This window comes from Shewanella septentrionalis (assembly GCF_025370265.1).
Taxonomy (GTDB): Bacteria; Pseudomonadota; Gammaproteobacteria; order Enterobacterales; family Shewanellaceae; genus Shewanella; species Shewanella hafniensis.
The window spans coordinates 1-115,343 of sequence record NZ_JAMTCC010000012.1 but is presented as its reverse complement, the minus strand read 5'-3'; the positions used below and the strand labels follow the sequence as shown (position 1 = coordinate 115,343).

Genomic DNA, 115,343 nt, shown 5'->3' with positions numbered 1-115,343 from the left:
GACGTCGATGAAGTTACACTTCAAGCCTAATTGGGCATTTTTTTGATGGACCAACTCAGTTTCCATACGGATCTCAATATCAGACTCGGGCAAGATAAAACTGAGGGTAATAGCATCACCCGAGTGGATAAAATTTTGCGGCTCTTCGACCAAAGCGCCATTTAGACTCAAATCGAGAATGGTCGTCTCCCACTGTGCAACACCTTGTTGTAGATGTGCATTTGTGGCAAATAGAATCCGCGAAAACTTGCGCCTTTCGTCCATACCCAATCCTTTTTCTTTCATAGTCTGCTAAGTGTAGTCCCATCAGTGTCCCTAAGCATATGTCATATTGATGTGACTGTAAAAGCAGAGCAATTTTTTATTCAATAAAGCTACCGAGATCGCATATTTAACCTTTCACTCATATGCAAATATGAAAAAGTATGAATAATTCACTTAAGTAAAATAAGAGAAATTGAAAATGGCTTACAGTGTGCTGGTTGTCGACGATGAAGCGGTTATCCGTGCGCGATTAAAGGGATATTTTGAAAAGGAAGGTTATCGCGTCGTTGAGGCGGCCGATGGCGAGCAAATGTGGTACGAGTTTAATCGCCAACATATCGATTTGATCATGCTAGATATCAATTTGCCCGGTGTCGATGGTTTGAGCCTGACCCGTGAGCTACGCAGCCGCTCCCATGTGGGCATCATTCTGGTCTCTGGGCGGGATGAATCTATCGACAAAATCGTTGGTCTCGAAATGGGCGCCGATGATTATGTAACTAAACCTTTCGAACTGAGGGAGTTGCTGGTTAGGGTAAAAAACCTTCTATGGCGGATTTCCCTTGTGAAGCAAGCTGAGTTGGCGGTCGCCGAAGAATTATCTCAACCGGACGATGTGTTAAGTTTCGAAGGTTATCAACTCGAACTTAACAGCCGCAAATTACGCCATGGCGATGCGTTGATCAAACTCACCAAAGCGGAATTCGAGCTACTGGTCGCATTTGCCCTGCATCCGCAGCAAGTCTTATCCCGCGAGCGTTTAATGCAGCAAACCAGCCACCGTAATCTGGATGTCAATGACAGAACGATCGATGTGATCATACGCCGCCTTCGCAATAAACTCGACACTGAATTGTTTGTCACTATTCATGGCGAAGGCTATTTATTTGCCGCTAAAGTGGACGATTAATGCGAGTGAGGTCGCACTTGGTACAGAGGGTAAAAGTCGGCTTCCGCTAGGCTGAAGTCTAATTGGGACAAAGTGTTGGAGGATGATGTTCGCTTGATGATCGCTGGGCCTATATCGCCAAATGCCTTAGCGCCTTCGAGTTGTTTCACTGTGACATCAATTGCGAGTTTCCCCTGTAACACGACTAAATCATCATTGCTGTAGATGACTTTTTCCCGTTTTAGCCCACGTAAAATGGCGGGGGAAAAGTAACTGCTTACTAGCTTGACTCTGTTACTTAATCTCTTTTGTTTCAAGGTACTAATGGCGGCCTCAATCGCCACTGCGCTGCCGAGAATATAATCTGGCTGCTGAGCTTTAAGCAGCATCTGCAACTGGTCACGATACAAATTGCGATTATTATCGGCGTGCTGAATGGCACTAATCTTGACTTGGCTCCCTTCAAGCGCCTGACGTATACCTTGCTCAACTAAATCAGTGCCACCTAGGTTTTCCGGTCCGGCTAAGAGTGCCAAATTTGCCGTTTGTTGCGGATGTTGTGATGTTGCATCGGCTTTGATGAAGTTACCCGCCAGTAGCCCCATTTGATACCAGTTGACGCCAATATGAGTTTTGACTTGGTCGCTATTAAGTTTATTGACTAGGGCTAGCACGGGTTTAGTCAGTGGCGCGGTAAATTGGGCAAGTAAATCAGGGCTGACTGAGCCCAGTAAGATGGCATCATAGTCGCCTTGCATACAGCTTTGCAGCTGAGCCAGTTGCTTATCTATATGGTAATAACTGCCAGCTTCGAAGAGATCGAGTGAGACGCCAAGGGTTTTCGCATGTTGGATCAGTCCATAATCAATGCCAATCCAGTAGGCATCTTTAAGGTGTGGCACTAGGGCGCAAATCCGCCAAGGCTGTTGAGCTTTTGTCAGCGGTAAGTAGTTTAATGTTTGGGATTGCTGGATTTTGACATTGAATGGCGTGCGCTGCTCTAATGGCCAAGTGAGGGGTTCACTTGTCGCATAGCCTGAAAACACGAGGCCAAATGTGGCGAGTGTGAGCCATCGTTGCCAATATTTTCGCATCATCCCGTATTATCCGCTAAGCATAATCTTGGGTGGCATTGTAACAGTTTAAGGAAGATGTGTGGCTCCTTTATCTTTATCGCGAACCAGTTTAACCGGTCGATTAATGCTCGCCTTCAGTGTGTTAGGCGTATTGTTGATGCTGCTTGTTAGCTTAGGCAGCTTAAGTCTGCATTGGTTAAAACAGGCCGACATTTACTTGTACGAAGAGTCGCTCCCCGCATCCCAAGCGGCAAGGCAGCTAGTGCAAGCTTCTAATGCCTTGTCTGATGGTGTGCAGCAGTTAGGGCGGGTAGAAGATGAACGACAACGGGAGTTTATTGGTCGTAAACTGAGCCTTGAAAGTGTCAATATGTTTAATGGCATCAAAACCTTAACCATATTGGATGTCGACGAAGGCCAAAATCTGAACCTGCTGGCCGAACAAATCATCAGCCAATTAACTTCACTTGGCAAAAGTGTGGGTCGGCGTTTGACCATGGGCGATGAACTGCAGCTGAAGGCCCATGAATTGTCCATTGCAGCAGGACATGCCTCAGAATTACTTCAATCTGAGCTCGCCGTGGTGAATTCTGCCATTTTGGCGAAGTTGAGTCAGGCCTATCCTGATATGGCAGGGGCGAAGCGCAGCGGCCGATTGCTCGACGATGTGATTGAGGGCGAACTTGATATTCAAGAGCAGCTCAATCGTGCCCTTAAGTTAGTTCATCAAATTGCCTTGTTAAGTCAGTTATTTGAATCCTCCGAATTGCAGTCAGAATTGCAATTAAGTGTGCCGAAGTTACTGGCGACGTTCGCAAACTCGAATCCTTCCCCGAGTTTTACCCTTCCTGAGCCTGAGATGGCGACGGCAATGGAGAGGGCGCTCGCCCATAAGACGGATTCAGCGCCTGCTTCGAGTGACATCAATATCGATTTGATGGCGCTCGATAATGTGCCCGAGATAATTCGCGACCCGGGGCGTTTGCAGGCGTTAAAAACCGAATTAGCAGTGTTGGCGCACACACCGCAAATCATTAAATTGCAGCGGGAATTAAGTCAAACACTGCAGCAGCAACAGCGTCAGCAGCAAGAGCTAGCCGAAAAACTCTATGGACTCAATACGCTGGTGGATCGCGCCCTAAATCAACAGCAACAACAGGCTGAATTAGCACGTAGTGATTATCTACACCAATTGTCCCTTGCTAGGCTTGGGCTTTGGGGCACAGGTGCCTTGATGTTTGTGGTGATTGGCTTTGTGATCTATCGAGTGATTTATCGCGGTATCGCCCTTAGGTTAAATCAGGCGACCGAGGCTATGTCCCGCTTGAGCTTAGGTGACACGAACGTGAGTTTAGAGGCCCACGGTGATGATGAACTGACTGCGATGGCAAATGCTATCGAAGCCTTCAAGCGTAAAACTGCCCATAATCTTAAATTACAGGCTGATTTACGTCTGGTGGCAGATGAGTTGACCGAGCATAAAAAGGCGTTGGAGCAAACCGTTGCTGCCCGTACGCAAGAGTTAGCCGATACCAATAATCGCCTCGATGCCGAAGCCAAGGGCCATGCTAAAGCAAGGCAAATTGCTGAAGAGGCGAGTCAGGCAAAATCCCAATTCCTTGCGACCATGAGCCACGAAATTCGCACGCCTCTCAACGGTTTACTCGGTACATTAACCTTGCTCGGTCACAGTGAACTACCGCCAGCGCAGCAGCAAATGTTAGCGCTATCGCAATATAGCGGCACGTTATTACAAACCGTGTTGAACGATATTTTGGATTTTTCGCGCCTTGAACAAGGAAAACTCAGCCACGAGCCAAGGCCAACCGATATCAATACCTTGCTCGATGAAGTGCTGGCGATCATGGTTGCCGGTGCTAATTTGGCTGGCCTCAGCCTCAAAATGAACAAATCAAAGCTACCAAGTTGCATCAATATCGATGGGCCAAAGTTGCGCCAAGTGTTGTTCAATCTCATAGGTAATGGCATTAAATTTACGCAAGAGGGCGGCGTGACGTTAAGCGTTAGTTTGCAGGGTACTCAACTGTCTTTTGTTGTACAGGACACGGGCGTAGGTATTGCGCCTGCGGCACTCGATAAATTGTTTGTGCCCTACAGTGCTTTACCGAATCAAGGTCGCAGTCGCGGCACGGGGTTAGGGCTCGCCATTTGTAAGCAATTGGTTGAGTTAATGGATGCTAGCGGCCGCGGGATTTGGGTCAAAAGTCAACCAGGGAAAGGCAGTGAGTTTGGTTTTGAACTGGCCTTTAATGAATGCGATATGACCTATGTCAAAGCGGTAACAGAGAGGGTATTAGTGCCTATTCGCCAAGTGCTGGTGGTAGAAGACAATAAAGTGAATGCTATGGTGGCGCAGGGATTTTTAGCGCACTTAGGTCACAAGTCAGTGCTTGCTGTCAGTTGCCAACAGGCGCTTGAATTTGTTGAGTCTAGCGGTTTGGTTTTCGATGCTGTGATGCTGGATATTCAGCTCAGTGATGGCTCTGGAATTGATTTATTGCCGCAGTTAAAAATGTTGATCGCCAACCCTAATGTGAAGTTTGCCGCCTTTACCGCCCAAATGCAGAGCGAGGATTTACAGCATTACCGCGAGGTAGGATTTGATGCTGTATTGGCTAAGCCTCTAAGTCTACAAACCCTTACAGAATGGCTTGGCGTTGCGGTTTCTCCCTTGTCGGCATCCATTTCATCATCGACCGTGAATGACCTGTTGTCTGCGCCGCCTCAAGTCACAACGGAAGCTAAGATTACAACGACAATAGCGGATGTCGATGATGAGCCGTTATTAGATCTCAAGCAGTTAGCGCAGGATAAGGACGTACTCGGCAGCGAAGCTATGATGTCTATGCTCGATCTTTTTAGTGATTCGAGTCGTGAGCAGCTTGCCAAACTGTCTCTAGCTAATCCCAAGGAAGATGTAGCCAAATTGCTGCACGGGCTTAAGGGCAGCAGTGCCAGTATGGGGCTGATAGCGTTAGCTAAATTATGTAAGGAGTTAGAGCTGGCGCTAAAAGCCAGTGCAAATAACGCGTTTGAGCTTAGTGAATTTCAACGCCTTGAGTCTTGCAGGCAGGCATCGATTGCCGCCTTGAGCCAATGGTTAGCTGCACAAAACGACTGAACTTGCCTGCTCATAAACCCATTGGATAGCATTAATCTAAAGATAAGTAGCTCTAGAACGTTTAGCTAATCACCGCCTCAGCGGGTTCAAGCTGTGCGATATCTTGCTTCACCCACGCTAAGGTGAGTATGGCAACGGCACTATAGAAACCGTTTTTGTCGCATTGAGTGAGTTGGTTAATAAATTTTGCTAACCAAGAGTCGACGCAGGTTTGCAAAAAGCTTAATTGGACACTGTCTTCACTGTGACAACATAAGTGCGCCATATAGGCGAGCATTACGGCCAAATGGTCGGCGGGCTCTGGGAAATGACTCTGCACTTGCAGTTTGCTCTGGTGTAAAAATTCACTCATCTGCTGATGTTGCTGACCAAATAGCAGAGGTTCATCTTCGCCACTTAAATACAGGCTAGCATAGGGTGAAGCGCTGTGTTTGGTACCAACGAGAAATAAGCCGCAGTAATCCGCCGCGAGTTCGAGTAACGTCTCATCATCTTTTATCCCATTGAGCGTGCTGCGAATTTTATCCACTGACTGAGTGAGCTTAGCCTCTAGGCGAAGCTGTTCCCAGAATTGCTGCGCCGCTTCGCTGGTGAGTTCTTTAAGTCTTTGCTCGTCAACTTCGCGGGCGAACAGTGATGATAACAGCTGATAAACCAAGGCTCTGGCGTGGTTGATATCGACTTGACTCATTGTATATTCCTCAACACGCCCTAGTTTTGGCGCTAAGATTGGATGCTGAGACGCGCCGCGTTCGGCGCATCCAGCGTTTCGGTTCTAAGGTTAGATTTCGACTTCGATAGGGCCATCGAAGGAGCTGACCTTAGGCACTTTGCCTTGGTATTTTTCAAACTCGACTAAGCAAGTATAGGCTGAGCAAGCTTGGGCAAGTTTAGAGGTGCCTATGTCTAAAGTGAGAGTGTTAGGATCGCCATAACTACACAGGGCGCCGACTTCAGCCCCACCTTCAGTGCTACCATCTTTACCTACTGGCCCATACCATGCGCCTTCGTGAATCCGCACAATACCAGTAGGGAAGTTGTCCGATACCACAGCACCTGCCAACAGTTGGCCACGGTCGTTAAAGACTCGCACTATATCGCCATCTTTGATGCCGCGCGCTTTTGCGTCGACAGGGCTGATATACACAGGCTCACGGCCATTGACTGCGTAGGTCTCGCGGTATTCTCGCGACTCACACATTTGCGAGTGTAAGCGTTTGTCTGGGTGGCATGACTGCAACCAAATCGGATGCTTGTCAGAGCCAGGGCCGCCATGGCTACGCTCGGTTTTCTCCATCCAAGTTGGGTGACCTTTACAGTCATCGTAACCGAATTGCTCAATCTTACGGCTAAAGATTTCAATCAAACCTGAAGGCGTGCCTAGTGGATTGATTTCAGGATCGTTTCTAAAGTCTGCATGGCGCGTCCAGACTTCACCGTCACCAAAATGCACATAACCTTGTTTCCAGAAAGTCGCAAAGTCAGGCATCTCAAACTTGCCCGCGTTGGCGGCTTTACATTCGTTATAGAGGGTTTCTAACCACGCCATTTCGCCCATGTTACGGGTGTATTCTTTCTCTTTGCCGAGTACGGCGGCAAAGCGAGTGAAAATTTCAAAGTCCGACAAGCTATCAAACAGTGGTTCAACCATTTTCTGCATGGCTAAAATACCGCGGTTAGCATAGGCGCCGTATACGTCGATATCGTTGCGCTCATAGGTGGTGCAGGCGGGCAGCACTATGTCGGAGAAGCGGCAAGTTGCTGTCCAGTTCACATCGACAGTGACCACACATTCAAGCTTATGGAAGGCTTGCTTCATACGGTTTCTGTCTTGGTGATGGTTCCAAGGATTATTACCCGAGAAAATCATCATCTTGATATCGGGATAGACCACTTTCGAACCGTTAGCATCAATGGTTTTGCCGGGTTCGAGAATCGCATCAATCCAGCGGGCAACCGGAATCGTGCTGCTCGCGCCCTTGAAGTCTGAGCTATCGAATAGCGGCTTTTGATTTTCGTCCAAGTTACGGGGGAAAGCACCAGGTGCTGCGGCACCCGATGAAGGCACGCCGATACTCGAGTAGTGGTGACCATAGCTGATGCCACCACCGGGAAGCCCGATTTGGCCAATCATGGTCGCCAGCACCGCCGCCATCCAATAGGGTTGTTCACCGTGTTGTTGGCGTTGGATACACCAACCCATCATGAATTGAGTGCGACCCTTGACTAAGGTTTTGGCTAAGTCGCGAATAACATGGGCTTCAACACCACAGATAGGCGCGGCCCATTCTGGGGTTTTGGCTACGCCATCTTTAGTGCCCATCACATAGGGCACAAACTCTTCAAAACCTAAGCTGTAGCCTTGGATAAATTTATCGTCGTAGAGCTTTTTGCTGATCATCTCATGGGCGATGGCCAGCATTAAAGTCACGTCTGTCTGTGGGTTAACGTAGAGTTGCTCACAGCCCAAATAGGCTTGGGTCTTAGTCACCACAGGGTCGATACTGATCACGCGGATCTTGCCTTGCTTCACTTTCTCTTTTAACTGCGCAAGGTAGGCAAAAGATTCATGGGTTTCCGCATTCCAACCCACTTGCAGGTTCTTGTACGGATCGTTCGACCAGAGCACGATAGTGTCGCTGTGTTCTAAGATCAGCGGCCATGAAGTGCCTTGGGCATACACTTCGGTTGAACCTAACACATAGGGCAGAATCGTTTGGCCTGCACCTGTGGAGTAGTCGCCGATTTTCTTCACATAGTTGCCGTGCATCCCCACAGCGCGTTGCATATGACTCGTGCTGGAATGCAGTTGACCCGTGGCGCGCCAACCGGTTTGACCCGCATGCAGACCTGATGGACCGTATTGGGTTTGGACTTCATCTAATGAATGCTTAAACAGTGTTAATGCCTTGTCCCACGTCACGCGAACAAAGCGGAAATCACCCCTTTGATGGGTATTACTCTTATGACCTTTGAGTAAAAAATCTAAGCGCACCATAGGGTAACGTACACGCGATGGATTGTAGACCATGCCGCGGATGCCGTTAATCATATCCGTTGGATACTTATCTAAGTCGAAGGGTTTCACTTCGGCAATGACGCCGTTTTTGCGCTTCATTTTAAAGGCGCCGAAGTGTGAACCTGTGGTTAGCCATTCGTCTTCATTGATGCCCGCTTTGGCTAAGGCATTTAAGGGCGCTAACACTGAGCTGCCACCTAAGACAACGAAAGAGGATGAGGCGATACCCTTTAAAAAGTCTCTTCTGTTCATGGTATTACTCCCGAATTAGTGCTCTTTTTTCACAAAAGTTGACGAATGTTCCTGCAGATATTTCTGCACTAGTGCTTGGGTGTCTTGGTCCATATTCACGAAGGCCAACATGCCTTGGAACATTCCCGGCCAAGTATTGGCGTCAAAGTGCGCCTCATCGGGTTGGGTATGGCAAACACTGCAGCTGGAGCGGAAGGTATCGCGGGCATAACCCCAAAGTGGTTGCAGCTCGGTCAGCAGATAATCCTTATTGGTCCAGATTTGTGCTTCGATACGCTGCCATTTAAGGCCTGTCATAGGATCTTCTTTTTCTTCAAAGGTTTGGATAACACCTTCGGTTTCGGCTGCGTCTTTGGTTAACTGTGCCGACAGAATGTTCACGCCAAAGTCCATGTAGATCACGCGGCCAGCACCAATCTTTTTACGCCAGCCATCGATGCCGATCTTGATGCGTTTGCCTTGGGTTTCGAGCACTTTGACTTTCGTTGCTACGTTGAGCGTGCCAGCTTCCACATCGCCTTTATCAGTGAAGAATAAGGGTTTAGTCAGGGCGCTATAGTAAGTTTGATTCGTTTCAACTGAGCTAACACCCGATCCGACTTCTGCAATCAGTTCTGGTGCGCGGGCAGTGCCCATTTCCGGTAAATGGTGGGCAATACCTTTATGGCAATCGATACAGCTTTGGTCGATTTCTGCAGCGCGTTTCATCTGTTTTTGTGCCAGGGGTGACATGGCTTCCCATTTCATCGAGTTGTAGTTGTGGCAGTTTTTGCAGGCTAAGGAGTTGTCGCGGTCGAAACGTTTCCATTCACGGCTCGCCATTTCTAAGCGTTTGGCTTCGAATTTTTCAGGGGTGTTGACTGTGTTAAATAACCAGCCCCAGACGTCGTGCGAGGCTTCCATCTTACGGGCGATTTTACGGCTCCAGTTATGGGGCACGTGGCAATCGGGGCAGGTGGCGCGAACGCCAGAATGATTCGACCAATGCACAGTTTCCTGCAGCTCTTGGTAGGGTTTGCTTTCCATACTGTGGCAGCTAATACAAAAAGCTTCGGTATTGGTGGCTTCGAGTGCAGTGTTAAATCCGCCCCAGAAGATGATACCCATGATAAAAGCGCTGATGCTGACGGCGCCTAAGGTCAGCGCTTTGGTGGGTTTGTTCAGTGTGCGCCAGAGGTTGGTTAACCACTTCATAATCGCGTCCTCAAAAAGTAACTATATGGTAAATAGATATAAATTAGTGGCCGACAACGCCGCCGAAGGCTTGGATCATCCAAATGATGAAGCCGTAAATACTGATCCCTGCGATAGTGAGCGCGGGGAAGAGTAAAAAGATGATGAACCCGAGCGCTTTTAATTCATTTTTGCGCGTGGATTTCTCTGATGTAGGTGTTTGTATGTTTGGCTTTGTCATTGGGGTCGACTCCGATCGAAAGCGATTTTTGATAGGAGCACTATAGAGGGGAGATATGAATGGACTTGCTTGCTGTGATGAATGGGGTTTGACAATATATGAAAGATTATGAAAACTTTTTAAGGGCGTAAGCTTAGCGCTGTTCTGGCAGACTTTGGTGGTGATTAATGTGAGTTCAATGGGCAGTTATTGCCTAGGTTTGGGCAGTTTTTTGAACAACTGATTTCGGCTTTTGCCGCTAATTTTTTATCGAAGTGCAGGCGATGTCTTAGCTATCTTTGGGAGATTCCAGTATCATCCGCGGCCAACAACGGCTGCGTCTACATGGTTAATGGCTTTTTAATCATCGCGAGGCATCACTGCTTGCAGATCATGGATTTTTCCCACAGTAGGAAAATGATGTGGATCTCTCACCCAAGTCTGATGGATTTGGGGCTCTAATCTGCCGCAGCCAGCGTCGCCAATTGCGTTTTAGGGTAATTGGTACCGACCCCATTTTAAGAGATCACAAGGTATAACAATATTATGTCTGAGCAATTGAGTTCAACAGCCGTATCCTCTGGTTCGTTTCTGGACCGTTATTTTTCTATTCAACAACGTGGCAGCACAGTTCGCCAAGAAGTGATTGCGGGATTCACAACCTTCCTCGCTATGGTCTACTCAGTGATTGTGGTGCCTAACATGTTAGGCCAAGCGGGATTTGATCCCGGCGCCGTGTTTATCGCCACCTGTTTAATTGCTTCATTTGGTTCTTTGCTCATGGGTTTATGGGCTAACTTACCTATGGCGATTGGCTGCGCTATTTCGCTCACGGCCTTTACTGCGTTTAGCTTAGTCCTAGGTCAGGGAATGTCGATTCCAGTCACCTTAGGCGCTATTTTCCTAATGGGTGTGACGTTCACACTTGTGAGTGTGACAGGTATTCGCCAGTGGGTGCTGGCGAATTTACCAAAGGGCATAGCCCACGGTACAGGCATAGGTATCGGCTTGTTTTTACTTTTGATTGCGACTAACAGTGTGCAGTTGATTGTGGCCAATAGCGCAGGCTTACCTGTGAAGTTAGGCGACATTAACAGCTTACCTGTTATCGCTACCGTTATAGGTTTAGCGGCGACAATTGGTTTAGAGCGCCGCGGTGTACCTGGCGGTATTTTGTTGGTGATTATCGCGCTATCGGTATTTGGTTTAGTGTTCGATCCGAGCGTTAAATACCAAGGTTTGTTCGCCTTGCCTGATTTTACCTCAGAGCATTCACTGATTGGTCAGCTCGATATTATGGGTGCCTTTAATCCTGTGGTATTGCCTATCGTATTAGCGTTAGTGATGACGGCGATTTTTGATGCGACCGGCACTATTCGTGCTGTGGCTGGGCAAGCGAATTTACTCGATAAAGACGACAATATTGTCGGCGGCGGTAAAGCCTTAACTTCAGACTCAGTCAGCAGTATGGTGGCAGGTTTAGTCGGCGGTGCACCAGCGGCTGTGTATATCGAGTCGGCGGCGGGGACTGCAGCGGGCGGTAAGACAGGTTTAACCGCGACTATCGTTGGCGTACTGTTTTTATTGATGATGTTTTTAGCGCCATTAAGCTACTTAGTGCCTGCCTATGCGACAGCGCCTGCTTTGATGTATGTGGGTTTGTTGATGCTGAGTAATGTGGCGAAACTCGATTTTGACGATAAAGTTGATGCCATGTCGGGCTTAACCTGCGCTGTGTTTATCATCTTAAGCTGTAATATCGTTACCGGTATTATGCTGGGTTTTGTGACACTGGTGGTAGGCCGTATTTGCAGTGGCGAATGGCGCAAACTGAAGTTAGGCGTGCTTGCCATCACCTTAGGTTTAGTGGTGTTTTATATGGGTGGCTGGGCGATTTAAGTTAGGCAAACTGAGTGATTTTAACTGAGTTATTGTAAACAGAAGCGAGTGCAGTCTTAGGATTAGCACTCGCTTTGATTTTGTGCCCGGTATTCACAATAGGCCCGCAGTAAGTCTTTCCAAGTGACAATCCCAACCAACTTACCGTCTTCTAACACCGGCAAGCAGCCTATGTCGTTGTCTAACAAAATACGGGTTGCCGTGTCTAAATTGATGTAGGGCGCAACGGTCAGCGGATTACGGGTCATCACTTGATGGACACGTTTTTGCAGGGTTTCTAAGTCTCTTGCGGTTTCGGCGCTACTGCCCAAATTCGGGCTAATGGCACGCAGCAGATCCCGCTCCGATAACACGCCTTCAAGTTGGTACTCATCGACGACCAACAAGTGATGAAAGCTCGCTTGGTCGAAGATTTCCTTCGCCACAGTTAATCTGTCGTCCATTTCAACCGTGACGACTCGGGTACTCATAATATCGGCGATAATGATCGGCATGATGATCCCCTGATAAGCTTGCGCATCCTAGGATGCGCTCTGTTAATGCGCTGCATTACAGTTACTTATAACAGAGTGGTGCAAGTTTAGCCAACACCCATTACAAAGTTTTAACGCAAAGCTATTAGGCCTCTGGCTCATCATCCGCTGTGATTGGCATCCGCTCCGATTCGGGCAAGTGCGCGCCTATGTAGCGTTGATACTTTTTGCCTTTCAGTTTGTGGGTGTCCACCAGCACTAAGCCATCGATACAATCGCCAAAGTCAGCGTCGATACCAAAGGCGAGAAACTTAACCCCATCAGCCTTACACAGCTCACCATATTGCTTGTAGAGGGTAGGCACTGCAGCGCCCATACTCGCGAGCACTTGTTTGAGTTGTTTGAAATTACTCTGATAATCCTCGGAGAAATACAAATCATCTAACTTGGCTTTTTGGGATTTGGATAAACCAAAGGGCGACATGGAAACCGCCATCTGCTGCGTAGGCGCAAATTCTCGCGAGTAAAAGTGCACGAGCATTTCTCTGGCGCTGCCGGGCAGTTGATTGCTGATAGACACCGGGCCAAATAGGTAGCGATATTCAGGGTGTTTGGCGAGATAAGCGCCTATGCCAAACCACAGATAATCTAAGCTGCGTTTGCCCCAATATTTAGGCTGCACAAAACTGCGGCCAAGCTCTAAACCTTGTTTCACGAAGGGCATAAAGCTGTCGGCGTATTGAAACAGCGATTGGCTGTAGAGGGCGTTTTCGCCGTATTTTTCTAAGACTTTGTCGCCACTGGCAAAACGGTAGGCACCGACAATTTCAAACTGCTCCTTATCCCACAGCACTAAGTGCTGGTAGTAGGAGTCGTATTTGTCGATATCGCGGCGTTTGCCCGAACCCTCACCCACGGCGCGAAAGGCGATTTCCCTCAGGCGACCAATTTCCCGCATGATGGGATTGCTGTCGTGGTGCAGGTACAGGTAAATCAACTTGTTATCTTGCGTTTCCCCTAGCAGTTCGCATTGCTGCAGTGCCGCTTGCAGTTCGCGGCGCGATTCGGGATGGGCGATAGCGCTTTGGGTGATAAACAGCGGATCTTTATCTTTGCCGATACGATACAAGTGATTTTTAAGCAGTTTTATCTTGGTCTTGAGTGGAAAGTCCATCGTGCGCACGGCTTCATTGGGAATAAGCTCGCCAATGCGGATCGGCATATTGCGTTTGGCCTGTTTGAACATTTCCTTCACCAGCAGCAATGTGGCGAGTGGCTTGTAAATCATAGATGCGCCGTAGAAGGTCGCAGAGTTTTTGGCATCTAAAAATATCGGCAGTAAGGGCGCATTACAGGAAATCGCCATCTTTAAAAAGCCAGAGTGCCACTGTGTATCACGCACGCCGTTAGGGCGAAGGCGCGAAACTTCGCCCGACGGGAAAATCAGCACAGCGCCTTCGTTACGCAGGTGCTGGTGGATTTTTTCTAAATGCTGTTTCGGTGTGCCGCCCGTCATATTACGCACAGGCAGTAAGATTGAGTGCAGCGGTTCCAGTGCCATCAGGAGTTCATTGGCGACGACTTTGATATCAGGGCGAATTTCACTGATAAGTTTGATCAACGCTAAACCATCGAGTGAACCTATGGGATGGTTGGCGAAGATCACCACTCGGCCTTCGCAGGGAATGTTTTCAATCTCGTTGGCGGGCACGGTAAAGCTAAAGTCGAAACTCGCCAGCACTTGCTCGACAAAGTCCACGCCCTGTAAATAGGCATATTGATTGGCGATATCGTTGCATTGTTTTTCATTGAGCAGGTAACGCAGCATGGCCTTGGCGGGTTTAGCGAGCCAAGGTTTATCGTTGATAGACGGCAGATTTTGTTCAACCATATTATCAACGGTAAAAATCATGCTCTTCGCCTTAAGCGCTGGTGGCTGCACGGCATGGTTATTATGCTTAAGGTTGCTGTTTAGCGTTTGTTCATTGTGTTCCATAGCGTTATCTGATTGATGAGTCATGTTATTTAGTTGATTCATAGTGTTAGGCAACATCCCTTGGGCGAGTTTCGCCGGTATTTGTGTTTGGCATTTGCTGCGCTGCCGTTTTTTGTTGTTTGTTTTTGTGCGTCTCAGGCGGCTGTTGCACTAACGCTATGCTGCTGAGAATATCGAGATTGAGCGTTTGTTCATTCCAGCGACACAGCTGTAATTCACCGTTAAGGGTTTCGGTGATTAAGCTACAGTTTTCAACCCAGTCACCGTCGTTGGCGTAGATGATCTGCCGCTGCTCAGGCGTACTTTGGGGCGTGCAGTATTGTGCTGCTCTGGGGTGAGTTGAGAGTTCTGGCTGATGGATATGGCCGCAGATCACGCCGTCAACATCGAAATGCTGGGCATAGTTGAGCACCGCTTGGCGATAATGTCCGATAGCGGCTTGAGCCTTACCCACTTTGGATTTGATGTAACTTGCCAGTGACCAATAGGGATAACCTAAGCGTTCCCGCAGGCTGTGGAGATTGCGATTAAGGAACAGCAATAAGTCATATAAATGGTCGCCCAATATGGCGTAGAAGCGACCGACACACACATCGGCATCAAACTGATCCCCGTGGAGCATCAACAATTTATGGCCGCCAATCCCGTGGTGAATATGTTGGCGGGCAATTTTGATATTCCACAGGCTTAGTTCGGCATAGGGTTTGATCAGCTCGTCGTGGTTGCCCGGCAGATAAATCACTTGGGTGCCGTTTTGTGCCAGTTCAATGAATTTTTGTAGCACCTTATTGTGGCTATCAGGCCAATGCAGCTTACGTTTCAGCGCCCATAAATCGACTATGTCACCGACCAGATACAAGTGCTGACAACGCACGGTTTCAAGCAAACTGAGCAGGTAGTCGGCCTTGCAATCCTTACAGCCTAAATGGATATCCGATAGCCAGAGGGCGTAAACTGTGATGCTTGATGTATGGGGTGATGCCGTCTGGTTTGAAGTTAATGCGGATGGGGCAAAATAGGCGGGATTAAATCGGTTTGAGGATGTAGGTGCTGATGTCGGAGCTGATGTAGGTGTTTGCGTCGAGCGGTTAAAGGTAGGAGGTGAAAGGCTAGGGTCATTTATCTGTCCCTGCGCTGTTGTTTCAAATTCCTTGAAATTAAATCCTGTCATCTCGTATTCACCCCGTTAGGCTGTTAACGAATATGAGCTTAGTGAGGGGCTTTGACTGAATGATGAAGTTTAGATGACATGCAGATGACAAAAGGTGGATTAACTTGGACTGAACCTGTCAAGATTCACATCAGGATGCAATTAGAACCGACAGGTTGATTTAACTCACTTCTGCCCCAACAAGATAACTTTGTTGTCAGTTTGCAGCATGAATTGTCATTGTTTCCCCTGTGACTCGCCGCCCTTGCATTTAACAAGAAGCGTCCCTGAGGGCTCGACGACGGCATCCATGTCGCCAACGGTCACTGTTGCAACAATGCCAATCTTAATTAACACTTCTGCTGTTCGTTTAGCTAAAAAGCTATTGCCCCAAAGTTTGCTAGCACTTGTTTAGTGAATCGAAAACTGACGAACGAGTTGCCCTACAAAATCTCATTAATTAGCTAATGTTTGGCCCTACTGTACAGCGACTAGCAATGTATCGGTATACAGTCGTATTTAAATTTAGATACTTTTGAGTGTTTTTTAACTCATTTCTTGCGCGTTTTTCCAGCTTTAAATTAACAAAATCATTTAAAATCATGTGGATATGCTTACCAAGAATTAGTTAATTGGTTTGGATAACGCGCATGCGCGTTTTTCCGGATGGTGTATTTGATAAAAAGCTGATAAGTTCTTTACATACAGATAGTTAACTGTGCGCATTTTCACTGGTCTAATGAGGTAAACGCGCATGCGCATAAATACTAAGACGTTACGTGTCATTGAGTTCGATCGAGAAAGGTAAATGAATCTGAAATATGAAGTACAACCCCAAATAGGTATTGGCCCTGTTAAGCTTGGGATGGATCGTACTTCCGCAATAGAATGCATTGGTTTAGAGCCTACTCCAATGAGCCAGCATCCTACAGATTCATTTTATGAGGCAGGCTTTCAAATATTCTACGAAGGTGAATTGCCAAAAGTAGAAAGTATCGAGCTATCTCGCGGTTGTGGTTTCGAAGTCACGTTAGCCGGTAAATGCATTCTTGATCTTCCGGTTAATGAAGCGCTTTCAAAAATAGAGAGTATAACTGGGCTAAAGCCAGAAACAGGCGACGAAGGCTATACCTATGAAATTCAAAGCCTCGGTCTCTGGCTTTGGCGGCAATCCAACGAACCAAACGATGAAGAAGGTTTGTATTTTTCAACAATCGGTGTTGGTGCGGCCAACACGTAACAAGTCAAAGCACTCGGACTTGGTAAAGCTGTTATCTTTTTTGTTCCAAAAAAGCCGCCAACTTCACCAAGCCGGTGTTTGAGGTGTTAAGCGCTAAACAAATTTAGAGTGATTTATGCCAATAATAGATCTCAAACCAATTGAAAACGAACATCAAAAATCCTTATTCATAAATCATTTAGATGCTTTAATTCAAACTTATCAGCATAGTTCATTCGGTAGAAGCTATGTTGACTCAACTAAAAATTTTGTAAACGAAACAGAAGTTCAGGTTAGCATTGATTCTGTAGATGGGGCTATATTGATTAAAATAGTTTCCGATCTTAAAAACAGATTACTTCATATAGAATATGAAGATCTAAATAACAATGTTTTGACCGAGAAAATAACAGCACTAATACAGACTGCACTATTAAAATCACTAGGCTCTGTTAAGCAGAGTTTTTATCGCCGATTTCACTACACATATTTTGGTGAACAATTAGATGGGGAGTATTGGGTTAAAGGTGTCAGGATTGCGCCAGTGTATTATGATGAAGAAACGAAACAGATAAGGAACATTGAGCGCTATTTTTCAATCGAGCTCGAAGTAGCTGCAATAGATGAACATGACGCTAATGCTATTAGCAATGAAATGGCTGATATATATGCAGCAAGATTATCTCTATTTCTGGATGTTGGGATATCCCCTCCACGTTCTGAACAAAAATGGTTTCTATCTGAAAACTATATAGAATCAAGTATACTTCGACAAACAGGATATTATGGCTATGACCATAAACTTGAACGAATGCCGAAGAAAAAAGAAATATGTAAACTTGGTGCTTATCACGAATCTTTACATCCATATCTTCATTACGTTGGTGAAACACTAAAACTCCCAACAGAAACAAGAAAGATTTTTTCTGCTTTAGAAAAAAGCGATCAATTACTTCAATTGGCATTCAATAAATGTTGTTTTTTATATCAACAAGCTCTTACGGCAGGCAGATATTACCCTACTGTTGAATTATCATACCTAGTTGCAGCAATTGATGCTCTCACAAAATGTGAATCAGAGAAGCTAATACATTTTGGTGAATTTATTAGGTTTTATTCTGGTGCAGACGGAAATGTTGATGAATTTATAGATTTTATGCATGGCACAGTCAGATCGGCTCATTTCCATGCTGGTGAATTTTCAATTGGCGAATATTCATATACTAGATTATCAACAATTAGATATTCTGATGTTAATAAAAAAATGCTTGAGCATAATTATCGAACATGTCGAAAGTTAATTCGTAATGCGATAGCCAATTGGTGTCAACTTTTGATTAATAATACCTGTGAAAGCGCTTAGCAATAACTTAGATTTGGACGTCACTACATGCCGCCAATTAAGTCGAAGTTACCCATAGAAATTTTAATTCGAAACACACTAATTCGAACTAAAAGTCTAACTCGGAAATATCCAAAAGTGAGTTCTGTGGTGTCGAGTGGAGGTTGTACGATTAAGTCATACGATATAATCAAAACTGTCAGTTCGTGTATGAGTTACTACAAAAAATGCAATAAAAGTGGACAATAAAAGTGGACACCCAGCGTTAATAGCGCAGTTGTTATCCTCCGACTATGCTTGGGTTAAGCATTAAACAGGCAGTAAAAGAGTAAAAGAGGACACCCAGCCTAAATAGCGCAGTTGTTAACCTCCGACTATGCTTGGGTTAAGCATTAAACAAGGAGGTTTGTATGCCGCGCCCACGCAGAACTCAGATAAGTGTTGAAGACACGCCTTATTACCATTGCTGTAGCCGCGTGGTGCGGCGTGCGTTTTTGTGTGGTGATGATGCCTATTCGGGGAAAAATTATGACCATCGCCGCGCTTGGGTAGAATCACTACTGTTTGAACTCGAAGCCGTTTTTGCCATAAATATAAAAGTGGACACCCAGCCTAAATAGCGCAGTTGTTAACCTCCTACTATGCTTGGGTTAAGCATTAAACAAGGAGGTTTGTATGCCGCGCCCACGTAGAACTCAGATAAGTGTTGAAGACACATCCTATTACCATTGCTGTAGTCGCGTTGTGCGGCGTGCGTTTTTGTGTGGTGATGATGCCTATTCGGGAAAAAATTATGACCATCGCCGCGCTTGGGTAGAATTGCTACTGTTTGAACTCGAAGCGGTTTTTGCTATTGATGTGGCGGCCTTTGCTGTGATGTCCAATCATCTGCATGTGGTGCTGCGGGTCGATATCGACAGCGCCAATCGTTGGACTGACCGCGAAGTACTTGAGCAGTGGCATAAGCTGTTTAAAGGCGATGAATTAACGCAAAAATTCGCCAAAGGTGAGTTAGTTGAGGCGCATGAAGTTCACAGATTAAAGCATTCAATCGCAATTTACCGCAGCCGATTATGCGATATTTCATGGTTTATGCGCTGCCTTAATGAACCGATAGCAAGACAAGCAAATCAAGAAGATAACTGTACAGGTCGTTTCTGGGAAGGTCGCTTTAAATCGCAAGCCCTGCTCGATGAAGCCGCGGTGTTAACTTGTATGGCCTATGTTGATTTGAATCCTATTAGAGCGCAACTGGCTGATACACCAGAACAATCCGACCATACCAGTATTCAGCTGCGTATTCGGGCCGTATTAAAAGGTGAGCAACCTAAAAATCTACTGCCTTTTATCGGTAATGAGCGCGACAACCAGCCCAATGGCATTGCGTTTTTATTATCGGATTACCTTGAATTGGTCGATGATACAGGTCGAATTATTCGAAGTGATAAACGTGGGGTAATCAGTATAAATAGCGCTAAGTTACTGGCAAGATTAAATATTTCCCATGATAATTGGCTCAAGCTCACTACTGAGTTTGGCAAGCTATTTCATGGTCCGGTGGGTACGCTGCAAGCACTCACTGATTACTGTGAACATCTAGAAAAGCGACGACGGCACTTTGCCGCAAGCTGTCAGCACTTTCACAGCAACTAACTGTAATCCTGCTTAACCATCAATCACTGCCCATTTGTTTTATTGGGTGGGTTAGTATGTCATAAATACACCATTTTTTAATTAGTTAGCTCATTTTTATGCCTTAGCTTGAGCCCTTCAACTTTTGATGACTCTCATTTAAGCAATTTTAGCTCGTACAAGTTGTAGATAAACCAAAAGTGCATTATGTTGTTGATCTAAAATGGATGGCCAGATTTTTCATTAGCCAGATTTTTCACTAACTGTAATCCTGCTTAACCAAACCAATCACTGCCCATGTGTTTTATTGGGTGGGTTAGCATGTCTTAAATACACTATTTTTAATGAGTTAGCTCATTTTTATGCCTTAGCTTGAGCCCTTCAACTTTTGATGAATCTCATTTAAGCAATTTTAGCTCGTACAAGTTGTAGACAAACCAAAAGTGCATTATGTTGTTGATCTAAAATGGATGGCCAGATTTTTCTTAGCTTGAGCCCTTCAACTTTTGATGACTCTCATTTAAGCAATTTTAGCTCGTACAAGTTGTAGATAAACCAAAAGTGCATTATGTTGTTGATCTAAAATGGATGGCCAGATTTTTCCTGAACGTTTAATAACAGCATGTTATTGAACGGTGACCTTCCTACAGAGGACTTTCACCTCATTAGTTCATGCCCATGCTGGGCGTACACAAAGTGCTGCTGCGGAAAATTTACTCGCTGGCGCTCCCAAATTTCCGCAGAGCACGGCGTTGAACTAAGCCGCTGCGCGGAGCCAAAAGCTGACTCAATCGAGTGTATTAACCTCATAGAATCAGTTAGACTTAAAAAAGATGTGATGGAACACCATAATGACAAGGGAATTTCAATGAAACAGGTACATACCAAGCCATATTGCCAGTTCAAAATTGCGCTACAGCCCAGAGCCAGTATCAAAAAAGCAAATTCCTATAGCATAAAGCGTACCAATTAACCTGGACTCGGCATCGGCCAAGTCCAACAAGCTGTTTATGCCATGCAAACAGCGCAACGCATAAATACTAAAACGTTAGGCTTAATTACTCAGTTTTATATTTTAACAAACTGCTAGGGCTTTATCGCCCAGTTCCTAGCAGTTTTCAATTGTCTGGGCGTGGAGTTATATAGTGGAAATGAATGATCTTAATGCACAGGGTAACAACAACCAAAAATTTAGTTCTTCCTTGTCTGAAAGTTTGTTTTTTAAGCATTATTTAATATCGCTATTTTTGTGGATAGCAATAGTCATCCTTAATGCTTTTAGTGATCGCAGAGATGCAGTAGAAATAGGTTTCTGGATGGGGGTTGGAATAATCATACTTGTGCCTCCGTTTACTGCTCTTGGTTCATATGTTGGCAGAAAATTTAGGGATTTTACTAAGCCAGACTTTATTATGACTTCTGGTGCGGCGGAAACATTTAAAACCAAATTGTTTTGGAAGTTTGGACCACAAGTTATTGGTTGGTTTGTTGCTACAATGATTGTAGGCAATATTGTAGATAAAGCCTAATCGGGTAGCCGGAGGTGTCTAACCTCCAGCCCCCACACCACCCTGCATGCGGCTCCGCACACAACTAAAAGCATTTAGGAGATAGGGCGAAGCAGGATGCCAGAGCCGAGGGCGGTTCATTTAGAACGCCTAGCCTAAACTTTCTGGTTAGCTTCTTGTTTCGAGAGTGAACTAAGATCCATCCATCTCTTAGTGAACATAAACTCACTTTCTTAAGATAATCATTACAAATGATAATGCGAAGCATGAACTTTAGAGTTTAAGATCTAGCGCGTTTCTGTCCAAAAGCGTGCTGGGTATCTCCTTCATACAGACTGGTTACACTAGTGCCCAAAAGGTGAGCAATGGTGATTGGCGAGACGACCGTCCGCCCCATGGATGGGGCGGTCGAGCATCCACGGACGGACTAGCTGCGTGTCGGAGAGTGAATGCCATGGCAAGCCTATATGATTGAATACCAGCCAACACTTAGATCCCTGTGACTGAAATAGCAGGTCACCCAGTACAATTTGCCTACACCTTCTGTCCAAAAGTGAGTTGTGTGGTGTCGAGTGGAGATTGTACGATTAAGTCACGCTATATAATCAAAACAGCCAGTTCGTGTATGAGTTAGTGCAAAAAGGGGAGTCAGTTAATCTGACTCCCCTTTTTTAGAACGTTTGTTGGACTTACATTAAAACCTACGTTAGGCCCAAACTAGCGTAATGTTAGAACAATAAATGCGCTACACCCGCGATAACAGGCAGAGTCACTAAGGTACGTAGAATAAACACCACGAAAAGCTCAACGAAGTTGACGGGAATTTTACTGCCGATAAGCAGTGCACCGACTTCACTCATATAGATCAACTGAGTCACAGATAAGGCTGCAATTACAAAGCGGGTCATATCTGATTCAATTGAGCTGGCAAGGATTGACGGAATAAACATATCCGCAAAACCGACCACGATTGTTTTAGAGGCTTCAGTGGCTTCTGGAATATGCAGTAATTCGAGTAATGGAATAAACGGCATCCCCAGATAGTTAAATATGGGTGTGTGCTCGGCAATAATCAGTGCCAGCGTACCAATGGCCATTACCACAGGGATAATACCAAACACCATATCGACAACGTTTTTAATACCTTCATTTAAGACAGCTTTTATGCCACCAGCACTGGCGGCTTTTTCTAAGGCTTTATCAAAGCCCCAAGATAAGGCGCCATGTCCAGCGGGGATCAGCTCATCATCTGGCATGCGTGGTGTGTCATCTATGTAGTTGTCTTTCTTCCACGATAATGGTGGCAACTTAGGCACAATCACAGCGGCGGCAAAACCCGCGAGGCACACAGTCAAATAAAAGGGCACAAACATATGCTCTAACTTAACTTGTGAGATCACCACTAAGCTGAAGGTAATCGATACCGCCGAGAAGGTTGTACCAATAACTGCGGCTTCTCTCTGGGTATAAAAACGGGCTTCGTATTGTTTGCTGGTCAGCAAAATACCGACACTGCCATCACCTAACCATGAGGCCATACAATCGATAGCGCTACGACCCGGTAGATTGAACACGGGGCGCATGATTTTGGTTAATAGTGTGCCAAACAGTTCGAGCAGACCGAAGTTCAGTAACAGCGGCAACAACATACCCGCAAAGATAAAAACAGAGAACAATACGGGCAGTAAGTCATTTAAGACTAATGCACCAGTGCTTGTGGAGTTAATAGCCTCTGGGCCTAAGCCTAAATAGGTCAGTACGACAAACACTGCACCTATGATCCGTGTGACCAACCATAATGGACTGACATTCAATAAGGCATTAAGGAAGTGATTCTGGGCCACAAACTTAGGCTTAAATGCTTTTGACAGCGAAGAGGCCAGCGCCGTAACCACGATAATTATGGTTACTATAAGGGTTAACACGCCGCTCAATGCGCCTTGCAGTGCTTTAGAGATAATCGCGATAGGAATAGTGATCGCATCGTTGTAACTGATAGGGGTCATAAATAACAACAGACCGATCAGTGAAGGGACGATAAAGGTGAGTATCGTCTTAATGTTTCGATTTTTATTTTCAGTAGCCAATTTTGTACACCTTAAAGTACGAGTCGTACATGGTAAATTTGAATTAATAGCCGCACGTAACACGCTGTTGACGCCAATTAAGGTGCATTTAAATTCAACTCAAAAACGAGAATGGGGAAGATTACTCGCTTAGCTTGTCTATGTAAAACGATTCGCTAGTTAGTTTGATATAAGCAGCAAAACAGCATAGTTATTTTACTTAAGTTGTCGGTGATATTAGGTCGATGCTTTCGGGTGGGTGCAAGTAAAAACTCATTATAAACATTGTGTTAAGTATTCTTGTTTCTGGTGGGTTAATTCTTTGTGTGGTGTTGTAGTTAAAACGATTGAGATGTTGTTTCTGCGCGAAAAAACATCAGTAACTTTAGCCTTACAGCCCTATTAGTTGGTTTTTTGTGCGATTTAAGCGGGCTATCGTGATAACACTTTCTACATGGCGTGGGCAGCAAGGCTTTACGGCTACCACTGTGATGCTCAGTCTATTTTGCTACTCGGCACATTTTTATGCGACAAGCAGTTAAATCTGCTCAGTGAGATGAGTGATCTACCTCAGCATCCTGATGCTTTAGGTGTTGACTAAATAGTCGCTAATAACGATGAAAGTAAAAATATTATTCATAAAGCGGATACCCGCCGCTTTAAATCTTCTCATTTCCATGTAAGTTAGTATCACTCCTATCCAACTCAAGTATTCATGACGACAAAAGTAGAGAAGATTAAGATTAAAGGCGGCTCGACATTGGCCATTAAGTTTGGTTTTCTGGGGATCTTTGGGCTTCTAATCGGTATTGTGATGACTGTTTTAGGATTCGATGATGTCGAGTCCCATCGCTTTAATTTTTTAAATCATACCCTAAGCGAATTGGGGACTTATGGTCATTCATCTTTTGCTGTGATCCTCAACGGGGGATTGTTCTTTGGCAGTTTAAGTCTCGTCTTTTATTGTTTGTCTTCGTTACAACAGGTGACATCTTTTTGGGGATATCCCTTCTTTATCAGTCTGGCATGCACTTTTTTGGCCTTAGCGAGCGTGGGATTATTTCCGGTGAACGTGTATCACCTGCACGTTTTAGGGCTGAAATGGTTTTTCTATCTGGGAAGTTTAAGTGCAATTTTCTACTTAGCTTTAGTTTTTTTCGGCAAGTCTCATTTTGGTCGCTGGACTGGGTTATTAGCTCTCATTGTGCTGTGCAGCATGATGACGTTTCTGTATGCGCCGCAATTGGATTTAGGTTTGACCGAAGGGGATAGGCCGTTTTATCAGGAGATGGTATTGCAGCTACCGCGTCCTAGTTTGTGGTGGCCAGCCCTACTGGAATGGATAGGGCTGGGGAGTCTATTGTGCTGGACCACTGTGCTGCTTTTGAGTCAGTTACACTCCAGCCAAGATCGAACCAGCCAAGAGTGAAACCTCACTGGTTAAACTCATTCCTTAAGTTAACGTCGACGTTGGCTTAAATCCAGATTATGGTTCCCGCTCAGATTCCTCGTTAGATTAAGCTCTGCCTCATGTTCTGCCTAAGCTCAGTCTCATGTTCAGACTCAGACTCAGACTCAGACTCAGACTCTGGCTAAGGCTCTGAGTCGTGCTAGGGATTGGCATGCACAGCAAGGCCTGCTTCTCCAAACCAATAGCCGTTACACTGGGTTGTCTCTAGGTTCACATCGCTGCTAATCGCAAAATGTTGAGCATTTTCAGGCGTGTTAATTGCATCGACCAAGGCATTGGCTGTGGTGATGCAGTCAAAACTACTGGGTGATACCCGAAACACATCGATCCCCATCTTTGCCATTGTCGTTATTTCACTGCGTAAATCTAAACAACTGGCGGATTGGGTTTGGATCCCATTGAGTCTGAGTAAAGGCTGCAGCTCTTGGGTTTGCGCGAGTAGCCCTTTGCTGTATTCACGGCACACCGTTTCACAATGATCTTTGGTGAGTTGTTTGTGCCTAGCGGTAAAGCAGCGCGCCGAATGGGCGAGGGGCAAATAGCCGTGACCGAGGACCTCTACTTCAAATGGCGGCTTTTGTTGGATCACTTGGCTAAGCCAAGCTTTTGATAGCTCCACTGGCATCACAAACCTTTGCATCCCAAATCGCTGCAAAATGTCTAAACTGGCGCGATTGTAGTTATTGATACTCGCGCCGCAGACGAAGGGCAGCTTGTGCTCGTTGGCGAGATAGACTGCCGCCATATCATTCGCTTCAACGATAAATTCGCCGTTATCGACTTGGCGTTTCAGCTCAGTGTATTCCGATGGCGCTTCGATTAACGCCAGCGTTGAAATCACCACTTCTTTACCCGCCTGCTTAAGCATCTGTGCCAGTTCGAGATAATCGCCCCACTTGAGTTCACGTCTGCGGCTGCAAACGGCCTCGCCTAAATACACTAAGGGAATTTGACTGGCGGCGACTTGCTGATAAAAATCTGTGACCTGTTGTTTTTGCCAGCAATACAACAGCGGGCCTAGGGAAATATGCATTACTTATCCTTTGTTAATCTGGCGCTCTGTCCATTTACCTTTATTGCCAATCACGCTCGTAGGCGCCAAGTGTGGTGATTTGACCCTCGGAAACTTTTGCAAGGGCTTGTTCCCAATGGGGTTGGTTTTGGCTTGTTGAGTACAGTTCGGGGTTATCTCGATAGGTGTCTATGGCTTGGCGCCAAACTCTCGTAACTTGCTCAACATAGGCCGGGCTGCGTTGGCGGCCTTCGATTTTTAGCGACACTATGCCCGCCTTGGCGAGTTCTGGCAGTAGACTTAAGGTATTCAAACTGGTTGGTGATTCGAGCAAATACTGCGGCGAATCTTGATCTTCCGTGATGTAACGGCCTTTACATACCACGGGATAACCCATCTGTTCATCGAGGGCCGACTTATCAATCAACACATCATTGAGCAGCGTTAATCGGTTCTGACCTTCTTCCTGCCAGCGCACGTGTTTTGCCGGTGAACAAGAGCCGCCGGTGTTGGGCGATTGTCCCGTTACATAGGATGACAGCTGGCAACGGCCTTCGGCCATAATGCACAGGCTACCGAAGGCGAACACTTCTAAATCCACTGGGCTAACCTTGGCAAGGTCACGCACTTGTTTTATCGATAACACCCGCGGCAACACGACTCGGGCGATGTTAAAAGCTTCTTTATAAAAGTTCAGCGCGCCCAGATTGGTCGCACTGGCCTGCACCGATAAATGCAGTGGCAGCTTGGGATAGTGCCTATGGGCATAATCGAGTAAAGAAAGATCGGCGACAATTAATGCATCCATACCCAGTTTTGCCGCTAAATCAATGGCCTGATACCAGCGGTGCTCTTCACCGGGTTTTGGAAAGGTATTTAAGGTCAAAAAAATTTTCTTGCCGTGCTTTTGCGTCAGCTCAGTGGCTTCTTGCAACTTTGCGGGGGTAAAGTTTAATCCTGCAAACGAGCGGGCGTTGGTGTCGTCTTTTAGTCCTAGATACACAGCGTCGGCTCCGGCATGTAATGCCGACTTTAGCGAGGCCAGATTTCCTGCTGGACACAACAGCTCCATAGTGATGCTCCCGATAAAATGATAGCCGCTGAGTGTAGGTAAGATTGAATGGCGATGAATTGATTTAAAACAGGTTTAAGATCATAAAATCCCGATAAACTGGGATATATATGTTTTATTCTTGTAGGGTTTACGCCATGTCCGCTGTTTTTTCCGCAAAAATCGCTCAGCAACTTTTAGAATTCACCCCAAAAGCCATTGGCTTTCCCCTTGCTAAAATGCCCTTTAGCCTCAAAGCGAAAGTGATCAGCCAATTACTTGGGCTATTACTCGCCGAGCAAGCAGCAGACGATGAACTCGGATTTTTGAGTGATAAATGGGTTGCGATCCGAGTGGATGATTTAAATCTGGCCTTTGAGGTGAGTTTTAATGGCAAGTGGCAAGTCAGAGAGTTGACCGACGCGCAGGTGAGCTTTAGTGCCAACTCGGCTGAATTGGTGTTAGTGGCAGCAGCAAAGGAAGATCCCGACACGCTATTCTTCCAGCGTAAGTTGAGTATTGAAGGCGATACAGAATTAGGGCTCGAAGTGAAAAACCTGCTGCTCAGCATCGAATTTGCCTGTATGCCGACCCCAATTCGCCTTAGCGTTGAAAAGCTCGCCGCTGTGATCGAGCGTTTGCAACTCGAAGCAAAACCAACGGTTATTCTCGCTAAGTCTCCAAGTTATTGATCAAGTGATTAATGCCATTTCGCGAGATTGGCTTCTGAATAAACCACTAAAAAGCCCACTAAGTTGTTACCTTAGTGGGCTTAAGTGTGAGTCAAAACTGACTGAGCTGATTTACTCGCTAGTAGCTTGCACTCAGTTGAACGCCCGAGTAATTAGCATAACCACGTAACATCACATGGTAAGTTCCCGCTTGAGTCACGGTGATTGAACAGCTTTCATTGTTACCGTTTTTATAGGGACGACAATCATAGCTGGTGGTCGTTGGGACAGTCCCTGCTTTGACATACAGATCCACGTCTCCAGTCCCGCTACTGGTGGTAATATTGAGTTGGCTATTCGCTGGGACGACGATTTTATACAGGGTTTCAGTTCCCGTTGCTCCGCTTAAATTCGTGACGGGTACGCCATTGGTTAAGCAGTTCGTATCGGTACAATTTCCGCCGCCATTGAGGTTGTAGCTGGCTGTCAGCTGGGCGTTGGCATAATTGCTATAGCCTTGAACCATCACGTACCAACGACCCGCCGTAGGTGCAGTGAAATTACAGCTCTCATTGTTGCCATTTTGATATGGGCGGCATTGATAGCTGGTCGTAGTCGGTTTTTGTCCTTGGCTCACATAAATATCCGCATCGCCAGAGCCCCCCGCGAGGTTGATGCCTAAACTTGCCGCATTTGCGGGGACATCAATGTAGTAATAAGTTGCTGAACCTGTGGCTCCACTGATCGCGATACCCAGATTATTTTGCAGCGGAGTTTCGTCAACGGGGCAATTATTACCACAGCCACCATCATCGCTTGCAAGTGAAAACAGTAACTTATTCGGTGAGCCTGTCTTAGCATCTGTGACTTTGTCCGCAGTGGCGCGCGTCTTGAGTAAGTTAGTCACCTGTGCGGGGGAGAGGTTAGGATTTTCATCTAAGTATAATGCCGCGACGCCTGCCACATGGGGGGAAGCCATTGAGGTGCCACTAATGGTATTGGTCGCTGAATTTGAGGTATACCAAGAGGAAGTTATGCTCGAACCGGGCGCATAGATATCAAGGCAAGTCCCGTAGTTAGAAAAACTCGAGCGGGAATCGTTACTGGTGGTTGAACCGACAGTGATGGCATCTGCGGCACGAGCTGGGGAGTAGTTACAGGCATTACTATTATCATTGCCGGCTGCGACTACGAAGGTGATCCCTGCAGCTACGGCGGCATTGACGGCATCATCCGTGGCTTGGGAGGCGCCGCCTCCTAAACTCATGTTCGCGACAGCGGGGCCAGAAGCATTGTTTTTCACCCAGTTTATCCCTGCAATCACGCCAGAGTTACTGCCAGAACCTGAACAGTTAAGCACTCTGACACCCACCACATTGACGTTTTTTGCGACACCGTAGGTTGAGCCGCCAATCGTCCCGGCCACATGGGTACCATGACCGTTACAGTCAGTCGCATCGTAATCATTATCGATAAAGTCATAGCCACTGCTTGCGCGGCCGCCGAACTCATTGTGTGTATTTAGCACCCCAGTATCAATAACAAAGGCGGTCACACCTGATCCATCGTAATCCGTGTGATAGTTGTTATCCAATGGCAAGTTGCGTTGATCGATTCTGTCTATGCCCCAGGTCGGACTCGGTTGGTCCGCATTGGCTTCCATCATGGGCGTTACTGACATCACTTGATCTTGTTCCACGTACTTCACGTTTGGATCTTTAAGCAGTGCTTTAACTTGTTGGGCACTGGCATTGATGAGTACGCCATTGAGCACATTGCCAAAGTTTTTCATCACTCTGACATCATATTGATTGACTAAACTCTCGGCTTGTTGAACCGCGAATTCAGCTATGGTGTTGTTATTACTTAGATTAAGAACACTTGGGGTATTGAATACAACGATGTAAGTATCTTTGATGGCTTTAGATTGTGGGACACTTACCATAGTCGCTTGGTATTCATTAGCGTTAACAGGGAAGTAAGCAAGTCCCGTTGCGACTGCGACTGCTATTAAATGTTTCTTATGCATGTTGAACTCCATTTTCTTTTTATGTCTCCACGGACTTCGAGACATAATCCAATGTAGAAGGTATTTTCAACCTGCCCAGTTTAATGCTTAAGGCTTACCTCATTCATAAAGTTCAAATGTAACATTTGATTTACAATTTGTGCCTGAGTGAGTTTTTACTGGAATGATTTTTTAGTTGTACAAATAAGCGTCAAAATAATAACTCTCAGTCTATTAAAGTAACAATGTTTGTAAAAGTGGTGATTTTTCAAGCGACATTATGTCTTGAACTATAAATTGCGAAGAAGGGATAAATACCGTCTGTTAGTTTTTTGACAGGCAGAACTAAATCAAAGTCAGTCTAAAGTAGTGTTTCTAGTAAACCAGGAATGAATGCTCGGATTTATGCGCTTAAATAGTTTTGCATACTGTTTATATGCATGTCTGTTGAATTGTTTTAGGCGGGGATGAGGTAGATTTGACCGAGAGGTTAGATAACCACTCGGTCTGGCTAAGTGATTAAGCTTTTTGCGTTAACACGGCAAATTTCACTAACAGTTCGTCGTTGGACTCTACGCGGTTTGGATCTGGGTCGATGCAATCAATTGGGCAGACAGACACGCAAGTCGGTTTGTCGTAATGCCCCACACATTCGGTGCAGCGGTCGGGATCGATTTCATAGATCTCTTCGCCCATAGTGATGGCCTGATTAGGACACTCAGGCTCACACATGTCGCAGTTGATGCAGCTATCGTCGATCAGTAATGCCATGACCTTAACCTAGTTCATGTGGGTTGCGCGTATCCTGACCTTGGGGCAGGTTACGCAGCAAAATACCGTGGCTCAAATCGACTTCTTTTGGCACGGGCAGATACACAGTGTGTCCAGAACCTAAGCCCGCTGCAACCGCTTCAGCCTTGCGATTTTCAAGTTGTTCAATCGTCAGACTGATATTGCCCTGCGGCGTCATCAGCTCGACACTGTCGCCAACGGAAAACTTGTTCTTCACTTCGATTTCGGCCAGTCCTGCAAGGTTACGCTTACCCGTCAGTTCACCCACAAATTGTTGGGTGTCACTGACTGAGTAGCCATAGTCATAATTTTGATATTCATCATGCACATGGCGACGCAAAAAGCCTTCGGTATAACCACGGTGGGCTAGACCTTCTAATTGATTCATTAGGCTGCGGTCGAAATCTTTACCCGATGAAGCATCTTCAATCGCGCGGCGATACAACTGTGCGGTGCGGGCGACGTAATAGAAAGACTTAGTGCGGCCTTCAATTTTAAGTGAGTCTATACCCATTTTGGTCAGGCGCTCAACGTGTTGAATCGCACGTAAGTCCTTAGAGTTCATGATATAAGTACCATGCTCATCTTCAAAGGCTGGCATGTATTCGCCGGGACGATTGGCTTCCTGCAGTAGGTAGATTTGATCCGTGGGCGCACCCGCACCTAAAGTCGTCGGAGTTTCGATTTGTACTGCATTAGGCATGGCAATGATGTCGCCGCTGTCGTTTTGCTGCGCTTCGTGTACATCGTATTTCCAGCGACAAGCATTAGTACAAGTGCCTTGGTTTGGATCGCGTTTGTTGATATAACCCGAGAGCAAACAACGGCCTGAATATGCCATACACAGGGCGCCATGTACAAAGACTTCGAGTTCAATATCTGGGCAACGTTGACGAATTTCTTCGATTTCATCTAAGGATAATTCGCGCGACAGGATCACACGTTTAATCCCTTGGGTTTGCCAAAACTTGACCGAGGCCCAGTTGATGGCATTCGCCTGTACGGATAAATGCACCACTTGATCGGGAAACGCTTCACGTACCATCATGATTAAACCCGGATCGGACATGATCAGCGCGTCTGGCTTCATCGCCACTACGGGTTCCATGTCCTTGATATAGGTTTTTAGCTTGGCATTATGGGGTGCTATGTTGCTCACAACATACAGCTTTTTACCCAGCGCATGGGCTTCTTGTATGCCTGTGGCAAGGTTTTCCATTTTGAAGTCATTGTTACGTACCCTTAGGCTATATCTCGGCTGACCGGCATACACGGCATCTGCGCCATAGGCAAAGGCGTAGCGCATGTTCTTCAGGGTTCCAGCTGGAGACAGCAACTCAGGTTTAAACATAATCACTCTCAAATTGGTTAATTAATCGATGAATAAATGGCGCGGTGCGCGGGGGCGGGATTTTACACAATGAAAGTAGGGTTATGCAAATTGCCTTCACTAACTTTAGTGGTACTTCACATTTTACGAATATAGGGCGTTTAGCGTTAGCGAGCAGCGAGGAACATTTCAGCTCTGGTGATGATTACTGTAGAAGATTAAAGCCGATAATTAAGGCAAAATTGATAACGCAATCATACAATTTATTAACGTCCGTTGCTTTTTTCTACGTATCTAATGACAGCCAGCTGATATACTCCAACTATCCAATGTTCATGTTTACAGATTGATGGGAGCTAAGATGTCTACCGAACATCTACTGTTAGTCAGTTTATTAAAAAAACTAAAAGATGATGCCTTAGTGCTACCGACATTGCCTGAAGTGGCGATGCGGGTGCAAGAAGTGGTCGGACGCTCAGATACTAGCCTTAAACAAGTGGCAGAAGTGATCGGCCAAGATGCGGCGATTTCTGCCCGTATTATTAAGGTGGCCAATAGTGCCTTATACAGCCGAGGCGTCCCCGCTGAAAGCATTAATAGTGCGGTTTCACGCATTGGGTTAATTCAAATTAAGAGCATTGCAACGTCAGTGGCAATGGAGCAATTGTTCATTTCCACCAATGAAATGGTGTGGGAGGTCATGGATGAAGTGTGGCGCACCTCAATCGATGTGACCGCAGCCGCCTGTGCCATGTTGCAGATGTATAATAAACGCCATTCAACCAGTCGATTAAATTTTGATACCTTAACCTTAGCCGGACTCGTACATAACATTGGCGCTTTACCTGTGTTGACCGAAGCTGAGGCGCAGCCGCATTTATTTACCAGCATTGATCAATTACGCGCGCTCGTTCGTAAAATGCAGGGGCCTTTAGGTCGTGCTGTGTTAAAGAGTTGGGATTTTTCTACCGAAGTGATGGAAGTGGTTGAGCGCTGGGCCGATTTACCTTATCTGCCCGACCATGTTACTTACCTCGACTTTATCCGTGCAGCGGCCTTCTATACCGGTGAGCTACGGGCAGGTACAGAGTTAGAACAACGTCTTGGTGTATTTGTTGCCCGTGGTTTACCCGTGACAACCGATGATTTAGCCAGTGATGAATTTATGGAAAAATTCCATTCAATTAGAGAAAGTTACCAATAATCGTTAGGCCTAAATGGAACTCAAATGGCGCTTAGGCACTCAACTGCAGTGCCATTTGATAATAAGCTTACGCGGTAAAGCAGAGGCCAAGGTATGTTCGAAATCGGGTTAGTCGTTGCTTCGCTCATTTTATTGATATTTTCATTGTATATATTGCAGGCAAAATATAGGTCGCTACGGTCACAACAAAAGTTTTTAGCACAACTTTGTACCCAATTAGAGCAACAAAAGATTGAGCGCCAAGCTTTAGACATTGGCATTGTTCCCCAAGAGTTTGCACCTCTGTACCATACCTTAGATGAGTTATTGAAGGCCTTACCCGCAAGCGCAGGTAAAGATAAGTTGACTGGACTAGTGAATCGCGTCGGCCTTAAACGTACGCTGGCCTCTATGATGCCACTGACTCAAGGGACGCTAGTGCTGATTGATATTTATCGATTTCGCTATGTAAATGATCTCTTTGGGTTTGTATTTGGCGATATCTTGCTAAAGCAATTTGCAGAACGGTTAAACAGCTTAAGTTTATCTCCAAGATTAATCGCACGGCTCAATGGCGATGAGTTCTGCCTATATTACGAGCAAGCGTTGACTGAGGAGCAATTAGTCCATTTGAGAGGCCGCTTGCAGGTGCCTTTTAGCATTAAGAACACGCCAGTCAGCGTTAAACTTCAAATCGGTTGTGTGCATTTACATGAACACCACGCCGACACGAGCCAGATGTTACGTCGCGTCGATTTGGCGCTGAAGAAAGCCCGCCACTCTCGTAGTGCGATTGCTTACTATGCCGAGAATGATGATATTCAACAGTTAAGAGAACTGAGAATTATCGATAGCTTGCCCAAAGGCTTACAACGCAATCAAGTGTATATGGTGTATCAAGCGAAACAGGATATTGCGACGGGACGGTGTTTTCAGGTTGAAGCCTTGATGCGCTGGGAGCACGACGAGCTTGGGGTTATTTCTCCTGGCGAGTTTATCCCCTTAGCCGAATATGCTGGCATGATTGATTTAGTGAGCCAATGGGCACTCGACCAAGTGTTAGCGCAGCAGGCAAAATGGCGCGCGGCAGGAATACAATTGTGCGTCGCAGTCAATCTCTCTACACGGGATCTTGACAATGAAACCTTGCCTCAAGAAATTGCGGCGAGATTAGCTTATTACCAGCTTCCACCTGAATCTTTAATGATTGAAATTACCGAAAGTACTTTAATGGCGGATTTAACTAAGGCGGTCGAAACCTTAGATAAAATTCGTGCGTTAGGGGTTAGGCTCGCGATTGATGATTTTGGTACCGGTCATTCTTCATTGGCTTATTTGAAGCATCTACCCGTTAATGAAGTCAAAATCGATAAAGCCTTTTTAAAGGATCTCGAGCAAGATAAACCATCGGAATATATCCTCGAAGCCAGCATCAATATTGCTAAAAAATTAGGTTATGAAGTCACAGTCGAAGGGATCGAAACCCTTGAGATCAGAGATAGGCTGGTCGCTATGGGCGTCGATACCCTACAAGGTATGTATTACGCTAAACCTATGCGTGCCGCCGAACTTGAAATGAATTGGGCTAAGCTGCATCACATTTAAATCAGCCATTCATTAAACCAACTCTGAGTAATGTTAGACCCAGTAAATCCGACATCAATTAACGTTAGGGCAGCTTTAATGAGTCGTTGCTCGCCCCATTCCTACGGGGCTCTAACGATATTCATTATCACTTTAGTCAAATCGCCCGTATTAGTTTTGCACCTTTGAGGCAAAACCTTGGCTTAAAACAGCGATTAACTCCGCTGGCATAGGCGCTAATTGGCGAGCTTGATTCATACACACCATTTCAATGGTGGCGGTGACGGCAGGCTTTTTACCTTGTGGACGCCAAATCTCCTGCTGCCACACAGTGCGGTACTTACTTTCGAAGTAAAACTGAGTGCGCACATCGATAATATCGGCAAACTCCACCCCTTCATGGCACAGCATATCGCTACGATACACAGCAAAACCCAGCTGGTTTTGTTGCCACAAGGCACTTAAACGCTCCGCACCAATTACATGCTCACGGGCACGCTCGAAGTATTTCAAAAAGTTGGGGTGATACACCACGCCAGAAAAATCAGTATCTTCATAGTAGATTTGCACTGGAAAGGAAAAGGTCGGGCTAAATTGCGGCATGGGGTTAAGGTTATTCTAGGGAGTATTATGGCGCATTAGTTTAGCGGCTTATCTCTTTAAACAAAAGTAAGCCCGTGATCAATCTGTGAACAACTCATATTCAAGAAATATCACGCTAATCAGGCAGTAAAATCGCACTATCGTGCCTAACTCATTAATCCCTTCCTATACTGATAGCTGGAATACCTTTCTTATGTTGATTTGCTAGGTTGAGAGCTTCATATGAGCGAAATAAAAAAATCAGAAATATTGACCGAAAGTGGCACAAATGAACTCGAGATTATTGAGTTTCATCTGCATAAGGTTCTCCCTAACGGCGGCCATAAAGTCTGTCATTACGGGATCAATGTCGCCAAAGTGCGGGAAGTGATTAGGGTGCCAGAAACCTCCGACTATCCCAATGCACAACCGCATATGGTGGGGGTGTTCTCGTTGCGAGAAAAGCTAATCCCTTTAGTCGATCTTGCCGGTTGGCTAGGCATATCGACACCGGAGGATTTAACCCATAAGGTCGTTATCGTCACTGATTTTAATAAGATGATTAATGGCTTCTTAATCGATAGTGTTCGCAGCATTCATCGGGTGTCGTGGGAGCAAGTTGAATCGCCGAGTCAGTTTTTAGAAGCGGGTGAAAATGATTGTGTCGTTGCCGTGGTTCGCCGTGATGGCATGCTGATTATGATATTGGATTTTGAGAAAATCATTGCCGATATCAATCCCGAGCTGAGTATGGATAAGTACGATGTCACCCTCGACAGGAGCGTGCTGATTAATGACAAAATGCTGGCAAAACGTGAAGCGAAAACCATTCTGGTTGTCGATGACTCCGCTTTTATTCGCAAAATGATTGAAAATACGCTCCGCAGTGCAGGTTATAACATTATTACTGCTAAAGATGGTGGTGATGCGCTTGAAATGCTAATGGAATTTGAGAGTCTGGCTGAACAAGATAATGCCTCTATTTCAGACTTTGTCAGTGCTGTAATCACGGACGTTGAAATGCCTCGCATGGATGGGATGCATCTGGTTAAACGCTTAAGAGAATCCAAGGCATATCAACACATGCCGATTGTGATGTTTTCTTCCCTAATGAGCGAGGATAACCGTATAAAGGCAATAGCATTGGGGGCGAATGACACTATTACTAAACCCGAAATTGGCCGTATGGTCGGTATGATAGATAAATACGTATTTGAAGAGTAATGCCATTTCATTTAGCGGCAATATTTGAATATCAGAGAGTTAGTGCTCGATATATCAATTGCAGCGACTAAGGTCTGGCGTGATTTTTCAATGGTAAACATAAAAGTAAAAAGCCATATTCACTTAAGTCAATATGGCTTGGGGTAAACTTAGCGATTAGCGAATGATCATTTGATCGCGCTCAGGCCCAACAGAAACCATGCTAACGCGCACACCCATTAGGGCTTCAATACGTTCAACATAGTGCTGTGCGGCCACTGGCAGGCTCTCAAAAGTGCGACAACCGGTAATATCTTCGCTCCAGCTTGGCATTTGCTCATACACTGGGCTCAACGCGGCAGTTTGTGGCCAAATTGGGTTCTCAGTGTGCTCACCTTCATAGGCAACACAGATTTTCAGATCTTTCATGCCTGATAGGCAATCAATCTTAGTCAGGGCAATTTCAGTTGCCGCTTGCAGCTCAACACCATTACGGGTGGCAACAGCGTCAAAGTAACCCATGTCACGTGGACGGCCTGTGGTTGCACCAAACTCGTTGGCGTTTTCACGGAACGCGTCTTGCTCTTCCATTGCCGTCACTAACGTGCCTGTACCTACTGATGAGCTAAAGGCTTTCGCTACCGCAATTACGCGCTCTGGGCGTAGCGCAGGTAAACCACTACCGATACCTGCGTAAGCCGCAGTCACGTTTGATGAGGTGGTGTAAGGGTATTCGCCGTACACTAAGTCGCGGCCAGCACCTAATTGCGCTTCAAACAGTAAGCTTGCATCTTGTTTTTGTAATGCTTTTAATGGCTCAGTCACATTGCAAATAAATGGACGCCATGGCGCAGTCACTTCTAATAACCATGCAGTCATTTCAGCGGCAGTTTGATTAAAATCACAGCTTGGATAAAGTGCCTTTAATTGTGGCATTTTCCAGTCGAGCATAAATTGAATACGTTCTTGCAGCACTTCAGGTTGGTTTAACCAACCGACTAAAATGCCTTTTTTCATCACGCGATCACCATAGGCAGGTGCAATCCCTTGACGGGTTGAACCATAGGCTAAATCGCCAAGACGTTGTTCTTCTAAGGTATCTTCTAATGCATGTAAAGGTAAGCACAGGGTCGCACGGTCAGAAATGCATAATTTGACTTCAACACCTGTTGCTTGTACTTCAGCAATTTCAACGCTGAGCTTTTCTGGGCTGATCACCATGCCAGGGCCCAATACTGCAATGCAGTTAGGGTTGAAAATGCCACTCGGTAATTGGTGTAATTTAAAGGTGCCATAGTCGTTGACTACGGTATGTCCGGCGTTGTTACCGCCTTGAAAGCGAATACTGGCAGCGGCATCCGCGGCTAAATAATCTACGATGCGGCCTTTGCCTTCATCACCCCAATTTGCACCCACAACCACGATAGACGGCATAACATCATCTCCACATTGATTAAGACGCTATGCTAGACCCGTCATTTGAATAAGAGAAATTAATTATGGTTATCATCTCAATAAGGATTTCATATATCATTGGTGATAATTAACGCTAATACTCTGCAATAGGGGGTTTTATGCTCGATATAAATTGGTTAAAGACTTTTGTGACTTTGGCTGAACATAAGCATTTTGGCAAAGCGGCCACGGCGCTGCACATGACGCAGCCCAATGTTAGCTTGCATATTAAGCAGTTAGAGCAAAGCACTCGGGTCAAGTTGATTGATCGTAATCCCTTTCGATTAACGCAGGCAGGGTTTCGTCTGTTGGAGACGAGTCAAAAGACTTTGATGGAGCTACAAATCTGTCAGGCGGATCTCAATGCGATTAACGACCTTAGTCAGGGTACCTTGACCATCGCCGCCAGCGACATTATCTCGCGGTTATTGTTGATCCAGCCGTTTCAGCTCTTTAAGGCGGAGTTCCCTGGGATTGATTTCTCGCTGCTCAATACTACCTCATCCCAAGCTTCTGAGTTAGTGACCAATGCCGAGGCGGATTTAGGGTTTGTGATCGCGCAAAAGGAGAGTCAGCCACTGCATTTTACTGAACTACAACAGATTAAATGGTGTGCAATCGGGGACAATTTACAACAATGGCAACAGGCTACGCCTTCTGTAGATACGCCCTTAGCCGAGCAACCCACCTTAATTCTGCTGGGCCACGATACGCGAACTCGCGAATTGCTCGATCCCGCACTGCCGTCGCTGAATTTACCGAATTACAGAATTATGGAGGTGGGCAGTGTAGATGCGCAAATCGATTGGGCCGAGGCGGGGTTTGGGGTGGCGATAGTGCCGGAATTTTCGGTTTATACTAAGGCGAATTTGACCACTAAAGTGACTCCTCTGCCACAATTTCCTACAACCAGTTTGGGCTATATTGTGCGCCAGAATCAGATCCTGTCTAAGGCCATCAAGCAGCTATTATATTGGGTGAATCAAGAGATCATTCGCTCGCAGCGATAGGGATTAGTCAGCGACTAAGAGTAATTTTTCGTATTGGCCAGTGGCTTTTAGCTGTGATAAGCCCGCATCGAGTTGGGTCGCTAAGGTCTGTGCCTGTGGATTTTTCTTCGAGAAGGCCAAAAAAATATCGCTGCTATGGTTAGCAAATACAGGAATGACGTCATCATCTACGCCCATTTTTTTCAGGTTTTCTTTCGCGACTAAATCGAACATTAAGGCGGCATCTATGCGTCCAATCAACAATAAATTAATTAATTGCTGCTGATTAGCTACGGTGACGATATTGAGCTGTTGCTGTTTGACTAATTTGGGAAACTCATCGCCATATTCATAGCTTTTAATTACTCCAATAACCGCGCCTTTTGGTAGTGCCCATTTGTTGTCAGCCAATATAGGTTTTTGTTTCTTTTGATAAAATGATGCGGTAGCAACAAGCAGTGGGGTTTTGCCAAAGATAAAACGTTGCTCGGTGCTAATCTCGCGGGTGACATTAAATACCCCGTCTACTGCGCCTTTTTCTGCCATCATCAAGGCACGAGAATAGGGCACGACTAAGCTATTTACTTCAATATGCGACTGCTTAAAGGCGGCTTGAATTAAACGGTGGGAAATACCTTGGCCAAACTGATTGGCAAAGGGCGGCCAACTGTCTTCTGCAGCTAAGGTTATCGCCTGAGGCTGCGATTCTGAGGGCACGGCATTGCTTTCTTGGGCGAGTGCCATGTTGTAAACCATAGATGCGAGTAATAAAACGACGCCAAGTATTAATGCTGAGGGCAAATTTAATGCCTGCTGCATCCTGAGCCTCACTCTGTTCCCTACACGCATTTTGCTGCCATCTCCCTGCTTAATATATGGGCTTTTATAGCATAAAGAATTGTATCTAGACTAATGATTTGAATATTAATTACAGATAGTTAGTACTTTTGTGAAGTTTATAGGGTATTTCAGCAACCTCCATTTTCCGCTTTTAAGTGAGATTTTGCGCTGGGTAACGAATGAATTGACTTAGGATTCTGTTAAATAAAATAAAATCGATAAACCTCAAAACTGTCATCAAACGAACCGCTAAAGTGCTGAGTGAGGTTCGTTTGATGGTGATGTGTGTTGATGTTAGCAATACTATTTGGCCTTAGTGGCTGGCATAGTAAACCAAGTCTTATAGGGCTGATACTTGTCATAGCACCAATGGAATAGGGTGCTGTAGAAGAAGAAAAAGATCAAAAAAACCGCTTCTAAGCCCATAGCTGCCAACCAACCTATCTGTAGAAACCAAGCGATGGTCGGTATGCTAATGAAAATAAGTCCCCCTTCAAATCCAAAGGTATGCAGTATTCGGGTTTTTAAAGTGCGTTGCTCTCGATTTGCCCCAAATACCCTGTCGAATCCTAGGTTGTAGAAGTAGTTCCATACCACGGTATAAAGACTCAAAGCGATACCGACTATGACAAGCTCACTGGTTCCCTTGCCTGATATGAGGGCAGAAACCGGGATAATAATCGCGAGGGCAATTGCTTCAAAGAGTAAGGCGTTAAAGATACGTTCTGTCGTTTTCATGGCTATTTCCCATTCATTCAATGTGACTATGGCCATAATTTTATCTAGTATAGGGATAACTAATAGTTAGATAGTATCGGTAAAAGCGATATGTTTAGTCTCGAACAACTCGAAGCCTTTATGGAAACCGTAGAATCTGGTTCATTTTCGAATGCCGCAAGGCTACTTAAGAAAGCACAGTCCGTGATTAGCCAGCATGTGATGAATCTTGAAATTGACTGTGGAGTTGAGTTATTTGACCGTTCGGGTCGTTATCCGGTTTTAACGGCCGAAGGCAGTAAATTGCTGCCCTACGCAAGAGCGACGATTCTTCAACATCGTAGACTCAAACATACCGCCTTATCACTGTTCAGTAGCCAATTTTCAGAAGTGTGCCTTGCGGTGGATGAAGGCATTCCGATACAGAGAATATCGGAAATCATACGGTTGTTAGAAAGTGATTTTCCTAATATCGAACTCGAATTTCTCAGTGCCTCAAGCATAGATATTATCGACATGGTGCATTCGGGAAGAGCATCTACAGGACTGATTTTTAGCGAATTATCTATGCCAAGTAGTATCGATTTTGAGAGTATTGGTGTGATTGAATTCGATCTTTATGTGGCGAGTTCGCATCCCTTAGCGAAATCAGTTGCACCGAACATGGACTCATTGCGACTGTATCGACAATTATGCATCCGCTCACGTAATACTAAAACTAGCAGTTTTCAGCAGGCGTTCAGTCCTGATGTTTGGTATGCCGATAACTATTATGTGTTATTGGAGCTCGCATTACAGGGCCATGGTTGGTGTCTGTTGCCAGAGCACATGGCATCCACCTCAGTTTTATCGGGCAACTTGACTCGGGTCCCTATAGAGTTTGAGCAGATAGGCTGGTATGCAAACGTTGATGTGATCCAGCATCAAGATAAAAGCAGCCTGCCATTGTTGAAACGACTCAGACAACTGTTTAGAGAACTCTTGGTTGTGCACAAGTAAATGGTTGGACAGAAATAAAGCAAAGCATAAATAAAACCCCAGTAAGTGAGGACTCGACTGGGGTTATTGTTTGTGCACATCAGGATTTATGCATTAGGATTTATGGTTCAGGACTCATCATTGCGCGGAAAGTTAGCCAGCACTAGCTCGGCCACTTTGCGCAATTCATCCGGACAAATCCCACTGGTTGCTTGTACCGCCATGCCTTGCAACACAGTGCCGACATAACGGGCAAGCAGCAAGGGATCGGCGTCATAGGGCAAATCCCCTTCATCTTTGGCGCGTTGCAGTCGTTCGCACAGGGCGATTTCACCGTCGCGGCGACGATTAATCAAAGTGTCTTTAATCGCTTGCCCTGCTTCACTGCAGGTTAATGCCCCTTGAACAATCAAACATCCCTGCGGATGGCTTTTATCCACCAAAGAGCTCGCGGCCCCGAGCAGCATTGACTCGACCACCAGATAGGCGGTTTTCTGCTCAAGTGCGGGATAGAAAAACGCACAGGGGCGTTGTTCATATAATTCTATCGCTTTGAGAAATAACTGTTCTTTATTGCCGAAGGCGGCATAAAGGCTTGGCTTATTAATGCCCATAGCTTGGGTTAAATCGGTTAACGACGTACCTTCAAAACCTTTGCGCCAAAAGACTTCTAAGGCTTTGGCTAATGCATCGTCAGTGTCGAAGGCACGTGGGCGACCTACACAGGGCGTCGGGGTGACGGTTGACATCATTAGGCTCCTCAATTCTCAATTGCCCCTAGGATAGACATGGGTTTAGTCCGTGTCCAGCCACACTTGCTGACTGATGACTGACTAAGGGGATCTGTCTACTTAGTCATTCAAGCTGTCACCTAAGTTCAGCATTCAATCCGTGTCAGTCAGCGTTCGCCTCAATATTCATAAAAATGCGTTGAAGATCAAACTTGTGGCTTACCGCCTAAGGGCGCATTGCAAAGTGAAGGTTAGTGCGCGCCTTTAATTTAATACCAATCGGTACATAAATTTGTTGACAGAGTCATTTTACGCTATATATTACCGTTCAGTACAGAATATTTTTTACCAGTCGGTATTTAAATGTGTGTGGTTCGAACAGCGTGACATGCCCGCCACTTTGAGGATAGTAATATGAAGAGCAATAAACCCTTACGAATAATGATGTTAACGGCTGTGGCCGCTTTCGTTCTTTCTGCTTGTGGTGAGCAAACAGCGCAGCAGGGGCCAGCACCGAGTGCGCCTATGGTGGATGTCGCTCAAGTATTGCATGAGCGAGTGACCGAATGGGACGAGTTTACCGGCCGTTTACAGGCGCCAGAAAGTGTCACCCTTATCCCACGTGTATCTGGATATATTGACTCAGTGAATTTTAAAGAAGGCGCCTTAGTGAAAAAAGGCGAGGTGTTATTCCGCATCGATCCCAGTGTTTTTGAAGCGGAAGTGGCCCGGTTAAAAGCAGATCTTGCTAGCGCACTCTCTGCTGAGCAACTGGCCACCAATGACTTCGAACGAGCCCATAAATTGTTTGACCAAAAAGCGGTATCCGCCGAGTTACTCGATACCCGTGAGTCGAACAAACGTCAGACCGCGGCAGCAGTGACTTCGGTGAAAGCGGCGCTGATGCGCGCCGAGCTTGATTTAGCTTATACCCAAGTGCAAGCACCGATTGATGGCCGCGTGTCCTACGCGAATGTCACCGCGGGCAATTATGTCACCGCAGGGCAGAGTGTGCTGACTAGCTTAGTCTCTACCGCCAGCATGTATGCCTATTTCGATGTGGATGAGCAAACCTACCTTAAATACGTGAAATTAACGGCCGAGAAGAAACGTAATGATCCCCGCGCTGGCGACAACCCTGTGTACATGGCCTTAGCCAATGAGCGTGATTATCAACATATCGGCATGGTCGACTTTGTGGATAATGCGATGGATAAACAGACCGGTACCATTCGCGTGAGAGCCTCTTTTGACAATGAAGACAATAGCTTATTGCCTGGATTGTTTGCTCGTCTTCGCACCGCAGGTAGTGGCGCTTATGAAGGTATCTTGATTGACGATAAAGCCGTTGGCACAGATCTGAATAATAAGTTTGTGTTAGTGGTGGGCGCCGATGGTTTAGTTGAATATCGCGGCGTGACCTTAGGCGAAAAAGTCCAAGGACTGCGCATCGTGACCCAAGGTTTGATGGCCGAAGATAAGATCGTCGTCAACGGTATGCAGCGCGTGCGTCCTAAGATGCAAATTGATCCGCACATGGTTGAAATGGTTGATAGCGACAAGCTCGAAGCATTACGCCAAGCCCAGTTAATCCTAGATAAAAACCAAGATACTTTGACGGCGCAAGCGGTCGAAACGGCTAGCCGCGGTTAAGGAATAGAACACCATGTTATCGCAGTTTTTTATTAAAAGACCGATATTTGCAGCCGTACTCTCACTGCTGTTTTTTATCACAGGGGCGATTGCTGTTTGGCAACTGCCGATCACTGAATACCCTGAAGTTGTGCCGCCCACAGTCGTGGTGACCGCTAACTACCCAGGCGCTAACCCTAAAGTGATTGCCGAAACCGTGGCTTCGCCGCTGGAGCAGGAAATCAACGGCGTCGAAGACATGTTGTACATGTCATCGCAAGTGACGTCCGATGGACGCATGACCTTGACCATCACCTTTGCCATTGGCACGGATGTGGACAGGGCGCAAACCCAAGTGCAGAGCCGAGTCGATCGCGCTATGCCGCGTCTGCCACAGGAAGTGCAACGCTTAGGCATAGTCACCGAAAAGTCATCGCCGGACCTCACCATGGTGGTGCATTTGCTGTCACCGGATAACCGTTATGACATGTTGTATTTGTCTAACTATGCGGCGCTGAACGTTAAAGATGAGCTCGCACGGATTAAAGGTGTGGGCGCGGTACGCTTGTTTGGCGCTGGGGAATACAGCCTGCGTATTTGGCTCGACCCGAATAAAGTCTCGGCGCTGGGTTTATCACCTGCGGACATTATTGCTGCCGTGCGTGAGCAAAACCAACAGGCGGCAGCGGGCAGTTTAGGTGCTCAGCCAAGTGGTAGTGCTGACTTCCAACTCTTAATTAACGTGAAAGGCCGTTTAACTGAACTGTCTGAATTTGAAGATATCATCATCAAAGTCGGTCAAAACGGTGAAGTGAATCGTTTGAAGGATGTAGCTCGTATCGAGCTGGGTGCGACAAGCTATGCGCTGCGCTCACTGCTGGATAACAAAGATGCCGTGGCGATTCCTGTGTTCCAAGCATCGGGTTCAAATGCGATTCAGATTTCCGATGATGTGCGCGCCAAAATGGCTGAATTGTCTAAAGGATTCCCCGAAGGATTAACGTACGAAATCGTTTACGACCCAACCGTGTTCGTGCGCGGCTCGATTGAGGCGGTGATGAAAACCTTGCTTGAAGCCGTGTTGCTGGTGGTGTTAGTGGTAGTGCTGTTCTTGCAAACGTGGCGCGCCTCAATTATTCCGCTGGTGGCTGTGCCTGTATCGTTAGTTGGTACCTTTGCCTTTATGCATTTGCTCGGCTTCTCGCTTAACGCACTGTCGCTGTTTGGACTCGTGCTCGCCATCGGGATTGTGGTGGACGATGCAATTGTGGTGGTCGAAAACGTCGAGCGTAATATTGCCGCTGGTTTAAGCCCTGTTGCGGCAACGCAAAAGGCGATGAAAGAAGTGACTGGCCCGATTGTGGCAACCACCTTAGTGCTAGCGGCGGTGTTTATTCCTACGGCGTTTATGAGTGGTTTAACCGGGCAGTTTTATAAACAGTTTGCCTTGACTATCACTATTTCGACCTTTATCTCGGCGATTAACTCACTCACTTTGAGTCCGGCATTGTCCGCATTATTGCTCAAGAGTCATGATGCGCCGAAGGATGGTTTAACCCGTCTGATGGACAAGTTGCTCGGTGGTTGGTTGTTCATGCCTTTTAACCGCTTATTTAGCCGTGCATCCGATGGCTATGGTTGGTTAGTGCGTAAAGTGATCCGTTTTGGTGGCATTATCGGCCTAGTGTATTTAGGCATGGTAGCGTTAACGGGCGTGCAATTTGCTCATACACCAACGGGTTATGTACCGGGTCAAGATAAACAGTATTTAGTGGCGTTTGCTCAGTTGCCCGATGCGGCATCCCTCGAACGTACCGATACCGTGATCAAAAAGATGTCTGAGATTGCCCTTAATCACCCTGGTGTGGCGCACTCGATTGCCTTCCCAGGCCTTAGCATCAACGGTTTTACTAATAGTCCTAACTCAGGCGTGGTGTTTGTCGCGCTTGATGATTTTGAATTGCGTAAGAGTCCAGCGCTGTCGGCGAATGCCATTGCTGGACAATTGAATAAAGAGTTTGCTGGTATTCAAGACGCATTTATTGCCATCTTCCCGCCGCCACCTGTGCAAGGCCTCGGCACTATAGGAGGGTTCCGTCTGCAAATTCAAGACAGAGCCAACCTTGGTTATGAGGCCTTGTATCAGGTGACCCAACAAGTGATGTACAAGGCGTGGGCCGATCCTCAGTTAGCCGGAATTTTCTCTAGCTATCAGGTGAACGTGCCACAACTTGAACTGGATATTGATCGAACTAAAGCGAAACAGCAGGCAGTGTCGCTCGATCAAATCTTCCAGACATTACAAACCTATATGGGCTCGACCTATGTCAACGATTTCAATCGTTTCGGTCGAACCTATCAGGTGAATATGCAAGCCGATGAGGCGTTCCGTCAAAGCCCGCAGCAGATAAGTCAGCTGAAGGTGCCGAATCTGAATGGTGATATGATCCCGCTAGGGTCGTTTATCAACGTCAGCCAAAGCTCAGGCCCAGACAGAGTGATGCACTATAACGGCTTTACGACCGCTGAAATCAACGGTGGCCCAGCAGCTGGTGTGAGTACTGGCCAAGCGCAGGCAGCGATTGAGAAAATCCTCGCCGAAACGCTGCCAAACGGTATGACCTACGAGTGGACTGAGCTGACCTATCAGCAAATCTTAGCAGGCAATACGGGCTTGTTAGTCTTCCCGCTGGTGATCTTGCTGGTGTTCATGGTGCTCGCAGCCCAGTACGAGAGCTTAAGCTTGCCATTGGCGATTATCTTAATCATTCCAATGACCTTGCTCTCAGCCCTAAGTGGAGTGTTAATTTACGGTGGTGACAACAATATCTTCACCCAAATTGGCCTGATAGTGCTGGTGGGACTCGCGACCAAGAATGCTATCTTGATTGTCGAGTTCGCAAAAGAGAAACAAGATCACGGTATGGCACCTATGGATGCGATATTAGAGGCAGCAAGATTACGTTTACGTCCTATCTTGATGACTTCCATCGCTTTTATTATGGGAGTCGTGCCTATGGTGTTCTCCACTGGCGCAGGCGCCGAGATGCGTCAAGCCATGGGCGTTGCAGTATTCGCCGGTATGATTGGGGTGACAGTGTTCGGCCTTATCCTAACGCCTTTGTTCTACTACGCACTGGCAAAGCGAGGCAGTAAAAAAGCCGAAGAGCAAAAAGAGCTAACCGTCAGTTAAGCTTGTTTCCCGCGATGGATAAATGTGTACAAAAGGCCTACATCAAGTAGGCCATTTTTGTTTGTTCGCGGCGAAAAATATGAAACCTGACTATCTTTAGTTGGGATAAGTTGAGATTAGATTGCCGGTAAAGTTTCAGTCAAAGATGGATAGAGTCAGAAGCATATGGGCTTGCTTTAATTGCCGATGAACAACAAAAAGTCATTTGCCAGATCAGTGTGTTAGTTATATTGCTTATTGTTCATGGCGGGCCTATGTTGGCTAGATTCAACTGTTTTATTCAGGCAATGAGCTCGCAGTGATATTTGAGCTCAGTAAGCGCCATAACTGATTTATACGCTTGTGGTTATCCGTGCTTGAAATGTGTATATGATGTTGTTTATCCATTATTTGTGGTCACTTTCATGCGTAATGGCAGTTGGACGATTAGAATGATTACTGTTTTGGCGCTCTTCTATAGGTTCCAATGGAATATTCGATATATTAGTGATGTACAATGCCAGACGAATAAAAATAGTTTGTTTTACGCCGTACTCAGCTAAGGTACTTGTTGACCTTGCATCACTATGCCCGAGGTAACTGATGATCTTAAATCGCGCTTTATTTGCTCTAGTTCTGAGTGTTTCTGCCTCTCTGACGCCTCAAGTCATGGCCGCTGAGCTCAATATTAAGCTGGTGGATTTACAGCAGCAGGCGATTGCCGATACTGTCGTGGAGTTGATCCCAGCAGTGATGCCCGATAAGGCTATGCCTGTTGGACATTATGAAATGTCACAAAAAAATCGAACCTTTATCCCTTTTGTGTTGGCGGTCCCTAAGGGCGCCAAGGTGGATTTTCCTAATCTAGATCGCACTCGTCACCATGTGTATTCCTTTTCCGAGGCGAAACCTTTCGAACTTAAACTGTATGTGGGCCAAGCCGAAGCGCCGATTCAGTTCGATAAACCCGGTTTAGTCGCACTTGGCTGCAATATTCACGATTATATGCAGGCATTTATCTATGTTGCGGATAGCCCAATTGTTGCGGTGACGGACGAAAAAGGTGAGATCCAGTTTAAGGATCTTACGGCCGGTCAATATAAAGTCAAACTCTGGCATCCATGGCAGAAGGCGGCCTCCGAGCCGACTGAGCTAATGCTAACTACTGGCGCGAATCAACTCAGTTTGTCCTTAGACATTGAGCGCCAAGCTAAACCGTCAGCCCCGCCATCGGGATTTGGCCACTACGATGCTCAAGGCAAGCCATTACATGCTAAATAGTTTTCGCGCACGGCTGATTTTAGTTTTCTTTATTGTGCTGACTCTAGTGCAGTTTGCCACGGCATTTTCCGTATTGACGGCGACCGAAAGGGACAACTTTTTACAGCAACAGAAAAGCCTCGATATTGGTGCCAATGTGTTTCTCGAAGTCCTTTCGAATCGCGGTATTCAGCTCAGCCAAAGTTTGTCTGTGCTCAGTGCCGATTTTGGTTTTAAGCGCGCGATTGCCACCGGCGAGCAAGAAACCATTGAGTCAGTGTTATCTAATCACGGCTCTCGTATCGGCGCCGACGCTGCAGTATTATTGTCTCCAAAAGGAGAGCTCTTGACCTCGAGTCTGCCCGGACTCACTCAGGATGACATTCAATCCTTATTCGATATGACCACCAGCAATAACAATGCTTTAGCTATCCTCAATTTTGATCATGCCAGCTATCAGTTTGTGTTGCAGCCCGTGAAGGCGCCGACCTTGATTGCTTGGGTCGGAATGGGGTTCCTATTGGATGAGAAAGTCGCCCAACAAGCTAAAGCCATTACCGGTATCGATGTGAGCTTTGTCAATCAAGCCACGGGTCGCACCGAAATCGCGTCAACCTTATCCGACGATGAAAAGCGCAGTGTGGTAGAGCAGGCGAGCCTATTCCCCAGCCTACTGAAAATGCCCAGTGAGAACATTCCCGTGGATTATCTGTCCATGGCGATCAAACTTTATGATCATAACGGCAGCCAATTAGCCCTACTGCATCAGTCAAACCTCAAGTGGCAGCAAAGTTATCAGCATCTACGCAATAATATGTTGCTGATTTTTGCCTTGACCTTAGCGCTGGCGATTGTGATTGCGATTTGGTTGTCGGGCAGTTTGACTGAGCCCGTTCATCAACTGGTAACTTATGCCCGTAAAATTGGTCAAGGTAAGCAGCCAGGCAGTATTCAAGGTGCGCCAGCAGAACTGCGGGTGTTGGCCAAAAGTTTGTCCTTGATGCGCGACGATATTGAAGCGCGGGAAAAGGATTTAGTCTATCAATCCCGCCACGACAGTTTGACGGGATTGCTCAATCGTTTTGCGGCAAAACAGCATTTAGCGGATCTTAAAAATGAGCTATCCGGCGCTATGGTATTGCTGGATATTAAACATTTTCGCCATATCAACGACATTATCGGTTTTGCCAACGCCGATACCTTGTTGGTGCTTTTTGCCCGCCGTTTAGAGCAATTAGCCCCCACACCGGATTTACTCGCGCGATTAGACGGCGACTCTTTTTTACTCCTGTATAGCCAAGGGATTCGTCCCGAACATTTGCTGAAGTCATTGGATATGTTGGAGTCGCCATTTCCAATCCAAGGCTCAAATATTTCTCTTACCGTGCGGGCGGGATTACTGGAAATCGATGGCAACGGTGCCGATATCGATGTGTTAGTGCGCCGCGCCGAAATCGCCCTCAATCAAGCCTGTCTCGAGGAGCAACGCATCGTCAGTTATCGTCAGGGTGCCGATGAGAAATACCAGCGTGAGCTGACTATTATCCGCGATTTACCCATAGGTTTGGCGCAAAACCAACTCTATCTCGTGTTTCAACCTAAGGTGGATTTACACTTAAATCAGTGTACTGGCGCCGAGGCACTGATCCGCTGGCAGCATCCAACCTTAGGGTTTATTCCGCCCGATGAGTTTATTCAACTCGCTGAAAATTCAGGCAACATTGATATCGTCAGCCAATGGGTGTTGAAGCAGGCGATTAAACAATTAGTCGCATGGCAGCAGCGAGGTATGCAGCTAAAACTGGCCATTAACCTGTCGGCCCATGATTTAGTCGATACCCGTTTGCCGAATCAAATTGCTAGTTTATTAAAAGATAATAATCTGCCAAGCGGCGCACTCTGCATCGAAGTTACCGAAGGCGCTGTGATGAAAGATGCACAAACTGTGGTGAGCGTATTGCAGCGATTCCGTGACATGGGTGTATCCGTCGCCATCGATGACTTTGGCACAGGGCATTCATCCTTAGCTTATTTGAAAATTTTGCCCGTCAATGAAGTGAAGATTGATCGTAGCTTTATCAAAGACATGCTCACGAATAGCCAAGATGTGATGATAGTGAACACAAGCATTCAGTTGATCCACGGCCTAGGTTTTACCGTTGTGGCTGAAGGGGTTGAGGAACCAGAAGGCGTTGAAATCCTGCGTAACCTCAATTGCGACATCATCCAAGGCTATGTGTTTTCAAAACCCTTAAAAGCGGCTGAATTTGATCTGTGGTTTGAAGCGTTTAACCATGCAAATCCCTCAGACACATAAGTTAATTTGCCCAAGACAGCGCACAAAAGGCGTTAAAATTAGACGTCTTCGAAAGAATATAGCGGAGTAGCGAGTGAACATTGCCATGAATGCATTGAAGTTGAATTCATTAGCTTGGAATTATGTGAAGGCTTTGCCTTGCCTGTGTTTACTGTTGGGCACAGTTCCTGCGTTTGCCGAAGGTAGCCGCGTGGTTGCGACTGGCGGCGGGACGACGATTGAGGGCAGTGCTGGCGGTGGCATAGTGCCGTGGGCGGTGATCAACGGTTATGGCAGTAGCGATGAATGGTCCGCTACGGCGATGGCGACAGGCGTTTATGTTGATGACTTTTCGCTGAAAGTGATTGGCGCTTCCTTGAGTTTTGATAATCGATTCGAGCTCAGCGTTGCGCGGCAAATCTTTGATTTAGATACTATGGGCGGCGAGTTAGGCCAAGATATCTTTGGGGTAAAATACAAGCTTGCCGGCGAGTTACTTTATACGGCTATGCCGCAAATCACCTTAGGTGCCCAGTATAAAAGAGTCGATGACTTTGCGCTTCCTCAGGCGGTTGGGGCGCGGGATGATTGGGGGTTAGATGTGTATATTGCGGCCAGCAAAGTGTTTTTTGATGCGGTGGCGGGGCGCAATTTATTACTTAATGGTACCGTGCGCGCGACCAAGGCGAATCAGACAGGTTTATTGGGTTTTGGTACCCTAGCCAGTAATGATTACCAGTTTGTGCTCGAAGCGTCTGTGGCGGTATTGCTGACGGATAATGTGGCGTTGGGTATCGAATATCGTCAGAAACCCAATGAGTTAGCTTTTGCCCGTGAAGATGATTGGCAGGATGTGTTTTTAGCTTGGTTTATCAATAAGCATCTTTCCGTGGTCACGGCTTATGCGAATTTAGGCAGTATTGCGGGTTTTGCCGATCAGCAAGGTTGGTATGTGTCGGTGGAGGGAACACTATGAGTCGTTTATTGCTGAAGCTATTGCCTGTCGCCGCTTTGTTTTTTTTCACTGGCTGCGCAGTGCAAACGGCTGAATCATCGGCGCCACAGGTTAACTTAAATAATGGCAACTCAAGCCAGCAAACCTTATATCAAGAGTTAGGTGGTGAAGCTGGTTTATCAGCGATTGTCGATGGCTTACTTGCCCGTATAGCAACCGATCCACGCATAGTGCATCACTTCCAAGAGACGGATATCGCGTTATTTCGTGAGCGCGCCATTGAGCATTTTTGTCTGGTTGCTGATGGCGGTTGTGTGTATCACGGTGAAAATATGGCACTGAGTCATCAAGGGTTGAATATTACTCAGGCGGATTTTGATGCCTTAGTCGGCCATTTAATTGAATCGATGAAGGAGCAACACATACCATTATCGACCCGCAATACCCTCCTAAAACGTCTCGCACCTATGTATTCGGACATTACCTATCATTAGATGTGTTGTAACTTTGATGGCTAAAATAGTGAATTTAAGATGCTGCTGTCGTGATTGATAGCAGCATTTTTATAGGTGCTAGAGCAAGAGCGCTTCATCGATGGGGTGAAATTGAGACGCTGCATCCCTTAAGGATTTAGCCGTCAGGGTAGGGACGCCATAGACTTGGGTTTCAACGCCATATTTTTGATGGATTTTTTGCAGCAATAAATCGAAATCGCCATCACCAGACAATAAGATAACAGTATCCACTTCACTCGCCGCTTCCATAATATCGATAGTGATCCCCACATCCCAGTCGCCTTTGGCCGAGCCATCGCTGCGCTGAATGAAAGGTTTTAACTTCACTTCAAAGCCTATGTGCTTTAACGCGTCCTGGAATTTTAACTGCCCATCGTCCCCCTTGTGGATGGCATAAGCCACGGCCAACGCTATGTCTCCTTCGTAACCTAAGTGTTGCCATAATTTACGGTAATTAAATTGGCGGCCATAGGCTTCACGGCAGGTGTAATAGATGTTTTGTACATCCACAAATAAAGCGATTTTTTTCAAGGGATTCGTATTTTTCGATCTGGGAAAAGACTTCTCGCACTATAACACAGCAAGTCGCCAACGGGCGCTAAATGGAAAGTACAGCTCTCGGTTGAGCGGGGAAATTGCCTCACCAGAGTTGTTCTCGCGGGATTGGATATTTGGCTAAATGTTAGGGGATTTAAAATATTGCGCCGGAGTGGTGCCGGTATATTGCTTAAAAAAGCTAATAAAGGCACTGTCGCTGGAAAAGTGTAAATTAAAGCCCACCTGCGCCACCGATTTCCCCGCCGCCAATTGTTCAATGGCCGAGAGTAAACGCCATTGCTGGCGCCATGCTTGATAAGCCATTCCCGTTTGTGCGCTAAAAATGCGGCTAATTGTGCGTTCACTGGCTCCGATTTCTACTGCCATATCCTTAAGATTGGCTGGCGGTTTCTGATGTTGCTGTAGTTGCGCAAGCCAGGTTGTTAAACGTTTATCCTGTGGGAGGGGTAAAGCCAGATTTTCTTCCGTGGCATTGCCCAATTCTTCGCAGAGCAGCAAAAAGGCATTGTGCTGAGTGCTTCTTGGTTTGTCCCATGGCCAAAACGACATAGTGTCGATTAACGCTTTGAGTAGCGGGTTTACATGGAAAATAGTGACTTTATCGGGCAATGAAGTGACGGTCTCTGGCTCAAAGTAGAGTGAGCGATAGGCAACCACATTACGCATGGTGACGCTGTGCTTAACGCCAGCTGGCAACCAAGCCGCACGTGTTGGCGGTAACAACATTTGAGTATCGGCTAGGGTGAATCTCATCACGCCAGTGGGGGCGTACAGCAGTTGTGCTTTTCTGTGGTAATGCACTCCCGAGTCGTGCTCGCCCATATCTGCGGCAATGCCAATGACCAGATTATCCAGCTGGTCTGGATTAAATTGCTGTTCAGGTAGAATAAAGGCCATTTTGTCCTATTTTTGATGTTTTTTGTCTAAGTGTTGATAATTGTCTGGTGTGGATTCTATCTATACTGCGCCATCTTTGACAAGTATGGAGCGACATTTGGGTTAACCAGCTCATTTGGTTTACTGAAATTGAATCGAAATCATGAATATAAAACCACCATTAGGGCTCGCTGTGCTGCTAATGATGTTTCCGCAAATAATGGAAACCATCTATAGCCCAGCCTTGCCTAATATTGCACAAAGCTTTGCCGTGTCGATTGCCGGCGCATCGCAAACTTTATCTGTGTACTTTATTGCCTTTGCCATCGGCGTATTTTGCTGGGGCCGTTTAGCCGACATTATTGGTCGCCGCAAAGCCATGCTCGCGGGATTAGTCTGTTATGCCATTGGCTCAGCCTTAGCCTTGATGGTGAGCGACTTTAGCCTATTGCTGCTTGCCCGCGTATTGTCGGCGTTCGGTGCGGCAGTGGGTTCTGTGATTACTCAAACCATGATGCGTGACAGCTACAGCGGCGAAGAATTAGCCAAAGTCTTTTCGGTGATGGGAATGTCACTTGGAATTAGCCCGGTTATCGGATTGCTATTAGGCAGCGTTCTCAGTGCCTATTGGGGATATCAAGGTGTGTTTGTCGCACTGATGGTTTCTACCATAGTGCTGTTGTTTTTATCGGTAAAATTGTTACCCGAAACCAAACCCGCACACACCCAGAAAATCGCGATAGGCAAGTTAGCGATTAAGATGCTTACCGACAGCGGTATTATTAAAAACACCTTGCTGGTGGCGGCGTTTAACCTGATGTGGTGCAGCTACTTTTCACTGGCACCATTTATGTTTGAGGCGCAAGGGTTATCGACGCTTGCCTTCGGTACGAGTGGCTTGCTATTGGGCTTTGGTGCATTCCTTGGCAGTTATGCTAATAAAATGTTGCAAGGTCGAGGCTACGCTAGCGCCCAGTTGGTTCGCTTCGCCAGTGCTATCGCACTTGTTGGTGGTTTGGGTATTTGGCTATTCCAATCGACTGTTTTAGGGCTGAACAATGTTTACTTTTTAGCGCCTATGCTTTTGATTGTGATTGCTTACGGGATAGCGATTCCGAACATACTTAGCTCGGCTCTGGCAAACTACCGTACCTCTGCAGGCTCTGCTGGTGCACTTTTCGGACTGTTTTATTACATTCTGTTGGGACTGGGTTTAGGCGGCACGGGAATCGTTCACCATTTAGGTATGGTGATTACGTTAAGTGCACTGCTTTGTGTTGGCTTAGGTTTACATTTAGGCTTAGCCAATAAAGTAAAAAATGCTTAAGACGTAAATGAGAAAAAGCCAAGGCGCTGAGTGTCTTGGCTTTTTTATGTGATTATTTACACTTATGAGTAGGCGTGAAGCGCTAGGCTTTAGGCGCGATTTCCTGCTGCTTTGCCGCTTCTCGTGCCGCTAACTCTTGTGCTGCTAATTCTTGGGCTTTGATGGCCGCTTCGAGCTTAGCTTCAACATATCCCGGTGAATGGGTCGCTGCCGAGATTAATCGATACATGGCAGGGATGACGAGTAGGGTCACAAAGGTGGCGAATGCCATACCGAAGAACACTACAGTACCCACAGCGATACGACTTTCTGAACCTGCGCCCGTCGAGAAAATTAACGGCACAGCGCCAACTAAAGTGGTGAAGGCTGTCATTAGGATTGGCCGCAAACGACGGGATGACGCATCGATAATAGCTTTATCGAGTTCAAAACCGCGGTCACGCAATTGGTTAGCAAACTCTACGATAAGGATACCGTTTTTGGTCACCATACCAATCAACATGATCATGCCGATCTGGCTGTAAATATTAATCCCTTGACTGGTGAGCAGTAGACCCAAGAAGCCACCAAATACGCCCATAGGCACAGTAAACATCACCACTAACGGGTTGATAAAACTTTCAAACTGCGCGGCTAAGACTAAGTAAGCAACCAGTAAAGCTAAACCAAATACGATAAAGATACTGCTTTGGTTTTCCTTAAAGTCTTTGGATTCGCCGGTGTAACCAATGGAAATATCCTTAGGTAATAATTCAATGGCTTTAGCATCAAGAAACTTTAAGCCTTCACCTAAGGTGTAACCTTCACTGACGTTAGCCTTGAGGGTGATCGATTTTTGCTTATTGGTGTGACTTAATCTTTGTGCCGAAGCAATCTCTTCGATATGGGTCACGGTATCAAGCGTCACTAATTCGCCTTTACCGGAACGCATGTAGATTTGGCTAAGATCGCCAACGTTGTTAAAACTGTTTTCATCACCGCGCAAGTACACATCGTACTCTTCGCCGCGATCCACATAGGTGGTTTCGGTGCGACCGCCGAGCATCACTTCTAAGGTTTGAGAGACGTCATCGACACTGATCCCAAGCTCCGCCGCGCGTTCTTTATCAACAGTAACAATAAGCTCAGGCGTGGTTTCGGCGTAGTCTAAATCGGCGCCTTCCATCATAGGGCTGGCATTGGCTTCTTCTTTGAGCACCTGCGCCCACTTAAAGAGTTCGGCATAGTCCGAACCACCAAGCACAAATTGCACCGGTTCGCTCGATTGGCCCCTAAAGCCTGGCATCATAGGGCGAACCATCACATCGGGAATGTCCTTCAATGCTTTGCTAATAATCCCAAGCGCTTGCTGTGCGGATTCGGTGCGTGTGCCCCAATCTTCAAGCTGCATGATCACAAAGCCCGTTTGATCGCCCGCACGGCCACCAAACGCGGGGGCTTGCACGCTGAAGGAGCGCAGCACACCTTGACCCAGCAAGGGCATGAGTCTGTCTTCGACTATGTCCATGTTGGCTGTCATACGGTTATAACTGGTGCCTTCGGCGCCTTTAACAAAGGCGAACAACACACCGCGGTCTTCCTGCGGCGCGAGCTGTGACGGCACTTGTTGCATTAACCAAGCACTGCCGCCGATACAGGCGAGAATAATTAAGGGAGCGAGTAGACGAAGTTTAATCGCCCGAGTAACGGCGACGCGATAGATGCTTTCCATGCGGGCAAAACCGCGATCGACCCAACGATTAAAACGATTCGGTTTGACGTTGGCTTTAAGTAATTTACTGCTCAGCACGGGCGTAAGTGTCAGTGCCACTAAGGAGGAAAACAGTACCGACACCGCCAACATCACGGAGAACTCGGTAAACAAGAGTCCAACCATGCCCTCCATAAAGGAAATCGGCAGGAATACCATGACTAATACCGCCGTGGTGGCGACAACGGCAAAGCCTACTTCGCGGGTGCCTTTATAGGCGGCGAGTAACGGCTCTTCGCCTTTTTCTATATGGTGGAAAATGTTCTCGACCACCACAATCGCATCATCGACCACTAGACCGATGGAGAGGATTAACGCCATTAATGTCAGTAGGTTAATCGAATAACCTAGCATGTTAGCGGCGATAAATGCCGAGATTAACGATACCGGAACCGTTACCGCAGGGATGAGTGTCGCCCGCGCTTGTCCGATAAAGATATACAGCACGAGTACCACTAAGGCGCCAGTGACATAAAGGGTGCTATACACCTCGTTAATCGAGCGGTCGATAAATACGGTAGAGTCGAAGTCGACCACTAGGCTAGTGCCTTCGGGCAGGAAGTCTTGTACGCGGTCGACTTCTTTGTGCACTTCTTTGGCAACGAGCAATGGGTTAGCATCGGACTGGGCAATAATGCCTAAACTGATGTTAACGATACCGTCGCTTTTGAAGGTCGAGTTTTCGTTTTGTGCACCGACAGCCACATCGGCCACATCTTTTAAGTAGATAGGCGTGCCATCGCTGGCGGTACGCACCACAAGGTAGTCAAAATCCTTTGGCGTGTAGTACAAGCGTTTGGTACGCACCGACATCACAGTGGTGTCGTTTCGCACTTGGCCGCCGGGTGTTTCGATGTTTTCTTTGCGCAGCGCGTTCGTTATGTCGGTGACTGTGACATTGCGGCCCGCCATTTGCTCGGGTCTGAGCTTGACGTACATGACCTTGTACAAGCCGCCGGAAATACTGATGGAGCTCACGCCGCTGATAAGGCTAAATCTGTCCTCTAACACGCGCTGGGCGTAATCCGTTAATTGAGTACGGTCCATCACACTCGAACTTAAATTCACATAGACGGAGGGCTCGCCCGAACCGTTGTCTTTTGATACGACAGGATCTTTCGCATCTTCAGGCAGCCTGCGCTGGGCACGGGCCACAGCGTCACGCACATCACTCACGCCTTCGGTTAAGTTCCACCCGAGGAGGAATTTCACTGTGATACGCGAGCTACCATTACGGGTGGTCGACGTGATTTCGTCGATACCACTGATCCCCGTCAGTTCATCTTCTAGGGTCTTAGTGATCTGGCTTTCCATAATGGCCGCCGATGCACCCGAGTAACTGGTGCTAATGGTGACCACAGGGCTTTCGACGTCGGGCATTTCCCGTATCGATAATTTAGAGAAGGAGACTATGCCGAATACGCACAGCAGTAGGCTTAAAACGATGGCAACGACGGGGCGTTTAACCGAAACATCGGACAACCACATTATTTAGTCTCCGTAGCTTTTGGGCTTGAAAGCTCAGCCGCACGGGTAGATGCCTTGGCATCAAGCGTCACTTCATTGATTTTCAGGCCATCGCGCATATTTACTAAGCCTTGCACCACGACTTTGTCACCTATTTTTAAACCGTTTTCAATCAAGACTTGGTTATCGATACGCGCACCTAACTGCACTTCGGTGCGGTTGGCGATGTGATCGGTGCTAACCACGTACACGTAACGTTTAGTGCCTGAATATTCAAGGGCTTGTACTGGCACCATAGGTGCTGAAATAGCAGGGAACGTGATAGTGGACGACATCATCATGCCCGGTTTTAAGCGATTTTTTGGGTTGTCGAATTGCACCCGCACTTTAAGGTTTAAGGTCTCTTCGTTGACGCGCGGATCGATAGCGACAACTTTGCCAGTAAAGGTTTCATCCGGCCAAGCGCGGCTGGTGGCCGCCACTTGCATACCTATGCTCAATTGCGACAGGAAATGCTCTGGCACTTGTAAGTCGAGGCGCATGCTAGATAAGTCATCCAGCGACATTAACTCTGTGCCTATGCTGACCATTTTGCCTTCGCTGAAATTAATCAGGCCAGTATTACCCGCAAACGGCGCAATCAGCGAGTGGTAATGTAAATCCGCTTGGGCTGAAGCTAAGCGTGCTTGGGCGATATCGACACTGGCTTTTTGTGCGTCAATCTCGGTTTGGGTGATGGCGTTACGGCTGATCAGTTTTTCAAATTCTTTGAGTTTACGCTTTTCATCGTTGAGAAATGCATTGGCCTCAGCGACGGCGGCTTGGGTTTTCATATCATCGAGTTCGATGAGCAACTGGCCTTTTTTCACCGCTTGGTTTGAGGTCACGGCGACTTGCTTAATCTTACCTGTGACTTGCGGCGCGATGATCACCGCGCGTTCGGCAGCGAGTTTGCCGATAAGCGAGATAGATTGTGCTAACGGATATTCAACGACTTCACCCGTGACCACTGGAACGGTACGCATAAGGTGGGGAGCGCTTTCGGGTTTGGCTGCTTGAAGGACATCACTAAAACTCACCGCTGTGGCGATAACCGCAAGCAGGGCAATGGCAATAATGGTTTTTTTCATTGTAATTATTATCTCGCGCAAAGGCAGTTGAAAAAGGTGATCGCTCTAATGGCGCTATTCTAGTGAATAACCTACCCGAGTTGGGTAAAAGTTTGTAAAGGTAAGCAAACGAAAATGAAAGAAATTGTGTTTTTTGAGCCTTGAGCACAATTCAATGCAGCTTTTGTTTTTTTTTTTGTGCAAAGGGCCTGAGCGAGAAGACCCTCGACGCTAGGGATGGACCTCTGTAGGCGATTTTTCGACAGGCGCTTGAGTCGTTTCCACCTGAGGAAATTGGCTTAAAATAGAAGCTAAGCGACCATCGCTGCGCATACTGTCTAAGCCTTGATTAAAATCCGTCACTAACTGCTGATGATCCGTCACGGCCAAAGACACCCCTAAGTGAAATACCTCAGTTGCTATGGGGTGACCGACTTGTTCAAAGGCATCGTCATATTCAGCGGGGCCTTTTTTGATTAAGTATCTGGCTAAGTTATGGCCAATCAAGACTAAGTCGATGCGCTTTAAAAATAGCTTCTTGAGGTTCATTTCATCCGAATTGCCTTCTTCGGTGGTGAGCCCAGCGGCGAAGATTTCGGGTGGATTAGCGTAACCGCGGCCTATGCCAATCGTGTAGGGTTTGAGATCTGAGAGCTGACTGAAACTCAGCGGCGCATCTTTACGTTTATAAAACACAATTTGCACCGGTTGGATAGGCGCAGAATATTGAGCCCATTGCTCACGCTCTTTACGATACCAGAGCCCAATGATGCCATCGGCTTGGCCCGTTTTAACGAGTAAGGCGGCGCGAGCGAAGGGATAAAACTTGAGGCTGGCATTGTAACCTTGGCGTTTAAAGGCTTCTTTGACGACTTGTGCGACGCCGCCTTGTTCGGGTAAGGCATCGGCATAAAAAGGAGGGTAGTTAGTGGCGACTAAATGAAGTTCTCGACCCGCAAATGCGGGCTGGATGAAGCCGAGCATAAACAAGCAAAAGCCAGATAATGTGAGTAATTGCTTCCCCATTTCCACTCCAGCACTGAGGTGAGTCGCACTTGGCTTGAGTATAGTCAGAGTTAATTGAAACTGGCGAACTTATGAATACTAAGATGCGTGCATGTTTGCCCTTACTTATTTATACATTCGCGCCCTAGCTTATTCATGCATTAGAGCGCTAGGGTATTCACATATTATGGTGAAGAGATTAGCGAGGTGTCTTATAGCGAAACCTGCTCACCCTGATACAGACCGCGGCTGAGTTTGCCGGCGTCGATAAGCAAGAGTTCACCGGATTGACCATTCTTAATGCTGCTGTCTATCGCAATGACTTTATTGTGATAGAGACCAAGCACTTGCTCCTGCGATGTGTGTCCAACGACAATATGCTCTACCTTGAAATAGTTCAGTATGCTATCGATATCCGACTCTTTCAGTTCATCTTTAAAGTATCCGCGATACCAAGTCGGGCCATTGGTAAAAAACAGAAAGTTGAGTAAATCATCCTTTTTCAAATCGGCTTTTTTATCATCTAAATGCTGACGAAAGAGTTGGTTAGCCTCGCCGATATGTAATTTACGCTCGACCCATTCAGGGCTGATGCCGCCGTGCATAAACAAGATATTATTGATTTTGACTAAGGTATGTTTGCTGCGAAGCCATTGGCCGATTTCGGTGTCTTTGTTGTAGAGCGCATCGTAGCTGCGTTTGAGTAAATCTGCCGAGACTTGATAGCGTTCGTTGACGTAGCGTAAGTCGCCGCGAAACACCATTTGCTCGTGATTGCCCATGAGTAGATGTAAGCGTCCGCCCGCAGCTTGGGCTTTTTGGTCTAAGGTATATAAAAACCACAATACTTCATTGACTTGATGACCTCGGTCAAACATGTCGCCCGTCATCACCATATGACCGTCACCAAAGGCCCAGTGGTTATCTTTGTCGATAATCTTATGGGCTTTTAGTAAGTTAATCATCACATCAAATTGGCCATGCACATCGCTAAGGGCGACAATTTTGCTGACATGAGTAAAGGTATCGGGCTCAACGGTGGCCGCTAGTGTGTGAAGATGGGGCTTTGGTAATTCACCGCAACTGGCAGGGCGGGTTAACTGCGCTTTTGCAATCGGCGTTTGTTTAAGCTCACTCTGACAAATCCAATAGGCAGTGTCTTGTTGAGTATCGTTTAAAAACACATAAGGGCCATCGGTGACGCTGCTTTCTTGAATCTTTAGTTCTGGCTCGGCTTCACTGGTATTGGCCGCGAATGAGTTAAAGGAGAGTGAGACAAAGGGAAGCGCGGTAACAAACCATAATAGGGGCGTGAATTTTCTATGTTGCTTCATTATCCATTGGCTGGCTCGGCTCAGTCGGGTATTAGAGAGTGTGATGGGGTGGGCCCCGACTGGCATCGAATTGATTCGCATTAGACCGCATCCTTGTTCTTGTTTTAGTTATTCATTCTGTCATTTTAGACACTTGAGTTGATGAGGCTTCGAATGTGTAGTTTTACGAAGTTAATCTCAAATGCTCAATTTCAAACGTTCAGTCTCAAAGGCTTAATCTTAAGCGCTCAAGATATTCAAAACACTAAATCATACGGATAAGGCTTAACATCGGCAAGTCGTGAGACGGGCTAAAGTAAACTTGCCCGCCTCATTGTTCAGTTATTGCATCATGGCATTTCTATCGTGCATAACTGTTGTTATGTGTATTGGCAATTACATGGTATTGACTACGGTATGACTATCGACAAACTGTTCGAAACTGACGATTTTGCCGCTGTGTATCTTCCATAAATGGGCGACTCGGGCGCTAAAATACTTGCCCGTTTTGACATAGGTACCTGAATAAGTGCCGAAGGCAAAAACCTTATCGCCTTGGGCGACATAGTCTTCGATATCGACCCGATAGTTATCCCATTCAGTTTCGAGGCGAGCGAACACCTTGGTGGCTATCGCGCTAAAGCCTACGTAAGTGCCCGCATAGGGAAAACCTGCCGCCTCTGTCCAGCGTGCGTCACTCGCTAAGGCATGCTGAAGATTTTTGGCGTTCTCGGCTGAGCTACTTCCCTCATAGGTGCTTTTAACCAGTGCAAGATTCGCATCAGTCTGCCTTGCTGTTTCTATAAGACTTAACTGAGCAAGCTCACTCACTAATGAACCTGTTGAAACATCATTAAGCATTGGCATGATTATGACTCAAATTGCGCTTCAAGATGGCTTAACCACTGGGCGGGTTGGCCGTAGAAGCGATTGATATTAATGGCGGTGATGTTGCCATCATTATCCTCTATAGCCATCGAAGGGAAACCTTGGGCGCCTATCAAATTCAATAATGCTCTGGATTCAACAATATGCTCATACAGCTTGTCGTCACCTTGGGCATAATGCTGTGCAAAGCTTATAGGGTCGAGCCCAAGTTCAGCGGCTAAGCTTGCGAGATTACCTTCATCACTGGCGCTGTGACCATCGCGGTAATGGGCCAGTTGTAATGAGTGTAGATAGGCCAAACTGTCGCCGCCCATCGCATCGACTGCGAGCATGGCTTTTATAGGGGGCGCCGAGTCGAGTACGACTGTGGTATCGCGCAGCAGACCATCAAAGTAGTTCTCACCAAAAGGCTGGCCAGTTAGTTCGCTAATGCGCAGATCGTGGGGCATAACATAGTCGCGCCAGTTGGCATCGATTTGTTTGCGTCTTGGGCCTGTGAGCATACCGCCGCCGTGGAGCTTAATGGTAAAGCCAGCTTTTGCGGCTGCATCGAGTAACGGCGCTGCGGCATAACACCAACCACATAAAGGGTCGATAATCGCGTGCAGAGTACGCACTTTGGCCGCAGGTGTGCTGCTGGCCGTGCTAGCAGAAGGAGTTGTTGGGGTAGTCATAGTGTTAAACCTTTTGGCTTAAATTGCAAAATTACGATCTAAGTATTTGATATTTTAAAGTTAAATGGCGATCGTGGTACTGCTGTAGATATGGCTATTGATAGGATTATTTAAGTGCAGCTATGTAGATGCTGTTATTTAGGTAAGAACTGGCACGCAATTGCTCACGTGCCTGCCTTTAACTATTCTCACTTATGCCTAACTCGCTGTCCCCATCGCTAAGATATTAGTGCTGGGATTACATAGGCCAGGTCATTTCGCCCATGATAACTTTGGCGCTGATCTCAAGCCCTGCATCGGCTGGCATTTGTGGGTATAGCGCCAGCATCTTTTGGATTAATTCGGCTGAATCTTTCGAGGCTTTTGCTGCGACTTCAAAGGCCTTTACATACTCACGGGTAAAACCGATGGCACGGGTATCAAATCGCGCTTCGCCTAAATAGTGTCCTGGGATCACTGTGGTCGGCAGCAGTTTTTCCATCGCATCTAAATGAGTTAACCATTCCTGACGCTCTGCGGTAGTTTGAGTGTCAGCCATCCAAACATGCGTGTTATCAAATACTTCTACGCCACCTGTAATGGTTTTTGCCGATGGCACCCACAGGAAAGTGTGTTTAGGGTGTTTGTCATTAAAACCTTCGATAATCACTTGCTCACCGTCGATGGTGAAAGTGTCGCTGTGAATCGCCTTAGGTAACACTAATTCACTTGGCGCATTGTCCTTTAAAATCGGACCCCAGTAGGCGAGCTTGCCTTCCATTGAGGCTTTAATGGCATCGACTGTGGTTTGAGTCGCGACAATTTGTGCATCGGGGAAATTCTTTTTAATCACGGCTAAGCCGAAATAAAAGTCAGGGTCACTATGGCTGATATATACCTGAGTCAGCTTTTTACCGCTGGCCTTAATGGTATCAACCAAGGTTTGGGCATCGTTATTTTGAAACTGCGCATCGACTAACATCATTTCGTGTTCGCCACTGATAAAGCTTGATGACACCGCAAAGATGCTGTTCTCGCCAGGATTAAAATGGCTCACTTGCAATGGTGCCGCATTGACCGCGCCGAGTCCCGCTAGCAGTAAGGTAGCGGCTAGACTGATTTTAGACGAGGCCTTCAATGTGGCGTTAACTGTGTTGCGTATAGCATAGGTCGATGTGTTCATTTTTGGCTCACTTATAGTCACAGGATGAAAGAGTAAAAAGGTTCGATTTAGCATTCATTGATTTGCAGCTGCTGCAAAAAGTGAGTTAAGTATAGGTTGCAATAATCAATAGATAAATGCGAGTATCTGCCCATGTTTGTTGCATTAATCGGACGAATGGCCGGATGTACTCTTAGTTATTATTCATGTGGGGCGCGAGTATGTGAGTGTTCCTTCGAGTGATTGAAAGTGAGTGATTAAACGTTATTGATTGAACGTGAGTGGAGATAAATCATGGATAGACTCGAAGCGGCTAAGGTGTTTGTGACTATTGTTGAGCGCGGCAGCATGGTAAGCGCCGCCAATGCATTAGATATGTCGCGTTCTATGGTGACCCGTTACTTGAGTGAAATGGAGGAATGGTCCGGCGCTAGGTTATTGCATCGCTCGACGCGAAGCCTCAGCTTAACACCAGCGGGCGAGCAAGTGCTGGATTACTGCCATCGACTGCTCGAATTGGCAAATGAAGTGCCAGCGGTGAGTCATGCTGCGGTGGCGATTCCGCGCGGATTATTGCGCATTAGTTGCTCCCAGTTTTTGGCGCATCAGATTTTAGCGCCCGTGGTGCGCCAATACTTAGCCAGTTATCCGCAGGCGAGTGTGAATATCCACGTGAGTAGCCAAACCGTCGATCTGGTCGCCGAGCGGATTGATCTGGCGATTCGCATCACCAATGAACTCGATCCCAATCTTATCGCGAGGCGTTTAGGTGAATGCGAATCTGTGGTGTGCGCTGCACCGAGTTACCTTGCTACGCGCGCGGCTGTGCTGCATCCCGAAGATTTGACCCAGCATAATTGCTTAACCTATTCCTACTTTGGCGATGTGATGTGGCGCTTTTATCAAACCGATCTAGCTGCAAGACAAGCTCTGGTGCAGCACTCAGATCCTAAGTTAAACCAAGGCAAGGCGTTTAATGTGCCTGTGAATGGTAATTTCAGCGCCAATGATTCCATGGTGGTGCTCAATGCCACGCTGGCAGGAGAGGGGATTGCGATGCAGCCGCTATGGGCGGCGAAACCCTATTTAGACTCGGGTCAGTTGGTGCCTTTATTGACTGAGTTTAAGCCGCAGTCCCTTGGAGTATATGGCGTGTATCAATCTCGCAAACATATGCAGCCCGCATTAAGAGTGATGATGGATATGCTGGTGGCCTACTTTGCTAGTTTGAAATAGTGCCAGTTTGAAATAGTGCCAAAGCTTGCGGCACTTATAGCGTAACGGGATGCCATAAAAAAGGAGCTTAACCTTTTCGAGTTAAACTCCTCAGATACATGCTTGACTAGATTCTAGATCTACTTAATCATGCGCTTGTATTTCAAGCGGTGTGGCTCAACCACATCGGCGCCATAGGTGTTCTTCAACCATGCCGAGTATTCTGTGTAGTTACCTTCGTAGAAGTTCACTTGGCCTTCGTCACGGTAATCCAGAATGTGGGTCGCGATACGGTCGAGGAACCAACGGTCATGCGAAATCACCATAGCGCAACCTGGGAATTCCAGAATCGCTTCTTCCAGTGCGCGCAGGGTTTCAACGTCTAAGTCGTTAGTCGGTTCGTCGAGGAGTAACACGTTACCGCCCGCTTGCAACAGTTTGGCTAAATGCACGCGGTTACGTTCACCACCCGATAGTGTGCCGATGATTTTTTGCTGATCGCCACCACGGAAGTTGAAGCGGCCCACATAGGCGCGGCTCGGGATTTCCATGTTGTTGATGCGCATGATGTCTTGACCACCGGAGATTTCTTCCCAAATGGTGTTCTTATCATTCATCGAATCGCGGAACTGCTCAACCGAGGCCAGTTGCACAGTTTCACCCAGCTCAATACTGCCGCTGTCTGGTTTTTCTGCGCCGGATAACATGCGGAACAGGGTCGATTTACCCGCGCCGTTGGCACCGATAATGCCGACGATTGCGCCCTTAGGTACTGAGAACGACAAGTTGTCGATGAGTACACGGTCACCGTAAGACTTGGTCAGGTTATTCACTTCAATAACCTTGTCACCTAAACGTGGTCCGGGCGGAATAAACAGCTCGTTGGTTTCGTTACGTTTTTGGTAATCGTTAGTGTTCAGTTCTTCAAAGCGCGCCATACGAGCCTTGCCCTTAGACTGACGGCCTTTGGCACCTTGACGTACCCATTCCAATTCCTTGGCAATGGTCTTTTGGCGAGCGCTTTCGGTGGCAGATTCTTGTTTCAGACGGGCGTCTTTCTGCTCAAGCCATGAAGAATAGTTACCTTCCCACGGAATACCTTCACCGCGGTCGAGTTCTAAAATCCAGCCAGCGGCATTGTCGAGGAAGTATCTGTCGTGGGTAATCGCGACCACAGTACCAGCATACTCCTGCAAGAAGTGCTCAAGCCAAGCCACGGATTCCGCATCCAAGTGGTTGGTCGGTTCGTCCAGTAGCAGCATTTCAGGCTTTTCAAGCAGCAAGCGACAAATCGCCACGCGGCGACGTTCACCACCGGATAACACTTCGATTTTCTCATCCCAATCTGGTAGACGTAGGGCGTTAGCTGCGCGCTCAAGGATATGATCTAAGTTATGGGCATCTTGGGCTTGGATAATGGCTTCGAGTTCACCTTGCTCTTTGGCAAGGGCATCGAAATCGGCATCCGGCTCGGCGTAGGCTGCGTAAACGGCATCGAGGCGAGTCAGGGCATTTTTTGCCTCAGAGACGGCTTCTTCAATCGCTTCACGCACGGTTTGGGTTGGATCGAGTTTAGGTTCCTGCGGTAGGTAACCGATTTTCAATCCCGGCATTGGGCGCGCTTCACCCTCAATTTCGGTGTCGATACCCGCCATAATACGCAGTAGTGTCGACTTACCTGAACCGTTAAGGCCGAGTACACCAATTTTGGCGCCGGGGAAAAAGCTTAAAGAAATATCTTTAAGGATCTGCTTCTTAGGCGGAACAATTTTTCCCACCCGCAGCATGCTGTAAACAAACTGAGCCATTTTTCTCTATCTTAAGTGACTAATGATGCGGCTAATTCTACTCGATTGCACGCCGAACTCAACTCGACAATGAGCCAAGTTCAAGCTAAAACGCTAGGAATTTCATGTTTCAAATACTGGGATTGTGGTCGCGTTCCGAGTAGAATACCGCGCAACCCTACCTATAAGAATTGGCAGCTGGAGTAAGCAATGCTGAAAAAAGATATGAATATCGCAGATTATGATCCGGAACTGTTTAACGCAATTCAGAACGAAACTCTGCGTCAAGAAGAGCATATTGAGCTGATTGCTTCTGAAAACTACACCAGTCCACGCGTGATGGAAGCGCAAGGTTCACAGTTAACCAATAAGTACGCTGAAGGCTATCCAGGCAAGCGTTACTACGGTGGTTGTGAGTATGTGGACGTAGTTGAAACCTTAGCGATTGAACGTGCTAAACAACTGTTTGGCGCAACTTACGCTAACGTACAACCTCATTCAGGTTCACAGGCAAACAGCGCGGTTTACATGGCATTGTTAAAACCTGGCGATACCGTACTGGGCATGAACTTAGCTCATGGTGGTCACTTGACCCACGGTTCACCGGTTAACTTCTCTGGCAAACTGTACAACATCATTCCTTACGGTATCGACGAGTCTGGCAAAATTGACTACGACGAGATGGAACGTCTGGCCGTAGAACACAAGCCTAAGATGATGATCGGCGGTTTCTCTGCCTACTCAGGTATCGTTGATTGGGCAAAAATGCGTGAAATCGCAGACAAAATAGGTGCTTACCTATTTGTCGATATGGCGCACGTTGCCGGTCTTATTGCTGCTGGCGTTTATCCAAACCCAGTGCCACACGCACACGTTGTCACTTCAACGACTCACAAAACCTTAGCGGGTCCTCGTGGTGGCGTGATCCTATCTGCTGCTGACGATGAAGACTTGTACAAAAAGTTGAACTCTGCGGTATTCCCAGGCGGTCAAGGTGGCCCATTGATGCACGTTATCGCTGGTAAAGCGGTGGCGTTCAAAGAAGCCCTAGAGCCAGAATTTAAAGTTTACCAACAGCAAGTGGTTAACAACGCTAAAGCAATGGTTGAAGTGTTCCTTGAGCGCGGTTACAAAATCGTCTCTGGCGGAACCAGCAACCACTTAATGCTAGTTGACCTGATTGGTCGTGACTTAACCGGTAAAGAAGCCGATGCCGCCTTAGGTAGCGCTAACATTACCGTGAACAAAAACTCAGTGCCAAACGATCCACGTTCACCTTTTGTGACTTCAGGTGTGCGTATCGGTACGCCTGCGATTACGCGCCGCGGTTTTAAAGAAGCGGAATCGAAAGAGCTGACTGGCTGGATTTGTGACATCCTTGATGATGCTAACAATCCTGCAGTGATTGAGCGTGTTAAAGGCCAAGTATTGGCACTGTGCGCACGTTTCCCTGTTTACGGTTAATCTGTAAATAGTCTCCTTTTTGTGGTGCTGAGCCTAACAAGCATCAGGTGGTTAACCTCAGCCCATAAATAGGATAAAATCCCATGGCCGCATTAAGCGGCCATTTTTATTGCTAAAATCTTAGACTTAAACCAAACAGGCTAACCTTAGATAACATAGTAAAGCCAACGGCTTTACGTCATTCACTGGCAGGAGGCTCAATGCATTGTCCATTTTGCAGCGCGACAGATACTAAAGTCATCGATTCTCGATTAGTGGCGGAAGGCCATCAAGTGCGCCGTCGCCGAGAATGCACCGAATGCCATGAAAGATTTACCACCTTTGAAGGTGCCGAGTTAGTCATGCCTAGGGTGATCAAGCGCGATGGTTCACGCCAACCCTTCGATGAAGAAAAACTCCAAGGTGGCATGCTGCGCGCCGTTGAGAAACGCCCTGTGTCTATGGATGAAATCGAGCAAGCACTCAGTAAAATCAAATCGACCCTGCGCGCCACTGGCGAGCGAGAAGTGCCATCAGAAATGGTCGGTAACTTGATGATGGAGCAATTGATGAGCCTAGATAAAGTCGCCTACATACGTTTTGCTTCTGTGTACCGCGCCTTTGAAGACGTATCTGAATTTGGTGAAGCCATCGCCAAACTGCAAAAGTAGTTATTCGATTTTTGTGGCCTGTCTGGTTGCGCTAGCTTTAAAAGAGGCTTTTGATTAATTGCTTCTGCAAGACAGGTTTTAAACACAGATTTACAAGACTGGTGAAAGCCGAAACCTTTAACAACAGGGTTGAACATGAGCTTGAACATAAGTTGGTCCGTACTCGATACCCAAATGATGAGCCGCGCTATTCAATTGGCGCGCAAAGGCTTTTACACCACGAGACCCAATCCCAGTGTGGGCTGCGTTATCGTTAAAGATAATCAGATCGTTGGCGAAGGTTATCATCAAAAAGCGGGTGAGCCCCACGCCGAAGTGCATGCACTACGTATGGCTGGCGAACACGCCCGCGGCGCAACGGCCTATGTCACCTTAGAGCCCTGCAGCCATTATGGCCGCACGCCACCCTGTGCCTTGGCGCTGATCAATATTGGCGTTAAACGTGTGGTGGTAGCGGTTGAAGATCCTAATCCGCAAGTGGCTGGTCGCGGTATTCAAATGCTGCGCGACGCAGGCATTGAAGTGGATGTGGGATTACATCGCGATGAAGCCTATGCCTTGAATTTAGGCTTTATGAAGCGCATGGAATCAGGTTTACCCAGAGTTACAGTCAAATTGGCTGCGAGTCTCGATGGTAAAACCGCGCTGTCTAACGGTGTGTCTAAATGGATTACCGGCCCTGAATCTCGCCGCGACGTGCAGCGTTTACGCTTACGTTCCTGCGCCTTGGTCACTGGGATTGAAACCATACTGGCTGACGATCCCTCACTCAATGTGCGATATCAAGAACTTGGCGGCATAAAAGACAGTATAACTGAGGCGCAATTACTGCAGCCATTAAGGGTGATACTCGACAGTCGCGCCCGTTTGCCGTTATCGGCTGCCTGTTTGGCTATCGTATCGCCCATACTCTTGGTCTCGACCGTGGCTTATCCCGCAGAGTTTCAAGCACAATTGCCCTCCCATGTGAGTTGCCTCGTGTTACCTGCAATTGCAGGTCGCGTATCCTTACCTGAGCTATTAAGCTATTTAGGCCAAAGTTGTAATCACGTGCTGGTGGAAGCGGGTGCAACTTTAGCTGGCGCATTTTTAGCACAGGGGCTGGCCGATGAATTAGTGCTGTACCAAGCGATGAAAATCCTCGGCGGGCAAGGGCGTAATCTGCTGCAGCTACCCGATTATCAAACCATGGCGCAAATTCCTGCATTAATGTTGGTCGATGAGCGCAAATTAGGGCCTGATACCCGTTTAATCTTGAGCGTTAAGCCTGATACCTCTTTATCTAAATCGAATTGGAGCAAGATAACCGTTTAACCTTGAGCGTTATGCTTGATACTTCTTCATTTAATTAGGGCAAGATAACCGTTAAACCTTGAGTCTTATGCCTTATTACTTCTTTATCGAATAAGTGAGTTAACCATGTTTACTGGGATTATTGAAGCCGTTGGCACCCTGCGAAAGCTTGAACGCAAGGGCGATGATATTCGTTTGACCGTGGCGAGCGGCAAACTGGATTTAAACGATGTGCGTTTAGGCGACAGTATTGCCACCAACGGTGTGTGTTTAACGGTTGTGCAGCAATTAGCCGACGGTTATGTGGCCGATGTTTCTGCCGAAACCGTGAGTCTAACTGGCTTTGCTCACTACAAAGTGGGCACTAAGGTAAATCTTGAAAAAGCCGTTACCCCAACCACACGTTTAGGCGGGCACATGGTCAGCGGCCATGTTGACGGTATTGCTATGGTTGAGCAACGCTTAGTGCGTGGTCAAGCCATCGAGTTTTGGTTAGCCGCCCCCGCAGAGCTTGGGCGTTACATTGCCCATAAAGGTTCCATCACCATTGATGGCGTGAGTTTGACGGTTAACGAAGTGGATGGCAGTCGATTCCGCCTGACTATAGTGCCGCATACCGCAGGTGAAACCACGTTAATCGACCTGCAAGCGGGTGATAAGGTGAATATCGAAGTGGATTTGATCGCCCGTTATCTGGAACGCTTGATGAATTATGATGGCAAAGACAGCAAGAGCGGCGGCGTCACCCTAGAAATGTTAGCCCGTGCCGGCTTTGTGCGTTAGTGCACAGGAGCAGATTATTTAACTTAAGCTTATCGGCAGCTTAGGTTATTTAGGTATAGAATTTCATAATAACAGCAAAATCATAAGGTCCTACAATGGCGCTGCACAGTATAGAAGAGATCATCGAAGATATTCGTCAAGGCAAAATGGTTATTTTGATGGATGACGAAGACAGAGAAAACGAAGGTGATTTGATCATGGCGGCCGAAATGGTCACGCCAGAAGCGATTAACTTTATGGCGAAATATGGACGTGGGCTTATTTGCCAGACCATGACTAAAGCCCGTTGCCAGCAGTTAAACCTACCCTTAATGGTGACGAATAATAACGCCCAGTTCTCGACTAACTTTACGGTTTCTATTGAAGCAGCCGAAGGCGTGACTACCGGTATTTCGGCCCACGACCGCGCGGTAACAGTCAAAGCGGCGGTGGCTAAAGAGGCTAAAGCGTCGGATTTAGTGCAACCTGGGCATATCTTCCCGTTAATGGCGCAGGACGGCGGCGTATTAACCCGCGCGGGCCACACTGAAGCGGGTTGTGATTTAGCCCGTCTTGCGGGACTTGAGCCATCGGGCGTTATCGTTGAAATTTTGAATGAAGACGGCACTATGGCACGTCGCCCAGATTTAGAGATTTTCTCCGAGTTGCATGGCATCAAAATCGGCACTATCGCTGCATTAATCGAGTATCGCAACACCAAAGAAACTACGGTTGTGCGTGAAGCTAAATGCAAACTACCGACCCGTTTCGGCGAATTCGACATGGTGACCTTCAGAGACACTATCGACAATCAACTGCACTTTGCCTTAGTCAAAGGCGAGGTGAAGAGTGATTGTTTGGTACGCGTGCATTTGCAAAATACCTTCAACGATTTACTCCACTCAGAGCGTGATCAGCAACGCAGCTGGCCACTCGAAAAAGCCATGGAGCGTATTTCTGCAGAAGGTGGTGTATTGGTTTTACTCGGGAATCAAGAACATCCCTGTGAAATCCTCTCTAAGGTGAAAGCCTTTGAAGCCGAAGATCAAGGCCAAGCGCCTGCTTCTGCAAAATGGCAGGGGACGTCGCGCCGTGTGGGTGTGGGGTCGCAAATCCTCGCCAGCCTTGGCGTGACTAAGATGCGCTTACTCAGCTCGCCTAAACGTTACCATTCACTTTCGGGCTTTGGCCTTGAAGTGACTGAGTATGTGGCAGACTGAAATCCAAAGTTACACTAAAGTAAAATTAACAATTTCTGATAATTTGCATAGGGCTCTGGGCAATTGGCTGTGATATCATGTCGCCACTTTTCGCCCCGAGCTGGGTGCTTTAGCTAAATTAGGTAAGATAATGAACGTAGTTCAAGGTAATATCGAAGCGAAAAATGCCAAAGTTGCGATTGTAATTTCGCGTTTCAACAGCTTTTTAGTTGAGAGCTTGCTTGAAGGTGCACTTGACACGCTGAAACGTTTTGGCCAAGTCAGCGACGACAATATCACTGTTGTCCGTGTACCAGGTGCGGTTGAGTTGCCGCTAGCTGCGCGTCGCGTAGCTGCCAGTGGTAAATTCGACGGTATTATCGCATTAGGTGCGGTGATCCGTGGTGGTACTCCTCATTTTGATTTTGTTGCAGGCGAATGTAATAAAGGTCTAGCTCAAGTTGCTTTAGAATTTGATCTGCCTGTTGCTTTCGGTGTTTTGACCACTGATACCATTGAACAAGCGATTGAACGTTCAGGTACCAAAGCGGGTAACAAAGGCGGCGAAGCTGCTTTAAGTCTGCTTGAAATGGTCAATGTTCTGCAAGAACTTGAACAACAGTTGTTATAGTAGGAAAAATAATGAAGCCTTCTGAGCGCCGCAAGGCCCGCCGTTTAGCCGTTCAAGCCATCTATTCATGGCAACTAAGCGGGAATAATATTGCCGATGTTGAGCATGAGTTTTTAACTGAACAAAGTCTCGACGGTGTTGATGTAGCTTATTTTCGTGAGCTATTTTCAGGCGTTGCAACGAAGAAAACCCAATTGGATGAGCTGATCATCCCGCATCTGGAACGCCCGATTGATGAAGTGTCTCCAGTTGAGAAAGCCATAGTTCGTTTAGCGACCTATGAGCTGACTTTCCGTAAAGATGTGCCCTACAAGGTCGCGATTAACGAAGCGATTGAGTTGGCAAAAGCTTTCGGTGCGGACGAGAGTCATAAGTTTGTTAACGGACTGCTCGACAAACTGGTTGCACGCAAGTAATAAAGACAAACGGTATCTTAGGATACCGTTTTTCATTGCTAACAAAGGTGGCCGATGTAAGTCGTGCCAAACTGTACAGTGAAAGAATTCCAATTAATTGAATGTTATTTTAGCAACCGCGGCCCTACTCGCCGTGATGTGAAGCTTGGCATCGGTGATGATTGCGCTTTAGTGCAACCCGCAGAAAACAAGTCGATTGCTATCTCCTGTGACACCTTAGTCGAAAATGTCCACTTCTTCCCCGATATGCCTCCTGCTGCCTTAGGTTACAAAGCCTTAGCGGTAAATTTATCTGATCTGGCTGCCATGGGTGCTGAACCTGCGTGGATGACGCTTGCCTTGACGTTACCCGCAGTCGATGAAACTTGGCTCAGTGGTTTTAGCGAAGGTTTATTTGAAGCGGCCGATTACTATGGCATTGCCTTAATTGGCGGCGATACGACGCGTGGCCCACGGGCGATTAATATCACAGTGCACGGCCAAGTCCCACAGGGGAAGGCCCTAACGCGTCATGGTGCTAAAGCCGGTGATTGGATTTATGTCACGGGCACGCTCGGAGATTCGGCCTTAGGTCTGGATATCATTCGCGGTGCGCAGCAAGCCAGAGCCGAGCATAAAGAATTCCTGATTAATCGCCATTATCGTCCAACACCAAGAGTCTTAGCCGGCCAAGCTTTGCGCTCGCTTGCCTCCAGCGCAATCGATCTTTCCGACGGGTTTATCTCGGATATCGGTCATGTGCTTAAGGCTTCGGCAGTCGGTGCGGTTGTCGATGTTAATTGCATCCCGCTGTCACGCGCGATGCAAGATACCGTCAGCGAGGAAAGTGCTTTAGGTTATGCGTTGACAGGGGGCGAAGATTACGAACTGCTGTTCACCGTTCCTGAGGCACAAAAAGGCGCACTGGAAACTGCCTTGAGCCATGCAGGAGCAAAGTTTGTTCGTGTTGGACAAATTTGTGCGGGCAGTAAGCTCAAGTTGCAACTCAATGGCGAGCCGTTTATACCGCCTTATCACGGTTTCGAGCACTTTTAAGCTAAGAGCATGTTAATGAAATGGTTGTCAAAGGATCAGGTGCTAACGCGCCTGTCATTAAAAAATCCTGTCCACTTTTTGGCACTTGGATTTGGTAGCGGACTCGCCGCTAAAGCGCCCGGAACCTTTGGTACCTTAGCTGCTATTCCCCTCTATTTATTGATGGCGCCCTTACCACTTACTTGGTATATCGGCTTAACCTTAGTGGGTGTATTCGCAGGATTTTATATCTGTGGTAAAGCGGCGCAAGACATGGGGGTTCACGATCACGGTGCTATTGTGTGGGATGAAGTGGTTGGGCTACTGATCACTATGCTAGCGGCACCAAGTGGTTGGGGTTGGTTGTTAGTGGGCTTTGGTTTATTTCGCTTTTTCGACATCATCAAACCTTGGCCTATTCGATGGCTTGATGCCAAAGTTCATGGTGGCTTTGGCATTATGATTGACGATGTGTTAGCGGGCGTGTTTTCGTTTATTTGTCTGCAAGGGCTAGTCTGGTGTGTTAGCTAACATTTTCGCTAGTCTGACATGATAGCTAATCTAACTTGTTAGTTAACATGGGCAACAACTAACCCTTACTCTTGATTTTGTATTTTTCTGATTGAAGCTTGATTGAAGGGATTCGCTGCTTATCCCTTTTCTGTTTGATTCTACTATTGCAGCAGTTCCCTTGCGTTTGCTAGGGTATTGCTGGTGATAGTATCGCCACCTAACAGTCTTGCAAGCTCTTGGATACGCTGCTCACGATCGAGCGATTTCATTGTGGTCTCAGTACTGCCTGCCTTATTAAATTTATCGACGAACATGTGTTGATGACCATTGCCCGCAACTTGCGGCAAGTGAGTCACGCACAGTACTTGGGTCGATTCCCCTAAGCTGCGTAACATGCGGCCCACCACTGCGGCGGTGGGGCCGGAAATCCCGACATCCACCTCATCGAAAATTAATGTCGGTGTGGCAACTTTCTTCGCGGTAATCACTTGGATCCCTAATCCTATGCGTGAAAGCTCACCGCCAGACGCGACTTTCGAAATCGGTTGCAAAGGTTGGCCAGGGTTAGTTGTTACCATAAATTCGATATTGTCACTGCCATTGGCTGACATTTGCTCGGGGTGGAAATTGACTTCGATCGTAAATTTACCCTTAGGCATATTCAGTTCGTGGATTGACTGAGTCACCAGTTTGTCGAGTTCTTTAGCATAGCGGGCACGGCTTTGGCTGAGCTTTTGCGCATTGCTAAGATAAGCGGCTCTACTTGCCTCGACTTGAAGCTGAATTTCTTCGAGCTTGCTTTCGTCACTGTCTAAGGTGCTTAGCTCAGCCTTTAATGCTAAATGATGCTCGGCCAGTTTATTCGGGCTAACATGATGCTTACGCGCCAGTTGCATGGCTTTTGATAGCCGTTCTTCTAAATAGGCAAAGTGGGTTGGATCGAGTTCAAGCTTACTCAAATAGTGCTGTAATTCGCCTGCACTTTCTTGCACTTGGATTAAGGCATCATTGAGCATAGTGTTGATATTGCTTAATGCGGGATCGTAGCTTTGCAGATCTTCGGCGAGGGAAACGACTCGGTTGAGTAGCGACTCTATATTGTTCTCTTCGCCCTCTGTGAGTATATCTAAGCTCGCCTGACAGGTATCAATCAACTCAGTGCCATTAGCCAGACGTTTGTGCTCTTGCTCAATCTCATCGAACTCATCAACTTTAAGATCAAACTCATCGAGTTCTTCTACTTGATATTGCACTAATTGCTTACGGGCAATACGTTCATGCTGTGAGGCTTCGAGTTGTTTTAGATCGGCCTCAATTTGCTTGCAGCGTTGAAAGCTAGCGGCAACCGTATCGATAAGCAATCTGTGGTTGGCATAACTGTCGAGCAGGGTGAGTTGATGTTCACTTTTTAACATTGCATGGTGCGCATGTTGACCGTGAATACCGATAAGCAACTGACCCAGTAATTTTAGCTGCGTCAGCGGCACTGGATTCCCATTGATGTAGGCGCGTGAACGGCCATCGCTACCAATAGTCCGACGTAGAATGCACTCATCATCGAGTTCAAGATCGTTATCTTCTAACCAACGTTTTGCCAGTGGAATATCATCCAAGGAAAAGCGGGCGCTGACCTCGGTTTTATTGGCTCCGGGACGAACACTGCTGGCATCGGCGCGATTGCCTAGGCATAGGCCTAGCGCATCGATGGCAATCGATTTACCCGCACCGGTTTCACCTGTGATGCTGGTCATACCGGGGCGAAAATCCAGTTCTAAAAAACGGACGATAGCGAAGTTATTAATGCTGAGTTGGCAAAGCATAGTGAATTCCTGTCGAAAAATATACCAAACCACTGTATTGATAAACAGTATATACTGATTTTATATACAGTAAAGTGGCTTGGGTAAATAATCGGCATTAGTGGCAGTAAATATTTTTAATTAACTGATTATGCATAGGTTCTTACTAAGCTTTCTAAGATAGGTAAACTGAAGAAAGTGACTAAGGTGCCAAATAGAATGCCTTGAGCACTGGTAGAAGCATGAGTGTTATAACGCTGGGCAAGTAAGTACACGCTAGCCGCGGTGGGCAGTGCGCTCAAGATCACGCCCATGATCAGGTAGTCACCACTTACGCCAAAACGGTTAAGCATAAAGTAGACGAGTGCCGGTTGGATTGCCAGCTTGAAGAGGTTGATAAGGCTCAGTTCGATAAAATTCTTGGGGCTAAATACGCTGCTATCTTTCTGGTAGCGCATCGCTTTGGCGAGTACCATGCCGATAGCAAATAGGGCGCAGGGGCTTGAGGTATTGCCTATTTGCTGGATCATTAGCGCCAGCCCTGACGGCAGTTTTATCGCTAGCGCCGAAATGCCGACGCCAATTAAGCTACCAATAACGATAGGGTTTTTACCGACCGCCATCGCCATTATGACTAAGGCGTGGTGTTGTCTTTGGGTGTTAGTGGCCAGTTCCATCGAGACTAAGGCGACGGCAAACATCAGCACGGATAATAAGCTGGCAATCGCGGCGGCGACTAACGCACTTTGCTGCTGCGGAAAGAGGATGATGAGCAGTGGAATACCAATAAATGCCGTATTACCAAAGGTGGCATTGAGGGCTCGAATAGCGGCAACCGCATGCTGTTTAGGGTTAGCGATCAGCGATAGCCCAAGGCAGACAAGATAAGTGATTACCATAGCTGTGCTGTAGCCCGCAATAAATCCCCATTGCAAAATCTCGTCAATCGGCTGCTGGGCGAGGGCGATAAGCATGATTGCAGGGAACGCAATATAGTAGACATATTGGTTTAGCACTTGATCCGTATCGACGGGCAAGAGTTTTAGTTTTTGCACTAGTGTACCGAGCAACATGATCCCGAAGACGGCAAACAGAGGGGTTAAAATGGTCATTTCCCTCACTCATCCTTACGATTAAATTTGAATAAACTCAGCCATTACTGTCATTTCTGCTATCGCTATGACTTTGGGGCGCTTGCCTTTTTTATGTCACTTTAGAGCCAGAACTAGCGCCAGCGCAGTAAAACTCGCCACAAAATAACATATCATTTCAGTCTAAGGCTATTGCGCTATGGTCGTATAAGTGGATTAATTGATGTTTAAAACACAATGACTTAGCGTACGCTGTGATTGTTGATGACTTTATATAGTGCCTAAAGTGGGCTGCTAGAACAGAATTAGGATATGCAATGAGTGATGATTTAGGCGCTGAACTACAACTTGTCTATCTTTTTGTGCATTTAGTCAATGCGGGCAGTTTTTCGCAGGCGGCGAAGGAGCTTGATATGCCCATTGCCACAGTGAGCCGCAAGTTAGCTAAGTTGGAAGAGAAGCTCGATAAACAGCTCTTTATGCGCAGCACCCGCAAGTTACGATTGACAGAGGAAGGGCTGGCACTCTTCCAACGCTACCAGAGTGTGGTTGCCCAATTTGATGAACTGAGTGGTGCGGGCAGCGATAAACCCGAGGGTACCCTGCGCATCGCCGCGCCGATTTCGATTATTTCCATCGTGTTTATTCAAGCATTGAATGAATTTGGCCGTCTGTATCCCGATATCCGTTTGCACATTTCCCAGAGCAATGAGTTAGTGGATTTGATCGACAAGGGCATAGATGTGGCGATTGTCGGCGGGGCTCAGCCTGATTCTTCGTGGGTGTCGAGTACCTTAGGCGAGCTGGATTATTGCCTGTTTGCCACGCCAGAATATTTGGCTCAGGCACCTAAACTTGAGCATCCCGACGATCTCGAAGCCCATCAATTGATAAAAGTCTGGCCGCTGTTCAATTGGCATTTAAAGCATCCGAGTGGTGAGTCTTTCTATTTTAATGGTCCGACTAAGCTCACCCTCACTGACTTACACGGTGCGATTCAGGCGACCTTAGGCCATGGCGGGATCTTGTATGGTCCTGAACTATTTGTAAAACAGCAGATTAAAGAAGGGAAACTTAAAGTGTTATTGCCAGAATGGATTGGCGAGCAGAGGCGGATTTCGATTTTATATCATCAGCGCAGCCAGCAGCCGCTAAAGGTCAGAGTCTTTATTGAGTTTATGCAGTCAAAGGCGCCGGAGTTATTCTCTATGCGTTGATTTAACGAGGGGAACGAATGCTTAACGTCTTTTAGGTTTTACCGTGTTTTTGCTCATGGTATTTTGCGTTTGTTTCGCGTCTTGCAGGCTGGAGCGTGTCGCGGGTAATATGCCGAGTTCTAAGAAGTATCCCACTAAACGCCGCAGTTCGAATAAAGAACCGATACGCTGTTGATCTTTGATGGTCAGTTTCCAACTGTCGGTTCGTCCTTCGCTATTGGTTAAGACAAATCCTTGATAAACAATCTTTCTCATTGGAATAACTCAATATTGGCTGATGGAACTTGCTAGCTTTGGTCTTACTCGTTTTGGGCTTGCTTGAACGTGATTGCAGTCGAGACTAGAGGCTTATTGTTTAGAAACATTGTTTAGACATATTGTTTAGAAACATTGTTTAGACGTACTGTTTAGGAAGAATAAGGGTGCTTGAGTTGCCCCAAGCACCCATCAATTAAGCGACGCTGATGCCGATATTTGATACGCCAGCTTCGATAATGTCTTTGCGTAAACCTTTAACCAGTTCCGCAGTGATCTTGGGATTTTCTTCGATAATTTCCAGCAGAGAATTTTGTAACTCTTTTTCTTCTTCCATAACTTCATGGGCAAAAACGAAATCATCTAATGCTTCATCGACTAAATCGACATCGCTGATGGCTTCGATATAGTTAGCCACAGTGCTCGATGACAGTTTGCTGATATTGACTATATCTTCTTCAATCTTGCCTTGAATCGCACCCAATAAGGTTGATATGGCGACCACAGCGTCCATGGCTGGATAGACGCCATAGGCTTCAAAATCAGCGGGTTCTGGGGTGTTATCTTCAAGACGTTGCAGATGCACATCGATATTGAATTTAAGCTTAGGGTCGTACAGGGATTGCCAGAGTAGTTCTAACGCAGTACTCAACACAGCAGGGTCACCAAACTCACAGACTTCGGAAAATAGTTGATAGTTGGGCAACATGCGTTGGCAAAGTGCAGTGGCGAAGAGTTGTTTTTGTGGCAGTGTTAACGCCTTAAGACGTTTAAAGAAGCCCGTTTTTTTGGTCATCTGTTATTTCCGCTGATAGCTGTGATATCACTTGATTTGCCGCAGATTCTACCTTAGTTAACTCATCAAGTAACTCTAGTATTTCGGGTTCGAGATCTTCGACCGCTGTTTCACGTTTTAGCGCCGATTCTATTTCTTGGCATAATCTTTGGGTTGTTGGCACGCCGCAGTAGCAGCTCGCACCATGAAGTTTATGGATAGTACTGAGCATGACGGGATGATCGTTTTGACTCAGCGCCGTCTGAATTGTCGTCACGGTTAGCGGCAAGGAGTCGAGCAACATTCTCAGCATGTCTAAGGCGAGGTCTGCCTTATGATTGGCTTGGGTTAAGCATAAATCCCAGTTCAGCGTATGCAGGTCAAAATGGGTGAATTTGGGGCGAGTGATCCAGCGATGGATCACGTTTTTGAGCGCCGCTTCATCAATAGGTTTCGGTAAATATCCATCCATGCCACTGCCTAAGATCAGCTCGCGTTCTTCGGCAATCGCATGGGCCGTCACGGCAATAATCGGCGTGTTACGGTTCATCGAGCCTTGGCGAATTTGCTTCGTGGCGCTGATACCATCTGTGCCTGGCATCTGAATATCCATAAAAATCAAATCGAAGGTGCGAGTCTTCGCCTGTTTAACCGCTTCATCGCCACTGTTGACCGCGATAACCGTGGTCACTAACTCACTGAGCAAGGTGTCGATTAGCTTTAAGTTAGCAAAGTTATCATCCACCGCCAGTACGGTTAAGGATTGGCGCGCCGCCGGCGTGGCTATGGTCACTGGGGCTATGATGTCGTACTCCATCGGTGGATAGAGTAAGTTGCGGGCAAGCTGGTGCTCACTCACGGGCAGAGACAACACCACATCGGCATTCGGGCGGATAAATTGGGTTAAGGCATCCTGTTCTTGGCAATCGTATAGCACCACAAGGCAATCGGTTTTGGTCTTCGCCAAGTTAAGTGTACTCACTAGTTGTCCTGCATCGCTAAACCCATGGCAACTCAATAGAACATAGTCGTATGGCGCTTCGGCCGTGTTGAGTGTGGTCAGCAAGCTTGGGATATGCTGATGGTGAGTCACTTTGGTATCCCATTGATTCAATTGGCGACTCAAGACAGCATGAGTCAGCACTCTGGGCTCATAAAACAGTATGGTTTTGTCTTTGAGTTTTTCGAGCGGCAGTGAGTCACCGATTTGGAACTGACCTAAGCCGAGCGGCAAACTGAACCAGAAGTTTGAGCCTTTTTCTGGGGATGAGGTAAAGCCGATTTGGCCGCCCATTTGATTCACTAAACGCTTAGTGATCACTAAACCTAAGCCTGTACCGCCAAAGCGGCGGGAAATCGACGAGTCGGCTTGGCCAAAGGCTTGGAATAAAAAGTCCTGCTGGCTTTCATCGATACCAATACCTGTGTCGACCACATCACAGCGCAGTACTACTTGTTCTTCCGACTGGCTTTGCAGTTCGATTTTGACCATCACGCTGCCAGAGTCGGTGAATTTAATCGCGTTACCGACCAAGTTATTGATGATTTGGCACACGCGCATAGCATCGCCATTCACATTGTCGGGTACGTTAGGGGCGATATCGACGACGAGTTCTAGGCCCTTGGCCTGAGCGCTGCCCGAGATTAGCGTGATGGTATCGCCTATGGTTTCCCTTAGACCGAAGGGCATGTTTTCCAACACCATTTTACCAGCTTCGAGTTTAGAAAAATCGAGAATATCGTTGATGATACCCAGCAGATTAGTGGCGCTGCGCTCAATGGTTTTGATGTAATCAACTTGGCTCGAATGCAAAGGGGTTTTCACCAATTGCCGCGCAAAACCGATAACCCCATTGAGCGGCGTACGTAACTCGTGTGACATGTTGGCTAAGAATTCAGATTTAATCCGGCTGGCTTCTAAGGCACGTTTTTTCGCTAAATCTAACTCGACGTTTTGGATTTCAATCTGCTCTAAGGTTTCCCGCAGATCCGAAGTCGCTTGGTCGATATTTTGCTGCATCTCATCATGGTATTCCGATAGCGACCCCGCCATGGCATTGATGCCGCGTTTGAGTAAGTCGAGCTCACCAATCAAGTTGCCATCTAAGCGGGCGTCCAATTTACCTTCACGGATTTTAGCGACGACGCGCACCATTTCAGTAATGGGCTGAGTGACGTTTTTCACCAGCCGGAAAGTGAACAGCAAGTTCAATTGCACCCCGATCAAAACGATAATAAAGGCGGCGACGGCGGCTCTATGTTGCTCGAGTAGGGCGCGTTCTTTATTGATGATGATGGAGATATAACCTAACAGCTGACCATCGTCTGTTTGGATATCGTAATTCGCGGGAGCGGCGCTGGGGTCGGTGGAGAAAATCGGTGTCCGTAAAATCAGGCTGTCGCCCACATGCTCAATTTCGGTTTTATGCAGTGTGTTAAGCGCTTCTTTGTAGCGCATAATTTCAAAGTCTTTGTGGTAGTGCGAGGTCACAAAGAGTTGATTATTGGCGTCGAAAATCGCGATGGATTTTACTAAGGTGGATTTGTTGAGCTGCGCTGCGGCGAGTAAGCGTTTGGTCGCCTCGCGATCATTGGCCACTAAACCGACTTCACTGGCAATCGACAGCGGCTCGATAATATTGCTGCCCTGTTCGACGAGCGTATCTTCGAGCTCATAAAAACGGTTTATGGTAAAGTAGCTGCCCAGAAGGATACCGACCAAGATTGTTGGCGCGAGCGCCAGTACAAGAACCCAAGAACGTAGGCTGTATTTGGTCATGTTGTTGACTGGGTTCATAGCAGCGGCGGTGTTTCCTGTGACAGAGACTAAGATAATTTTATAAGACTGCCAGAAAGAGGGCGGTCTTTGCCAGTATTTTATTGATTTAGAGGCCGAAATGGCGCAATTTTTTAAAGCAAAACCAAATAGTTCCAAACAGTTGTCGGCTAAGTTATCGCTGAGCGTCAATCAGCTCGATCACTTAGGGGCAGGTATAGCACAACATCAGGGTAAAGTCGTGTTTATCCCCGGCGCACTGCCCGATGAAACCGTGACGGTACAGCTCACCGAGCAAAAGAAAAATTATGCCCGCGCCAAGTTAATTAAAGTCGATACACCTAGCTCTGAGCGCGTCGAGCCCGAGTGTCCACACTATCACACCTGCGGCGGCTGCGACTTACAGCATATGTCATTATCGGGCCAGCGTGAGCATAAAGAAGCGGCGCTGCTGGATATTATGGCTAAGTTTGCCGGTGCCGAAGGCGGCACGTTATCACCCGCACTCACGGGTGAAAGTTGGCATTATCGTCGCCGTGCCCGTCTTGCGACTTTGTTTGATAAAAATACCAAACACTTAAGCTTAGGTTTTCGTGCCGCTAGTAGCAGCAATGTGGTGCCTATCAGCCAGTGTCAGGTGTTAGCTAAGCCGTTATCAGACTTGATCGTCCCCTTTGCTAAGTTGCTGAATCAATTGTCGGCTAAAGCCAGCTTAGGCCATCTTGAGTTGATTGCCGCCGATAATGGTCACTTCGCCGTGCTGCGTATCACTAAGGCGCTCAACGATAAAGATCTCGCTAAGCTGTCAGCCTTTGCCGAGCAGCATCAAATCCACATTTGTCTGCAGGACAACGAAGGCCAATTCCAAGGCGTCGGCGCTGAGTTAGTGTTACCGGTTTATCAGCTGTTAGGTGACAAAGCTGAGTCGGATGCGGTGAGTTTAAGCTTCACCCCAGGTAACTTTGTGCAAGTGAATGGACAAATTAACAAGGCCATGGTCGCTCAAGCGATGGATTGGTTAGCGCCAGCGCCAGATGAACGCATTTTGGATTTGTTCTGCGGCATGGGGAATTTCAGTTTGCCCTTAGCGAAAATGGGCGCGGATGTGATTGGCGTAGAAGGGGTTGCCGAGATGGTGACTCAGGCTCGGGTGAACGCTAAAGCTAACAACCTTGATAAACTGACCTTTTACCACGGCGACTTAAGCGCGGATTTATCCCTTGAGCCTTGGATGGGCAAGATTGATAAATTACTGCTCGATCCCGCCCGTGCAGGGGCATTTGAAAGCTTGCAATGGCTGAAGAAAATGAAGCCGCGCAAAGTCGTGTATGTTTCTTGTAATCCTGCGAGCTTAGCCCGCGATAGCGCAGTACTGTTAGAGCGCGGTTACCGATTACAGCAATTGGGACTTATCGATATGTTCCCACAGACACACCATATCGAAGCCATGGCACTGTTTGAATTAACCAAGTAATTTGCGCTGGCAAAGTAAGCAAAGCGTTTGAATAACGTAAAAAATGTGATTATTACGTCGGTTGGGTTTGACAAGTTCGCGCCAATGCTGAAGATAGGAGAGCTGAAGTGGTGCCCACTTTCTCTCTGAGCACGGATAAGGAAATAAATTAGATGGTCTCTGTTCGCGAAGCGCACTTTAATGATCCCGATTTTCACTTAGAAGATTGGGTAGCTCGCTATGTTGGTCATGCCGATGAAGCGCAGATGCTGCTCTCTTTGATAGGGCAGATTGACGCCTTACCCGCCAAGAGTCCTGCGGCGAAGAGAGAACTGCTCGAACGTGCTCGAGAGATGATCGAAATCCTCGCACCGCTGAACATGGACATTGAAACCCTGCAAGCGGCGATTCTGTTTGTGGTGTTCGATGCTGGGTTACTGACCGAAGAAGCCATCAAAGAAAAATTTGGTGAGCCGCTGGCGCGTTTAGTGGCGAGTGTTGTGACCATGAATGCCATCGGCGCCTTGAAAATCAATCCCAACAGCCGCTCCACCGAGCCGCAAATCGACAACATCCGCCGCATGTTACTGGCGATGGTTGAAGATGTGCGCGCTGTGGTCATCAAACTTGCTGAGCGTGTGTGTTTGCTGCGGGCGGTGAAAAATGCCGACGAAGAAACTCGCGTGCTGTTGGCCCGCGAAATTGCCGATATTTACGCGCCGCTGGCTAACCGTTTAGGGATTGGACAATTGAAGTGGGAGCTGGAAGATATTTCTTTTCGCTACCTGCATCCAGATACCTATAAAGACATCGCTAAGCAGTTAGACGGCAAACGACTGGATCGTGAAGTCTTTATCGACAAGTTTGTCAGTCAGTTGCAACAAAGATTAGATGAAGATCAAATTCGCGCTAAGGTCTACGGCCGGCCGAAACACATCTACAGCATCTGGCGCAAGATGAAGGGCAAACACCTCAAATTTGATGAGTTGTTTGACGTGCGCGCCGTGCGTATCGTGACCGAACGTCTGCAGGATTGTTATGGCGCGTTAGGTGTGGTGCATACGCTTTGGCACCATATTCCGCGGGAATTTGACGACTATGTCGCCAACCCTAAACCTAACGGTTATCAATCGATTCATACCGTAGTGGTGGGGCCTGAGGGCAAAACCGTTGAAATTCAAATTCGTACCCAAGACATGCATGAAGATGCAGAGCTGGGTGTGGCCGCGCATTGGAAATACAAAGAAGGCAATCATTCCGGTAAGCAAAGCGGCTACGAAGAAAAAATTAACTGGCTACGTAAAATTCTGCAATGGCAGGAAGACGTGGTCGAAAGTGGCAACTTGGTCGAAGAAGTGCGCAGCCAAGTGTTTGAAGACAGAGTCTATGTGTTCACCCCAAGCGGTGAAGTCGTCGACTTGCCACTGGGCTCAACCGTGCTCGACTTTGCCTATTACATTCACTCCCAAGTGGGACATAAATGTATTGGTGCTAAGGTCGATGGCCGTATTGTGCCGTTCACCTATCAGGTTGAAACGGGCGAGCGAATCGAAATAATTACCTCGAAACAGCCCAACCCCAAGCGTGACTGGCTTAACCCTAACTTAGGTTATATCCGCACCTCGCGGGCACGTTCGAAAATCCAGCATTGGTTTAAGCAGCAGGACAGAGACAAGAATATTGTCGCCGGCAAAGAAATGCTTGAATCCGAACTCGCGCGGGTGAGCCTTAAAATTAAAGACGCGGCCATCGCGGTCGAGCGCTTTAATATGGCGAGCATGGATGACTTACTGGCGGCGATTGGCGGCGGTGATGTGCGTCTGCATCAAGTGGTTAACCATATTCAGAGTCGTCTGCGACTCGACGAAGTGTCAGAAGAAGATGCCGTCGAAGAATTAGTTAAGAAAGGCCAGCATAAGCCGACCTCCAGTGGCCGTGGTCAGGTTGAAGTCAACGGTGTGGGTAACTTGCTTAACCATATCGCCCGTTGTTGTCAGCCAGTTCCCGGTGATGAAATCTTAGGTTTTATTACTAAAGGCCGTGGCATTTCTGTGCATCGCGCTGATTGTGAACAAGTTAAAGAGTTAATGCGGGTTCACCCAGAGCGCGGTGTCGATGTGGTCTGGGGCGAAAATTACTCCGGCGGTTATCGCATGCGTCTGCGGGTATTAGCCCACGATCGCAGCGGTTTATTACGTGACTTAACCTCAGTGCTAGCTGCCGAAAAGTCCAATGTACTGGCCATGAGCTCGTCATCGGATACTAAAAACCAGACAGCCGCGATTGAGTTGGAACTAGAGCTTTATAACCTCGATGGTTTATCGCGGGTGTTATCGAAACTGACCCAGGTCGATAGCGTGATCGAGGCAAGACGGCTTTAGGGTTCGCAATGCTTTTCGAAGCGATTAGCCTCGAAATTACTAGCAATATAAAAGATATAGAGAAGTCATCTAGAGGCTAGAAATAAAGTCATCAAGGATTAGGGCGGCAGGATGAATTTCACCTGCCGCCTTTTTTATTTGGTTTTTTATGGAAATTGAGCGGGATGGCCAGTTAATTTAGTCTTTGTATGTTTAGCTGTTGCTGCAAGCCATTCATAATGGCTTACCATGGCATTTGCTCACCGACGCGAAGCCAGTCCGTCCTTGGATGCTCGACCGCCCCGTCCATGGGGCGGACGGTCGTCTCGCAAATCACCATGGCACGCCTTTCGAGTGCTTGCGTAACCTTTTGGTTTTAAAGACTAGATCTAATCTTAACGATTATAGGCACCACTCTATTGGACAAAAACGTGCTATGTTTTGCTCGGAATGATCTTCATTTCGGATAAACAAAAATAATTCCAAGCGCTGAATCGTGGGCAATAATGAACTTAAGGATGTAACGCTTGGCTTGAGGCTTTACCTTTACACCATTTTCCGCAGTTGTGCTGCTTTTTAAACTCACACATGCTATCCCATCGACCACTTATACCACTGTATTGACGGCGAAACTCTTTGGCTGAAGTGAGCCACGCATCGGGCGAAATGCCTAATTCATTGAGCAGTTTTGGCCGTTCATTATTGATATAGCCTTTTTTATCAAGGCGCATAGCTCGTCCCGTCCAATCTATTAACTCAAGATAATCAGCAAAATGAAACGGAATACCCGTTTGCTGACTCAGAAGTGTTGAACCATCAAATTTTGCGAGGGCTTTATGTGGTATTTGCTGTAGGTTATCTGCGGTATTTTTGGCCAATTGGGGCGCGTTGATATGAGGATTAAGTGCATTCACGCGCTCCTGAATCGATGTAAAATCAGAGGATTGTAAAGAGTCGGCAATCCCTGCTCGAATAGGATTTAAATCGACATACATCATGCACGCCAGCAGTGCTTGCTCATCTAACAAGGCTTGTGACTTAAAACGGCCTTCCCAATAAGCGCCTTTACACTCATCTTCACGATTGGCCTTACGGGCAATTTCTTCATTTAAACAGCGCATAAACCAAGAGATACTGCTCAGTCGCTCATGCCACTCGGCGAGTAATGCATCAAGTAACATCGCTTCACCGTCGATTAAAGCATCACCATTCATATACTTAGTGGCGACAGCATGGCCTTTAGTGATTTGACACCAGCGGCTGATAATATCTTTTTGCGTTAGCGATTTCGCCTTGTCGACATCAATTTTAAGCACTAAATGATAGTGATTACTCATCACCGCATAGGCGCAAATATCAATGCAGAAAATCGCAGATAATGCCTTGATTTTATCAACAATCCAGCCGCGCCTATGCTCGTAACTGCGGCCCGTGAGTTTATCCTCACCACACAAAAAAGCCCTTCTAACACAGCGGTTTATCACATGATAGAAAGGCGTTGTATTGGCATCAATTAACTGTCTTCTGGCTGAGGTCATCACAAGCTCCACACAAACAAAAGCAAGATAATTTAAAGACTAGTAGCAGGGGCAGGAAAACACAAAAAGATGTGGCTGTCCCCGCTTTTCCCGCTTTTCTTTTCCTGCTTTTCCCAATCCCAAGTTCTGGTTAATCCACAACGCCATGCTAATCGATCATGAATATGGCTCATGTTGTATGTGAAATAAAACCGTTTTTGTTCATGTGCCGAACCACGTATAAATGACCCCAAGCGAAATATTAGACAAGCTTGAAGTTGCACCCTAGCTAAGCCACCAGGACTTAAGTCATCGGCACTTAAGTTAAATAGAACCTCAGACAGAACACGAATAATGTCGATCAGAGTCGGGTCTAGAAGCTAGAAGAACAGGGCATAAACTCAGGTTTGAAATCAGGCAATGGGATACTGGATCACTATGAATAAGCATTTTACATTTACGATTAACAGCATTTGTCTTGATGAAAATTATCATCCTTCAGACAAGACGCGTATCACCACCAACTTTGCTAATTTGGCCAGAGGCAGTCATCGCCAAGCCAACTTACGCAACGCGTTAAAGATGATTGATAACAGTTTTAATGCCTTAGCGCACTGGGATAACCCCAAAGGCGATCGTTATACTGTCGAACTTGAAATCATCTCCGTTAATCTGGATATTGACGGCAGTGGTCAAACCTTCCCATCGATTGAAGTTTTGAAAACCAATATTGTTGATCATAAAACCAATAAACGTATTGAAGGCATTGTAGGTAATAACTTTTCATCTTACGTACGCGATTATGACTTTAGCGTATTACTGGCAGAACATAATAAGGGCCAAGCCAAATTTAGTATTCCAGATGATTTTGGTGGTCTACATGGCAAGCTCTTTCAGTCTTTTGTTAATTCTGATGCTTACAAACAGAATTTTAATAAGCCACCGGTTATCTGTCTCAGTGTTTCGGATAATAAAACCTACCATAGAATTGAGAATCAGCATCCCGTATTAGGGGTTGAATATCAGCCAAATGAATCGTCTTTAACTGAGCAATATTTCAAAAAAATGGGCTTACAGGTGCGCTATTTTATGCCGCCCAATAGTGTGGCGCCGTTAGCTTTTTATTTCTTTGGTGATTTACTCAATGATTACACTCACCTTGAGTTGATAAGCACCATCAGCACTATGGGAACTTTTCAAAAAATCTATCGCCCTGAGATTTATAACGCCAATGCTGTTGCAGGGAAATGCTATCAACCTAATTTGAAAAACTTGGATCATTCACTGACTCAAATTGTTTATGACCGAGCAGAACGCAGTCAATTGGCGAATGAGCAAGGCAAATTTGCAGCGGAGCACTTTATCAAGCCCTACCAAACGTTTTTTGAACAATGGTCTGCTAATTCCGTTTAGTCGCTTTGCACTTAATCGTCACGCTCAATAATTAACCCAATACGGCATCAATATCATGACAACACTACTTAATAAATCACCGCTTAACAAAACATTGCTTAACCAAACCCTGTTACCGACTTCAACTGCAGGTAGTTTGCCTAAACCTTTATGGCTTGCAGAGCCTGAAACACTTTGGTCTCCATGGAAATTGCAAGGAGAGGAATTAATTACAGGTAAGCACGATGCACTGCGTTTGTCATTACAAGATCAACAGCTAGCAGGGATTGATATTGTCAGTGATGGCGAGCAAACGCGGCAGCATTTTGTCACTACCTTTATTGAGCACCTCAATGGCGTTGATTTTTCAAAACGTAAAATCGTTAAAATTCGCGATCGCTATGATGCGAGCGTGCCCACGGTTGTCGGCCCAGTGAGCCGCCAAAAGTCGGTGTTTGTTGAGGATGCCAAATTTTTACGCAAGCAAACTACGCAACCGATTAAATGGGCGCTGCCTGGCCCAATGACCATGATAGATACGCTTTATGATGACCATTATAAAAGTCGCGAAAAGCTTGCTTGGGAATTTGCCAAAATTCTTAATGAGGAAGCCAAAGAATTAGAAGCGGCCGGTGTTGATATTATCCAATTTGACGAGCCTGCTTTTAATGTGTTTTTTGATGAGGTAAACGATTGGGGCATTGCCTGCTTAGAAAGAGCCATTGAAGGCCTTAAATGCGAAACGGCGGTACATATTTGTTATGGCTACGGCATTAAAGCCAATACAGATTGGAAAAAAACTTTGGGCTCAGAGTGGCGTCAATATGAAGAAGTGTTTCCTAAACTGCAAAAATCGAATATCGATATTATCTCGCTTGAATGTCACAACTCCCATGTGCCTATGGAGCTACTTGAGCTCATTCGCGGTAAAAAAGTCATGGTCGGCGCGATTGATGTCGCCACCGATACCATTGAAACCGCAGAGGAAGTGGCTGACACTCTACGAAAAGCCCTTAAATTTGTCGATGCTGACAAGCTCTATCCTTGTACCAACTGCGGCATGACGCCTTTATCCCATCAAGTCGCAAGAGGGAAACTCAATGCCTTGAGTGCAGGCGCAGAGATCATCAGAAAAGAACTCTTGGCATTAAGATAAGACGCGTTAAGTATTGCGGTATGTTTTACAGCATTATGTTTTATAGCGGCATAAGTCTAGCTTTGTTGAAAGGGTATCGACGTCGGTATTAAAAAAACGGGATTGGCATTCTGATGCCAATCCCATTGTTCATTTCTAAGCTCTTACATTTAGTGCTTAGGCTTATGCATTGTCTTAGCGCTTATTGGCCAAGTTTTGGTGTGCGTGGCGGGATCATGCGCCTGTCACCTGTTGACTCAAATGCACCTGCAAATTTAAGCAGGTTATTATCGTCATAGGCGCGGCCTGCGAAGGTCAAACCGACTGGCATGCCAATATCGGCCATCACGCCCATAGGCACAGTCACAGTTGGTACACCTAAGTGACGAATCGCAAGGTTTCCGTTTGCCACCCAAACTCCGTTGCTCCAAGCGATATCGGCTGAAGCCGGATTCACATGGGCATCGGCTGGGCCGACATCTGCCACGGTTGGGAACAGCACTGCATCGAGCTTAAGCTCGTCCATCCAGTCTTCGAGATCTAGCTTACGGGTCTTCTCTAAACCACGCAGTCCATCGGGAATACTGTCGATCTGATCGAAGGATTTAAGGCCACGCTTAGCCATGTTGACGTACTCTTCCATGCCTGCCGCTAAGTCACCTTCACGGTTTGGCAAGGTGCCTAAGTCGTGTGGAAAAATCAGATAGCCGTTAACATCTTCAAGCTTGTTGAGTTTAGGGTCATTGTTAGCACGCAGGAATTCATCGAATGCCCAACCCGAGAGTTCCCATAATTCATCATGGAGGAATTGAGGCGTGACGATACCGCGGTTAAACACGGTCGGCGCACCTGGGCGGTCGCCTTCGCAATTTGATACCAACGGGAAATCGACTTCAATCACTTCCGCGCCAGCGGCTTCTAAGGCTTTACGAGCCGCTTCCCATAGATCGATAACCGATTGGCGGGTATGAATACGTTGACCCGTTGGCCCCCCGATACCTGGGTTTTCGCTGGTGCCCGCCAATTCATCTTTATTGATGTACATGCGCGGCACGCCAAAACGCTTACCCTTAAGTGTGTCTGCGCTAGCCGCCAGCGCCAGATAAGATTCTGGGCGAACTGTCGATGCTTTAGGGATTTGTACCCAAGGTTGCAGACGCCAGAGATCGCCACGGGTGATAGGATCGTCGGCCACAATCACATCCAGCACTTCAAGCATATCTGCCATAGTGCGGGTATAAGGCACGACGACATCCATGGTCGGCGTTAACGGCCAGTTACCGCGCACGGAAATCACGCCCCGTGACGGCGTATAGGCACACAAACCGTTGTTCGATGCCGGACCACGGCCACTCGACCAAGTCTCTTCGGCAAGGCCAAATGATGAGTAGCTCGCCGCTGTGCCCGTGCCTGCGCCATTGGAAGAGCCAGAAGCGAATGGTGCAGTAAGATACTCAGCATTGTATGGGCTTTCAGCGCGGCCATAGTGACCACGCTGCATGCCGCCATTGGCCATTGGCGGCATATTGGTTTTGCCTAAACAAATGGCCCCCGCAGCGCGTAGGCGCTCAACGGCGAAGGCATCGTATTGCGCCACTAAATCCTTAAAGGCTGGGCTGCCAGACGCCGCCGTCAGTCCCTTCACCAAATAGCTATCCTTGGCGGTATACGTAATACCGTCAAGTGGGCTCAGTGTTTCACCACGGGCGCGGCGCGCGTCTGACGCCTCGGCTTCTTTGAGCGCATCGGGATTGTGCACCACTAACGCATTCAGCTTGGTCTGCGTAGCTGGGCCGTCATACGCCTCAACCCGTGCGAGATAAGACTTCACCAGCTCAACTGCTGTGGTGCGACCAGATTCGAGTGCTGCACGCAGCCCGGCAATAGAAACTTCAGTGACTTCAAACATTTTACGCCCTCCCGCAGAAAGCCAATTGTGCTGCAATAACAGTGACATCAATGGTCATAGTGTTCTCCTTAGGTTGACTTACTTTCCAGAGGGGATCTGTTGGGTAATACAATGGATATTGCCACCACCTAATAGGATTTCGCGGGCAGGCACACCCACAATCTCATGCTCAGGGAAGATTTCCTGCATTTTTTGGGCTGCGATATCATCGGTTGCAGGGTCAAGCAGCGGGAACACGATGCGATTATTGGTGATTAAAAAGTTCACATAAGAACCCGCTAAACGCTCACCTGCCGTGCGTGGCACACCAGTGCCTTCTGTCACGCCTTTTGATTCTTCTTCGGTGCAATACAGCGGACCCGGTTGTGGCAGCAGGTGAATTTTTAACTTGCGACCTTGGGCATCAACGGTATTTTGCAATACGTCCAGCGCGACCTTCGAGCGTGGGTATTGTGGATCGGTTTCATCGTCGGTCCAGTGTAGGACCACTTCACCTGGGCGGGCGAAACAGCACATGTTGTCGATATGACCGTCGGTTTCGTCCATATAAACGCCCTCTTCCAACCAGATAAACTGCTTAACATTCAAATAGTCACGCAGTAAGTCTTCAATCTGTTCTTTCGTCAGATCTGGGTTGCGGTTGGCGTTGAGTAAACATTCGGCACTCGTCATACAGGTGCCTTCACCGTCAACATGGATAGAACCCCCTTCGAGGATCAGCGGCGCGCTGTAACGGGCAAAACCATGCTGCGCAAGCATTTGCTGTGCAACTTGTTCGTCCTTATCCCATGGGAAGTACAAACCACCGTTATGGCCGCCCCAAGCGTTAAAACCCCAGTCAACGCCACGACATTCGCCATTATCATTCACAACTACGGTTGGCCCAGTGTCACGCGCCCAGCAATCGTTACTGTCCATTTCAACCAAAGTGACGTGGGATGGCATCACTTTTTGAGCTTCAGCTAAAAAGGCTTTAGGTACACCCATATAAACGGGCGTTGCACCACCAATAGCATCGGCCACCTTAGCAAAGGTCGCTTGAGCATAAGCACCTGCAGAGCGCCAGTTATCAGGACGATATGGCCAAATCATCCATACGGCTTGCTGCGCCGCCCATTCGGCGGGCATATAAAAACCATCTTGTGATGGCTTAGTCGTTAACGGCGTGGCATCCATATTCGCGTTTGTCATGAATTTTGTCTCCAGTAATGCTCAGATCTATAAGGGTGTACGCCCCATTTTGGGCGACAGAATAGAAATACACCTAACATAATCAAATAAATCGAATGACCGCATTCATTAAGCGGTACTTATCACATGCATACATCACATATATAGTTAGGCCGAAATTGTTAGGTCTTCACTCAGTGAGTTTTAGCTTCATTGAAATATTGCTGCGTATCTTATCATTTAAGATGGCTTGCGCTAAATACTTGTATGCAGGACATAGATGAGAATTTGTTGAGTCGTTAAGTCGTCAGTTTATTGCTCTTTGGGTGAATTTCACCACTACATGGCGCGAATGCACTTTTAGTTAAAATAAGACCTATTAAATAAGAACCCTAAGATCTGATCTCGGGATCAAAATAGCGCTTTTATGTGACCTCGCTTATCATCGCGTTATTATAGCCTTTCATTAACAAGCACTGCTGAGGCGTATTCTTTTTGTTCATCCTCAGCATTAGTCCGTTTAAGTATTTATCTTTTAAGGATATCAGCATGACTTCTCACACTGAGCCATTAACTTCATTTTCGACCTCGGGACTTTCTGCGACGAGCCTTTCTGTAACGGGCCTTTCTGCTACAGATGTTGAGCCGCTGCTTAAGATCATGGAAAAATTGCGCGACCCACAAACAGGTTGCCCGTGGGATAAAGCACAAACCTTTCAAACCATAGTGCCTTTTACCTTAGAGGAAGCCTATGAGGTTGCCGATACTATAGAGCGCTTAGCCTGGGATGAGTTACCCGATGAACTTGGGGATTTATTATTTCAAATCGTATTCTATTGTCAGCTTGGTAAAGAGCAGGGGTTGTTTGATTTTGCTACTGTGATTGAGAAAATCAGCGACAAGTTGACCCGCCGTCATCCCCATGTGTTTGGTGAGCAAAATCCGCAAATAGGCGATAGTGCCCAAGCGATGAAAGCCAATTGGGAGGCGATTAAAGCGACTGAACGTGAGCAAAAGGCGCAGCAAGTGGCGGGTGAAACCCAAGCTGATACTGTGGTTTCTGCGTTAGACAATATTCCGCGTACCCAACCTGCGCTGTCGCGCTCAATCAAAATTCAGCAAAGAGTAGCGCGAGTTGGGTTTGATTGGGCAGAGCTTGAACCCGTGGTCGCTAAAATCCATGAAGAGATCGATGAAGTCTTGCATGAAGTTAATCAACCCGATCAAGACCAAGCGAAAGTGCAGTCCGAAATGGGCGACTTATTATTTGCCGTGGTGAATCTAGCTCGTCATCTTAAGGTCGATCCAGAGCAAGCGCTACGCCAAGCCAATCTTAAATTTGAACGCCGTTTTCGAGGTGTAGAGCAGTTGGCGAGTGACAGCGGTAAAAGCATGCAAGAGCACACATTAATGGAGCTTGATGCCTATTGGGACCAAGTAAAAGCGACAGAGACGAGATAAACGGCAAATTATCCCGATTGGTGTTTGTCGAATCGCGCCGCCTTTGGTATACTACTGCCCCGTCCTAGTGCTTTCTTACAAGCACGTATTTTCAAACTCATTTTCTCAGGTTCAGCATGACTACAAGGTATATCTTCGTTACTGGTGGCGTTGTTTCATCACTAGGTAAAGGCATTGCAGCAGCATCATTAGCTGCAATTTTAGAGGCCCGCGGTCTCAATGTAACCATCATGAAACTGGACCCTTACATTAACGTTGATCCGGGTACCATGAGCCCAACCCAACATGGCGAAGTATTTGTTACTGAAGACGGTGCAGAAACAGATCTCGACTTGGGTCACTACGAGCGTTTCATCCGTACTAAGATGAATCGTCGTAACAACTTCACTACTGGTCGTATTTACGAAGAAGTATTACGTAAAGAACGTCGTGGTGATTATTTGGGCGCAACCATTCAGGTTATCCCACACATCACTAATGCGATTAAAGAAAAAGTATTAGCAGGTGGCGAAGGCCATGATGTGGCTATCGTCGAAATCGGCGGTACTGTGGGTGATATCGAATCCTTGCCGTTCCTAGAGTCTATCCGTCAGCTCGGTGTTGAGCTGGGCCGTGATCGTACTCTTTTCATGCATTTAACCTTAGTGCCTTTCTTAGGTGCTGCTGGCGAAGTGAAAACTAAGCCAACTCAACACTCAGTGAAAGAGCTGCGTTCTATCGGTATTGCACCAGATGTGCTGGTTTGCCGTGGTGACCGTGCGATTCCTGCTAATGAAAAAGCCAAAATTTCGCTGTTCTGTAACGTCGAAGAGCGTGCGGTTATTTCATTAAAAGATGTTGATAGTATTTATAAAATCCCAGCTTTGTTACGTTCGCAAGGTTTGGATGACTTAGTGGTTAAGCGTTTCGGTTTAGAATGCCGTGAAGCGGATCTGTCTGAGTGGGAAAATGTGATTTACCAAGAAGCTAATCCAAACGGCGAAGTCGTTATTGGTATGGTGGGTAAATACATTGAACTGCCAGATGCCTATAAGTCAGTTAACGAAGCATTAAAACACGCTGGCCTTAAAAACCGCGTATCTGTGACCATCAAGTACATTGATTCACAAACCGTAGAAGCCAAAGGCGAAGAAGTCTTACAGGGCTTAGACGGTATCTTAGTACCAGGCGGTTTTGGCGAGCGTGGTGTTGAAGGTAAGATACTGGCTGCAAAATTTGCCCGTGAAAACAATCTACCGTATTTCGGTATTTGTTTAGGTATGCAAGTTGCCTTGATTGAATTTGCGCGTAATGTTGCAGGCATGGCTGATGCACATTCAACTGAATTCAATAAAGAAACACCATTCCCAGTCGTGGGTTTGATCACTGAATGGATTGACGAAGAAGGTAACGTCGAGCAGCGCCATGAAGCGTCTGACTTAGGTGGCACTATGCGTTTAGGCGCTCAATTGTGTCATTTACTCGATGGTTCGAAAGCGGCCCAAGCCTACAAAGGGACTAGCTGTGTAGAACGTCATCGTCATCGTTACGAAGTGAACAACAAATACAGAGAGCGTTTAGAACAAGCTGGCATGATCTTCAGCGGTTTGTCTTCTGATCGTAAGCTGGTGGAAATGATCGAATTAAAAGATCACCCATGGTTTGTAGCAGGTCAATTCCATCCTGAATTCACCTCAACTCCGCGCGATGGTCACCCATTGTTCGAAGGGTTTATTGCTGCGGCAAGTGCGCATCAAAAACGTGATCTGAAGTAAGAATATTTGAGGCCGGACCCGCGACAGTGGGGCCGGCCTTTTGCTACACTCATCGCTACTTGAAACATAAGAACTTAATACCTCTGGGTATAAACAGCATGCGTCTCAGTTGCATCTGTATGGACGCAAACCGTAAATGGAATTTTGTTATTTTCTGCGGTATGTGACTTCCATTTATTCCCATAGGTATTGGTTTTTTCTTTTATCTTTAAACTTAAATCGAGGGTGTTATGGCTAAGATTATTAACGTGATTGGTCGCGAGATTATGGATTCTCGTGGTAACCCAACTGTTGAAGCCGAAGTGCATTTAGAAGGTGGTTTTGTCGGTATGGCCGCGGCGCCTTCTGGCGCATCGACCGGTAGCCGCGAAGCGTTAGAATTACGTGATGGCGATAAGAGCCGTTATTTAGGCAAAGGCGTATTAACAGCTGTTGCTAACGTAAACGGCGTCATCCGCGCTGCATTATTAGGCAAAGATGCCACTGCACAAGCTGAGCTTGATCAAATCATGATCGACTTAGATGGCACAGAAAACAAAGACAAGTTAGGCGCAAATGCGATTCTGGCTGTGTCTTTAGCGGCTGCTAAAGCAGCAGCAGCATCTAAAGGTATGCCTTTATACGCGCACATCGCTGAATTAAACGGTACACCAGGCCAATATTCTATGCCTGTGCCTATGATGAACATCTTAAACGGTGGCGAGCACGCGGATAACAACGTTGATATCCAAGAGTTTATGGTGCAACCCGTTGGCGCGAAAACCTTCCGTGAAGCACTGCGCATGGGCGCTGAAATCTTCCATACGCTGAAAAAAGTATTGCACGATAAAGGTCTAAGCACTTCTGTGGGTGACGAAGGTGGTTTTGCACCTAACTTAGCCTCAAACGCTGATGCGTTAGCTGTTATTAAAGAAGCGGTTGAATTGGCTGGTTATAAATTAGGTACGGATGTGACCTTAGCGCTCGATTGCGCTGCATCTGAATTCTACAAAGACGGCAAATACGATTTAGCGGGCGAAGGCAAAGTATTCGACTCTAACGGTTTCTCTGATTTCTTAAAATCATTGGCTGACCAATATCCAATCGTGTCTATCGAAGACGGATTAGACGAATCAGATTGGGATGGTTGGGCTTATCAAACTCAAATCATGGGTGACAAGATCCAATTAGTAGGCGACGATTTATTCGTTACTAACACTAAAATCTTAACCCGTGGTATTGAAAACGGTATTGCTAACTCAATCCTTATCAAGTTCAACCAAATCGGTTCATTGACTGAGACTTTAGCGGCCATTCGCATGGCGAAAGAAGCGGGTTACACAGCGGTGATTTCACACCGTAGTGGTGAAACTGAAGATTCAACTATTGCTGACTTAGCTGTAGGTACTGCTGCTGGCCAAATCAAAACCGGTTCACTGTGTCGTTCTGACCGTGTTGCTAAGTACAACCAATTGCTGCGCATCGAAGAGCAATTAGGTGAAAAAGCCCCATACCGTGGTTTGAAAGAGATCAAAGGCCAAGCGTAATTTAAACTTTGATGTAAAAAGGCCACCACTTGGTGGCCTTTTTTGTTGTACTATCTGCTGTATATTTTTTTAATCCAAGATACTGACGCTAATTCCTCCATGAAATTTTTTGTCATTGCACTCATAGTGCTACTCGGTTTACTGCAATTTCGTCTTTGGTCGGGAGATAATAGTCTTCCTGAATATTTCGTCCTGCAAAAACAAATTGCCGCGCAGCAAGAAGGTAACGCCAAACTCAATGAGCGTAACCAAGTGCTGAAGGAAGAAATCATCGATTTGAAAAGTGGTACCGAAGCCATAGAAGAACGTGCGCGTAACGAACTTGGCATGGTCAAAGAAGGTGAAACCTTTTATCGCGTCGTGGGTGGTGATCGCTCAGTATCGAGTCCATCCCAGTAATATGGAGTTAGGATGTCAGAGCTAGGACATTTAGATCTTGGATTAAGCGAACAATCCAATCCAGGCAGTCAATCTGAGCCGGTAATGCAAACTGAATTGCAGCGCCAAGCTGAGCCTATCACTCAAGCTGTGGTGGCCATCGTTCCCGCTGCGGGCATTGGCAGCCGCATGGGCGCCGACAGACCTAAACAATATCTTGAAGTGTGCGGCCAGAGTATTCTCGGCCATACTTTAGATAAGCTGTTGTCTCACCCGCACATTTCCCACGTCATCGTCGCCTTACATCCGAATGATACTATTTTCAATACCCTGCCACAGGCCGCGCATCCCAAATTGACCACAGTGTTAGGCGGCGGTGAACGCGCAGATTCTGTGTTGGCGGCGCTGCAAATTGCGCCCGAACATAGTTGGGCCTTAGTGCACGATGCGGCAAGACCTTGTTTGACCGCGACGGATATCGACAAGTTACTCGCATCCAGAGTGCTATTTCCCCAAGGCGCAATTTTGGCCATGCCAGTGCGCGATACCATGAAGCGCGCCAATAAACAGGGCGAAATAAGTGCTACTGTGTGCCGCGATAATTTATGGCATGCATTGACGCCGCAGTTATTTCAGGCAGCGCAGCTAAAAAATTACCTCAATGCCGCTCTGGCGGCAGGCGCGGTCGTGACAGATGAGGCTTCGGCGATGGAATGGGCGGGCATTTCACCCGGACTCGTTTCGGGCCGTGCTGACAATATAAAAGTGACGCATCCCGATGATTTGGGATTGGCCGAACTGTTTTTAATGCGTGCCGCAAAATAGTCATAATCCAAGTAAAATAATACGTTAGGAATATTAAATGAAAATCCGTATCGGCCATGGTTTCGATGTGCATAAATTTGGCGAAACACGCCCGTTAATTTTGTGTGGTGTGGAAGTGCCCTATGAAACAGGTCTTGTTGCTCACTCCGATGGTGATGTGGTATTGCATGCGATTTCCGATGCGATCCTCGGTGCGCTAGCGCTGGGCGATATAGGTAAACATTTCCCCGACACAGATACCGCCTATAAAGGTGCCGATAGCCGCGTATTGCTGCGTCATTGCTATGCTTTAGCGAGGGCAAAAGGCTTTGTGCTAGGGAATCTTGACGTCACTATCATAGCGCAAGCCCCTAAAATGGCGCCGCACATTGAGGCAATGCGCCAGATATTGGCCGCCGATTTAACCGCGGAACTTGACGACATTAACGTCAAAGCGACCACGACAGAAAAGCTAGGATTTACCGGGCGTAAAGAAGGTATTGCGGTAGAAGCCGTGGTATTGATGACCCGTAAACACGATTAACTTAAGAGTAAAAAAGTCCCATGAGCGAATTACATTATCTGTATGGCAAGCCTTTAGGTACAGCAGATCTAAGAACCCAAAATAGCGATTTTATCGTGAAAGAGATTTTGCCTTTTAGCCCTACGGGTGAAGGTGAACATCACATGCTGCATGTACGCAAAGAAGGGCTAAATACAGTACAAGTCGCTGAAATGATCGCTAAGTTTGCTAAGGTGCATCCAAAGGAAGTGACCTACGCTGGGCAAAAAGATAAAAATGCCATCACAGAACAATGGTTCGGTGTGCGTATTCCGGGCAAAGAAACGCCTACTTGGAAAGATCTCAATAGCGAGCGTTTGACTATATTGTCGAGCAGTCGTCACAGCAAAAAACTGCGAATTGGTGCTTTAGTCGGTAACCGTTTTATTCTTACCCTTAGAAATGTCACCCAAGTCGAAGACATTATCAGCCGCATCGAAAAGGTCGCTCAAGTGGGCGTGCCCAATTACTTTGGTGAGCAACGCTTTGGTCACGATGGTAAAAACTTAGTATTTGGTCGCCAAATGATGGCGGGTAAAAAAGTCAAAGACAGAAATAAGCGCAGCATGTATCTGTCTGCGGTGCGCTCAAATCTGTTTAACACTGTGGTGTCATACCGTTTAGCCAACCATGGCACTAAGCCGCTAGCAGGTGATTGTGTGATGTTGGCGGGCAGTAAAAGCTTCTTTGTTACGCCTGAATGGGATCTCATCGTGTTGAAACGTCTGATTGAAAAAGACATTCAACTGTCAGCACCTTTATGGGGCCGTGGCATGATGCTACCCCAAGGTGAAGCTGCAGCAGTGGAAACCTTGGCCATGAGTGAATTGGCCGACGATTGCTATGGCCTTGAACATGCGGGATTAGAACAAGAGCGTCGTCCGTTACTGCTTGAGCCCCAAGGTCTGAAATACGAACAAATCGCCGATGGTCTTGTGCTGGAGTTTGTGCTGCCTGCGGGTAGTTTTGCGACATCTTTATTAAGAGAGTTAGTCAATTATCAAGATGTTAAAGAGCAGCAATGGCAAGCGACACTAGTGCAAGAGCCTGCGCCCGAGGCAACGAATGCTAACGTTGCGGCTGATACAATTGAAACTAAGACTGAAGCTGCACCTAACACTGAAGCAGAGTCATGATCCGCATTTTAGTGAGCAATGATGATGGGGTTAATGCGCCGGGGATCAAAGCCTTAACCGAGGCGTTGACCGAAATTGCGACTGTATTAACAGTAGGGCCTGATCGCAACTGCTCCGGCGCGAGCAATTCATTAACCTTGACTAATCCATTAAGAATTAATAGGTTAGATAACGGTTACATTTCAGTTCACGGTACACCGACCGATTGTGTGCATTTGGCTATCCGAGAATTGTACGATGGCGAACCCGATATGGTGGTGTCTGGCATCAATGCGGGCGCGAACATGGGCGATGATACCTTGTATTCAGGGACGGTTGCTGCCGCGATGGAAGGGCGCTTTTTAGGTTTTCCTGCGGTAGCGATTTCGCTCAATGGCCGTAAATTCGAACATTATCAATCGGCGGCGATTTATGCTCGGCGGATAGTTCAAGGTTTGTTGGCGCAGCCTTTGGCAAAGGATCAGATCTTAAATGTAAATGTGCCGGACTTGCCGCTTGAGCAAATTAAAGGCATTAAAGTGACCCGTCTCGGCGCTCGTCATAAGGCTGAAGGCATAGTACGAACGCAAGATCCCGCAGGACGCGAGATCTTCTGGCTCGGCCCACCGGGACAAGAGCAGGACGCCACTGAGGGCACTGATTTTCATGCTGTCGCCAATGGCTATGTGTCAATTACGCCTTTGACGGTTGATTTAACTGCCTACGGACAACTAACGGCATTGCAAAATTGGGTAGATAAAATATGACTCGAGTTGCCTTAACATCGGCGGTGAACTTAGCTAAAAAGCTTCATGATGCGGGGATCCGCAATCAAGCCGTGTTAAAGGCGATATCGCATACGCCGCGGGAAATGTTTCTCGATAATGCGCTAGCCCATAAAGCCTATGAAAATACCGCTTTACCGATTGGCCAAGGGCAAACTATCTCTCAGCCTTATATCGTCGCCCGTATGACCGAACTCTTACTGCATAAGATGCCCCAGCGCGTATTAGAAGTGGGTACAGGTTCGGGTTATCAGGCAGCCATTTTAGCGCAATTGGTGCCGCAGCTTTGTACTATCGAGCGAATAAAAGGCTTACAAATTCAAGCAAGACAGCGCTTAAAACGCTTAGATTTACATAATGTGTCGTTTAAATATGGCGATGGCTGGTTAGGTTGGGCGAATCGTAGTCCGTTCGATGCCATTATGGTGACCGCTGCAGCTTCAACCATACCTGAGGCCTTGTTGTCTCAGTTAGCGGAGGGCGGAGTCTTACTCCTGCCTGTCGGCGAAGACACCCAACAATTGATGCGAATCACTCGTACAGGGGAACGTTTTAGTTCGGAAACAATTGAAACGGTTAAATTTGTCCCTTTGATCAATGGAGAGTTAGCTTAACCTTGTGTTGTGCTAGTGTCCTTACTGAATAGGTTGTCTTGCATCGAGGGCATTGTTTTTTCATCATAAACAGTAATACAGCCTCACCAAGGAGTTTTTATTGTTGAATGCGGGTTTAGTCTTAAACCTCTGCTTTATATTTCTGCTTGCAGGCTGCAGCTTTCAGGCCAGCCGACCCGCGCCCGTCGAAAACATTTCCCATAGCTACTCTAAAAACAACAAAGGCCACATTAAATCTAATTCATATAAAGTTAAGAAAGGTGACACGCTTTACTCTATTTCGTGGGGGGCTGGAAAGGATTTTTCTGAAATAGCTAAACTTAATCAATTAGATAACCCTTATACAATTTACCCCGGACAGATTTTATATTTAACGAATACTAAGTCGAGCAGTCAGTCCAAATCTACGACTTTAGATGGAAAGAAAACGAGTTCCTCGGGTAATAATTCTAGTAAAACTGATAAAAAACAATCAGATAATCAATTTTCTCAAACAAACGCTAAGTCAAGTAATGATCTGAAAAAAACACTTGATCAGAAAGCTAAGCCCGCGTACCTTGTAACAAGTTCCCAACAAAACGTTAACTCAATCATGGTTCCACCGACTTCGACACTACCAACCAGTGTGAGTCAGTGGGAGTGGCCAGTAAGAGGGAAGTTAATCGGGACTTACTCTGCCAATGAGCAGGGAAATAAAGGCATTAAGATCGCGGGAAATCGGGGAGATATCATCAAAGCTGCTGCAGATGGGCGGGTGGTATATGCAGGAAGTGCTCTTAGGGGTTACGGTAATTTAGTGATTATTAAACATAGTGACGATTACCTTAGTGCTTATGCTCATACGGACAAGATCTTAGTCAAAGAAAAGCAACATGTCCTCGCAGGGCAGACAGTTGCGAAAATGGGCAGTACAGGTGCTAATCGGGTAATGTTACATTTTGAAATTCGTTACCATGGACAGTCTGTAAACCCACTTACTTATTTACCCAAACAATGATTGCTTGGGGCCTTGTTGGCAAATGGAGGATAGGAAATTGCACTAATTCAGCAGTTTAATCAGGTTTGGGAGATTTAATCATGAGCCGCATAAAAAGCACTGCCGCAGAAGCACTAGTAGATTTTTCCGTAGAAACCGTTGACTTCGATCTTGAAAAAGAAGAAGTTGCATCCGACTTAGTTCAAGAGCTAGGAATAGAGCAACAGGTTCAAGATGACCTGCAAAAAAATCTTGATGCCACTCAACTTTACCTTGGTGAGATTGGTTTTTCCCCACTGCTTAGCGCAGAAGAAGAAGTTTACTTTTCCCGTAAAGCCTTAAAAGGCTGCGCAAAATCCCGCAATCGCATGATTGAAAGTAATTTACGTCTGGTCGTAAAGATTGCCCGTCGTTACAACAATCGTGGTTTAGCACTGCTTGATCTTATCGAAGAAGGCAACTTAGGTTTAATTCGTGCCGTTGAAAAGTTTGATCCAGAAAGAGGTTTCCGTTTTTCAACCTATGCGACTTGGTGGATTAGACAAACCATTGAGCGCGCTATTATGAATCAGACTCGTACGATTCGTTTGCCTATTCATGTTGTTAAAGAACTCAACGTTTACTTGCGTACCGCTCGCGAGTTAGCACAAAAACTCGATCACGAACCAACGGCCGAAGAAATTGCCGAAAAACTACAAGTGTCGAGTGCAGATGTCAGCCGTATGCTTAAGCTGAATGAGAAAATCACCTCTGTTGATACGCCTTTGGGGGGCGATAATGACAAGGCGCTGCTGGATATTTTAGCCGATGACGATAACGTTGGCCCTGACTATAAAGTGCAAGATGAAGATATTTCTAATTCAGTGGTTAAATGGCTCAATGAGTTAAACACTAAACAAAGAGAAGTGTTAGCCCGCCGTTTTGGTCTGTTAGGTTATGAACCTTCTACACTCGAAGATGTGGGGGCTGAAATCGGTTTAACTCGTGAGCGTGTACGTCAAATCCAAGTGGAAGCATTGAAACGTTTACGCGACTTGTTAGGATCTCAAGGTTTATCTGTTGAAGCATTATTTCGAAACTAATAAATGAGAAACTAAGATCAGTTGTTCGTTGATCTCTATGCCTAGCTCCTAGCTAAGGTCTAGTGATTTAGTCTAGTGCTTAGGTCTAGTCTATAAAAGTAAAACGCCCACTCAAGAGTGGGCGTTGTTGTTTCTAGTCATTTATTACTGATCATATTGTTTAGCGAATATCACCCACTCGCAGAGCTTTAGCTCAGACGTTTCAGCTCATAGAGCAAATCAAGTGCCTGTTTTGGCGTTAAGTTATCGGGATTAATACTACTCAACTTAGTCAAGGCCGGATTTTCAATTGGTTCAGGTAACGCGAGTAAGCTTTGAATAGGCGTCCTCGTACCTTCAGCTTGATGATCGCGGCTTTCTAATTGCTGCAACTTATGCTTAGCGGCTTTAATTACCTTATTTGGCACACCGGCAAGTGCCGCAACTTGTAAACCGTAGCTTTTACTGGCGGCGCCTTCTTGTACTGCATGCATAAAGGCGATGGTATCATCGTGCTCTATGGCATCAAGGTGCACATTGTAAACACCTGCCATTAATTCAGGTAACTGAGTTAGTTCAAAATAATGGGTGGCGAATAGGGTCATAGCGCCGACTTGCTGGGCTAAATACTCTGCCGCCGACCAAGCGAGCGATAAACCATCATAGGTGGATGTGCCGCGGCCGATTTCATCCATTAACACTAAGCTACTGGCGGTGGCGTTGTGTAGAATGTTGGCGGTTTCTGTCATTTCGACCATAAAGGTTGAGCGGCCAGAGGCCAGATCGTCAGAGGCGCCAATACGGGTAAATATGCGATCGATAGGGCCGATCAGTGCGCGATCTGCTGGTACGAAACAGCCAATGTGGGCCATCAGCGTGATCAAAGCGACTTGACGCATGTAAGTCGATTTACCGCCCATGTTGGGTCCGGTGACAATCAACATACGTCTTTGATTGTGCAAGGTCACTGGGTTAGCGATAAACGGTGTTTGACTCACACGCTCCACCACGGGGTGGCGACCAGCCTCTATCTGTACGCCGATATCTTGGCTCAGCTCTGGGCAAGTGTAACCTAAGGTTTCGGCGCGCTCGGCAAAGTTACTCAACACATCAAGCTCAGCTGCCGCACGAGCAAAAGCTTGTAATTCATGCAACTTAGGTAGAATAAGATCGAACAACTGTTCCCATAACTGCTTTTCGAGTGCCAGCGCTTTACCTTGGCTCGAGAGCACTTTTTCTTCGTACTCCTTAAGTTCGGGCGTGATATAACGCTCCATATTCTTAAGCGTTTGACGTCGTTGGTAATTGAGTGGCACTTGCGAGGATTGCAAGCGACTTACTTCGATGTAATAGCCGTGTACACGGTTATAGCCGACTTTAAGGGTGTTGATACCTGTACGTTCTTTTTCTCTGGCTTCGAGTTGTACTAAGTAATCGCTTGCACCTTCGCTCAGACCGCGCCATTCATCTAGTTCGCTGTTGTAGCCTTCACGGATCACTCCGCCATCGCGGATAAGCATAGGTGGATTATCGACTATCGCGCGCTCAAGCAGGGCTTGTTCAACGGGGAACTCACCTAAGTATTGACGTAATTGAGTCGTGTGTGGCGCGCTTAGGGTACTTAAACTCTGTTGTAATTCAGGTAGTAAGCCCAGCGCTTGACGTAAACGGGCAAAGTCCCTAGGTCGAGCGGTACGCAGCGCGAGTCTTGCCATGATACGTTCAATATCGCCAAGTGCCTTTAATTGCTCATGCAAACCTTCGTGGGCGGCAGTATCGAGTAATTCAGTCACCGCCTGTTGGCGTGCTTTGATGTGTTTTGGATCTCGCAGCGGCTGATGGATCCAGCGTTGCAACATGCGGCTGCCCATAGGCGTTGCCGTGTTATCCAATACTGCGGCTAAGGTATTATCGCGACCTCCGGCAAGGTTTTGAGTGAGTTCTAAATTACGGCGAGTTGCCGCATCGAGCACTATGCTATCGGTTTGATTAAAGCGGGTAATGGCATTGATGTGGGGCAGGGCAGTGCGCTGAGTGTCTTTGACATATTGCATCAAACACCCCGCTGCCTGCAGTGATAAACGCGCATCTGCAATACCAAAACCATGCAAGTCTTTCGTGCCAAACTGGGCTAGCAGTAACTTAATGCTAGTATCGTAATCAAATTCCCATTCAGGGCGACGGCGTTTGCCTTTAAAACCGTTTAGCAGAGCAAGTTCACCAAAGTCTTCACTGTAGAGAATTTCAACGGGATTAGTGCGTTGCAATTCAGCTTCTAATGACTCTCGCGTCTCGAGTTCGGCAATCACAAAACGTCCAGATGAAACATCTAGAGTGGCATAACCAAAACCGACTTTACCTTGATAAACTGCGGCCAACAGATTGTCTTGGCGTTCCTGTAGCAGGGCTTCATCGGTTAAGGTGCCAGGCGTGACGATACGCACCACTTTACGTTCAACAGGCCCTTTAGAGGTTGCGGGGTCGCCAATTTGTTCGCATATTGCAACTGATTGACCAATTTGAACTAATTTCGCTAGATAGCCTTCCACAGCATGGTAAGGCAGTCCTGCCATCGGAATAGGATCGCCACCACTTTTACCGCGCGCCGTAAGTGAAATGCCTAACAGCTCAGAAGCACGTTTAGCATCATCATAAAACAACTCGTAGAAGTCACCCATGCGATAAAACAGCAACATGTCATGATGTTCTGCTTTCATGGTCAAGTACTGACGCATCATAGGAGTATGTTTTTCTAAATCATCGGTATCAATTACATTCATTAAATCGTTATCGTCCGTTGTGACTGCCTAAAGGCGATACAGTTTGTGTGGTTACAGGGGATTAAGCGCTAGAGAAGCAGAAGACTGCTATACAATTTTCAGCCAAAAAGACCACGCAAAATTTGCTGCGCCAATCTTAGCAATAATTTACCGAAAATTGAGCCCTTGATGACGGATATTCGTCAAAGGGATGCGATATCGGATTTGATATTCGCTAAAACCTTGGCCATATTAAAAATCCCATGAGCTAAAAATAATTCAGTCACAGGTCTTGATACTGTATGATTGTACAGTATACTAGTCAGCAGAATTAAGACGAAAAGCGCGGCTTTTTGAATTACCCGTTTGTAAATTGAATATTACTTTTGACAGCTTAAGGCATGTCTTGATGAGGGAACTGGAATGAAGGTCGATCCAAATAAAGAGAAAGCACTTGCTGCGGTATTGAGCCAAATTGAGAAGCAATTTGGTAAAGGCTCCATCATGAAGCTGGGCGAAGATCGCTCTATGGATGTTGAGACCATTTCTACCGGTTCTCTGTCTCTGGACGTTGCTTTAGGTGCTGGCGGTTTGCCAATGGGTCGTATCGTTGAAATCTATGGTCCTGAATCATCAGGTAAAACGACACTGACTTTAGAAGTCATTGCCGCAGCGCAACGTGAAGGCAAAACCTGTGCCTTTATCGATGCCGAGCATGCACTTGACCCTATCTATGCTAAAAAATTGGGTGTAGATATTGATAACCTGCTGTGTTCACAACCGGATACTGGCGAGCAAGCGCTTGAGATTTGTGATGCATTAACGCGCTCAGGCGCAGTTGACGTTATCGTAGTCGACTCAGTGGCAGCATTAACGCCTAAAGCTGAAATCGAAGGCGAAATTGGTGATTCTCACATGGGCTTAGCGGCACGTATGATGAGCCAAGCCATGCGTAAACTTGCAGGTAACTTAAAGCAATCTAACACTTTGCTTATCTTCATCAACCAAATCCGGATGAAGATTGGTGTGATGTTCGGTAACCCTGAAACCACAACCGGCGGCAACGCACTGAAGTTCTATGCTTCTGTCCGTTTAGACATTCGCCGTACTGGTGCCATTAAAGACGGCGATGAAGTTGTCGGTAACGAAACTCGTGTTAAAGTGGTGAAAAATAAGGTCGCAGCACCGTTCAAACAAGCCGAATTCCAAATCCTTTATGGCCAAGGCATTAACCGTACTGGTGAGTTAGTTGACTTAGGCGTAGCGCATAAGTTGATTGAAAAAGCGGGTGCTTGGTACAGCTATAAAGGCGATAAAATCGGCCAAGGCCGTGCCAATGCGGGTAAATATCTGACTGAAAATCCAGCGATTGCCGCTGAAATTGACAAGACATTACGTGAATTATTGTTAAGCAATCCAAGTGCACTTGCGGCATCGGATACTGATAGCACGGAAGATAATGTTGATTTAGAAACAGGCGAAGTATTCTGAGTCAGTCAGCCCGTCAAATCGCGGTCGCGCTGTTAGCGCGCCGCGATTATTCCCGCTTACAAATCCGCGATAAATTGCTCGAGAAAGGCTTCGACCTTAACGATATCGAACCTGTACTCGACGCTTGTGAATCCTCCGGTTTTATCAATGATAATCGCTATGCTGAATTATTGGTGCGTAGCCACATTAGTCGAGGGCACGGTGCTATCCGTATCCGCCAAGCTATAGCGCAAAAAGGCTTGTCTAAAGATTTTATTGAAGCGGCGATAACCAATAGTGATTGTGACTGGTTTGAGCTAGCAAAAGATAAAGCCACCAAAAAATATGGTGTTCCCCGCGTAACAGAAGTGAAGGGCTCTAAAGCTCGGGATCTTATCGCGAAGGAAAAGGCCAAACGAGTGCGCTTTTTAATGGGCCAAGGCTTTAGCTACGATCAAATCACTTACGCATTAGATTCAGATCCCAATGATCTCGACGACGATGATTAACCGCCATAATTCATCGATTTCGATGCAACCTTAAGACTGCAAAGCTCCTTTAAATATCACTCAATAGGCTTAGTAGAATTAGGTTTGATATCGAGTTAAATTCACTCGACACAGGCCTTAATCGCGCAAAATTCATATCGTCATCAATTACTCTTTACCTTGCCATTTTGACTCTAGCCACTCTTACGTGGGCTTTAACGCACTTTATGCTGCGTTGGTTATTTTTAACTTAGCCCACTAGGTCTACAAATAACCGTCTTGCCTAAAGTGCGTTAAATCTCCGCTGAATTCTGTATCTTGAGGTTGTTTGGGTATATATCGCCAATCAAGGCTGGTCGTCCTTCCTCAGTCTGCTTATAATGCTGGGCAAATAGAAATACGGCTAGCCTAAGGCGTAGCTGGTAATGCTTACCCAATTCAGGATGATTTCATGTATCAAACTACAGCAGAGCTTAGAAGCGCTTTCCTCGAATTTTTCCGCAGCAATGGTCATCAAGTTGTGGACAGTAGTTCATTAGTGCCAGGCAACGATCCGACACTTTTATTTACCAATGCAGGCATGAACCAGTTCAAGGACGTGTTTCTTGGCATGGACAAACGCAATTATACGCGTGCGACCACTGCTCAACGTTGCGTACGCGCCGGTGGTAAGCATAATGATTTAGATAACGTCGGTTATACAGCACGTCATCACACCTTTTTCGAAATGTTGGGTAACTTCAGTTTTGGTGATTATTTCAAGGAAGAAGCGATTCGTTTTGGCTGGACATTCTTAACTGAAACGTTAAAGCTGCCGAAAGAACGTCTGTGCGTCACGATTTATCAAACAGACGATGAAGCCTTTGAAATTTGGAATAAAAAGATTGGTGTTGCCGCCGAGAATATTATCCGTATCGGCGATAATAAAGGTGCAGCTTATGCGTCAGATAACTTCTGGCAAATGGGTGATACTGGTCCTTGTGGCCCTTGTACTGAAATTTTCTATGATCATGGCGATCACATTTGGGGTGGCCGTCCTGGCAGTCCTGAAGAAGATGGCGACCGTTTCATCGAAATCTGGAACATCGTTTTCATGCAGTACAACCGTCAAGCATCAGGTGAAATGCTGCCTTTGCCTAAGCCATCGGTAGATACTGGCATGGGGATTGAGCGTATCGCCGCGATTATGCAAGGCGTACATTCTAACTACGAAATCGATATATTCCGTACTTTGATCGCTAAAGCGGCAGAAATCATCGGCGTAAGCGATTTAACCGAGAAGTCACTGCGCGTCATTGCCGACCATATCCGTTCATGTGCATTCCTTATTGCCGATGGCGTTATGCCGTCGAACGAAGGCCGCGGTTATGTGCTGCGCCGCATTATCCGCCGCGCAGTTCGCCATGGTAACAAGTTGGGCGCGACCGAAGCTTTCTTCTATAAGTTGGTTCCATCTTTGATTGCTGTGATGGGCGATGCGGCTAAAGGGTTAGCTGAGACGCAAGTCATTGTTGAAAAAGCGCTGAAAGCGGAAGAGGAGCAATTTGCCCGTACGCTTGAACGTGGTTTAGGTATTTTAGATACGGCCTTAAACGAGTTGAAAGGTGACACTTTAGACGGCGAAACCGTATTTAAGCTGTATGACACCTATGGCTTCCCAATGGATTTGACCGCTGACGTCTGCCGTGAGCGCAACATCATTGTCGATGAAGCAGGTTTTGAAGTCGCCATGGCTGAACAACGTAGCCGCGCCCAAGCTGCCGGTAACTTTGGTGCAGATTACAACGCAGCGCTGAAAATCGATGCTGAAACCGCATTCACTGGTTACACCGAATTAGCGGGCCAAGCTAAGGTCACCGCGATTTATCTAAACGGTGAGTCAGTGACGGCTATCAAGGCGGGTGACGAAGCGGTTGTCGTACTCGATGTCACACCTTTCTACGCTGAATCTGGCGGTCAAGTGGGCGATAAAGGCCAACTGGTCGCGAGCGGTGTTGAGTTTACGGTAAACGATACGCAAAAGTATGGTCAAGCAACCGGCCATCAAGGTGTGTTGGCTACAGGTAGCTTGAGTGTTGGCCAAGTTGTTGAGGCGAAAGTCGACAAAAAACTGCGTCACCGTACTCAGTTAAACCATTCTGTTACACATTTATTGCATGCTGCACTGCGTCAAGTGCTCGGTACTCACGTTTCGCAAAAAGGTTCTTTGGTTGATCCTGAGCGTTTACGTTTTGACTTCTCCCATTTCGAAGGCGTAAAAGCCGCTGAATTAAAAGAAGTTGAAGAATTAGTTAACACTCAAATTCGTCGTAACCATGAACTTAAAACCGCTGAAATGGGCATAGATGAAGCTAAAGAGAAAGGCGCTATGGCACTCTTTGGTGAGAAATATGACTCACAAGTGCGTGTTGTGACTATGGGCGATTTCTCTATCGAATTGTGTGGCGGTACCCATGTGGGCCGCACAGGCGATATCGGTTTATTCAAAATTACCTCTGAAGCGGGTATTGCTGCAGGTGTTCGTCGTATCGAAGCCGTGACTGGTGCCGCAGCTATGGCTTATGTGGCGCAGCAACAAGCTGAACTGGAAGAAGCTGCAGCCTTATTGAAAGGCGATGCCAACTCAGTTGTCGCTAAGTTAAAAGCCCAGCTCGACAAAATGAAGCAACTCGAAAAAGAAATGGCGCAGTTGAAAGATAAACTCGCGGCTGCAGCCAGTGCTGATTTAGTGGGTGATGCCGTTGTGGTTAATGGCGTTAACGTACTGATCAAAAAGTTAGACGGCGTTGAGGCAAGCTCATTACGCGGTCTACAAGATGAATTAAAACAAAAATTGAAATCGGCCATTATCGTTCTTGGCACTGCGCAGGAAGGGAAAGTTAACCTGATCGCCGGTGTGAGTAACGATCTTATCGGCAAAGTCAAAGCGGGTGAGCTAGTCGCTATGGTCGCTGCACAAGTGGGCGGTAAAGGCGGCGGTCGTCCTGATATGGCTCAAGCGGGCGGTAGCCAGCCAGAAAATCTGGATGCGGCATTGGCTCAAGTATTACCTTGGATTACTGAGCGTCTAGCTTAAGAGGTTGCTGTGCCCCAAAAACGAAAGCTTAGTGGTAGCAAGCTTTTTGTGAAAAAGTTCGGCGGCACTTCGGTGGGTTCTATTGAACGTATCGAAGCGGTCGCTGAGCAGATTACAAAGTCAGCTCACAATGGTGAGCAGCAAGTCTTAGTCTTATCTGCAATGGCGGGTGAGACTAATCGCCTATTTGCACTGGCAGCACAAATTAATCCGCGGGCCTCGGCGCGCGAATTAGACATGTTAGTGTCAACGGGTGAGCAAGTGAGCATTGCCTTGATGTCGATGGCGTTACAGCGTCGCGGTATTAAGGCGAAATCCCTTACGGGTGATCAGGTACAAATTCATACGAACAGTCAATTTGGCCGTGCCAGCATCGAGCGGGTGGATACTGAGTATTTGCAATCCTTATTAGCCGACGGTGTTGTGCCGATCGTTGCAGGGTTTCAAGGCATCGATCCTCAAGGCGAAGTCACAACCTTAGGACGCGGTGGTTCAGATACCACTGCTGTAGCCTTAGCGGCGGCGTTAGAAGCCGATGAATGCCAGATTTTTACCGATGTGGCAGGGGTATTCACCACAGATCCGAATATCGATAGCAGTGCCCGTCGTCTCGATGTGATTGGGTTTGATGTGATGCTCGAAATGGCAAAGTTAGGCGCTAAAGTATTGCATCCCGATTCAGTCGAATACGCCGAGCGTTTTCGTGTGCCATTGCGAGTCTTGTCGAGTTTTGAAGCTGGGCAGGGGACGTTAATCCAATTTGGCGACGAGTCTGAACTCACTATTGCCTCGTTAGTCCAAGGTATTGCTATTAATAAGGCGCTGGCAACGCTGACGATTGAAGGGATGTTTACCACCAGTGAACGTTATCAAGCGCTGTTAGGCTGCTTAACGCGATTGAAAATCGATGTGGAATTTATTTCCCCATTGAGGATCCACGAGGATGATCCCTCGGGTCGAGTTAGTTTTATGCTCGCTGAAGCTAAGGTTGATACTCTGCTTAATGAGCTCGAAGGCTTAAGCGAAAGCCTTGCTCTTGGACCATTGATTATCGAACGGCAACGTGCAAAAGTATCTTTAGTTGGCAAAGGTTTACAGGCAAAAATGGGATTATTGACTAAGATGTTAGAAGTCTTGGGTAATGAAACTATTCATGCTAAGTTACTCACGACGTCAGAGAGTAAATTGTCAACCGTTATCGATGAAAGGGACTTACACAAGGCGGTTCGGGCGTTACATCACGCTTTCGAGCTAAATAAGGTGTAATTAAATAACCGTTTGAGTATTGAATACTATTAATTTGTACTAAGCTGACCTTATAATAAGCCCATCTACCGGATGAGTGCCGTGTGTAAGCTGAATTAAGAAATAAAGGAGCTATCGAATGCTGATTTTGACTCGTCGTGTTGGCGAAACACTGATGATTGGTGATGAAGTCACAGTTACAGTGCTAGGGGTAAAAGGCAATCAAGTGCGTATTGGTGTGAATGCACCAAAAGAGGTTTCTGTTCACCGTGAAGAAATCTACCAACGCATTCAATCTGAAAAATCAGGTACACCATCGGAAGGTGGTAACTTTTAGTACCTTGTCTTGGCAAGAGTATTACGGCAACAGAAGAGTCAGTTTTTTAACTGGCTTTTTTATTTTTTAGACCGAAAGATTGGCGTAAATCAATACATTGGCTTGATATAACAGCAATGTGATTAAAAACAGTTCAAATGGAATCTGTTTCGGAAAAAGGGTTTGACTTATTTTCGTCAAACAGTAATATGTGCGCCAAGAAAACGGAGAGGTGGCCGAGTGGCCGAAGGCGCTCCCCTGCTAAGGGAGTATGGGCTTTAACTCCCATCGAGGGTTCGAATCCCTCCTTCTCCGCCATTTCTTACCGATAGAAAACAGTGCGCGTGTAGCTCAGCTGGATAGAGTACCTGGCTACGAACCAGGCGGTCGGAGGTTCGACTCCTTCCACGCGCACCATTTTTTATTGGAAAAGTAAACTTAGATACAAGTCGCGCGTGTAGCTCAGCTGGATAGAGTACCTGGCTACGAACCAGGCGGTCGGAGGTTCGACTCCTTCCACGCGCACCATCTCTGCATTAGTTAATCTTTAACTCATCAGTTTTGAATTTCAGTTAGAAATTTTGTAGATAATTGCTTATAGCAAAATGTTAAAATGCGCGTGTAGCTCAGCTGGATAGAGTACCTGGCTACGAACCAGGCGGTCGGAGGTTCGACTCCTTCCACGCGCACCAATTTAAATTAATATGATTTCGGTCGTATTAATGTTTACCGTTTTAAATGCGCGTGTAGCTCAGCTGGATAGAGTACCTGGCTACGAACCAGGCGGTCGGAGGTTCGACTCCTTCCACGCGCACCAATTTAAATTAATATGATTTAGCTCGTATTAGTGTTTTACCGTTTAACATGCGCGTGTAGCTCAGCTGGATAGAGTACCTGGCTACGAACCAGGCGGTCGGAGGTTCGACTCCTTCCACGCGCACCAATATAGTTAACGAGATTCGTCTTGTTGATTTAAAGCGTTAAACGCGGAGAGGTGGCCGAGTGGCCGAAGGCGCTCCCCTGCTAAGGGAGTATGGGCTTTAACTCCCATCGAGGGTTCGAATCCCTCCTTCTCCGCCATTCTATTCTCTTAGTCGAGGGGAATAGAATAAATTTGCGAGATAAAAGTGCTTATCCTAGACTCAATCATGATTGGATCTATTAGAAGTACAAAAACGAGTTTGCGCGTGTAGCTCAGCTGGATAGAGTACCTGGCTACGAACCAGGCGGTCGGAGGTTCGACTCCTTCCACGCGCACCATATAGATAAGCCCTGCAAGAAATTGCAGGGCTTTTTTATTTTTAG

Annotated in this window: 92 protein-coding genes and 8 tRNA genes (1 of these 100 running past the window's edge); 61 read left to right on the top strand and 39 right to left on the bottom strand. The window is 46.7% G+C overall.

Annotation, left to right across the window (positions count from 1 at the left end):
• Positions 1 to 264, bottom strand: the 5' portion of a protein-coding gene (locus tag NE536_RS09075; RefSeq protein WP_006086924.1) for a PilZ domain-containing protein. The gene continues 108 nt to the left of window position 1, outside the view; only the first 264 of its 372 coding nucleotides appear in the window; it begins with the start codon at positions 262 to 264; the stop codon falls past the left edge of the window.
• A 199-nt stretch (positions 265 to 463) separates the two neighbouring features.
• On the opposite strand from NE536_RS09075, the gene torR reads away from it, so the two are divergent.
• Positions 464 to 1,174, top strand: a complete 711-nt coding sequence (torR, locus tag NE536_RS09070) for a two-component system response regulator TorR (protein WP_261272490.1) — start codon at positions 464 to 466, stop codon at positions 1,172 to 1,174.
• On the opposite strand, the gene torT is transcribed toward torR, so the two are convergent.
• Positions 1,171 to 2,247 carry a TMAO reductase system periplasmic protein TorT gene (torT, locus tag NE536_RS09065; RefSeq protein WP_425347529.1) on the bottom strand — a complete coding sequence of 359 codons (1,077 nt, stop codon included), beginning with the start codon at positions 2,245 to 2,247 and terminating at the stop codon, positions 1,171 to 1,173. The two genes, torR and torT, sit on opposite strands and share 4 nt — an antisense overlap.
• Before the next feature lie 61 nt (positions 2,248 to 2,308).
• On the opposite strand from torT, the gene torS reads away from it, so the two are divergent.
• Entirely contained in the window at positions 2,309 to 5,371 is a 3,063-nt protein-coding gene (gene torS / locus NE536_RS09060; RefSeq protein ID WP_261272488.1) for a TMAO reductase system sensor histidine kinase/response regulator TorS, read from the top strand.
• A 61-nt stretch (positions 5,372 to 5,432) separates the two neighbouring features.
• On the opposite strand, the gene torD is transcribed toward torS, so the two are convergent.
• From torD to torE, 4 genes are all read right to left on the bottom strand, one after another.
• Positions 5,433 to 6,062: a molecular chaperone TorD gene (gene torD, locus NE536_RS09055; protein WP_261272487.1), complete on the bottom strand. Its 630-nt coding sequence runs from the start codon at positions 6,060 to 6,062 to the stop codon at positions 5,433 to 5,435.
• A gap of 90 nt (positions 6,063 to 6,152) precedes the next feature.
• Positions 6,153 to 8,642, bottom strand: a complete 2,490-nt coding sequence (torA, locus tag NE536_RS09050) for a trimethylamine-N-oxide reductase TorA (protein ID WP_261272486.1) — start codon at positions 8,640 to 8,642, stop codon at positions 6,153 to 6,155.
• Between the two features lie 15 nt (positions 8,643 to 8,657).
• On the bottom strand, positions 8,658 to 9,836 hold the full coding sequence (gene torC, locus NE536_RS09045) for a pentaheme c-type cytochrome TorC (RefSeq protein WP_261272485.1): 1,179 nt from the start codon (positions 9,834 to 9,836) through the stop codon (positions 8,658 to 8,660).
• A gap of 43 nt (positions 9,837 to 9,879) precedes the next feature.
• Positions 9,880 to 10,056 carry a trimethylamine N-oxide reductase system protein TorE gene (gene torE / locus NE536_RS09040; protein WP_006082688.1) on the bottom strand — a complete coding sequence of 59 codons (177 nt, stop codon included), beginning with the start codon at positions 10,054 to 10,056 and terminating at the stop codon, positions 9,880 to 9,882.
• A 525-nt stretch (positions 10,057 to 10,581) separates the two neighbouring features.
• Between torE and NE536_RS09035 the strand changes: the two genes are divergently transcribed.
• The gene (locus tag NE536_RS09035; RefSeq protein WP_105251716.1) at positions 10,582 to 11,934 is read left to right on the top strand and encodes an NCS2 family permease; all 1,353 of its coding nucleotides are present in this window, start codon (positions 10,582 to 10,584) and stop codon (positions 11,932 to 11,934) included.
• Between the two features lie 62 nt (positions 11,935 to 11,996).
• Here NE536_RS09035 and NE536_RS09030 read toward each other — a convergent pair whose 3' ends face one another.
• From NE536_RS09030 to NE536_RS09020, 3 genes are all read right to left on the bottom strand, one after another.
• Positions 11,997 to 12,428, bottom strand: coding sequence for a CBS domain-containing protein (locus NE536_RS09030; protein WP_261272484.1), 432 nt, complete (start codon positions 12,426 to 12,428; stop codon positions 11,997 to 11,999).
• Between the two features lie 124 nt (positions 12,429 to 12,552).
• A complete protein-coding gene (gene olsF, locus NE536_RS09025; protein WP_483414582.1) occupies positions 12,553 to 14,319 on the bottom strand; it encodes a bifunctional ornithine lipid synthase OlsF in 1,767 nt (588 codons plus the stop codon).
• A 130-nt stretch (positions 14,320 to 14,449) separates the two neighbouring features.
• Positions 14,450 to 15,574, bottom strand: a complete 1,125-nt coding sequence (locus NE536_RS09020; RefSeq protein ID WP_261272482.1) for a UDP-2,3-diacylglucosamine diphosphatase — start codon at positions 15,572 to 15,574, stop codon at positions 14,450 to 14,452.
• Between the two features lie 787 nt (positions 15,575 to 16,361).
• On the opposite strand from NE536_RS09020, the gene NE536_RS09015 reads away from it, so the two are divergent.
• The 5 genes from NE536_RS09015 to NE536_RS08995 all read left to right on the top strand — a co-directional run bounded on the left by NE536_RS09015 (position 16,362) and on the right by NE536_RS08995 (position 21,275).
• Positions 16,362 to 16,793 (top strand): hypothetical protein, encoded by a 432-nt coding sequence (locus NE536_RS09015; RefSeq protein ID WP_261272481.1) that lies wholly within the window; start codon positions 16,362 to 16,364, stop codon positions 16,791 to 16,793.
• A 115-nt stretch (positions 16,794 to 16,908) separates the two neighbouring features.
• Positions 16,909 to 18,135 (top strand): hypothetical protein, encoded by a 1,227-nt coding sequence (locus NE536_RS09010; RefSeq protein ID WP_259509293.1) that lies wholly within the window; start codon positions 16,909 to 16,911, stop codon positions 18,133 to 18,135.
• A gap of 389 nt (positions 18,136 to 18,524) precedes the next feature.
• The gene (locus NE536_RS09005; protein WP_409373210.1) at positions 18,525 to 18,734 is read left to right on the top strand and encodes a hypothetical protein; all 210 of its coding nucleotides are present in this window, start codon (positions 18,525 to 18,527) and stop codon (positions 18,732 to 18,734) included.
• Between the two features lie 55 nt (positions 18,735 to 18,789).
• Complete coding sequence (locus NE536_RS09000) at positions 18,790 to 19,767, top strand: transposase (RefSeq protein ID WP_261272480.1); 978 nt, start codon at positions 18,790 to 18,792, stop codon at positions 19,765 to 19,767.
• A gap of 1,124 nt (positions 19,768 to 20,891) precedes the next feature.
• Positions 20,892 to 21,275, top strand: coding sequence for a hypothetical protein (locus tag NE536_RS08995; RefSeq protein WP_261272479.1), 384 nt, complete (start codon positions 20,892 to 20,894; stop codon positions 21,273 to 21,275).
• 707 nt (positions 21,276 to 21,982) lie between these two features.
• Here the strand turns inward: NE536_RS08995 and NE536_RS08990 are convergent.
• Positions 21,983 to 23,341, bottom strand: coding sequence for a YjiH family protein (locus tag NE536_RS08990; protein ID WP_261272478.1), 1,359 nt, complete (start codon positions 23,339 to 23,341; stop codon positions 21,983 to 21,985).
• Positions 23,342 to 24,035: 694 nt separating this feature from the next.
• On the opposite strand from NE536_RS08990, the gene NE536_RS08985 reads away from it, so the two are divergent.
• The gene (locus NE536_RS08985; RefSeq protein ID WP_261272477.1) at positions 24,036 to 24,749 is read left to right on the top strand and encodes a DUF998 domain-containing protein; all 714 of its coding nucleotides are present in this window, start codon (positions 24,036 to 24,038) and stop codon (positions 24,747 to 24,749) included.
• A gap of 181 nt (positions 24,750 to 24,930) precedes the next feature.
• On the opposite strand, the gene NE536_RS08980 is transcribed toward NE536_RS08985, so the two are convergent.
• Positions 24,931 to 25,824 carry a U32 family peptidase gene (locus tag NE536_RS08980; protein WP_261272476.1) on the bottom strand — a complete coding sequence of 298 codons (894 nt, stop codon included), beginning with the start codon at positions 25,822 to 25,824 and terminating at the stop codon, positions 24,931 to 24,933.
• Between the two features lie 40 nt (positions 25,825 to 25,864).
• Positions 25,865 to 26,875 (bottom strand): ubiquinone anaerobic biosynthesis protein UbiU, encoded by a 1,011-nt coding sequence (gene ubiU, locus NE536_RS08975; protein WP_261272475.1) that lies wholly within the window; start codon positions 26,873 to 26,875, stop codon positions 25,865 to 25,867.
• Positions 26,876 to 27,012: 137 nt separating this feature from the next.
• Between ubiU and ubiT the strand changes: the two genes are divergently transcribed.
• Positions 27,013 to 27,546 carry a ubiquinone anaerobic biosynthesis accessory factor UbiT gene (gene ubiT / locus NE536_RS08970; RefSeq protein ID WP_261272474.1) on the top strand — a complete coding sequence of 178 codons (534 nt, stop codon included), beginning with the start codon at positions 27,013 to 27,015 and terminating at the stop codon, positions 27,544 to 27,546.
• A 118-nt stretch (positions 27,547 to 27,664) separates the two neighbouring features.
• On the opposite strand, the gene NE536_RS08965 is transcribed toward ubiT, so the two are convergent.
• The 3 genes from NE536_RS08965 to trhP form a co-directional block, all read right to left on the bottom strand.
• Entirely contained in the window at positions 27,665 to 29,554 is a 1,890-nt protein-coding gene (locus NE536_RS08965; RefSeq protein WP_261272473.1) for a S8 family peptidase, read from the bottom strand.
• 498 nt (positions 29,555 to 30,052) lie between these two features.
• On the bottom strand, positions 30,053 to 30,304 hold the full coding sequence (locus tag NE536_RS08960; RefSeq protein WP_006082676.1) for a YfhL family 4Fe-4S dicluster ferredoxin: 252 nt from the start codon (positions 30,302 to 30,304) through the stop codon (positions 30,053 to 30,055).
• 4 nt (positions 30,305 to 30,308) lie between these two features.
• Positions 30,309 to 31,676, bottom strand: coding sequence for a prephenate-dependent tRNA uridine(34) hydroxylase TrhP (gene trhP, locus NE536_RS08955; RefSeq protein WP_011847485.1), 1,368 nt, complete (start codon positions 31,674 to 31,676; stop codon positions 30,309 to 30,311).
• Positions 31,677 to 32,016: 340 nt separating this feature from the next.
• Here trhP and NE536_RS08950 point away from each other — a divergent pair, with 340 nt between their 5' ends.
• A complete protein-coding gene (locus NE536_RS08950) occupies positions 32,017 to 32,859 on the top strand; it encodes an HDOD domain-containing protein (protein ID WP_261272472.1) in 843 nt (280 codons plus the stop codon).
• Positions 32,860 to 32,952: 93 nt separating this feature from the next.
• Positions 32,953 to 34,443, top strand: a complete 1,491-nt coding sequence (locus NE536_RS08945; RefSeq protein WP_261272471.1) for a putative bifunctional diguanylate cyclase/phosphodiesterase — start codon at positions 32,953 to 32,955, stop codon at positions 34,441 to 34,443.
• A 150-nt stretch (positions 34,444 to 34,593) separates the two neighbouring features.
• Here NE536_RS08945 and NE536_RS08940 read toward each other — a convergent pair whose 3' ends face one another.
• A complete protein-coding gene (locus tag NE536_RS08940; RefSeq protein WP_106651272.1) occupies positions 34,594 to 35,025 on the bottom strand; it encodes a thioesterase family protein in 432 nt (143 codons plus the stop codon).
• A 222-nt stretch (positions 35,026 to 35,247) separates the two neighbouring features.
• Here NE536_RS08940 and NE536_RS08935 point away from each other — a divergent pair, with 222 nt between their 5' ends.
• Positions 35,248 to 36,228, top strand: coding sequence for a chemotaxis protein (locus NE536_RS08935; protein WP_261272470.1), 981 nt, complete (start codon positions 35,248 to 35,250; stop codon positions 36,226 to 36,228).
• A 156-nt stretch (positions 36,229 to 36,384) separates the two neighbouring features.
• Here the strand turns inward: NE536_RS08935 and NE536_RS08930 are convergent, their stop codons facing one another.
• Entirely contained in the window at positions 36,385 to 37,641 is a 1,257-nt protein-coding gene (locus tag NE536_RS08930) for an adenylosuccinate synthase (RefSeq protein ID WP_106651270.1), read from the bottom strand.
• 140 nt (positions 37,642 to 37,781) lie between these two features.
• On the opposite strand from NE536_RS08930, the gene NE536_RS08925 reads away from it, so the two are divergent.
• Positions 37,782 to 38,672 carry a LysR family transcriptional regulator gene (locus tag NE536_RS08925; protein WP_220777574.1) on the top strand — a complete coding sequence of 297 codons (891 nt, stop codon included), beginning with the start codon at positions 37,782 to 37,784 and terminating at the stop codon, positions 38,670 to 38,672.
• A 3-nt stretch (positions 38,673 to 38,675) separates the two neighbouring features.
• Here the strand turns inward: NE536_RS08925 and NE536_RS08920 are convergent, their stop codons facing one another.
• Both NE536_RS08920 and NE536_RS08915 read right to left on the bottom strand, forming a co-directional pair.
• Positions 38,676 to 39,500 carry a substrate-binding periplasmic protein gene (locus NE536_RS08920; protein ID WP_261272469.1) on the bottom strand — a complete coding sequence of 275 codons (825 nt, stop codon included), beginning with the start codon at positions 39,498 to 39,500 and terminating at the stop codon, positions 38,676 to 38,678.
• Positions 39,501 to 39,794: 294 nt separating this feature from the next.
• Positions 39,795 to 40,229, bottom strand: a complete 435-nt coding sequence (locus NE536_RS08915) for a PACE efflux transporter (RefSeq protein ID WP_261272468.1) — start codon at positions 40,227 to 40,229, stop codon at positions 39,795 to 39,797.
• A gap of 90 nt (positions 40,230 to 40,319) precedes the next feature.
• Here NE536_RS08915 and NE536_RS08910 point away from each other — a divergent pair, with 90 nt between their 5' ends.
• Positions 40,320 to 41,207 (top strand): LysR family transcriptional regulator, encoded by an 888-nt coding sequence (locus NE536_RS08910; protein ID WP_261272467.1) that lies wholly within the window; start codon positions 40,320 to 40,322, stop codon positions 41,205 to 41,207.
• 107 nt (positions 41,208 to 41,314) lie between these two features.
• On the opposite strand, the gene NE536_RS08905 is transcribed toward NE536_RS08910, so the two are convergent.
• Complete coding sequence (locus tag NE536_RS08905) at positions 41,315 to 41,938, bottom strand: TetR/AcrR family transcriptional regulator (RefSeq protein WP_106651266.1); 624 nt, start codon at positions 41,936 to 41,938, stop codon at positions 41,315 to 41,317.
• Positions 41,939 to 42,331: 393 nt separating this feature from the next.
• On the opposite strand from NE536_RS08905, the gene NE536_RS08900 reads away from it, so the two are divergent.
• The 6 genes from NE536_RS08900 (at position 42,332) to NE536_RS08875 (ending at position 51,726) form a co-directional block, all read left to right on the top strand.
• The gene (locus NE536_RS08900; protein ID WP_261272466.1) at positions 42,332 to 43,570 is read left to right on the top strand and encodes an efflux RND transporter periplasmic adaptor subunit; all 1,239 of its coding nucleotides are present in this window, start codon (positions 42,332 to 42,334) and stop codon (positions 43,568 to 43,570) included.
• A 13-nt stretch (positions 43,571 to 43,583) separates the two neighbouring features.
• On the top strand, positions 43,584 to 46,742 hold the full coding sequence (locus tag NE536_RS08895) for an efflux RND transporter permease subunit (RefSeq protein ID WP_261272465.1): 3,159 nt from the start codon (positions 43,584 to 43,586) through the stop codon (positions 46,740 to 46,742).
• A 582-nt stretch (positions 46,743 to 47,324) separates the two neighbouring features.
• A complete protein-coding gene (locus NE536_RS08890; protein ID WP_071938367.1) occupies positions 47,325 to 48,002 on the top strand; it encodes a methylamine utilization protein in 678 nt (225 codons plus the stop codon).
• Entirely contained in the window at positions 47,992 to 50,298 is a 2,307-nt protein-coding gene (locus NE536_RS08885) for a bifunctional diguanylate cyclase/phosphodiesterase (protein ID WP_261272464.1), read from the top strand. The genes NE536_RS08890 and NE536_RS08885 overlap by 11 nt, the downstream gene beginning before the upstream one ends.
• A gap of 85 nt (positions 50,299 to 50,383) precedes the next feature.
• Positions 50,384 to 51,253, top strand: coding sequence for a DUF3034 family protein (locus NE536_RS08880; RefSeq protein ID WP_261272501.1), 870 nt, complete (start codon positions 50,384 to 50,386; stop codon positions 51,251 to 51,253).
• Entirely contained in the window at positions 51,250 to 51,726 is a 477-nt protein-coding gene (locus NE536_RS08875; protein WP_261272463.1) for a group I truncated hemoglobin, read from the top strand. The genes NE536_RS08880 and NE536_RS08875 overlap by 4 nt, the downstream gene beginning before the upstream one ends.
• A gap of 78 nt (positions 51,727 to 51,804) precedes the next feature.
• Here NE536_RS08875 and NE536_RS08870 read toward each other — a convergent pair whose 3' ends face one another.
• Together NE536_RS08870 and NE536_RS08865 are read right to left on the bottom strand one after the other, a co-directional pair.
• Entirely contained in the window at positions 51,805 to 52,278 is a 474-nt protein-coding gene (locus NE536_RS08870) for a LabA-like NYN domain-containing protein (RefSeq protein WP_006082658.1), read from the bottom strand.
• A 144-nt stretch (positions 52,279 to 52,422) separates the two neighbouring features.
• Positions 52,423 to 53,202 (bottom strand): AraC family transcriptional regulator, encoded by a 780-nt coding sequence (locus tag NE536_RS08865; protein ID WP_261272462.1) that lies wholly within the window; start codon positions 53,200 to 53,202, stop codon positions 52,423 to 52,425.
• A gap of 142 nt (positions 53,203 to 53,344) precedes the next feature.
• On the opposite strand from NE536_RS08865, the gene NE536_RS08860 reads away from it, so the two are divergent.
• Positions 53,345 to 54,508 carry a multidrug effflux MFS transporter gene (locus NE536_RS08860; RefSeq protein ID WP_261272461.1) on the top strand — a complete coding sequence of 388 codons (1,164 nt, stop codon included), beginning with the start codon at positions 53,345 to 53,347 and terminating at the stop codon, positions 54,506 to 54,508.
• 82 nt (positions 54,509 to 54,590) lie between these two features.
• Here the strand turns inward: NE536_RS08860 and NE536_RS08855 are convergent, their stop codons facing one another.
• The 7 genes from NE536_RS08855 to NE536_RS08825 all read right to left on the bottom strand — a co-directional run bounded on the left by NE536_RS08855 (position 54,591) and on the right by NE536_RS08825 (position 63,876).
• A complete protein-coding gene (locus NE536_RS08855; protein WP_261272460.1) occupies positions 54,591 to 57,746 on the bottom strand; it encodes a multidrug efflux RND transporter permease subunit in 3,156 nt (1,051 codons plus the stop codon).
• On the bottom strand, positions 57,746 to 58,855 hold the full coding sequence (locus NE536_RS08850) for an efflux RND transporter periplasmic adaptor subunit (RefSeq protein ID WP_261272459.1): 1,110 nt from the start codon (positions 58,853 to 58,855) through the stop codon (positions 57,746 to 57,748). The genes NE536_RS08855 and NE536_RS08850 overlap by 1 nt, the downstream gene beginning before the upstream one ends.
• A 210-nt stretch (positions 58,856 to 59,065) precedes the next feature.
• Positions 59,066 to 59,860: a substrate-binding periplasmic protein gene (locus NE536_RS08845; protein WP_261272458.1), complete on the bottom strand. Its 795-nt coding sequence runs from the start codon at positions 59,858 to 59,860 to the stop codon at positions 59,066 to 59,068.
• 191 nt (positions 59,861 to 60,051) lie between these two features.
• Positions 60,052 to 61,254, bottom strand: coding sequence for a metallophosphoesterase (locus NE536_RS08840; protein ID WP_261272457.1), 1,203 nt, complete (start codon positions 61,252 to 61,254; stop codon positions 60,052 to 60,054).
• Positions 61,255 to 61,548: 294 nt separating this feature from the next.
• Positions 61,549 to 62,019 (bottom strand): nuclear transport factor 2 family protein, encoded by a 471-nt coding sequence (locus NE536_RS08835; protein ID WP_261272456.1) that lies wholly within the window; start codon positions 62,017 to 62,019, stop codon positions 61,549 to 61,551.
• A gap of 2 nt (positions 62,020 to 62,021) precedes the next feature.
• Positions 62,022 to 62,714 (bottom strand): DsbA family protein, encoded by a 693-nt coding sequence (locus tag NE536_RS08830; RefSeq protein ID WP_261272455.1) that lies wholly within the window; start codon positions 62,712 to 62,714, stop codon positions 62,022 to 62,024.
• A gap of 238 nt (positions 62,715 to 62,952) precedes the next feature.
• On the bottom strand, positions 62,953 to 63,876 hold the full coding sequence (locus tag NE536_RS08825) for an MBL fold metallo-hydrolase (RefSeq protein WP_261272454.1): 924 nt from the start codon (positions 63,874 to 63,876) through the stop codon (positions 62,953 to 62,955).
• Positions 63,877 to 64,149: 273 nt separating this feature from the next.
• Between NE536_RS08825 and NE536_RS08820 the strand changes: the two genes are divergently transcribed.
• Positions 64,150 to 65,091: a LysR family transcriptional regulator gene (locus NE536_RS08820; protein ID WP_261272453.1), complete on the top strand. Its 942-nt coding sequence runs from the start codon at positions 64,150 to 64,152 to the stop codon at positions 65,089 to 65,091.
• 119 nt (positions 65,092 to 65,210) lie between these two features.
• On the opposite strand, the gene ettA is transcribed toward NE536_RS08820, so the two are convergent.
• A complete protein-coding gene (gene ettA / locus NE536_RS08815) occupies positions 65,211 to 66,878 on the bottom strand; it encodes an energy-dependent translational throttle protein EttA (RefSeq protein ID WP_106651246.1) in 1,668 nt (555 codons plus the stop codon).
• A gap of 189 nt (positions 66,879 to 67,067) precedes the next feature.
• On the opposite strand from ettA, the gene glyA reads away from it, so the two are divergent.
• The 9 genes from glyA to NE536_RS08770 all read left to right on the top strand — a co-directional run bounded on the left by glyA (position 67,068) and on the right by NE536_RS08770 (position 74,817).
• On the top strand, positions 67,068 to 68,321 hold the full coding sequence (gene glyA, locus NE536_RS08810; protein ID WP_106651245.1) for a serine hydroxymethyltransferase: 1,254 nt from the start codon (positions 67,068 to 67,070) through the stop codon (positions 68,319 to 68,321).
• A gap of 200 nt (positions 68,322 to 68,521) precedes the next feature.
• A complete protein-coding gene (gene nrdR / locus NE536_RS08805) occupies positions 68,522 to 68,971 on the top strand; it encodes a transcriptional regulator NrdR (protein ID WP_006082643.1) in 450 nt (149 codons plus the stop codon).
• A 135-nt stretch (positions 68,972 to 69,106) separates the two neighbouring features.
• Complete coding sequence (gene ribD, locus NE536_RS08800; RefSeq protein WP_261272452.1) at positions 69,107 to 70,285, top strand: bifunctional diaminohydroxyphosphoribosylaminopyrimidine deaminase/5-amino-6-(5-phosphoribosylamino)uracil reductase RibD; 1,179 nt, start codon at positions 69,107 to 69,109, stop codon at positions 70,283 to 70,285.
• 105 nt (positions 70,286 to 70,390) lie between these two features.
• Complete coding sequence (locus NE536_RS08795) at positions 70,391 to 71,047, top strand: riboflavin synthase (protein ID WP_261272451.1); 657 nt, start codon at positions 70,391 to 70,393, stop codon at positions 71,045 to 71,047.
• A 95-nt stretch (positions 71,048 to 71,142) separates the two neighbouring features.
• Positions 71,143 to 72,246 carry a bifunctional 3,4-dihydroxy-2-butanone-4-phosphate synthase/GTP cyclohydrolase II gene (ribBA, locus tag NE536_RS08790; protein ID WP_006082640.1) on the top strand — a complete coding sequence of 368 codons (1,104 nt, stop codon included), beginning with the start codon at positions 71,143 to 71,145 and terminating at the stop codon, positions 72,244 to 72,246.
• 130 nt (positions 72,247 to 72,376) lie between these two features.
• Complete coding sequence (ribH, locus tag NE536_RS08785; protein ID WP_006082639.1) at positions 72,377 to 72,856, top strand: 6,7-dimethyl-8-ribityllumazine synthase; 480 nt, start codon at positions 72,377 to 72,379, stop codon at positions 72,854 to 72,856.
• Between the two features lie 11 nt (positions 72,857 to 72,867).
• Positions 72,868 to 73,272: a transcription antitermination factor NusB gene (gene nusB, locus NE536_RS08780; RefSeq protein ID WP_006082638.1), complete on the top strand. Its 405-nt coding sequence runs from the start codon at positions 72,868 to 72,870 to the stop codon at positions 73,270 to 73,272.
• Between the two features lie 78 nt (positions 73,273 to 73,350).
• Positions 73,351 to 74,307: a thiamine-phosphate kinase gene (gene thiL / locus NE536_RS08775; protein WP_261272500.1), complete on the top strand. Its 957-nt coding sequence runs from the start codon at positions 73,351 to 73,353 to the stop codon at positions 74,305 to 74,307.
• Positions 74,308 to 74,322: 15 nt separating this feature from the next.
• The gene (locus NE536_RS08770) at positions 74,323 to 74,817 is read left to right on the top strand and encodes a phosphatidylglycerophosphatase A family protein (RefSeq protein ID WP_106651242.1); all 495 of its coding nucleotides are present in this window, start codon (positions 74,323 to 74,325) and stop codon (positions 74,815 to 74,817) included.
• 143 nt (positions 74,818 to 74,960) lie between these two features.
• Here the strand turns inward: NE536_RS08770 and recN are convergent, their stop codons facing one another.
• Together recN and NE536_RS08760 are read right to left on the bottom strand one after the other, a co-directional pair.
• Positions 74,961 to 76,619 (bottom strand): DNA repair protein RecN, encoded by a 1,659-nt coding sequence (recN, locus tag NE536_RS08765; protein ID WP_131523581.1) that lies wholly within the window; start codon positions 76,617 to 76,619, stop codon positions 74,961 to 74,963.
• Positions 76,620 to 76,747: 128 nt separating this feature from the next.
• A complete protein-coding gene (locus tag NE536_RS08760; protein WP_261272450.1) occupies positions 76,748 to 77,710 on the bottom strand; it encodes an AEC family transporter in 963 nt (320 codons plus the stop codon).
• Between the two features lie 296 nt (positions 77,711 to 78,006).
• Between NE536_RS08760 and lldR the strand changes: the two genes are divergently transcribed.
• Positions 78,007 to 78,906, top strand: coding sequence for a LysR family transcriptional regulator LldR (lldR, locus tag NE536_RS08755; protein ID WP_006082633.1), 900 nt, complete (start codon positions 78,007 to 78,009; stop codon positions 78,904 to 78,906).
• Positions 78,907 to 78,927: 21 nt separating this feature from the next.
• On the opposite strand, the gene NE536_RS08750 is transcribed toward lldR, so the two are convergent.
• The 3 genes from NE536_RS08750 to barA form a co-directional block, all read right to left on the bottom strand.
• Positions 78,928 to 79,161 (bottom strand): DUF3319 domain-containing protein, encoded by a 234-nt coding sequence (locus tag NE536_RS08750; protein ID WP_106651239.1) that lies wholly within the window; start codon positions 79,159 to 79,161, stop codon positions 78,928 to 78,930.
• A 196-nt stretch (positions 79,162 to 79,357) separates the two neighbouring features.
• Positions 79,358 to 79,957 carry a YjaG family protein gene (locus NE536_RS08745; protein ID WP_006082631.1) on the bottom strand — a complete coding sequence of 200 codons (600 nt, stop codon included), beginning with the start codon at positions 79,955 to 79,957 and terminating at the stop codon, positions 79,358 to 79,360.
• Positions 79,932 to 82,733, bottom strand: a complete 2,802-nt coding sequence (gene barA, locus NE536_RS08740; RefSeq protein ID WP_261272449.1) for a two-component sensor histidine kinase BarA — start codon at positions 82,731 to 82,733, stop codon at positions 79,932 to 79,934. Before barA ends, NE536_RS08745 begins: the two co-directional genes overlap by 26 nt.
• A 100-nt stretch (positions 82,734 to 82,833) precedes the next feature.
• Here barA and rlmD point away from each other — a divergent pair, with 100 nt between their 5' ends.
• Together rlmD and relA are read left to right on the top strand one after the other, a co-directional pair.
• The gene (rlmD, locus tag NE536_RS08735) at positions 82,834 to 84,186 is read left to right on the top strand and encodes a 23S rRNA (uracil(1939)-C(5))-methyltransferase RlmD (RefSeq protein ID WP_261272448.1); all 1,353 of its coding nucleotides are present in this window, start codon (positions 82,834 to 82,836) and stop codon (positions 84,184 to 84,186) included.
• A gap of 152 nt (positions 84,187 to 84,338) precedes the next feature.
• Entirely contained in the window at positions 84,339 to 86,546 is a 2,208-nt protein-coding gene (relA, locus tag NE536_RS08730) for a GTP diphosphokinase (protein WP_242325971.1), read from the top strand.
• Between the two features lie 491 nt (positions 86,547 to 87,037).
• Here the strand turns inward: relA and NE536_RS08725 are convergent, their stop codons facing one another.
• The gene (locus tag NE536_RS08725; protein WP_261272447.1) at positions 87,038 to 88,063 is read right to left on the bottom strand and encodes a transposase; all 1,026 of its coding nucleotides are present in this window, start codon (positions 88,061 to 88,063) and stop codon (positions 87,038 to 87,040) included.
• 417 nt (positions 88,064 to 88,480) lie between these two features.
• Here NE536_RS08725 and NE536_RS08720 point away from each other — a divergent pair, with 417 nt between their 5' ends.
• A complete protein-coding gene (locus NE536_RS08720; RefSeq protein ID WP_261272446.1) occupies positions 88,481 to 89,455 on the top strand; it encodes a DUF1852 domain-containing protein in 975 nt (324 codons plus the stop codon).
• A gap of 55 nt (positions 89,456 to 89,510) precedes the next feature.
• Positions 89,511 to 90,590: a methionine synthase gene (locus NE536_RS08715; protein WP_261272445.1), complete on the top strand. Its 1,080-nt coding sequence runs from the start codon at positions 89,511 to 89,513 to the stop codon at positions 90,588 to 90,590.
• Positions 90,591 to 90,771: 181 nt separating this feature from the next.
• On the opposite strand, the gene NE536_RS08710 is transcribed toward NE536_RS08715, so the two are convergent.
• Together NE536_RS08710 and aguA are read right to left on the bottom strand one after the other, a co-directional pair.
• The gene (locus NE536_RS08710; RefSeq protein WP_261272444.1) at positions 90,772 to 92,478 is read right to left on the bottom strand and encodes an amidase; all 1,707 of its coding nucleotides are present in this window, start codon (positions 92,476 to 92,478) and stop codon (positions 90,772 to 90,774) included.
• 78 nt (positions 92,479 to 92,556) lie between these two features.
• Complete coding sequence (gene aguA / locus NE536_RS08705) at positions 92,557 to 93,669, bottom strand: agmatine deiminase (RefSeq protein WP_261272443.1); 1,113 nt, start codon at positions 93,667 to 93,669, stop codon at positions 92,557 to 92,559.
• 528 nt (positions 93,670 to 94,197) lie between these two features.
• Between aguA and mazG the strand changes: the two genes are divergently transcribed.
• From mazG to rpoS, 11 genes are all read left to right on the top strand, one after another.
• Positions 94,198 to 95,109: a nucleoside triphosphate pyrophosphohydrolase gene (gene mazG / locus NE536_RS08700; RefSeq protein ID WP_261272442.1), complete on the top strand. Its 912-nt coding sequence runs from the start codon at positions 94,198 to 94,200 to the stop codon at positions 95,107 to 95,109.
• A 116-nt stretch (positions 95,110 to 95,225) separates the two neighbouring features.
• A complete protein-coding gene (locus NE536_RS08695; RefSeq protein ID WP_106651225.1) occupies positions 95,226 to 96,863 on the top strand; it encodes a CTP synthase in 1,638 nt (545 codons plus the stop codon).
• Positions 96,864 to 97,093: 230 nt separating this feature from the next.
• Entirely contained in the window at positions 97,094 to 98,389 is a 1,296-nt protein-coding gene (eno, locus tag NE536_RS08690; protein WP_261272441.1) for a phosphopyruvate hydratase, read from the top strand.
• 99 nt (positions 98,390 to 98,488) lie between these two features.
• Positions 98,489 to 98,788 (top strand): cell division protein FtsB, encoded by a 300-nt coding sequence (gene ftsB, locus NE536_RS08685; protein WP_086010657.1) that lies wholly within the window; start codon positions 98,489 to 98,491, stop codon positions 98,786 to 98,788.
• Between the two features lie 12 nt (positions 98,789 to 98,800).
• On the top strand, positions 98,801 to 99,592 hold the full coding sequence (gene ispD, locus NE536_RS08680) for a 2-C-methyl-D-erythritol 4-phosphate cytidylyltransferase (protein ID WP_261272440.1): 792 nt from the start codon (positions 98,801 to 98,803) through the stop codon (positions 99,590 to 99,592).
• Positions 99,593 to 99,629: 37 nt separating this feature from the next.
• Positions 99,630 to 100,115: a 2-C-methyl-D-erythritol 2,4-cyclodiphosphate synthase gene (gene ispF / locus NE536_RS08675; protein ID WP_106651222.1), complete on the top strand. Its 486-nt coding sequence runs from the start codon at positions 99,630 to 99,632 to the stop codon at positions 100,113 to 100,115.
• A gap of 20 nt (positions 100,116 to 100,135) precedes the next feature.
• On the top strand, positions 100,136 to 101,269 hold the full coding sequence (gene truD, locus NE536_RS08670) for a tRNA pseudouridine(13) synthase TruD (protein WP_261272439.1): 1,134 nt from the start codon (positions 100,136 to 100,138) through the stop codon (positions 101,267 to 101,269).
• The gene (gene surE, locus NE536_RS08665; RefSeq protein ID WP_106651220.1) at positions 101,266 to 102,015 is read left to right on the top strand and encodes a 5'/3'-nucleotidase SurE; all 750 of its coding nucleotides are present in this window, start codon (positions 101,266 to 101,268) and stop codon (positions 102,013 to 102,015) included. The genes truD and surE overlap by 4 nt, the downstream gene beginning before the upstream one ends.
• Positions 102,012 to 102,647, top strand: a complete 636-nt coding sequence (locus NE536_RS08660) for a protein-L-isoaspartate(D-aspartate) O-methyltransferase (protein WP_261272438.1) — start codon at positions 102,012 to 102,014, stop codon at positions 102,645 to 102,647. The genes surE and NE536_RS08660 overlap by 4 nt, the downstream gene beginning before the upstream one ends.
• 100 nt (positions 102,648 to 102,747) lie before the next feature.
• On the top strand, positions 102,748 to 103,644 hold the full coding sequence (locus NE536_RS08655; RefSeq protein WP_261272437.1) for a peptidoglycan DD-metalloendopeptidase family protein: 897 nt from the start codon (positions 102,748 to 102,750) through the stop codon (positions 103,642 to 103,644).
• Positions 103,645 to 103,724: 80 nt separating this feature from the next.
• Positions 103,725 to 104,705: an RNA polymerase sigma factor RpoS gene (gene rpoS / locus NE536_RS08650; RefSeq protein WP_106651218.1), complete on the top strand. Its 981-nt coding sequence runs from the start codon at positions 103,725 to 103,727 to the stop codon at positions 104,703 to 104,705.
• Positions 104,706 to 104,893: 188 nt separating this feature from the next.
• Here the strand turns inward: rpoS and mutS are convergent, their stop codons facing one another.
• Positions 104,894 to 107,464 (bottom strand): DNA mismatch repair protein MutS, encoded by a 2,571-nt coding sequence (mutS, locus tag NE536_RS08645; protein ID WP_106651217.1) that lies wholly within the window; start codon positions 107,462 to 107,464, stop codon positions 104,894 to 104,896.
• Between the two features lie 402 nt (positions 107,465 to 107,866).
• Between mutS and recA the strand changes: the two genes are divergently transcribed.
• From recA to NE536_RS08580, 13 genes are all read left to right on the top strand, one after another.
• Positions 107,867 to 108,934, top strand: a complete 1,068-nt coding sequence (gene recA, locus NE536_RS08640; RefSeq protein ID WP_106651216.1) for a recombinase RecA — start codon at positions 107,867 to 107,869, stop codon at positions 108,932 to 108,934.
• A 17-nt stretch (positions 108,935 to 108,951) separates the two neighbouring features.
• Positions 108,952 to 109,422 (top strand): regulatory protein RecX, encoded by a 471-nt coding sequence (locus tag NE536_RS08635; protein ID WP_371824969.1) that lies wholly within the window; start codon positions 108,952 to 108,954, stop codon positions 109,420 to 109,422.
• Positions 109,423 to 109,852: 430 nt separating this feature from the next.
• Positions 109,853 to 112,477: an alanine--tRNA ligase gene (gene alaS / locus NE536_RS08630; protein ID WP_261272435.1), complete on the top strand. Its 2,625-nt coding sequence runs from the start codon at positions 109,853 to 109,855 to the stop codon at positions 112,475 to 112,477.
• Positions 112,478 to 112,486: 9 nt separating this feature from the next.
• On the top strand, positions 112,487 to 113,743 hold the full coding sequence (locus tag NE536_RS08625; RefSeq protein WP_261272434.1) for an aspartate kinase: 1,257 nt from the start codon (positions 112,487 to 112,489) through the stop codon (positions 113,741 to 113,743).
• 118 nt (positions 113,744 to 113,861) lie between these two features.
• The gene (gene csrA / locus NE536_RS08620; RefSeq protein ID WP_006082602.1) at positions 113,862 to 114,059 is read left to right on the top strand and encodes a carbon storage regulator CsrA; all 198 of its coding nucleotides are present in this window, start codon (positions 113,862 to 113,864) and stop codon (positions 114,057 to 114,059) included.
• Positions 114,060 to 114,264: 205 nt separating this feature from the next.
• Positions 114,265 to 114,356: transfer RNA gene (locus tag NE536_RS08615), tRNA-Ser, on the top strand.
• A gap of 22 nt (positions 114,357 to 114,378) precedes the next feature.
• Positions 114,379 to 114,455, top strand: a tRNA-Arg gene (locus NE536_RS08610).
• A 34-nt stretch (positions 114,456 to 114,489) separates the two neighbouring features.
• Positions 114,490 to 114,566, top strand: a tRNA-Arg gene (locus tag NE536_RS08605).
• A gap of 87 nt (positions 114,567 to 114,653) precedes the next feature.
• Positions 114,654 to 114,730: transfer RNA gene (locus NE536_RS08600), tRNA-Arg, on the top strand.
• A gap of 48 nt (positions 114,731 to 114,778) precedes the next feature.
• Positions 114,779 to 114,855: transfer RNA gene (locus NE536_RS08595), tRNA-Arg, on the top strand.
• Between the two features lie 49 nt (positions 114,856 to 114,904).
• Positions 114,905 to 114,981: transfer RNA gene (locus tag NE536_RS08590), tRNA-Arg, on the top strand.
• A gap of 45 nt (positions 114,982 to 115,026) precedes the next feature.
• Positions 115,027 to 115,118 (top strand) — tRNA-Ser (locus NE536_RS08585).
• A 103-nt stretch (positions 115,119 to 115,221) separates the two neighbouring features.
• Positions 115,222 to 115,298, top strand: a tRNA-Arg gene (locus NE536_RS08580).
• Positions 115,299 to 115,343: the final 45 nt, after the last annotated feature.

What these genes read in the sequence shown, in the direction of transcription:
- NE536_RS08710 (WP_261272444.1), bottom strand. Translation starts at nt 92,478, where the DNA reads ATGTTTGAAGTCACTGAAGTTTCTATTGCCGGGCTGCGTGCAGCACTC.
- recN (WP_131523581.1), bottom strand. Translation starts at nt 76,619, where the DNA reads ATGCTTTGCCAACTCAGCATTAATAACTTCGCTATCGTCCGTTTTTTA.
- ubiU (WP_261272475.1), bottom strand. Translation starts at nt 26,875, where the DNA reads ATGGAGCTGTTGTGTCCAGCAGGAAATCTGGCCTCGCTAAAGTCGGCA.
- NE536_RS08885 (WP_261272464.1), top strand. Translation starts at nt 47,992, where the DNA reads ATGCTAAATAGTTTTCGCGCACGGCTGATTTTAGTTTTCTTTATTGTG.
- NE536_RS08850 (WP_261272459.1), bottom strand. Translation starts at nt 58,855, where the DNA reads ATGAAAAAAACCATTATTGCCATTGCCCTGCTTGCGGTTATCGCCACA.
- NE536_RS08820 (WP_261272453.1), top strand. Translation starts at nt 64,150, where the DNA reads ATGGATAGACTCGAAGCGGCTAAGGTGTTTGTGACTATTGTTGAGCGC.
- ribD (WP_261272452.1), top strand. Translation starts at nt 69,107, where the DNA reads ATGAGCTTGAACATAAGTTGGTCCGTACTCGATACCCAAATGATGAGC.
- NE536_RS09000 (WP_261272480.1), top strand. Translation starts at nt 18,790, where the DNA reads ATGCCGCGCCCACGTAGAACTCAGATAAGTGTTGAAGACACATCCTAT.
- NE536_RS08715 (WP_261272445.1), top strand. Translation starts at nt 89,511, where the DNA reads ATGACAACACTACTTAATAAATCACCGCTTAACAAAACATTGCTTAAC.
- NE536_RS08945 (WP_261272471.1), top strand. Translation starts at nt 32,953, where the DNA reads ATGTTCGAAATCGGGTTAGTCGTTGCTTCGCTCATTTTATTGATATTT.
- NE536_RS08860 (WP_261272461.1), top strand. Translation starts at nt 53,345, where the DNA reads ATGAATATAAAACCACCATTAGGGCTCGCTGTGCTGCTAATGATGTTT.
- ribH (WP_006082639.1), top strand. Translation starts at nt 72,377, where the DNA reads ATGAACGTAGTTCAAGGTAATATCGAAGCGAAAAATGCCAAAGTTGCG.
- trhP (WP_011847485.1), bottom strand. Translation starts at nt 31,676, where the DNA reads ATGTTTAAACCTGAGTTGCTGTCTCCAGCTGGAACCCTGAAGAACATG.
- torD (WP_261272487.1), bottom strand. Translation starts at nt 6,062, where the DNA reads ATGAGTCAAGTCGATATCAACCACGCCAGAGCCTTGGTTTATCAGCTG.
- NE536_RS08910 (WP_261272467.1), top strand. Translation starts at nt 40,320, where the DNA reads ATGTTTAGTCTCGAACAACTCGAAGCCTTTATGGAAACCGTAGAATCT.
- NE536_RS08855 (WP_261272460.1), bottom strand. Translation starts at nt 57,746, where the DNA reads ATGTGGTTGTCCGATGTTTCGGTTAAACGCCCCGTCGTTGCCATCGTT.
- rlmD (WP_261272448.1), top strand. Translation starts at nt 82,834, where the DNA reads ATGGCGCAATTTTTTAAAGCAAAACCAAATAGTTCCAAACAGTTGTCG.
- NE536_RS08980 (WP_261272476.1), bottom strand. Translation starts at nt 25,824, where the DNA reads ATGCATATTTCCCTAGGCCCGCTGTTGTATTGCTGGCAAAAACAACAG.
- torE (WP_006082688.1), bottom strand. Translation starts at nt 10,056, where the DNA reads ATGACAAAGCCAAACATACAAACACCTACATCAGAGAAATCCACGCGC.
- NE536_RS08900 (WP_261272466.1), top strand. Translation starts at nt 42,332, where the DNA reads ATGAAGAGCAATAAACCCTTACGAATAATGATGTTAACGGCTGTGGCC.
- torC (WP_261272485.1), bottom strand. Translation starts at nt 9,836, where the DNA reads ATGAAGTGGTTAACCAACCTCTGGCGCACACTGAACAAACCCACCAAA.
- NE536_RS08930 (WP_106651270.1), bottom strand. Translation starts at nt 37,641, where the DNA reads ATGCCGTCTATCGTGGTTGTGGGTGCAAATTGGGGTGATGAAGGCAAA.
- NE536_RS08835 (WP_261272456.1), bottom strand. Translation starts at nt 62,019, where the DNA reads ATGCCAATGCTTAATGATGTTTCAACAGGTTCATTAGTGAGTGAGCTT.
- NE536_RS09005 (WP_409373210.1), top strand. Translation starts at nt 18,525, where the DNA reads ATGCCGCGCCCACGCAGAACTCAGATAAGTGTTGAAGACACGCCTTAT.
- NE536_RS08875 (WP_261272463.1), top strand. Translation starts at nt 51,250, where the DNA reads ATGAGTCGTTTATTGCTGAAGCTATTGCCTGTCGCCGCTTTGTTTTTT.
- NE536_RS08750 (WP_106651239.1), bottom strand. Translation starts at nt 79,161, where the DNA reads ATGAGAAAGATTGTTTATCAAGGATTTGTCTTAACCAATAGCGAAGGA.
- surE (WP_106651220.1), top strand. Translation starts at nt 101,266, where the DNA reads ATGATCCGCATTTTAGTGAGCAATGATGATGGGGTTAATGCGCCGGGG.
- NE536_RS08845 (WP_261272458.1), bottom strand. Translation starts at nt 59,860, where the DNA reads ATGGGGAAGCAATTACTCACATTATCTGGCTTTTGCTTGTTTATGCTC.
- recA (WP_106651216.1), top strand. Translation starts at nt 107,867, where the DNA reads ATGAAGGTCGATCCAAATAAAGAGAAAGCACTTGCTGCGGTATTGAGC.
- truD (WP_261272439.1), top strand. Translation starts at nt 100,136, where the DNA reads ATGAGCGAATTACATTATCTGTATGGCAAGCCTTTAGGTACAGCAGAT.
- NE536_RS08865 (WP_261272462.1), bottom strand. Translation starts at nt 53,202, where the DNA reads ATGGCCTTTATTCTACCTGAACAGCAATTTAATCCAGACCAGCTGGAT.
- ispF (WP_106651222.1), top strand. Translation starts at nt 99,630, where the DNA reads ATGAAAATCCGTATCGGCCATGGTTTCGATGTGCATAAATTTGGCGAA.
- ribBA (WP_006082640.1), top strand. Translation starts at nt 71,143, where the DNA reads ATGGCGCTGCACAGTATAGAAGAGATCATCGAAGATATTCGTCAAGGC.
- torA (WP_261272486.1), bottom strand. Translation starts at nt 8,642, where the DNA reads ATGAACAGAAGAGACTTTTTAAAGGGTATCGCCTCATCCTCTTTCGTT.
- NE536_RS08940 (WP_106651272.1), bottom strand. Translation starts at nt 35,025, where the DNA reads ATGCCGCAATTTAGCCCGACCTTTTCCTTTCCAGTGCAAATCTACTAT.
- ispD (WP_261272440.1), top strand. Translation starts at nt 98,801, where the DNA reads ATGTCAGAGCTAGGACATTTAGATCTTGGATTAAGCGAACAATCCAAT.
- NE536_RS08895 (WP_261272465.1), top strand. Translation starts at nt 43,584, where the DNA reads ATGTTATCGCAGTTTTTTATTAAAAGACCGATATTTGCAGCCGTACTC.
- NE536_RS08915 (WP_261272468.1), bottom strand. Translation starts at nt 40,229, where the DNA reads ATGAAAACGACAGAACGTATCTTTAACGCCTTACTCTTTGAAGCAATT.
- lldR (WP_006082633.1), top strand. Translation starts at nt 78,007, where the DNA reads ATGAGTGATGATTTAGGCGCTGAACTACAACTTGTCTATCTTTTTGTG.
- NE536_RS08965 (WP_261272473.1), bottom strand. Translation starts at nt 29,554, where the DNA reads ATGCATAAGAAACATTTAATAGCAGTCGCAGTCGCAACGGGACTTGCT.
- barA (WP_261272449.1), bottom strand. Translation starts at nt 82,733, where the DNA reads ATGAACCCAGTCAACAACATGACCAAATACAGCCTACGTTCTTGGGTT.
- NE536_RS08880 (WP_261272501.1), top strand. Translation starts at nt 50,384, where the DNA reads ATGAATGCATTGAAGTTGAATTCATTAGCTTGGAATTATGTGAAGGCT.
- NE536_RS08920 (WP_261272469.1), bottom strand. Translation starts at nt 39,500, where the DNA reads ATGCGTGTAGGGAACAGAGTGAGGCTCAGGATGCAGCAGGCATTAAAT.
- NE536_RS08925 (WP_220777574.1), top strand. Translation starts at nt 37,782, where the DNA reads ATGCTCGATATAAATTGGTTAAAGACTTTTGTGACTTTGGCTGAACAT.
- ettA (WP_106651246.1), bottom strand. Translation starts at nt 66,878, where the DNA reads ATGGCTCAGTTTGTTTACAGCATGCTGCGGGTGGGAAAAATTGTTCCG.
- NE536_RS08720 (WP_261272446.1), top strand. Translation starts at nt 88,481, where the DNA reads ATGAATAAGCATTTTACATTTACGATTAACAGCATTTGTCTTGATGAA.
- glyA (WP_106651245.1), top strand. Translation starts at nt 67,068, where the DNA reads ATGCTGAAAAAAGATATGAATATCGCAGATTATGATCCGGAACTGTTT.
- aguA (WP_261272443.1), bottom strand. Translation starts at nt 93,669, where the DNA reads ATGACAAACGCGAATATGGATGCCACGCCGTTAACGACTAAGCCATCA.
- NE536_RS09015 (WP_261272481.1), top strand. Translation starts at nt 16,362, where the DNA reads ATGAATCTGAAATATGAAGTACAACCCCAAATAGGTATTGGCCCTGTT.
- csrA (WP_006082602.1), top strand. Translation starts at nt 113,862, where the DNA reads ATGCTGATTTTGACTCGTCGTGTTGGCGAAACACTGATGATTGGTGAT.
- torR (WP_261272490.1), top strand. Translation starts at nt 464, where the DNA reads ATGGCTTACAGTGTGCTGGTTGTCGACGATGAAGCGGTTATCCGTGCG.
- NE536_RS09030 (WP_261272484.1), bottom strand. Translation starts at nt 12,428, where the DNA reads ATGCCGATCATTATCGCCGATATTATGAGTACCCGAGTCGTCACGGTT.
- NE536_RS08830 (WP_261272455.1), bottom strand. Translation starts at nt 62,714, where the DNA reads ATGACTACCCCAACAACTCCTTCTGCTAGCACGGCCAGCAGCACACCT.
- relA (WP_242325971.1), top strand. Translation starts at nt 84,339, where the DNA reads ATGGTCTCTGTTCGCGAAGCGCACTTTAATGATCCCGATTTTCACTTA.
- NE536_RS08935 (WP_261272470.1), top strand. Translation starts at nt 35,248, where the DNA reads ATGAGCGAAATAAAAAAATCAGAAATATTGACCGAAAGTGGCACAAAT.
- torT (WP_425347529.1), bottom strand. Translation starts at nt 2,247, where the DNA reads ATGCGAAAATATTGGCAACGATGGCTCACACTCGCCACATTTGGCCTC.
- alaS (WP_261272435.1), top strand. Translation starts at nt 109,853, where the DNA reads ATGTATCAAACTACAGCAGAGCTTAGAAGCGCTTTCCTCGAATTTTTC.
- olsF (WP_483414582.1), bottom strand. Translation starts at nt 14,319, where the DNA reads ATGATTTTTACCGTTGATAATATGGTTGAACAAAATCTGCCGTCTATC.
- NE536_RS09010 (WP_259509293.1), top strand. Translation starts at nt 16,909, where the DNA reads ATGCCAATAATAGATCTCAAACCAATTGAAAACGAACATCAAAAATCC.
- NE536_RS08795 (WP_261272451.1), top strand. Translation starts at nt 70,391, where the DNA reads ATGTTTACTGGGATTATTGAAGCCGTTGGCACCCTGCGAAAGCTTGAA.
- eno (WP_261272441.1), top strand. Translation starts at nt 97,094, where the DNA reads ATGGCTAAGATTATTAACGTGATTGGTCGCGAGATTATGGATTCTCGT.
- rpoS (WP_106651218.1), top strand. Translation starts at nt 103,725, where the DNA reads ATGAGCCGCATAAAAAGCACTGCCGCAGAAGCACTAGTAGATTTTTCC.
- mazG (WP_261272442.1), top strand. Translation starts at nt 94,198, where the DNA reads ATGACTTCTCACACTGAGCCATTAACTTCATTTTCGACCTCGGGACTT.
- NE536_RS09035 (WP_105251716.1), top strand. Translation starts at nt 10,582, where the DNA reads ATGTCTGAGCAATTGAGTTCAACAGCCGTATCCTCTGGTTCGTTTCTG.
- NE536_RS09020 (WP_261272482.1), bottom strand. Translation starts at nt 15,574, where the DNA reads ATGACAGGATTTAATTTCAAGGAATTTGAAACAACAGCGCAGGGACAG.
- NE536_RS08905 (WP_106651266.1), bottom strand. Translation starts at nt 41,938, where the DNA reads ATGATGTCAACCGTCACCCCGACGCCCTGTGTAGGTCGCCCACGTGCC.
- NE536_RS08695 (WP_106651225.1), top strand. Translation starts at nt 95,226, where the DNA reads ATGACTACAAGGTATATCTTCGTTACTGGTGGCGTTGTTTCATCACTA.
- NE536_RS08840 (WP_261272457.1), bottom strand. Translation starts at nt 61,254, where the DNA reads ATGCGAATCAATTCGATGCCAGTCGGGGCCCACCCCATCACACTCTCT.
- ftsB (WP_086010657.1), top strand. Translation starts at nt 98,489, where the DNA reads ATGAAATTTTTTGTCATTGCACTCATAGTGCTACTCGGTTTACTGCAA.
- NE536_RS08890 (WP_071938367.1), top strand. Translation starts at nt 47,325, where the DNA reads ATGATCTTAAATCGCGCTTTATTTGCTCTAGTTCTGAGTGTTTCTGCC.
- NE536_RS08725 (WP_261272447.1), bottom strand. Translation starts at nt 88,063, where the DNA reads ATGACCTCAGCCAGAAGACAGTTAATTGATGCCAATACAACGCCTTTC.
- NE536_RS08825 (WP_261272454.1), bottom strand. Translation starts at nt 63,876, where the DNA reads ATGAACACATCGACCTATGCTATACGCAACACAGTTAACGCCACATTG.
- nusB (WP_006082638.1), top strand. Translation starts at nt 72,868, where the DNA reads ATGAAGCCTTCTGAGCGCCGCAAGGCCCGCCGTTTAGCCGTTCAAGCC.
- NE536_RS08960 (WP_006082676.1), bottom strand. Translation starts at nt 30,304, where the DNA reads ATGGCATTACTGATCGACGATAGCTGCATCAACTGCGACATGTGTGAG.
- NE536_RS08660 (WP_261272438.1), top strand. Translation starts at nt 102,012, where the DNA reads ATGACTCGAGTTGCCTTAACATCGGCGGTGAACTTAGCTAAAAAGCTT.
- NE536_RS08770 (WP_106651242.1), top strand. Translation starts at nt 74,323, where the DNA reads ATGAAATGGTTGTCAAAGGATCAGGTGCTAACGCGCCTGTCATTAAAA.
- nrdR (WP_006082643.1), top strand. Translation starts at nt 68,522, where the DNA reads ATGCATTGTCCATTTTGCAGCGCGACAGATACTAAAGTCATCGATTCT.
- NE536_RS08760 (WP_261272450.1), bottom strand. Translation starts at nt 77,710, where the DNA reads ATGACCATTTTAACCCCTCTGTTTGCCGTCTTCGGGATCATGTTGCTC.
- ubiT (WP_261272474.1), top strand. Translation starts at nt 27,013, where the DNA reads ATGTCCGCTGTTTTTTCCGCAAAAATCGCTCAGCAACTTTTAGAATTC.
- NE536_RS08745 (WP_006082631.1), bottom strand. Translation starts at nt 79,957, where the DNA reads ATGACCAAAAAAACGGGCTTCTTTAAACGTCTTAAGGCGTTAACACTG.
- NE536_RS08950 (WP_261272472.1), top strand. Translation starts at nt 32,017, where the DNA reads ATGTCTACCGAACATCTACTGTTAGTCAGTTTATTAAAAAAACTAAAA.
- mutS (WP_106651217.1), bottom strand. Translation starts at nt 107,464, where the DNA reads ATGAATGTAATTGATACCGATGATTTAGAAAAACATACTCCTATGATG.
- NE536_RS08985 (WP_261272477.1), top strand. Translation starts at nt 24,036, where the DNA reads ATGACGACAAAAGTAGAGAAGATTAAGATTAAAGGCGGCTCGACATTG.